We start from the raw sequence: 109,987 nt of genomic DNA on the forward strand, positions 1-109,987 counted from the left end.
TTTGGGGTTGGAATGTCGCACGCAAGCCGATGCCCGAACGCATCTTCGGCACGTTGTCCAACCAGTTCGAAGCCGATCTCCAGGTCCTTCGCAACAGCGAAAAGAGCCATGAGGAGAGCCAACGTGGGCACTGACACCGTCAATCTTGCACGCCAGCGCCTGACGCACAGCCGGCTCGCTTTGCAAGCGCAGATGAATCGTGGCAAACCGCGCCGCTCATCGCCTGCCGGTCATTCCGGCCACGATGACAGCGACGCCGACGCCAACATGCAGGACGATTCTGCGCACGGCTCTTACGGCTATTGGCAGATCGCGAAGGGAGCCGCCCGCAACTGGTGGCATCACCATCCCGTCCGCACCGTGGCTGCGATTGCCGAGCCCGCATTCCAGCACTACGCGAAGGAGCGGCCACTGCACCTGCTTGGCGTTGCGGCCGCGGTGGGCGCTGCAGCTGTCGTCATCCGGCCGTGGCGACTGGTATCACTGACGGCGCTGCTGGCAGCAGGCCTGAGAGCCTCCGATATTTTCGGCACGGCAAGCCAGCTGATCGCACATCGCCTGACCGACAACAGTGCAGGCCCAACGACAGATACCGACCCGAGGCCTTCTTCGTGACGTGAGCAATTCCCCAGGGAGCCGGCAGTGGTGCCGCCGGACTCCTCAGTTCAACTGCCAGTGCACCGTGAAACCCAACCATCAAACCTTAGCCAAGGAGCCATCATGAAACGTACCCTCCAGACCCTGCTGATCGCCGCTGCTGTCGGCGTGACCGCCCTGACCACCGGCTGCGCTGTCGTGCGCGACCAGCAAACCGTCGGCGCCTATGTCGACGACGCGACCATCACCACCCAGGTGAAGGCCAAGTTCGTCGAGGACAAGACCGTGGACGCTGCCGCGATCAAGGTCGAGACGCTGAACGGCACGGTTCAGCTTTCTGGCTTCGCCAAGTCGTCCTCGGAAAAGAACCAGGCCGAAAACATCGCGCGCAACGTGAAGGGCGTGAAGACCGTCCAGAACAACCTGACGGTTCGCATGTAATCACCACCGCCCTCTCTCACTGGGAGGGCAGCAAAAAGCCCGGCAATGCCGGGCTTTTTTTCGTGCGCGCAAAGCGCGCTTTCGACGGCTGTCAGCCTGTCTGGACCGTGAGCTGGTTGTTCACCGAACTCACACCCTTCACGTTGCGCGCAATCTCGGTGGCACGGTCGCGGGCTGTGGCGGAAGGCGCGGGACCTTGAAGCGTCACGACACCACCCTTGGTATCCACGTTGATGCGGATGGCGCTCAAGTCGGGATCCTTGGCCAGGCTGGCATTCACGGATGCAGTGATCGACGCATCGTCCACGGCAGCGGCGACTTTCTCGCCAGCATCCTTCACGGCAGCGGAAGCATCAGCGGTGCCTTCCTTGGCCTTGTCCATGCCGTTCTGCGCCATCTGCTCGGTTTTCTGCACGCCGGAATCGATCTTCTGGCCCACGGTGGAGCCGTCATCGGCTTTCTGGCCACAGGCAGCCAATGCGACAACTGCGGCCACTGCCGCAGCCACGCCCATCGATGTTCTTGAATGGTTCATGCTCATCTCCTTTCGAGAATGAAGAAGGTCGGGCGAGGCCGCAATGCGGCCCGACGCCCGATCGACACAGCCGGTTAGAGCTTGTCGGCACCCTTCTTGATGCTGTCCTTCACGTCTTCCTTGATGTCACCGTAGGTGGCTTGCGTCTTGCCTGCGGCCTGGTCGGCGCGGCCTTCCTGCTTGAGGGACTCGTTGCCCGTCAGCTTGCCGGTGGCTTCCTTGACCTTGCCCTTGACCTGATCGGCGCGGCCTTCAACTTGGTGCTTGTTCATGACACTGTTCCTTTCGGTTGGATGGAGTTGCATGGCGGACCACCCGCCACGTCTTCCACTTTAGGAACGGAGCCCATGGCGGGCAGTCAGCGCCTGCTGAAGGTCTTGTAGGACGGGGTGCCGGGACCGCGCGAACGGTTCGCCAACGGTAAGTCTTTCTTTTCAATGTCGACAGAACGTTAATATCGGTTCATGTCGCCTCTCAGCCGCTGGTTGCCTTTTCTCGCATGGCCGAGACCTACATGGCCGCTGATGCGGGGTGAACTCGCAGCCGGGCTCACCGTGGGCATGGTGATCGTTCCGCAGTCGGTGGCCTATGCGACGCTGGCAGGCATGCCGCTCGAGACCGGCATCTATGCGTCGTTCCTTCCGGCGCTGGTTGCACTGATATGGAGCGCATCGCCGCGCCTGTCGGTCGGGCCAACGGCCCTCTCCAGCATCCTCGTCGGCGCCTCGCTGACGGGCTTGGCCGACCCCGCGGGTGGTCAGTGGGTCGCACTCGCGGTGTGGCTCGCGCTGCTCAGCGGGGTGATGCAGCTGATCCTCGGTATCGGCCGCTTCGGCTGGATCGTCAACCTCGTGAGCTCGCCGGTGCTCATGGGCTTCACCCAGGCAGCGACCGTGCTCATCATCCTTTCGCAGGTGCCTGCACTCATCGGTTCCGACCTGCCGATGTCGCGCTGGCTCGCATCACCCCATCTGGACTGGTATGCATTCGCCTTCGGAGTCGTCAGCCTCGCGGTGCTGGTGGCCGGCAAGCGCTGGTTGCCTCGCGTTCCGATGATGATGCTGGTCCTCGCCGGGGCCGCGATCCTGAGCAAGCTCACCGGCTTCCATGCCAACGGCGGACCGGTGGTCGGCAACCTGCCCACGGGCCTGCCGTCGCTGTACCTGCCGGGCCTCATCGACCTGCAGACACTGGGCGTCCTGATCGTGCCCGCAATGGTGATTGCGCTCGTCAGCTTCCTGGAAGTCGCGTCGAGCGCGAAGGTGGAGAACCAGCAGAAGCACCAGGGCTGGAACGAGAACCAGGACCTGATCGCACAGGGCCTGGCCAAGATTTCCTCCGGCCTGATCGGCAGCTTCCCGACAAGTTCATCGTTCTCGCGCTCGGCCCTCAACCTGTACGCAGGCGCGCAGACGGGTTGGGCGGCACTGGTCACGGTCGTGCTCGTGTTGCTGGTGATGCTCTGGTTCACACCGCTGCTGTTCCACGTGCCGCTGGCGGTCCTGGCGGCCGTCGTGATCGCCGCAGTCTCCAGCCTCATCAAACCGCGCGCTTTCGTGCAGGTGTGGAAGGTGTCGCGCGTCGAGGCGGCGACTGCGCTCGTCACCGTGGCCGTCACGCTCGTGACGGCACCGCGCATCTACTGGGGCGTGGCGGCCGGCGTGCTGATGGGCCTCGCACACTTCCTGTACCAGCGGCTGCATCCTCGCATCATCGAAGCGGGCCTGCACCCCGATGGCAGTCTGCGCGACCGGCACCTGTGGCAGTTGCCGCCACTTGCGCCGGACACGTACGCGCTGCGCATGGATGCGGAGCTCGACTTCGCCGCCGCGAGCACGCTGGAGCGCAACATCACCGAGCATCTCGCAAGGAATGCGCACGTGCGCCGCGTGTGCCTGTTTGCGCAGCCGATCAATCGTATCGACGCGACGGGCGTCGAGGTGTTCGGCCAGATGCGCCGCAACCTGCAGGGGCAAGGCATCGAGCTGTACATCAGCGGGATCAAGCTGCCGGTGGAGTCGGCCTTGCAGCGCGCCGGCGAACTGCCACAGAACGGACAGGCCTGGCCGCTGCTGCACCTGTACCGCACGGACGCGGAAACGCTGTCCGTGCTGGCAGCGACGCCGGCCTCAACGTGACCCGGGCACCTGCACCACCATCGCCGTGAGCCGGCGCACCAGAGGCAGCAGCAACATGAGCGTCGGGAACGCGATGATCCACGACAGGCCCCAGGCCGACATCCACAGCAGCAAGACGCCCCTGGACAGGCCCACGCTGTGCAACGTGCTGATCAGCGAGACGATGCAGGTCATGATGACCGAGAGGAAGAACGGCAGGACGACCGCTGCATAGCGCGCAGGCAGCTTGCGCGTCGCGGGTGCGGTGACCGGGGACGAGGGAGGGGAAGATTCGGCCAAAGACATGGAAGCTCCGGGGGATGCTGCAAAGGGTGCAATCCACGTGCCAGCATGGCCGCCACTCCGCGCTGCCGTCACTCCGCTGTCAGTATCCAGCCCTCGAGTGGATCCATGTGGGTCGGCAAGCCCCAACCCGGCGCTGCGGACTGGCTGGCGGCACTGTCCTGCCTGGTGTGCTGGCGCGCCGCCCAGGCCGCCTGCAGCAGGCACAGCGCCGCGTCGAGGCTGTCGCCGCTGGCGTCCTCGACCAACGCATCGCGTTGCGCATGGCTGAGCTTGAGCGACACGCCCAGGCGCGTCTGTCCGTTCTCGAGGGCGGTGAGCAGGTCCTTGCGCGCGATCAGCCGCTCGGGTGTCTGCTTCGCGCGCTCGTCGCTCTTGTAGCTGCGCAGGCCCAGAACTTCGCGCGCGAGCAGACCCGGGTAGGCCTCCAGCGCCACGCGCGTGGTGTCGCCGTCATGCAGCCCGGGCAGGTGCACGCCCGCTTCGAGCAGCGCGGGCACACCTGCATGCAGCATGTAGGCCACCGGCGGATTCACCCATTTCATGGACGGGCTCGAACCCGCTGGCCTGTCGGTCGCGCGATGCGCGAACTTGCCGCCCACCGGACGCGCATCGCAGAAGGCAGCGAACTGCTCGCGGATCCCGGCACGACTCAGGCTCGCGTAATGCCGCATGCACGCATGCCAATCGGTCGGCCAGCCGAGCGTGGCGACCAGTTCACGCGGCAGGCCGAAAGGAAAGTCGCAACCGCACACCCAGGGGCCGGGTGTACGAAGCCATCCGGTCCACGCAAAGATCGTTTCGAAGCGCAGCAGGCGGTCGAGGCGGACGCGGCCACCCGACTCGGTGCCTTGTGCCACGACGATGGGCTTGCGCCGCGTGGGCCTGCTGGAGAAATCGCACCCGGCGAGGAACACCATGCCGGACTGCACGCTCGACTCGGTACGTGTATGGCTTTTTGGCGGCGCCGCCTCAGGCGCGGCCGATGATGGACGCGGTGGCCATCAGTTCCTCGAGCAGCGCCAGCGACACGCGGCCGGACACCGTATAAGGGTCGAGCTCGGCCTTCTCGGAATATTTGAGAAGGATGGACGTGTTGAGCTTGGACAGGTTGACCTGGCCCATCGTCCAGCCGCCGAAGCGGCGTTCGGAAATTTCTTCGTAGTGCAGCAACGCCACGTCCTTGTGGCGCGCGTCCCTCTGGATATGCCCGAACAATTCGCTGACCGGCATGCGCCCGCCTTCGATGGCCTGCAGGAAGATGCCGCCCCCATAGCAGAGGATGCCGGTGATGCCGCTGGCCGGGTTGTGCTGGCGCGACTGCGCGAGGATGGCGTCGATCACCTCGGTCCGGGGGTCGACGGCGCGACTGGCGTAGAGCAGGCGTACCAGCATGGTGTTCAGTCCTTCTGCGGGATGAGGGCGAGGAATTCGCGGCGCAGCGCGGGGTCCTTGAGGAACACGCCGCGCATGACCGAGTTGATCATCTTGCTGTCCATGTCCTTCACGCCGCGCCAGGCCATGCAGTAGTGGCTGGCCTGCATGACGATGGCCAGGCCGTCTGGCTGGGTCTTTTCCATGATCAGGTCGGCCAGCTGCACGACAGCCTCCTCCTGGATTTGCGGACGACCCATCACCCATTCGGCCAGCCGCGCGTACTTCGACAGGCCGATGACGTTGGTGTGCTCGTTGGGCATGACGCCGATCCAGATCTTGCCGATGACCGGGCAGAAATGGTGGCTGCAGGCGCTGCGCACGGTGATCGGGCCGACGATCATCAGCTCGTTCAGGTGCTCGGCGTTGGGGAACTCGGTGATGCTGGGTGCGCGGACGTAGCGGCCCTTGAACACCTCGTTGAGGTACATCTTGGCCACCCGGCGGGCGGTGTCGCCGGTGTTGTGGTCGCGCTCGGTGTCGATGACCAGGCTGTCGAGCACGCCCTGCATCTTGACCTCGACCTCGTCGAGCAGTTGCTCCAGTTCGCCCGGCTCGAGGAAGTCGGCAATGTTGTCGTTCGCGTTGAACCGGTGACGGGCAGCATTGAGCCGCTCGCGGATCTTGACGGAGACTGGCGTTCCTTCGTCCGTATCGGCAGGCTTCATGGCGGCATCGGTCTTCATTAACATCCGGGCATGGTAGCAGCGATCGCCCGGCCCGGCTGTCTCAGGGGTCGTAGGCGAGGTCGACGATCAGTGGCAGATGGTCGGACATGCGCGACCAGATGCGCCCGCGCGGCGCGTGCTGCGCCACGGGCTTGAGGCCGCGCGCGTACACATGGTCCAGTTGCACCAGCGGCAGGCGGGACGGATAGGTCGGCGTGCGCTGGCTGTCCAGCGAACGCAGGTTCATGGCGTTCATGGCCATCCGCAGCGGCAGGCCCCAGTCGTTGAAGTCGCCTGCCACCACCAGCGGTTCGTGCGGCGGCACTTCGCGTTCGATGAAAGTGCGCAGCCGCGTGATCTGCCGCAGCCGGCTGGCCGGAATGAGCCCCAGGTGCACGACGATCACATGCACCGGCATGTCCTGCGCGAACACCTGCGCGTGCAACAGGCCGCGCTGCTCGAAGCGATGGTCCGACATGTCCTCGTGCTGGTGGTTCACCACCGGCCAGCGCGAGAGCAGCGCGTTGCCGTGCTCGCCGTGTCTGGTGAACGCATTGGTCCGGTACACCGATTCGTAGCCCTCCGGCGCGAGGAACTCGGCCTGTGGCAGCTCCGGCCAGCGGGTGAAGTACCGGGCCTCCCGGCGGTGCAGCTTGCGCACTTCCTGCAGGCAGACCACGTCGGCGTCGAGCTGCTCGACCGCGTGGCCCAGGTTGTGGATTTCCAGACGCCGCGCCGGGCCGAGGCCCTGCACACCCTTGTGGATGTTGTAGGTGGCAACGCGCAGGAGGTTCACGGCTGGAATTGTGGCAGCAGCAGGATGGCTTCGGCGTTGGAGGGGGAAAACACCTCGTCGGCGGCCTCACGCCACGGCAGCCAGCGCCATTCGGTGTGCTCGCGCGGGTTGAGGTGTATGTCCGTGCCGGCTGGCACGCACAGGCCGAACACGTGCTCGGTGTTGCGTGTCACGCCGGGCGCGTAGCGATGCAGCCAGCGCGGATAGATGTCGTAGATGTTCTCGAGTTGCCAGTCGGTCAGGCGCATGCGCGGCGCGAGCGCGTCGATGCCGGTTTCCTCGGCCACTTCACGCACCGCGGTCTGCAAGAAGGATTCTCCGGGCAGATCCTTGCTGCCAGTGACCGACTGCCAGGTGCCGGCATCGGCACGGCGGATCAGAAGGACGTCGAGCGCCTCGGTGTGCACTACCACCAGCACCGATTCTGGAATCTTGTGCATGGTGGCGTGCGGTGCGAGCCGGCAGCAGCAGCCCCGGCGACCCTGGCCGTCAGGCCTGCTGCACGTTGCGCAGGCGGATGTGCAATTCGCGCAACTGCTTCTCGTCCACGGCAGAAGGTGCCTGCGTCAGCAGGTCCTGTGCGCGCTGCGTCTTGGGGAAGGCGATCACGTCGCGGATGGATTCCGCCTTGGTCATCAGCGTCACCAGGCGGTCCAGGCCGAAGGCCAGGCCACCGTGCGGGGGCGCACCATACTGCAGTGCATCCAGCAGGAAGCCGAACTTCAACTGTGCGTCTTCCGGGCTGATCTTGAGCGCGGTGAACACCTTGCTCTGCACATCGGCGCGGTGGATACGCACCGAACCGCCACCGAGTTCCCAGCCGTTGAGCACCATGTCGTAGGCCTTGGCCACGCACTGGTCGGGCGCCGTGTCCATGAGGTCTTCGTGACCGTCTTTGGGCGCGGTGAACGGGTGGTGCACGGCGCTCCAGCGCTGCTCGTCCTCGTCGAATTCGAACATCGGGAAGTCGACCACCCACAGCGGGGCCCACTTGTCCTCGAACAGGCCGGCCTTCTTGCCGAATTCGCTGTGACCGATCTTCACGCGCAGCGCGCCGATCGAATCGTTGACCACCTTGGCCTTGTCGGCGCCGAAGAAAATCAGGTCGCCGTTGCGCGCGCCGGTGCGCGCGATGATCTCGGCAATGGCCGCGTCGTGCAGGTTCTTCACGATGGGCGACTGCAGGCCTTCACGGCCCTTGGCCGCATCGTTGACCTTGATCCAGGCGAGGCCCTTGGCACCATAGATCTTCACGAACTCGGTGTAACCATCGATCTCGCCGCGCGACATCTCGCCGCCGCCGGGGATGCGCAGGCCGACCACACGGCCGCCCTTGGTGGTGGCGGGTGCGGAAAACACCTTGAAGTCCACGTCCTTCATCACGTCGGTGAGTTCGGTGAACTCGAGCTTCACGCGCAGATCAGGCTTGTCCGAGCCGTAGCGGTGCATGGCGTCGGCGTACTTCATGACGGGATAACCGGGCAGGTCCACATTCATGACTTCGCGGAACACCTTGCGGATCATGCCTTCGAACATCTCGCGGATTTCCTCTTCCGACAGGAACGAGGTCTCGATGTCGATCTGCGTGAATTCGGGCTGGCGGTCCGCGCGCAGGTCTTCGTCGCGGAAGCACTTGGTGATCTGGTAGTAGCGGTCGTAGCCGGCCACCATCAGCAACTGCTTGAACAGCTGGGGCGACTGCGGCAACGCGAAGAACATGCCGTCGTGGACGCGGCTGGGCACGAGGTAGTCACGCGCGCCTTCGGGCGTGGACTTGCCGAGCATGGGCGTCTCGATGTCCACAAAACCGTTGGCATCCAGGAACTTGCGCACCGCCATCGAAACGCGATAGCGCAGCATCAGGTTCTTCTGCATGTAGGGGCGACGCAGGTCCAGCACGCGGTGCGTGAGGCGCGTGGTCTCCGACAGGTTGTCGTCGTCGAGCAGGAACGGCGGTGTGACCGACGGGTTGAGCACCGTCAGTTCGTGGCACAGCACTTCGATCTTGCCACTCTTGAGCGCGTCATTCGTCGTGCCTTCCGGACGGGCGCGCACGACGCCCTTGACCTGCACGCAGAACTCGTTGCGCAGGCCTTCGGCGGCGGCGAACATGTCGGCGCGGTCGGGGTCGCATACGACCTGCACGTAGCCTTCGCGATCGCGCAGGTCGACAAAGATCACGCCACCGTGGTCACGACGGCGGTTGACCCAGCCGCACAGGCTGACGGTTTGGCCCATCAGGGCTTCGGTGACGAGACCGCAATATTGGGTACGCATGGACATGATGTTCAGGAGGATGGAGCGGGAGCCGGTGTAGTGACCAGCGGCGGCAGAGGCTGCGCCGGCACCACGACTCCCATGGAAACAATGTACTTCAGGGCTTCGTCCACGCCCATGCGCAGCTCGATGCATTCGCTGCGCCGCAGGATGACGAAGTACCCGCCCGTCGGATTGGGCGTGGTGGGAACGTAGACGGTGAGGTAGTCGTCCTCGGCCAGATAGGTCGCGACGTCACCGCCCGGCGTGCCCGTGACGAACGCGATCGTCCAGACGCCTTCCCGCGGCCACTGCACCAGCACCGCGGTGCGGAATGCGTTGCCGTTTTCGGAGAAGAGCGTGTCCGATACCTGCTTGACGCTGGAATAGATGGAGCGCACGACCGGAATGCGGCCGACCAGCGCGTCGCCCCACTGCACGAGTTTCTTGCCCAGGAAATTGCTGGCCACGGCACCCACGGCCAGCAGGATCACGAGCGCCAGCACCACACCGAAGCCAGGGATATGGAAGCCGAACAGCTTGTCCGGATGCCACTGCGCGGGCAGGATGTACAGCGTCTTGTCCAGCGTGCTCAGGATCCATTCCAGCACCCAGATGGTGATGCCCACGGGCACGATCACCAGCAAGCCGGCGAACAACCATTTGCGCAGGGCGGCCATCACGTTCATCGCGGGTTCAGTCGCTGCCACGGCCTGTGCCGCGGGCACCGGAAGCAGCAGGGGCGGAGCCGCTCTTGGAGGACGACGTACTGCTGCTGTCGGACTTGGTTTCCGACTTCGTTTCTGCGGGCTTGCTTTCGGTCGATTTGCTTTCGGTGGATTTACTTTCGGACGACTTTTCCGGAGTGCCGCCTTCCGCAGGCTTGGAATCCGACTTGGCGTCGGACGCCGGTGCCGCGCCGGACGAGCCACCGCGGAAATCGGTCACGTACCAACCCGAGCCCTTCAACTGGAATCCCGCCGCCGTGAGCTGTTTGGAAAACGCCTCAGCGCCGCAGGCCGGACAAACCGTCAGCGGTGCGTCTGAAATCTTCTGGAGCACGTCCTTGGCATGGCCACAGGACCCGCATTTGTAAGCGTAGATTGGCATGGCTGGAACGTGGAAGCGGGGCAAAGCCTTCAATTATAGGCTCTGCACCGCTTCCCGGGCCTGCCGGGAAGCCTTTCGATCGGGCGGCCTGTCAGGGCTTGGCGCCGCTGCCCTCGAAATGATGGACATGTCCCTTGTGATCAGCCACCCACTGCGGCAGCAGCGAGCCGGCGAGCATCCCTGCCAGCGCGGCGAGCACGCCTGCCAATTGCTGCGGGAATGCCTCACCCCAGGCCGGGATCGCGATGAACAGCAGCCAGGTCCCCAGTCCCAGGACAACGGCAGCAAAGGCGCCCTGCGTGGTGGCGCGCTTCCAGTAAAGCCCGAAAACCAGCGGGATGAACGCCCCCACAAGCGGAACCTGATAGGCGCCGGACACCAGCTCGTAGATCGACGTGCCCTCCATGGTGATGGCGTAGGCCAGCACGCAGACGGTGAACACCAGCACCGAAATCCGCATGGCCTTGAGGGTGGCGGCGTCGCTCATCCCGGGCTTCAGATTGCGCAGGATGTTCTCGACAAAGGTGGTGCTCGGTGCCAGCAGCGTGGCCGATGCGGTGGACATGATGGCCGACAGCAAGGCGCCGAAAAATGCCACCTGGAGGATGACCGGCATCTTCTCCATGACCAGCGTGGGGAGGATCTTCTGCGGGTCGTCCTTGAGCAGCGCGGGAACGGCGTCGGGCATGATCAGCACGGCCGACGTGACCACGAACATCGGGATCAGCGCGAAGAGGAAATACAGGATGCCGCCGATCACCGGCCCGCGTTGCGCCGTCTTCGCGTCCTTCGACGACATCACACGCTGGAAAACGTCCTGCTGGGGAATCGAGCCGAGCATCATGGTGATGGCCGCCGCAAAGAAGAAAAGCCAATCCTTCGGTTCGCCGGAAGTCGGGAAGAACTGGAATTTGCCTTCCGTGGCCGCGTATTCGATCACCTTGCCGGCGCCGCCGGCAAGGTCTGCCGCGAACCAGGCGATGGCGATCAGTCCGACGGCAATCACGATCATCTGCACGAAATCGGTGAGTGCCACGGACCACATGCCGCCGAACAGCGTGTAGACAAGGACGATGGACGTACCGATCACCATGCCAACGGGCAACGAAACCGCGCCTTGCGTGAGCAGATTGAAGACAAGGCCCAGCGCGGTGATCTGCGCCGCCACCCAGCCCAGGTAGCTGAGGATGATGATCAGCGAGCAAACGACTTCGATGCCCTTGCCGTAGCGCTGCCGGTAATAGTCGCCCAGCGTGATGAGGTTCTTCTGGTAGAGACGGTAGGCGAAGAACAGGCCGACGAGCACCAGGCACATCGAAGCACCGAAGGGGTCCTCGACCACCGCGCCGAGGCCACCGTCGACAAAGCGCGCGGAAACGCCAAGAACGGTTTCAGAGCCGAACCAGGTGGCAAACGTGGTTGCGATCACGACGGCCAGCGGCAGGCTGCGGCCGGCCACCGCATAGTCGGCGGTGTTGTGGACCTTGCGGGCGGCCAGCAGGCCGATCGCCACCGAGGCGAGCAGGTACAACACGATAAAGGTCATCAGCATTCCGGGTCTCCACAGAAGCAGGGTTGGTGAACGATGCGCCGCGCATTATCGGGTGGGTGCGGCGAGTCAAACAAGCTAGAACAGGCGCACCCGCACGACGACTTGCATGACCAGCAGACCCAAAGCAAAACCGATGCCGCCATAGATGACGGCCTGCAGCAGCCGGTTGGTGCGTCGTTGTTCCACCAGCAACTGCTGCAGTTCGCGCTGATGCGCCGACGGCCGCTGCCGCAGGAAGTCGTAGACCAGACGCGGCAACTCGGGCAACAACTTGGCATAGTGCGGGGCCTCGTCGCGCAGCTGCTCGAAAAGCTTGCGCGGACCCAGCTGGTCGATCATCCACTTCTCGAGGAAGGGCTTGGCCGTGCTCCAGAGGTCCAGCTCGGGGTCGAGCTGGCGGCCCAGGCCCTCGATGTTCAGCAGCGTCTTCTGCAACAGCACGAGCTGCGGCTGGATTTCGACGTGGAAGCGCCTCGAGGTCTGGAACAGGCGCATCAGCACCATGCCGAGCGAGATTTCCTTGAGCGGCCGGTCGAAGTACGGTTCGCAGACGCTGCGGATGGCGGCTTCGAGTTCATCGACCCGCGTGTCCGGCGGCACCCAGCCGCTTTCGATGTGCAGCTCGGCCACGCGCTTGTAGTCACGGCGGAAGAATGCCGTGAAGTTCTGCGCCAGGTATTCCTTGTCGAACTCGGTCAGTGTGCCGACGATGCCGAAATCCAGCGAGATGTAGCGCCCGAACGTGCCGGGCTCGATGCTCACCTGGATGTTGCCCGGGTGCATGTCGGCATGGAAGAAACCGTCGCGGAACACCTGGGTGAAGAAGATGGTGACGCCATCGCGCGCGAGCTGGGGCACGTTGACGCCGGCTTCGCGCAGGCGGTCGAGCTGGCTGATCGGCACGCCCTTCATGCGCTCCATGACCATGACTTCCGGATGGCAGAAGTCCCAGAACATCTCGGGAATCAGCACGAGGTCCAGGCCCGCCATGTTGCGGCGCAGTTGCGCGGCGTTGGACGCCTCGCGCACGAGGTCCAGTTCGTCGTGCAGGTACTTGTCGAACTCGGCCACCACTTCACGCGGCTTGAGCCGCTTGCCGTCGGCAGAAAGGCTTTCCACCCAGCCGGCCATCATGCGCATGAGCGCGATGTCCTTTTCGATGACTGGCCGCATACCGGGCCTCAATACCTTCACTGCCACTTCACGCGCGTGGCCGTGGCGGTCGCGCAGCGTGGCGAAGTGCACCTGTGCGATGGACGCACTGGCGATCGGCACTTCCTCGAACGAGAGGAACACCTCCGATACAGGCCGACGGAAGGCCCGCTCGATGGTGGCGATGGCAATCGCCGAATCGAAGGGCGGTACACGATCCTGCAGGCGGGCAAGTTCGTCGGCAATGTCCGGCGGCATCAGGTCCCGCCGTGTGGACAGCACCTGTCCGAACTTCACGAAGATCGGACCCAGCCGCTCCAGCGCCTCGCGCAACCGCTGCCCACGCGGCGCGTCCAGCCTGCGGCCCAGCGAAATGACACGCGCGACCAGTCGCAGCCACGGCTGGCGGAAGCTGGTGAGGACGAGCTCGTCCAGACCGTAGCGGAAGACGATCCAGACGATGAAGGCGCCACGGAAAACCCGCGTCATTCGCCGCTCTTGTCCGCCGTCTCGCCCGCAGTCTTGTCCGCTGAAGCGCTGCGGCGCTGGCTGACGAACTGCCGCAGGGCCTCGGACACCTTGCGTGCGGTGGAGGCGGCGAAGTGCGCCGGGCCGTCGCCCACCACGCGCGCAAGATCGTCCTCGACGTCCCAGCGCACATGGTCCACCAGCCAGTTGACTTCGGCAGCGAGTTGCACATCGCCTTCGATGCGAACCGCGGGTTTCTCGCCCTTGAACGCAGCCTGCGCAAGGGCGGCAGGCGATGTGTCGGTGACGGTCAGCGTCAGGTCAGCCGGGGCATCTGCGGCCGCCCGGTCGAGCAGCCCGGCCGGCGTGGCACGCAAGCGGATGTTGAACTGCCGCCACTGCACAAAGATGACCTTGTCCTTCTGGCGCGCCAGGCGGTCCTGCGCCTCGGGCTCCTGCTGCAGCACATGGTTGAGGAACAGCACGGCGCGTTGCTGCACTTCGTCGACCATCCACGGCGGCGGTTGCAGATGCTCGCCCACGCGTTCGCCGACACGCGCGAACAAGCCATCCAGAAAGGGAAATGGGGACTGTGTTGCCATAGTCCCCATTATTTCCGCATTTATTCGCGCAGGGCACGGAGGTTCCGTGCTTTTTGCGCCCGGACCGCCGTGTTACTGCAGCGCCTGGACGCCCGCCACAAGCCAGCCACTCGATCCGCTCTTGGGCTTGGTCATGTTCCAGACTTCACGGAACGGGCTCGGGCCGGCGGAAGGCTGCTCGCGGATCATGCCGGAGAACTCCACGCTGGCCATGTAGTCGCTGCCGAGGTCCTCGATGCCCAGAAGACGGGCATCGATCATCACCACGTCGGTCTTGTTGGGCACGCCGCCCAGGTGTGCTTCACGCTCGGCGAGCTGCTGGCGGATTTCGTCCACCATGCCGTCGGTCATCATGGATCGCAGCGTGGGGATGTCGTTGCGGTCCCATGCATCCTGAAGGGTCACGAAGTTGCGCTTGGCAGCGGACAGGAAGCCCTCGGTGTCGAAATCGGACGGGACACCCCAGCTCTGCGAACCCGAAAGTGCAGAGCCGATGACGACGCCCCGTGAGCCGTTGTTGTTCTGGAAACTGCTGGCGTCGAACGCCATGCTGCTGCGTTCCCACGGACGCGCGGATGCGTCGTTGCCCACATGCTCCGGGCTGTACTGTCGTGCGGCAGCCGGCTGGACGGGAGACGCGCCTGCGCCCTGATAGGCCAGCCCCGACGCGGCCGGACGGCGCGAGCGCATGAAGAAGCCGATGACGGCAGCAGCCACCGCCGCCAGCAACAGGATCAGCAGGATCTGGCCGAACGCCTCGCCGAAGCCCAGCGAGTGCGCCAGCCATGCGAGGCCCAGGCCAGCGGCCAGGCCGCCCAGCATGGCACCCCACGGACGGCGCTGCGTCTGCGCCGCCGCAGCAGCCGGTGCCGCGGGCGCGGCTTTGGCTGCCGTCGCATTCTGGGCAGGAGAGCCGGGCGTGCCGGCGGGTTGCGCGGGAGACGCCGGCGGCGTCGCATCGCGCTGCGTGACGTTGCCCGACTGGCGACCGAAAGACTTGCCGCCACCCAGGCGCTTGGCTTCGGCGGTGACCGAGACCAGCGCCATCGTGCATGCCAGCAATAACGCCCAGATTTTCATACCGTCTCCTTGGGAAAAAACTTCAGCACCTGATTCCAACATGCAAGGCCACGACACCGCCTGTCATGTTGTGATAGTCCACATGCCCGAAGCCGACTTTGTGCATCAGGGTCTTGAGCTCCTGTTGCCCCGGGTGCATGCGGATCGATTCGGCGAGGTAGCGATAGCTTGCGTCGTCACCCGCCACGAGCTTGCCCAGCCTGGGCAGCACGTTGAACGAATACCAGTCGTAGGCCTTCTCCAGCGGCTTGGCCACCTTCGAGAATTCGAGCACCAGCAGCTTGCCGCGCGGCTTGAGCACGCGGCGCATCTCGGCCAGGGCCGCGTCCTTGTGCGTCATGTTGCGCAGGCCGAAGGCCACGGACACGACGTCGAAATGATCATCGGGGAACGGCAGCTTCTCGGCGTCGCACACGAAGGTGGGCAGCGTCACGCCAGCGTCGATCAGGCGGTCGCGGCCGGTGCGCAGCATGGCTTCGTTGATGTCGGTATGGACCACCTGGCCGCTCTTGCCGACCTTCTTCGCGAAGGCCAGCGCCAGGTCGCCGGTGCCGCCCGCGATGTCGAGCACGCGCGAGCCTTCGCGCACGCCGGAAACCAGCACCGTGTAAGCCTTCCAGGCGCGATGCAGACCCATCGACATCAGATCGTTCATGACGTCGTAATTCGGCGCGACCGAATCGAACACGCCGCGCACACGCCGCTGCTTGTCGTTCTCGTCGACGGTCTCGAAGCCGAAGTGGGTGCTGCTCATGGCCCGATGCTAGGCGCTATTACCCGCACCATCCCCGACAACCCCGCACCAGATCGGGGAATTTGTCGCCTATTTGATGAAAGGAAAGCTCAGTGGTGATGGCCACAGCCGTGGCCACCGGCCTCGGGCATCGGGTCATCGCGCCCCACGCCGGCCGCCTCCAGCCGTGCGGCGTAGTCGGCCCACAGCTGCTCCTGCTGCGCGCCGAGGAAATACAGGTAGTCCCAGGAGAAGATGCCGCTGTCATGGCCATCGGAGAACGTGGGCTGCACCGCGTAGTTGCCCACCGGCGCCAGGCTTTCCAGGCCGACCATGCGCTTGCCGGTCTGCAGCACCTCCTGTCCGGGGCCGTGCCCCTGCACTTCGGCCGACGGCGAGTAGATACGCATCAGCTCCAGCGGGATGTGGAAATGCGCACCGTCGGAAAACGACACCTCGAGCTGGCGCGACTGGCCGTGGACGGTGATCGAAACGGGCGTCGGTGCCCCGCGCTGCAAGCCTGCCATATGGACGTCCTTCTGACGACTTTGTGGATGAACGTAACGGGCGATGCTAACGGAGACCGGCGACAGCCAGCGACTGCTTCATCGAAGCCTCCACCGCCGGCAGGGCCGCCTGCAAGGCGGCAATGCGATCTTGCGGCGCAGCATGGACCGCGACTGCCCAGACCGGTGACGGGAAGTGGCTGTCCCACCGGTAGCGCGCGATGACGTGCCAATGCAAGTGGGGCACCATGTTGCCGAGCGCAGCGAGGTTGATCTTGTCGGGTCGCAATCCTTCGGGAAGTGCGGTGCGCAGGGCGTGCTCGACCCGGACGACCACATCCATGCAGCGATTGCGCTCGTCGACCGACAGGTCGGAGAGTTCGGCGACGTGCGCGTCCCATACGACACGATAGAAGGCAGGGAAGCCTTCGGTCGAGGGCTCCGTCGCACGGATGACCCGCATCCCGCTGCCGGCGGCGACAAGCTCTCCGCCGACCGCGTCGCACAGGGGGCAGCCGGCTTGTCTGAGGACGCTCACACCAGGACCCGCTCGATGCCACCCGAGTTGGCGGCCTTCACGTAGTCGCCCATCCAGTCCTTGCCCAGGATCTGGCTGGCCATCTCGACCACGATGTAGTCGGCTTCGAGCAGGCCGTTGTCCAGATCGTTGCCGTAGCGGGACAACCCCTGCAGGCAGCTCGGGCAACTCGTGAGGATCTTCATGTCGGCTTTCTGGCCTTCGGCGACGCCGGTCTTCGCGCGGAGCGTGGCTTCGTTCTTCTTCAGCTCTTCTTCCTTGCGGAAGCGGATCTGCGTGGAGATGTCGGGCCGCGTCACGCCCAATGTGCCGGATTCGCCGCAGCAACGGTCGGACTTGAGCACGTTGTCGCCCGATGCATTGCCGACGAGGGCCTTCACCGTCTTCATCGGATCCTGCAGCTTCATCGGCGTGTGGCAGGGGTCGTGGTAGAGATAAGCGTCTTTCCCGTCGAGCTTGATGCCCTTTTCGAGCAGGTACTCGTGGATGTCGATGATGCGGCTGCCCGGGAAGATCTTGTCGAACTGGTAGCCCTGCAGCTGGTCGTAGCAGGTGCCGCAACTCACCACCACAGTCTTGATGTCCAGGTAGTTGAGCGTGTTGGCCACGCGGTGGAACAGCACGCGGTTGTCCGTGATGATCTTCTCGGCCTTGTCGAACTGGCCGCTGCCGCGCTGCGGATAACCACAACACAGGTAGCCCGGCGGCAGCACGGTCTGCACGCCCGCATGCCAGAGCATGGCCTGTGTGGCCAGGCCGACCTGCGAGAACAGGCGTTCGGAACCGCAACCCGGGAAATAGAACACCGCTTCCGTCTCGGACGTGGTGGCCTGCGGGTCGCGGATGATGGGCACGTAGTCCTTGTCCTCGATGTCCAGCAGCGCGCGCGCCGTCTTCTTCGGCAGGCCGCTGGGCATCTTCTTGTTGACGAAGTGGATCACCTGCTCCTTGATGGGTGCCGGGTGCAGCGTCGCGGGCGGATGTGCAGTCTGCCGGCGCGCGAGGCCACGCAGCAGGTCATGGGCGATGCGCTGGGCCTTGAAGCCGACGTCCACCATCGCCGTGCGCAGGAACTTGATGGTCTGCGGATTGGTGGCGTTCAGCATCAGCATCGCGGCCTTGTTGCCGGGGCGCAGCGACTTCTTGCCCATTTTGCGCAGCAGGTTGCGCATGTTCATCGACACGTCGCCGAAGTCGATCTTCACCGGGCACGGGGACAGGCATTTGTGGCACACCGTGCAGTGATCGGCGACATCCTCGAACTCTTCCCAGTGCTTGATGGATACACCGCGGCGCGTCTGTTCTTCGTACAGGAACGCCTCCACCAGCAGCGACGTGGCAAGAATCTTGTTGCGCGGGCTGTAGAGCAGATTGGCGCGCGGCACATGCGTGGCGCACACGGGTTTGCACTTGCCGCAACGCAGGCAGTCCTTCACGCTGTCGGCGATCGCACCGATGTCGCTCTGCTGCATGATCAGCGACTCGTGCCCCATCAGGCCGAAGCTCGGCGTGTAGGCGTTGGTCAGGTCGGCATAGAGGTATTCGTTGCCGAACGAGCCCGCTCGCAGCAGCTTGCCCTTGTTGAATCGGCCTTCGGGATCGACACGCTTCTTGTAGTCCTCGAAGGGCTGCAACTCCGCATCGCTCAGGAATTCAAGCTTGGTGATGCCGATGCCGTGCTCGCCCGAGATCACGCCGTCCAGCGAGCGCGCCAGCGCCATGATGCGCTTCACTGCTTCGTGCGCGGTCTGCAGCATCTCGTAGTTGTCGCTGTTGACGGGAATGTTGGTGTGCACGTTACCGTCGCCCGCGTGCATGTGCAGCGCGACCCAGACGCGGCCCTTGAGCACGCGCTGGTGGATGGCATTGCATTCGTCCAGCAGCGGCTTGAACGCGGCACCCGCGAAGATCTGCTGCAGCGGGGCGCGGATTTGCGTTTTCCAGCTCGCGCGCAGCGAATGGTCCTGCAGTTGTGGGAACAGGGTGTCCACGTCAGTCAGCCAACCGGCCCACAGCGCACGCACCTCACCCAGCAACGCAACGGCCTGCGCCACGCGGTCTTCCAGCAGTTCGGCCGACGGTATCTCGTTCGCGTCGTCGCTCTTGCCCAGCGGCAGGTTGCCACGCGTGAAGAAGGTTTCGAGTTCGTCGACCAGCTGCAGCTTGTTGCGCAGCGACAGCTCGATGTTGATGCGCTCGATGCCGTCGGTGTACTCGGCCATGCGTGGCAGCGGGATCACCACATCTTCATTGATCTTGAAGGCGTTGGTGTGGCGGCTGATGGCGGCCGTGCGCTTGCGGTCGAGCCAGAATTTCTTGCGCGCCTCGGCGCTGATGGCAATGAAGCCCTCGCCGCTGCGGGAGTTGGCGATGCGCACCACCTCGCTGGTCGCGCGCGCCACGTCGTCCGCGTTGTCGCCGACGATGTCGCCCACCAGCACCATCTTGGGCAGTCCGCCGCGCTTGGATTTGGTGGTGTAGCCGACCGCCTTCAGATAGCGGTCGTCCAGATGTTCCAGGCCCGCCAGCAGCACACCCGTGCGCTTCTGCTCGGCGAACATGAAGTCCTTGATCTCGACGATGCTGGGCACCGCGTCCTTGGCGTTGCCGAAGAACTCCAGGCACACGGTGCGCGTGTGCTCGGGCATGCGATGCACCACCCAGCGCGCGCTGGTGATCAGGCCGTCCGTGCCTTCCTTCTGGATGCCCGGCAGGCCGGCCAGGAACTTGTCGGTCACGTCCTTGCCGAGGCCTTCCTTGCGGAAGGTCGAGCCCGGTATGTCGAGCCGTTCGGTGCGCAGCGGCGTCTTGCCGTCGGCCGCGTAGTAATTCAGCTGGAAGCTCGCGACTTCCACGTCATGGATCTTGCCGAGGTTGTGGTTCAGGCGAACCACCTCGAGCCATTCGGCCTGCGGCGTCACCATGCGCCACGAGGCCAGGTTGTCGAGCGCCGTCCCCCAGAGCACGGCCTTCTTGCCGCCAGCGTTCATCGCCACGTTGCCGCCGATGCACGAGGCTTCGGCCGACGTCGGGTCCACCGCGAAGACGAAGCCACCACGCTCGGCGGCATCGGCCACGCGCTGTGTGACCACGCCGGCTTCGGTCCAGATCGTCGGCACCAGGCCTTCGACGCCCGGCAGCGCGACCTTCTCGACTTCGGTCATCGCCTCCAGCTTCTCGGTGTTGATGACCACGCTGCGCCACGTCAGCGGAATCGCGCCGCCGGTGTAGCCGGTGCCGCCGCCGCGCGGGATGATGGTCAGGCCCAACTCGATGCTGGCGCGCACCAGCGCAGCCATCTCGGCCTCGGTGTCGGGAATCAGCACCACGAACGGGTACTCGACGCGCCAGTCGGTCGCGTCGGTCACGTGCGACACGCGCGACAGGCCGTCGAAGCGGATGTTGTCGTGCGCCGTGTGCTTGCGCAGCACGCGCTGGGCGCGACGGCGCAGTTCGGCGGTCTCCTCGAAGCGGGCGCCGAAGGCATTGACCGCCTTGTTCGCCTCGGCCAGCAGCTCGCCCACCAGGGCGTCGCGCTCCGCGTCCACGCCGGGCGTGCGGCGCTTCTCGACCTCGGCCAGGCGGTGGCGCAGCGCGTCCACGAGTTGCCGGCGACGCTTGGGGTTGTCGAGCAGGTCGTCCTGCAGGTAAGGATTGCGCTGCACGACCCAGATGTCGCCCAGCACTTCATAGAGCATGCGGGCCGAGCGGCCGGTGCGGCGCTCGCCGCGCAACCCATCGAGCAGGTCCCAGGCCCGGGAGCCCAGCAGCCGGATCACGATCTCCCGGTCGGAGAAGCTCGTGTAGTTGTAGGGGATCTCACGCAGTCGGACAGGTTCATCGACCTGAGACAACAGCGCTGTAAGCGCGGTCGGTGCATTCATGGGGCTGTCTTATGCCCCGGGCCAGGCGCGTCGCGCCCGCAGCGCCGGGGAGGCGCGATTTTAAGTCAGCCCTGCATTTTTGCCCGAAAGCGCTAGAACAGCACCCGGCTGCGGATCGTGCCGGGCACCTGGGCCAGCTTTTCCTGCGCCACGTCGGATGAGGCGGCGTCGATGTCGGTCACCACGTAGCCGATCTTCTCGTTGGTCTGGAGGAATTGCGAGGAGATGTTGACGTTGTTTTCCGAGAAGATGCGGTTGATCTCCGACAGCACGCCAGGCACGTTGCGATGGATGTGCAGCAGGCGGTGCTTGCCCGGGTGGGCCGGCAGCGCGACTTCAGGAAAGTTCACTGAAGAGGTCGTCGTGCCGTTGTCGCTGTACTTGACCAGCTTTTCCGCCACTTCCAGGCCGATGTTGGCCTGCGCCTCGATGGTGGAACCACCGATGTGCGGCGTGAGGATGACGTTGTCCAGCCCGCGCAGGGGCGACTCGAACGAATCCTTGTTGCTGCGCGGCTCGACGGGAAACACATCCACCGCCGCGCCCAGCAGCTTGCCGCTTTTCACACCATCGGCCAGTGCGTCGATATCGACGACGGTGCCGCGCGAGGCATTGATCAGGATCGAGCCCTGCTTCATGGCGGCGATCTGTGCCGCGCCGATCATCCACTGCGTGGCCTGCGTCTCCGGCACGTGCAACGTGACGATATCGCTGGTCGCCAGCAGTTCGTCCAGGCTGCCGATCTGGCGGGCGTTGCCCAGCGGCAGCTTGGTCACCACATCGTAGAAAGCCACATGCATGCCCAGCGCCTCGGCCAACACCGACAGCTGGGTGCCGATCGAGCCGTAGCCCACGACGCCGAGCGTCTTTCCACGGATTTCGAAGGAGTTGTCGGCGGATTTCAGCCAGCCGCCACGATGCGCGGACGCATTGCGCGCCGGCACGCCGCGCAGCAGCAGGATGGCTTCGGCCAGCACCAGCTCGGCCACGGAACGGGTGTTGGAATACGGCGCGTTGAATACAACGATGCCGCGTTCACGGGCCGCGCCCAGGTCCACCTGGTTGGTACCGATGCAGAAGCAGCCGACAGCAACCATCTTTTGGGCGTGAGCGAACACTTCTTCGGTCAGCTGCGTGCGCGAGCGGATGCCGAGGAAATGCACATCGGCGATCTTCTCGGCCAGCGCCGCGCCTTCCAGCGCGCCGGGCAGGGTTTCGATATTCGTGTAACCCGCGGAACGGAGCACCTCGACGGCGGAGGGATGGATGCCCTCCAGCAGCAGGAATTTGATCTTGCTCTTGTCCAGCGAGGTCTTGGTCATCGAGAAAACAGTTCCGGTTAGCCGACTAAAACAGTCAACCAAAATAGTAGCATGCTGCGCCGCAGCACGCGCTCACGAGGGACAAGAGGGGTTTTCCCGCTTTGCCCCTTCGCGGCTCTATGGCGAAATAAAAATGAAACAAATCCGTCATAAACGGGGGCTAGCATCCCCTGAGCTTTTCCATCCAAGCCACAGGAGCAATATGAAATTCCGTATCCTGGCAGCCAGTGCTGCCGTTGCCGCGACCCTGGCCACCCCGGCCATGGCGCAAACCGAAGTCCAATGGTGGCATTCGATGGGCGGCGCCCTCGGCGAATGGGTCAATGACCTTGCCAAGGACTTCAACGCCAGCCAGAAGGACTACAAGATCACGCCGACCTTCAAGGGCAGCTACGCCGAGTCCATGACGGCCGGCATCGCCGCCTACCGCGCAGGCAATGCCCCCCACATGATCCAGGTGTTCGAAGTGGGTACCGCCACCATGATGGCTGCCAAGGGCGCCATCGTCCCGGTCGCCAAGGTCATGACCGACGCCGGCCTGAAATTCGACCCGAGCATCTACGTTCCCGCCGTTGCCGGTTACTACACGGCGCCCAATGGCCAGATGCTGAGCTACCCGTTCAACAGCTCCACGCCGGTCTTCCACTACAACAAGGACGCCTTCAAGGCCGCCGGCCTCGATCCCGAGAAGCCGCCCACGACCTGGCCTGAAGTTGCATTGGCTGCGGCCAAGCTCAAGGCATCCGGCCACAAGTGCCCGTTCACCACCAGCTGGATCAGCTGGACGCAGCTGGAAAGCTTCTCGGCCTGGCACAACGTGCTGTATTCGAGCATGAACAATGGTTTTGGCGGCACCGGCACTCGACTGGCCTTCAACAGCCCGCTGCACGTGCGCCACATCGAAAACCTGGCCAACATGGCCAAGAGCGGCCTGTTCGTCTACAAGGGCCGTGAGAACAAGGCCGACGCCACATTCGTCTCCGGCGAATGCGCCATGGCCACCGGCTCGTCGGCCCTGGCCGGCAGCGTGAAGCGCAACAGCAAGTTCGGCTACGGCACGGGCACCCTGCCCTACTACCCGGACGTTCCGGGCGCTCCGCAGAACACCGTGATCGGCGGCGCCAGCATCTGGGTGATGGCTGGCAAGAAGCCCGAGGAATACAAGGCTGTGGCCGCGTTCCTGAACTACCTGTCCAAGCCTGAAGTGGCTGCAGCCAGCCACCAGCGTACCGGGTACCTGCCCGTGACGAAAGCTTCCTTCGACCTGACGGAGAAGTCCGGCTTCTACAAGCAGAACCCCGGCGCCGACGTGTCCGTGAACCAGATGATCCGCAAGACCACCGACAAGTCGCGCGGCGTGCGCCTTGGCAACTTCGTGCAGATCCGCACCATCATCGACGAGGAACTCGAAGGCGTGTGGCAAGGGACGAAGCAGCCCAAGGAGGCGCTGGACAACGCCGTCAAGCGCGGCAACGAACAGCTCGAGCGCTTCCAGGCAGCCAACAAAGGCTAAACTGGCCGCCCGATCTCAACGGCAATGACAAGGCCCTGCGGGGCCTTGTTTCGTCTCTGCTGTCATGGAAAAAAGAGTCCTGTTCAAATCGTCGTGGTTGCCCTGGGCGCTGATCGCGCCGCAGATGGCGATCATCCTGGTGTTCTTCTTCTGGCCCGCCGGCCAGGCCCTTTACCAAAGCGTGCTTCAGGAAGACGCGTTCGGCGCAAGCCGTGAGTTCGTGGGCCTGGACAATTTCCGGCGCCTGTTCGCCGACCCGTCCTACATGGACTCGTTCCGCATCACCGCCATTTTCTCGGCGCTGGTGGCAGTCGGCGGCCTGGCGCTGTCGCTGCTGCTGGCGGTCATGGCCAACCGTGTGGTCCGCGCGGCCGGGCTCTACAAGACGTTGCTGATCTGGCCCTACGCCGTCGCCCCCGTGGTGGCCGGCGTGCTCTGGCTGATGATGTTCGCCTCGCCCTACGGCGTGATCCGCTACGCGCTCATCGAGATGGGCTTCGAGTGGAACCATCTGCTCAACGGCAAACATGCCATGGCGCTGATCGTGATGGCGTCCATCTGGAAGTACATCTCCTACAACTTCCTGTTCTTCCTCGCCGGTCTTCAATCGATCCCGCAGTCGCTGATCGAGGCCGCCACCATCGACGGGGCGACGCCGTGGCGTCGTTTCTGGACCATCGTGTTCCCGCTGCTCTCGCCCACCACGTTCTTCCTGCTGGTGATCAACGTCGTCCATGCATTCTTCGAGACCTTTGCCATCGTCGATGCGGCGACCGGCGGCGGCCCCGGCAAGGACACGGCCATCCTGGTCTACAAGGTCTACTACGACGGCTTCAAGGCCATGGACATCAACGGATCCGCCGCGCAGTCGGTGGTGCTGATGCTCATCGTGATCGCGCTGACCGTCATCCAGTTCAAGTTCGTCGAGAAGAAGGTGCATTACTGACATGATCGAACGCCGCCCCTTCCTCGACTTCGTCTCCCACGCCATCCTCATCCTCGGGGTGATCGTGGTGTTCTTCCCGATTTACGTCACCTTCGTCGGCTCGACGCAGACGGCGCAGGAGATCAGTTCCGCCAATCCGATCTCGCTGATCCCCGGCAGCAATTTTGTCGAGAGCTACCGGTTCGCGCTGTTCGGCGGCAAAACCGAGGCAGGTGCCACCGTCGCGCCTGCCCTGCCCATGATGGGCATCAGCCTCGCCAGCGCACTGATCATCGCCATCGGCAAGATCGCCATCTCGCTGCTGTCGGCCTTCGCCATCGTGTATTTCCGCTTCCCGTTCAAGAACCTCGTGTTCTGGATGATCTTCGTCACGCTGATGCTGCCGGTGGAAGTGCGCATCGGCCCGACCTACGAAGTCGTTTCCGACCTGAAGATGCTCAACACCATGTCGGGCCTGACCATTCCGCTCATCGCCTCCGCCACGGCCACGTTCCTGTTCCGCCAGTTCTTCATGACAGTGCCGGACGAACTGGTGGAGGCCGCCCGCATCGACGGCGCAGGTCCCATGCGTTTCTTCAAGGACGTACTGCTGCCGCTGTCGAAGACGTCGATGGCCGCACTCTTCGTCATCCAGTTCATCTACGGCTGGAACCAGTACCTGTGGCCGCTGCTGGTGACCACGGACGAGAAGATGTACCCCATCGTCATGGGCATCAAGCGCCTCATCTCCGGTGAGGTCTATGTCGAATGGAACGTGGTGATGGCCACCGCCATCCTCGCAATGTTGCCGCCGGCGGTGGTGGTGATCCTGATGCAGAAGTGGTTCGTCAAGGGCCTCGTCGATACGGAAAAATAAAAATGGCTTCCATCTCTCTACGCAACGTCGTCAAGAAGTACGGCAAGGGCAAGAACGAACTGCAGGTGATCCACGGCGTGAATGCCGAGATCGACGACCACGAGTTCATCGTGATCGTCGGCCCGTCGGGCTGCGGCAAGTCCACGCTGCTGCGCATGGTGGCCGGCCTGGAGGAAATCTCGGGCGGCGAGATCGCCATCGGCAACCGCGTGGTCAACGATCTCGAACCTGCCGAACGCGACATCGCCATGGTGTTCCAGAACTACGCGCTGTACCCGCACATGAGCGTGTTCGAGAACATGGCCTATGGCTTGAAGATCAAGAAGACACCGCTGGACGAAATCAAGGCGCGCGTCGACAAGGCCGCAAAGATCCTCGAACTCGGCCATCTGCTCGAACGCAAGCCGCGACAGCTCTCCGGCGGCCAGCGCCAGCGTGTCGCCATGGGCCGCGCCATCGTGCGTCAACCCCAGGTGTTCCTGTTCGACGAACCGCTGTCCAACCTGGACGCCAAGCTGCGCGCACAGACACGGCTGGAGATCCAGAAGCTGCACCGAGAACTGGGCATCACATCGCTGTTCGTCACGCATGACCAGGTGGAGGCCATGACGCTCGCCCAGCGCGTGATCGTCATGAACGCCGGAGTGATGGAGCAGTTCGGCACGCCCGAAGAGGTGTATGCCCGTCCCGCATCCACGTTCGTTGCCAGCTTCATCGGTTCGCCGCCCATGAACCTGCTCAAGACGGTGCCCGGCAGCCGTGAAGGTGCCATCCTGGGCATCCGCCCCGAGCACCTGAACATCGGCAGCACCGGCACTTGGGAAGCCGTGGTGGAAACCACCGAACTGCTGGGTGCTGAAAAGCTGATCTACGTGCGTGTGGGTGGCGAGCAGCTGATCGTGCGCAGCGATGAGTCGGTGGCCGTGCCGCAGCCCGGCTCGACCCTGTATCTGACGCCACGCGCGGACCGCGTGCACTGGTTCGACGCTGCGTCCGGCAAGCGCATCTGACATGGACCTGCCGCACTGGCCCTACCCGCGCTGGATCGCGCACCGCGGCGCCGGCAAGCTGGCGCCGGAGAACACGCTGGCAGCCTTCCGCCACGGCGCACGCCACGGCTACCGCATGTTCGAATGCGATGCCAAGCTGAGCAGTGATGGGGTCGTCTTCCTGATGCACGACGCCACGCTGGAACGCACCACCAGCGGCCACGGCACGGGCGGCGACCTGCCCTGGAGCCAGCTCGCACAACTGGATGCCGGCAGCTGGCACTCCCGCGAATTTGCGGGCGAGCCACTGCCCACGCTGGAGAACGTGGCGCGCTTTTGCATCCGCAACGGCTACTTCCTCAACATCGAGATCAAACCGACCCCGGGCCAGGAAGACCGCACCGGCCGCATCGTCGGCGAGCAGGCCGCGCAACTCTGGAAAGACCAGGCGGTGCCGCCCTTGCTCACCTCGTTCCGTCCCGAATCGCTGGCAGGTGCCATGACCACGGCCGCGCACCTGCCGCGCGGCCTGCTGATCGACAGCTGGTGGGACGGCTGCTGGGACTACGCGAAAAAATTGCAATGCGTCGCCATCGACTGCAACCAGGCGCTGTGGAACGAGGAGACCGTCGGCCGCGCGAAATCGCTCGGCTACCGGACGCTGAGCTACACGGTCAATGACGAATGGGCCGCAGAGCGGTTGGTGAGCCTTCAGACCGACGGGATCATCACCGATCGCGTGGACCTCTTCTCCCCCGCCTGATCAGGCCTGCAGCCGTTCTTCAGGCCAGGTGACAAGGCCTACTTGCGCCAGGCTCGGACCAGCACCCAATGGCCAGTTGCGCAAACCACGACCAGGGCCGCGTAGGTCGCCATCTTGCCGTCGCGGCCGAACCACCACAGCCCCCCGGCCAGCACGACCGTACCCAGCAGGAACAGCAGCAAAGCCAGCATCCACCAGCGGGGCGCCCCCGATGAACGGGCCATCAGCCGGCCTCCCAAAGCCAGTGCCAGCGCCACGAAAGCGGCGGGCGCCACAAAGTTCAGCAGGTGGTCGAAAAGCCCGAGAAAGCCCAAAAGTCAGCTCCAGCAAGGGGAAGACGGCAAATTTTATAATCTCGGGATGGCTGTCTGGGCATTGGGTCTCAATCACACGACTGCGCCGCTCGATCTGCGCGGCCGCTTCGCCTATGCCGCCGACCAGTTGGAGCCCGTTCTGCACGGCCTTCGCTCCACGCTGAACCGCCGTCCGGAGACGGCCATCGTTTCCACCTGCAATCGCACCGAAATCTACTGTGCCGGCGATCTGGGCGACCGCGAACGCACGCTCGACTGGCTGGCCAACAGCGGCGGCGTTTCCCCGGCACTGCTGCGTTCGCATGCCTATGCGCTGGAAGACGGGCAGGCCGCGCGCCACGCTTTCCGCGTCGCCAGCGGGCTCGATTCCATGGTGCTGGGTGAGCCGCAGATCCTCGGTCAGATGAAAGACGCGGTGCGCGCCGCCGAAGCGGCAGGCGCAATGGGCACCACACTCAACCAGTTGTTCCAGCGTTCGTTTGCTGTCGCCAAGGAAGTGCGCACCTCCACCGAGATCGGCGCGCATTCCATCAGCATGGCCGCCGCCGCCGTGCGCCTGGCCGGGCAACTCTTCGAAGACATCGGCCAGATCCGCGTTCTGTTCATCGGCGCGGGCGAAATGATCGAGTTGGCGGCCACGCACTTCGCGGCGAAGAACCCGAAGTCCATCGCCATCGCCAACCGCACGCTCGAACGAGGCGAGAAGCTGGCTGCGCGCTTCGGCGCGGACGTGATGCGCCTGGCCGATCTGCCCAGCCGCCTGCACGAATTCGACGCTGTCGTCAGTTGCACAGCGAGCACGCTGCCCATCATTGGCCTCGGTGCCGTGGAGCGCGCGCTGAAGGTGCGCCGCCACCGCCCGATCTTCATGGTCGACCTCGCGGTGCCGCGTGACATCGAGCCCGAGGTCAAGGGCCTCGAAGACGTCTACTTGTACACGGTGGACGATCTGGCCGGCGTGGTGCAGACTGCGCAGGCGAGCCGGCAGGCCGCGGTCGCTCAGGCCGAAGCCATCATCGATGCCGGCGTGCAGAGCTTCATGCACTGGATGGACCAGCGCGATCCGGTCCGCGGCGTCGTGCCCCTGATCCAGCAACTGAACGCGCAGACGGACGAATGGCGCGCACTGGAAATTGCCCGCGCGCGCAAGCTGCTGGCCAAGGGCGAGAACATCGAGGCCGTGCTCGAAGCCATGTCGCGCGGCCTCACGCAGAAGATGCTGCATGGTGCGCTGGCCGAACTGCATTCGGCCGACGCCGAGCATCGCGAACAGACCACGGAAGCGATCTCGCGCCTGTTCCTTCGCCGCGAGCGTTAGCGGACGCAGCACCTGCGGCCCTGTCGCAACCGCCCTCCGGAGCGGCACCTCTTTTCCGGATACGGTCCCGCCTTTTCGCCCCCGCCCTGACAGGGAGTTCCCGACGCCATGAAGCCCTTTCTCCGCAGCCAGCTCGAACGCTATGCACAGCGCCTGTCCGAGCTCGACTTCCTGCTCTCGCGCGAGGACATCATGGCCGACATGAAGCAGTTCATGGCGCTGTCGCGCGAGCACGCCGAGGTGACGCAGATCGCGGGGCGTTATGTGCGCTACCAGCAGCGCGAGGCCGATCTCGCCGCCGCGCAGGAGATGCTGGCAGACGCAGACATGGCCGAGATGGCGCGTGAGGAGATTGACGCCGCGCGAGCCGACATCGGCACGCTCGAAGCCGAGTTGCAGCGGCTGCTTCTGCCGCGTGATCCGGACGATGCGCGCAATGCCTTCCTCGAAATACGCGCCGGCACCGGCGGCGACGAGTCGGCCTTGTTCGCCGGCGACCTGCTGCGCATGTACACGCGCTTCGCCGAAAGCCAGGGCTGGAAAGCCGAACTGCTCAGCGAGTCGCCCAGCGAACTCGGCGGCTTCAAGGAAGTCGTGCTGCGCGTGGAGGGCGACAGCGTCTACGGCCAGTTGCGTTTCGAATCGGGCGGTCACCGCGTGCAGCGTGTGCCCGCCACCGAAACACAGGGCCGCATCCACACCAGCGCCTGCACCGTGGCCGTGCTGCCCGAACCCGACGAGGCGCAGGCCGTCCAGATCAACCCTGCCGACCTGCGCATCGACACCTTCCGCGCATCGGGCGCAGGCGGCCAGCACATCAACAAGACCGACTCGGCCGTGCGCATCACGCACATCCCGACAGGCATCGTCGCCGAGTGCCAGGACGACCGCTCGCAACACCGCAACAAGGCCAAGGCGCTGCAGGTGCTGTCCGCCCGCATCCAGGAAAAGGAGCGCAGCGAACAGGCCGCCAAGGACGCCGCGATGCGCAAGGGACTCATCGGCTCGGGCGACCGCAGCGACCGCATCCGCACCTACAACTTCCCCCAGGGCCGGCTCACCGACCACCGCATCAACCTCACGCTGTACAAGCTCGGTTTCATCATGGAGGGCGACCTGCGCGAAGTGGTGCAGGCGCTGCAGCATGCGCGCGAAGCGGAGCAACTGGCGGAACTCGAGGTGACGGCGTGAACGATGCGGTTTCGACGGTCCAGCAGGCACTGCAGGCCGCGCGCGCGCTGGGTCTGGACCGGCTGGAGGCACAGCACCTGTTGCTTCATGCACTCGGCAAGTCGCCCGCCGAACGGGCCTGGCTGCTTGCGCATGATGTAGACGCGCTGCCAGCGGATGCACACGACCGCTTCACGACGCTCTACACCCGCCGGGCTTCAGGCGAGCCGCTGGCGTACATCACGGGTCGGCAGGCGTTCTATGGCCTGGATCTGCACGTCGACCCACGCGTGCTGATCCCGCGCCCCGACACCGAGACACTGGTGGACTGGGCGCTGGCGCTGATGACCGGCATGGCCGCGCCTCGCGTGCTGGATCTCGGAACCGGCAGTGGCGCCATCGCGCTGGCCATTCGCCACCAACGGCCGGATGCCACCGTCACCGCCGTCGATGCCAGTCACGACGCGCTTGCCGTGGCCCGTGCCAACGCGACGCAACTCGGCCTGACCATCGACTTCCGCCACGGCCACTGGCTGGACGGCGTCGAGGGCAATTTCGACCTGATCGTCTCCAACCCGCCGTACATCGCCAACGGCGATGTCCACCTGCCGGGTCTGGCGCACGAGCCCCGGTCGGCACTCACGAGCGGCACCGATGGACTGGATGACCTGCGCGAAATCGTCTCGGCCGCGCCCTCGCATCTGTCCCCCGGCGGCTGGCTGCTGCTCGAACATGGCTGGGACCAGGCTGCGGCCGTACGTCCACTTCTGGCCGGCCACGGCTTCACCGAAGTGACGAGCCGCAAGGACCTTGCGGGCATTGAGCGCTGTTCGGGCGGAAAACGTCCGGTGCTGGGATAATCGGGCTGTTTCCGTTTTCCGCAGATTCGGCCAGGAGCACCCCATGAGCGACACCCAGCAACGTATCGACGACCTCGTCAAAGGCAGCGACATCGTCCTTTTCATGAAGGGCAATGCGAGCTTCCCCATGTGTGGCTTCTCGGGCCGCGCCATCCAGATCCTCAAAGCGGTCGGCGTGGACACGAAGACGCTCAAGACCGTGAACGTGCTGGACGACGCCGAAGTCCGCCAGGGCATCAAGGAATACTCCAACTGGCCGACGATTCCGCAGCTCTACGTGAAGGGCGAATTCGTCGGCGGCTCGGACATCATGATGGAGATGTACGAGAGTGGCGAATTGCAGCAACTGCTGGGCGAATCCGCCAGCCACTGAACAAGACCTGCGTGCACGGCGGGCCTTGAACCAGGCCCCGTGAACCCCACTTGAGGAACCCGGAGCCGGTGACAACCGTTCCGGGTTTTGTGCTTTTTGACTCTGAAAAGACTGATATGCGTACCTACGACAAGCTGATCGCGACGATTCAGGCCCGCCAAGGCACGGCGGGCCTGCGCACGTGCATTGGCGTTGCCCGGTACGCCGGCTCCCCGCGAGCCGCCTTGCGTACCCGCGCCCAGGCCATCGGCTAGCCCGCGGCGGATCCGCCCGGAGCCAGCCGCTTCGGGACCATGAGCCCACCCGTCAACGGGCTCCTGACAAGACAAGGATCCGCCATGACCACCCCTCGCCAACTCCGCAACATCGGCATCATTGCCCACGTGGACGCGGGCAAGACCACGACCACCGAACGCATCCTGTTCTATACAGGGCAAACGCACCGTGTCGGCGAAGTGCACGATGGCAACACCACGATGGACTTCGACCCGCAGGAGCGCCAGCGCGGCATCACCATCAACAGCGCAGCCACGACCGTGTTCTGGCGCGGGGCGCAGCTCAACGTCATCGACACGCCCGGCCACATCGACTTCAACATCGAGGTGCGGCGTTCGCTGCGCGTGCTCGACGGTGCCGTCGTCGTGTTCGACGGCGTGGCCGGCGTGGAGCCGCAGACCGAGACCAACTGGCGGCTGGCCGACCAGTACCGCGTGCCGCGCATTGCCTTCATCAACAAGCTCGACCGCACGGGCGCGGACTTCCTGCGCGTGGTCGGCATGATGCAGGAGCGTCTGGGCACCCGGCCACTGGCGATGCAATTGCCGTGGGGCAGCGAAGCCGGCTTCCGTGGCGTGGTCGACCTGCTGCGCATGCGTGCGCTGTCGTGGACCGGCGATGCCGGAGCACCCGCGACCGAGCACGACATTCCGCCCGAATTGCAGGCGCAAGCCCAGCTGTGGCGCGACCGGCTGGTGGAAGCCGCCGTGGAGCAGGACGACGACGCGCTGCGCGCGTGGCTGGAAGGCACCGTGCCCGACGCCGCTCAACTGGCTGCGTGCATCCGCAAGGGCACGCTGGCCGGTGCGCTGGTGCCCGTGTTCGCGGGCTCCGCGTTCCGCAACCGTGGCGTGGAGCCGTTGCTCGACGCCGTGGTGGACTACCTGCCCGCTCCCGGTGAAGTGGCTGGCACGGACCAGCCCGCATCGGACGCGGGTGGCCCGCTGGCCGCGCTCGCCTTCAAGGTGGTGACGGACGACCACGGCGCGCTGACCTTCCTGCGTGTGTACCGCGGGCGTCTGCGCGCGGGCGACACCGTGCTCAACGCGACGACGGGCGAGCGCGAGCGCGTTTCGCGCCTGTACGAAATGCATGCGGACAAGCGCGAGGAGCGCGATCTGCTGCAGGCCGGCGACATCGCCGCCGTCGTGGGCCTGAAAAACACGCTGACCGGCCACACGCTGAGCGACGTTGCGCACCCGCTGGTGCTGGAGGAAATCTCAGCGCCCGAGCCGGTGATCGACATGGCGGTGGAGCCGAAGACGCAGAACGACCAGCAGATGCTCTCGAAAGCGCTGCAGGCCCTCGTGCGCGAGGACCCGAGCCTGCGCGTGCGGCAAGACGCCGAGTCCGGGCAGACCATCCTGTCCGGCATGGGTGAACTGCAGCTCGAAGTGACGCTGGAGAAGCTGCGCACGCGACATCGTGTGGAGGTGTCGGTGGGCGCGCCACAGGTGGCCATGCGCGAGACGATCACGCGCACGGCAGAGGTGCGCCACACGCACAAGAAGCAGAGCGGCGGCCCCGGCCAGTTCGCCGAGGTGCAGTTGCGTCTGGAGCCGCTGGCGCGTGGCGAAGGCCTGCGTTTCGAGAGTCGCATCACCGGCGGCGCGATTCCCCGCGAGTTCATTCCTGCGGTGGAAGCGGGCGTACGCCGCGCGGCGCAGACGGGTGTGCTGGCGGGTCATGCAACCGTGGACTTTGCCGTCACGCTGCTGGACGGTGCCTTTCACGAGAAGGACTCGTCGGCGCTGGCGTTCGAGCTGGCAGGCGCGGCGGCTTTCCGTGAGGCCGCGATCGCCGCCGGGCCCGTGGTGCTGGAGCCGGTGATGGCAGTGGAGGTGATCACGCCCGCCGACTACCTGGGCGACGTGATCGGCGACCTGAACCGCCGCCGGGGCCTGGTGCGGGGGCAGGACGCCCTCGACTCGGCATCGGTGGTGACGGCCCACGTGCCGCTGGCGGCGATGTTCGGCTACATCGGGCAATTGCGTGCGCTGTCGTCCGGACGCGCGCAGTATGCGATGCAGTTCGACCACTACGCCACTGCACCAGCGTAAGCCATCGAGGTCGTTCTGGAGGGGTGGATCACGGGATCCACCCCTTTTTTTTGTAACACCCATGGGTACACTGGACGCCTTGCCCATGAACCTGACACAAAGCATCATCGTCATTGCCCTGCTGATCGCCGCCAGCGCATTTTTCTCGGTCGCCGAGATTTCGCTGGCAGCTTCACGCCGCCTGCGCCTGCGGCAGATGGCCGACGAGGGTGATGCGCGCGCAGAGAAGGTGATGCGCATCCAGGAGCAGCCCGGGCACTACTTCACCATCGTGCAGATCGGGCTGAACGCCATCGCCATCCTGGGCGGCATCGTGGGTGAAGGCGCGCTCAGTCCGTATTTCAATGCCCTGTTCGACGCCTGGCTCACGCCGCCGCGCGCAGCCACGGCCAGCTTCCTTGCATCCTTCCTCGTTGTTACCTCGCTCTTCATCCTGTTCGCCGACCTGTTTCCCAAGCGCCTCGGGATGACCGAACCCGAACGACTGGTGGTACGCGTGGTCGGCCCGATGCAGGCGCTGATGACGGTGCTCAAGCCGGTCGTCTGGATGTACAGCCAGGCTGCCGACCTGATCTTCCGCGTGTCCGGCCTGCCGTCGCAACGCGACGACCGCATCACCTCCGACGACATCCTCGCGCTCACCGAAGCCGGGGCGCAAGCCGGCGTGCTGGCAAGGCGCGAGCAGCAGGTCATTGCCAATGTGTTCGAGCTCGACACGCGCACCGTCGGCAGCGCGATGACGCAGCGCGAGCGCATCGCCTACTTCCTGCGCGACGACCCGGATGCCGTGATCCGCGCGCGCATTGCGGCAGAACCGTTCTCGACGTATCCGGTGTGCGACGGCGACATCGACCACGTGGTGGGCTACGTCGATGCCAAGGACCTGTTCCAGCGCGCCCTGAACAACCAGCCGATCACGCTCACCGGCGAGAACCTCGTGCGCAAGGTACTCGTCGTGCCCGACCGCCTGACGCTGGCCGAGGTGCTCGGCGAATTCCGCCAGGCCCACGAAGACTTCGCCGTCATCGTCAACGAATACAGCCTGGTGGTGGGCGTGGTCACGCTGAACGACGTGATGAGCACGGTCATGGGTGATCTCGTGATGACGCCGCCCGACGAAGAACTCATCGTGCGGCGCGACGACAACTCCTGGCTGATCGACGGCGTCACGCCGGTGCAGGACGTGCAGCGCGCACTGGGCCTGGACGACCTGCCACATGCCGAGGAGTACGAGACGCTGGCCGGCTTCCTGATGGTGATGCTGCGCCGCGTGCCCAAGCGCACCGACTGTGTGTCGTGGGGCGGCTTCCGCTTCGAGGTGCTGGACGTGGACAGCTACCGCATCGACCAGGTGATGGTGTCGCGCGGGACTGCGACCCCGATGCCGCCATCCACGCCTATGGCGAATCCTTGAATTCCCAGTTCTTGCGTGCGCCCAGTACCGCGTTGGGATAAGGCGCACGACCGCGGCTGCCGTTGTAGCGACCCAGCGTCATGAACAGGTCACCGCGCTCGCGGTCGAGGTAGTGGCGCAGGATCACGCAGCCGAAGCGCAGATTGGTCTGCATGTGGAACAGGCTCGACGGATCGCCATTGCCGATGACGCGCGTCCAGAACGGCATCACCTGCATGTAGCCGCGCGCACCCGCCACCGAGACTGCGAACTTGCGGAAGGCGCTTTCCACCTGGATGAGCCCCAGGACCAGCGAGACCTCGAGCCCGGCGCGGCGGCTTTCGTACCAGACGGTCTGCAGGAATTCGCGGCGCACGTCCCATTCGGGCTTGCGGCGCTTGAGGCGTTCACTCATCGCGCCGAGCCAGCGCAGATAGGACAGCCGCTGCTCGATGTCGGTGAACTCGGGCACCGGCGGCGCGCTGTTGGCAATGGCGGAACTCAAGGCGCTGCGCACCGAATCGGCCAGGGGCTCTTCCAGTTGCGCGCCGGCGAAGGCTGGCATCGAAACGAAGCCAGCGCCACCGGCGACAGCAGCACCGGCCAGCGCCAGAACTTCGCGCCGTGCAAGTGCACCGCTGCGCTGGTTCATACGCCCAGCTTCTCCTTGAGGAACGAGGACACGTCTGCAGCCGCCACCTTGGTGGCCGCCGTGTCGCGGCGATGCTGGTATTCGAGCTGGCCCTCCTTGATGCCGCGATCGGAGATCACGACCCGATGCGGCACACCGATGAGTTCCCAGTCGGCGAACATCGCGCCGGGGCGCTCGCCGCGGTCGTCCAGCAACACGTCCACGCCGGCGGCCAGCAATTCGCCATAGAGCTTTTCGGCAGCCGACTTCACATCGGCGCTGCGATCCATGCCGATGGGGCACAGCACCACGGTGAATGGCGCGATCGCGTCCGGCCAGATGATGCCGCGCTCGTCGTGGTTCTGTTCGATGGCCGCCGCAGGCAGGCGCGTGACGCCGATGCCGTAGCAGCCCATTTCCATGAACTGCGGCTTGCCGTTCTCGTCGAGGAAGGTCGCGTCCATCGCCTTCGAGTACTTCGTGCCGAGGTAGAACACATGGCCCACTTCGATGCCGCGTTCGATGGCGAGTTCACCCTTGCCGTCCGGGGAAGGATCGCCGGCCACCACATTGCGCAGGTCGGCCACGAGTTCGGGCTCGGGCAGATCGCGGCCCCAGTTCACGCCCGTGATGTGGTGGTCGGGTTGATTCGCGCCGCAGATCCAGTCGGCCATGACAGCCACTTCGCGGTCGGCGACAACGCGCACCGGCTGCTTCATGTTCAGGGGGCCGAGGTAGCCGGGCTTGCAGCCGAAGTGCGCATCGATCTCGGCAATGGTCGCGAAGCGGAAGCCCACGTCGAGCCCGGGCACCTTGTTGACCTTCACTTCGTTCATGTCGTGGTCCCCGCGCAGCAGCAGCAGCCAGACTTGCGATTTCTTCACTTCGCCCTTGTCGTCCAGTTCGTCCGTGGCGAGCACGAGCGACTTCACCGTGGTGCTGAGCGGAACACCCAGCAGTTCGGCCACGTCCGCGCAGGTGCTCTTGCCGGGCGTCGGCGTGAGCGTGAGCGGCTTCGCCGCTGCAGGACGCGGACCGACGGGCGCGAGCGCTTCGGCCTTTTCCATGTTGGCGGCGTAATCGCTGCCGGGGCAATACACGATGGCGTCTTCACCGGTTGCGGCGATCACCTGGAACTCCTCGCTCAGGTCACCGCCGATCGCGCCACTGTCCGCCGCCACGGCGCGATAACGCAGGCCGAAACGGTCGAAGATGGCGCGGTAGGCCTGCGCCATCACCTGGTAGCTCGCCTTCGCCCCGGCCATGTCGCGGTCGAAGCTGTAGGCGTCCTTCATGATGAATTCGCGACCGCGCATCAGGCCGAAGCGCGGCCGGCGCTCGTCGCGGAACTTGGTCTGGATCTGGTAGAAGTTGCGCGGCAGTTGCTTGTAGCTGCGCAGCTCCTGGCGCGCGATGTCGGTGACCACCTCTTCGCTGGTGGGCTGCACGACAAAGTCGCGGTCATGGCGATCCTTGATGCGCAGGAGCTCGGGGCCCATCTTCTCGAAGCGGCCGGTTTCCTGCCAGAACTCGGCCGGCTGCACGACGGGCATGGTGAGTTCGACAGCACCGGCCCGATTCATCTCTTCGCGCACGATGGCTTCCACCTTGCGGATGACGCGCAAGCCCATCGGCATGTAGTTGTAGATGCCGGCACCGAGCTTGCGGATCAGGCCCGCGCGCATCATGAGCTTGTGGCTGGCCACTTCGGCATCGGCCGGGGCTTCCTTGAGGGTCGAAACGAAAAACTGGGAGGCTTTCATGGGGACTCGGGTGCTGGCTCGATGCAGAAGCGACGCTGGCTGGCCCTTGCTGCACGGGGGCCGCCGTGCATAATGGACTCAGTTCAAAAATTGGGGTTTGATTATGCTTGACCGGGACGGCTTTCGGCCTAACGTCGGCATCATCCTGCTCAACCAGAAAAACCAGGTGTTCTGGGGCAAACGCATCCGGACGCACTCGTGGCAGTTTCCGCAAGGGGGCATCGATCGGGGAGAAAATCCCGAGCAGGCCATGTACCGGGAATTGCATGAAGAAGTGGGTCTGCTTCCGGAGCATGTGCGTATCGTTGCCCGCACGCGGGACTGGTTGCGCTATGAGGTGCCGGACAGGTACATCCGACGCGATGCGCGCGGTCATTACAAGGGGCAGAAGCAGATCTGGTATCTGCTGCAGCTGGTCGAGCCCGACTGGCACCTGAACCTGCGCGCCACCAACCATCCCGAGTTCGACGCCTGGCGCTGGAACGACTACTGGGTCCCGCTGGATGTGGTGGTCGAGTTCAAACGCGGCGTCTATGAAATGGCACTGACCGAGCTCGCGCGTTACCTGCCGCGTGTCGACCAGCGCAACCGTTACCTGCGTGGCGGCATGCGGTCCCGCGACAACCCGGACTACCGTGAGTCCGGTCCGATGCCATTGCCGGGCGCAGCCTTCGAGCTACCGCCGGGCGCAAGCTTTGATCCTCACCCGCCCGCCGGCGACGGCGGTGGCAATCCGACCGATGAAACCCACCACCATTGAGACTGCATCGCGCAGCCTGCTGACTCTCGCGCTCGCCGCATTTGGCATGTCCGCTTCCTTCGCCCAGTTGAACGAGAACCCCGACTGGAAAGAGGAATCGGCTCCGCAACCCCCGGCCTTCAAGACCGATGGGCTGATCAAGGTAGACATGCCCAACTATCTCGAGCTGTCTTACGGCGTGGACCCGCAGACGCTCACCATCGGCAAGGACAGCGTTGTGCGCTACGTCATGGTGGCCACGAGCCGCAGTGGCACCGTCAATGCCATGCACGAAGCCATTCGCTGCTCGACAGGCGAGGTGAAGCTGTATGCCCGCTACGGGAGTTCAGGATGGCTCACGGACGAAAAGCAGGAGTGGCGACCCATGCAGTCCGCTGCACGCCACTCCTGGGCCGCAGCGCGCCAGGGCATCTGCAATGGCCGGGCACCGCAGCGAACGCCGCAGGACATCGTGCGCGCCATGCGCAGTACCATGATGCCTGCGATCTGACAGGGAAGTTCAGGTTTCGGCCAGTGCGCGGCTGGTGAGCACGAGGTTGTCGCGATGGACCATCTCGGGCTCGGCCACATAACCGAGCACGGCCTCGAACTCGCTGGAAGGTTTGCGACAGATCATGCGCGCCTCGGCGCTCGAGTAATTCGCAAGGCCACGCGCGAGTTCGAGCCCGGCGCTGTCTCTTATGGCAATGACGTCGCCCCGGGCGAAGTCGCCATCCACAGAAGTCATGCCGATGGGCAGCAGGCTTTTTCCCTCATCGCGCACCTTGATGGCCGCACCTGCGTCCACGCGCACGGCTCCGCGCATCTGCAAATGGTCGGCCATCCACTGCTTGCGCGCCTGCATCTTCTGCGTCTGCGCCACCAGCAACGTACCGATGGGCTCGCCGCCAGCCAGCCGCACCAGCGCGTCGGGCTCGCGGCCCCAGGCAATCACCGTGGATGCGCCCGAGCCCGCCGCACGCTTGGCCGCGAGGATCTTGGTGATCATGCCACCCTTGCCAATGCTGGACCCGGCACCGCCCGCCATTGCTTCGAGCTGCGGATCGCCTGCGCGCGCTTCGTGCACGAACGTGGCGGAAGGATCACGGCGCGGGTCGGCTGTATAGAGGCCATGCTGGTCCGTCAGGATGATCAGCAGGTCCGCCTCGACGAGGTTGGCCACCAGTGCCCCCAGCGTGTCGTTGTCGCCGACCTTGATTTCGTCATTGACGACGGTGTCGTTTTCGTTGATGACCGGCACCACGCCAAGCCGCAGCAAGGTCAGCAGTGTGGAACGTGCATTGAGATAACGCTCGCGGTCGGCCAGATCGGCGTGCGTGAGCAGCACCTGCGCACTGCCAAGCTTGTTTTCGCGCAGCTTGGTTTCGTACATCTGCGCGAGGCCCATCTGGCCCACGGCAGCAGCCGCCTGGAGTTCATTCACTTCGCGCGGCCGCGTGGCCCAGCCCAGACGCTTCATTCCTTCGGCGATGGCGCCACTGGAAACCATGACGACCTCGCGGCCGTCGTTCACGAGGGCCGCGAGCTGACGGCACCATTCGCCAATTGCAGCGGCGTCGAGTCCGCGCCCTTCGTTGGTCACAAGGCTCGATCCGACCTTGACGACAATGCGGCGCGCATCACGCAGCGCTGACGAGGCGGCAACGTTCATTCGGAAGGTGCCGACACGAAGCGTGGATCCACATCGACCGGCACCTGTTCGGACAGATGCTCGGCATGGATGTGCTGGAAAACCGCTTTCACCAGCGGCTCGCAACCTTCACGCGTGAGGGCAGAAATCTCGAACACAGGGCCTTTGTACCTGAGTCGGCGCACGACATCTTTCACGCGTGCTTCACGCTCTTCGGCCGGCACCATGTCCAGCTTGTTGAGCACCAGCCAGCGTGGCTTCCTGAAAAGCGCTTCGTCGTACTTCTTGAGCTCACCCACGATTGCCTTCGCCTGCGCGACGGGATCGACGGCGTCGTCAAACGGCGCCAGATCCACAAGATGCAGCAGCAGACGCGTGCGTTGCAGATGCCGCAGGAACTGGTGGCCGAGACCCGCGCCCTCGGAAGCGCCCTCGATGAGACCGGGCACGTCAGCAACCACAAAGCTCTGTTCCGGACCGACACGCACCACGCCAAGATTGGGGTGCAGCGTGGTGAACGGATAGTCAGCGATCTTGGGCCGGGCATTGGAGATGGCCGAGATCAGCGTGGACTTGCCCGCGTTGGGCATGCCCAGCAGGCCGACATCGGCCAGCACCTTGAGTTCGAGCTTGAGATTCTTCTTTTCACCGGGCCAGCCGGGTGTCTTCTGACGCGGCGCGCGGTTGATGGCGCTCTTGAACCGCATGTTGCCGAAACCACCATCCCCGCCCTTGGCGATCATGATCTGCTCACCGGGCGTCAGCAGCTCATAAAGCACTTCGCCGGTTTCCGCATCGGTGATGATGGTGCCCACCGGCATCTTGAGCACGATGTCGTCACCCGCAGCCCCGAACATGTCGGAGCCCATGCCATGCTGTCCGCGCTTGGCCTCGTGACGGCGCGAGAAGCGGAAATCGACCAGCGTGTTGAGGTTCACGTCGGCCAATGCGTACACGTGCCCACCACGGCCGCCGTCGCCGCCATTCGGTCCGCCGAATTCCTTGTACTTCTCGTGGCGGAACGAGACGCAGCCGTTCCCCCCATCACCTGCGGCGATGTCGATATAGGCTTCGTCGACGAACTTCATGATCCGGATTCTAAGGAGGCCCAAACAAAAAAGCCCTGCGAATGAACCGCAGGGCTTTCGTGCGGGAAAGCCTGATGACTTACGCCGGGGTCACGTTGACCGTGTGCTTGTTCAGCGAACCCTTCACGGCGAACGACACGTGGCCGTCAACCAGAGCAAACAGGGTGTGGTCCTTGCCGATGCCGACATTGGTGCCGGCATGGAATCGGGTACCGCGCTGACGGACGATGATGGAGCCGGCGCTGATGAGTTCACCGCCAAAAGCCTTCACGCCGAGCATCTTGGGCTTGGAATCCCGCCCGTTTCGCGTAGAGCCGCCGCCTTTTTTCTGTGCCATTTCGCTTAACTCCTCAAGCTGCGATGGAAGCGATCTGCAGTTCGGTGAACTGCTGGCGATGCCCCTGACGCTTCTGATAGTGCTTGCGACGACGCATCTTGAAGATGCGCACCTTGTCGTGCTTGCCGTGCGCCACGATCGTGGCTGTGACAGTTGCACCGGACACCAGGGGAGTACCGACCTTGATTTCACTGCCGTTGCCGACAGCCAGAACCTGGTCGATCACGATTTCCTGGCCTACGTCCGCAGCAATCTGTTCTACTTTAATTTTCTCGCCGGCTGCAACGCGATACTGCTTGCCGCCGGTTTTTATGACCGCGTACATGTTGACCTCTCAAAGGGAAGCTCCGCAGACGGATTTCCGCAGAGCCCAAGACTATAACATGGTTTGCGGCTACTAACAACCGCCCGTCATCCAACCCCTCCAGACACGCCTGCGGCACCCGGCCCACGACGGTCCACACGGATCGCGACCCTATAATTTGCCGCTGCTGGCACCGCTGCGCGGGCCTTCCTTCACCAGCAAACCCGCCCTTGACTGTCAATTCTTCCAGTACTTCCGCCACACTCGCACTGATCGCGAACGACATGCTCGAGGTGGACCGGGTCATCGCACGCCGACTCGACTCCGGCGTGCCCCTGGTGGCCGACGTGGCGAAATACATCATCTCGGCCGGTGGCAAGCGGCTGCGCCCCGCTTTGCTGCTGCTGGTCAGTGGTGCGCTGGGCTACACGGGCGAACAACGCTTCAATCTGGCCGCCGTCGTGGAGTTCATCCACACGGCAACGCTGCTCCATGATGACGTGGTGGACGAATCCACCCTGCGGCGCGGCCGCGCGACTGCCAACGAGGCGTTCGGCAACCCGGCAAGTGTGCTGGTCGGCGACTTCCTGTATTCGCGCGCCTTCCAGATGATGCTGGACACCGGCAGCATGCGCGTGATGGAAATTCTTGCCGAAGCAACCAACATCATTGCCGAAGGCGAAGTCCTCCAGCTGATGAACATGCACGATCCGTCGCTCGACGAGGCCGGCTACCTTCGGGTCATCCGTTCGAAAACGGCCAAGCTGTTCGAGGCCAGCACCCGGCTGGCTGCCGTCCTGGCACAGGCATCGCCGCAGGTGGAAGAAGCATGTGCCGAGTACGGCCAGGCGCTCGGCACCGCGTTCCAGGTGATCGATGACGTGCTCGACTATCACGGCGATGTCGCGGAAACCGGCAAGAACCTCGGGGATGATCTGCGCGAAGGGAAAACAACCTTGCCGCTGATCATTGCCATGCAGCGTGGCAATGCCATGCAGCGGCAGGTCATCCGCAACGCCATCGAGACGGGCGACGCATCGGAATTGGCCCAGATCGTGGCGATCGTCAATGAAACCGGTGCGCTCGACGCCACGCGCGACGCGGCCGCAGCGGAAGCGCGGAGGGCCATGAAGGCGATCGAACACCTGCCACCCAATTCGCACGTTTCAGGCCTGCTACAATTGGCGGCTCAGCTTTTGGAGCGCCGCTCCTGATCGTTGCATCAGGCCCGCGCGTTGCTCCCGGCAGACATCGGGGTGTAGCTTAGCCTGGTAGAGCGCTACGTTCGGGACGTAGAGGCCGGAGGTTCGAATCCTCTCACCCCGACCATCTTCTTGGTCACTTCTCCAGATCGATCGTCCAGCGGGAGCCGTCGGCGCTCCCGATTTACAGGCAATTTGTCCTGTTCTGCCAACTGATCGCGGTCCCTCGCCCGGGTTTTCGTTTACACCGCAATGGCAATCAGCGATGATCAAAGGCAGTTCCATCCCTAGAGCCAGTCATCCCGGCCAGTTACATTTACAGGCATGGCATTCGCCGACTCCATCACAGCCAATCAGAATTCCGGCGTGGCCCTGCCAGGCTTGGGCCGGGCCTTGGTCAGCGCTGGCAAGCTCGAACTCAAGACCGCCGAAGAGGTCTACAAGAAGTCCCAGACCAGTGGCAACAGCTTCATTGCCGAGCTGACGGGCTCCGGTGCCGTATCGCCGGCCGATCTGGCGCACACCATGTCGTCGTCTTATGGGGCGCCGCTGCTGGATCTCGAGGCCGTTGATCCGCAGCGCCTGCCCAAGGACCTGCTCGACCCCAAGCTCTGCCAGGAATTCCGCGTCATTGCGCTGAGCAAGCGGGGCAACCGCCTCATCGTCGCCGCGGCCGATCCGTCGGATGCCAAGGCAGCCGAACGCATCAAGTTCGCCACGCAGATGGGCGTGGACTGGGTCATCGCGGAATACGACAAGCTCTCGCGCATGGTCGAGGCCAATGCGACCAGTGCCACCGAGGCCATGGACAACATCATCGGGGATGACTTCGAATTCGACGAAGCCTCGATGGAGTCTTCCAGCAATGAGGCCGATTCGGCCGCGGTAGCCGAAGTCGAGGACGCACCGGTCGTCAAGTTCCTGCAGAAGATGCTTCTGGATGCGTTCAGCATGCGCGCGTCCGACCTGCACTTCGAGCCTTACGAACACACCTATCGCGTGCGCTTCCGCATCGACGGCGAACTGCGCGAGATTGCCAGCCCGCCGATCGCGATCAAGGACAAACTGTCGTCGCGCATCAAGGTGATTTCAAAGCTGGACATCTCCGAGAAGCGCATCCCGCAGGACGGCCGCATGAAGATGAAGGTCGGGCCGGACCGGGTGATCGACTTCCGTGTGAGCACGCTGCCCACGCTGTTCGGCGAGAAGATCGTGATCCGTATCCTGGATCCGAGCAGTGCCAAACTGGGCATCGACGCGCTGGGCTATGACGCTGTCGAAAAGGAGCGGCTGCTCAGTGCCATCGGGCGCCCGTACGGGATGATTCTCGTGACAGGACCGACCGGCTCCGGCAAGACGGTGTCGCTCTACACCTGCCTGAACCTGCTGAACAAGCCGGGGGTGAACATCGCGACGGCCGAAGACCCGTCCGAAATCAACCTGCCCGGCGTGAATCAGGTCAATGTGAATGACAAGGCGGGCCTCACTTTCGCGGCGGCGCTGAAGTCCTTCCTGCGGCAGGATCCGGACATCATCATGGTCGGCGAAATCCGGGACCTGGAAACGGCCGACATCGCCATCAAGGCCGCCCAGACCGGCCACATGGTGCTGTCCACACTTCACACGAACGACGCCCCGACGACGCTCACGCGGATGCGCAACATGGGCATCGCGCCGTTCAACATCGCGTCCAGCGTGATCCTGATCACGGCACAGCGCCTTGCCCGGCGTCTGTGTCCTGTCTGCAAACAACCGCTCGACGTGCCCAGGAGTGCGCTGATCGAGGCCGGCTTCCGCGAGGAGGACCTGGATGGTTCCTGGACGCCCTACCGTCCGGTCGGCTGCAATGCCTGCAACAACGGCTACAAGGGACGCGTGGGCATCTATCAGGTGATGCCCATCAGCGAGGAGATCCAGCGCCTCATCCTGGCCGATGGCAGCGCGTTGGACATCGCCAAGCAGGCCGAGCGCGAAGGTGTGCGCTCGCTGCGACAATCCGGCTTGCAGAAGGTGCGGCAGGGCCTGACTTCCCTGGAAGAAGTCCTGGCCGTGACCAACGAGTAAATAACAGGGAAAACCGGGGTTCAGAATGGCAACAGCTGCTTCCAGGGACATCAAGGAATTCGTCTACGAGTGGGAAGGCAAGGACCGCAATGGCAAGCAGGTCCGTGGCGAACTCCGCGCTTCCGGCGAAAACCAGGTCCAGGCCTATCTGCGCCGTCAGGGCATCCTGAGCAGCAAGATCAAGAAGCGGCGCTCGCGCTCCGGGAAGAAGATCACCAACAAGGATCTGGCCATCTTCACCCGCCAGCTTGCGACGATGATGAAAGCAGGCGTTCCGCTGCTTCAGGCTTTCGACATCGTGGGTCGCGGCAATGCCAATGCCAGCGTGACCAAGCTGCTCGGCGACATCCGGGCCGACGTTGAAACGGGTACTTCGCTGAGCGCCGCGTTCCGCAAGTTCCCGATGTACTTCGACAACCTGTACTGCAACCTGGTCGAGGCCGGTGAGGCGGCGGGTATCCTGGAAGAACTGCTGGACCGTCTTGCCGTCTATATGGAAAAGACGGAAGCCATCAAGAGCAAGATCAAATCCGCGTTGATGTATCCGATCTCGGTGATCGTGGTGGCTTTCGTCGTGGTGGCGGTGATCATGATTTTCGTGATCCCGGCCTTCAAGCAGACGTTCAGCTCGTTCGGGGCCGACCTTCCGGCCCCCACCCTCATCGTGATCGCCATCAGCGAAGTCTTCGTCGCTTACTGGTGGCTCATCTTCGGCAGCATCGGCGGTGGACTCTACTTCTTCTTCCAGGCCTGGAAGCGGAACGAGAAAATGCAGATGTTCATGGACCGTGTGCTGCTCAAGGTGCCGGTGTTCGGCGTCCTGATCGAGAAGTCCTGCATCGCGCGCTGGACACGTACGCTGGCCACGATGTTCGCGGCAGGTGTACCGCTCGTCGAAGCCCTCGACTCCGTAGGCGGGGCTTCGGGCAACTCCGTGTATGCGCGCGCCACGGAAAAGATCCAGCAGGAAGTCTCCACCGGCACCAGCCTGACCGCTGCCATGGGCAACGCCAACCTGTTCCCCACCATGGTTCTGCAGATGTGCGCGATCGGCGAAGAATCCGGTTCGATCGACCACATGCTGGGCAAGGCGGCCGACTTCTATGAAGCGGAAGTTGATGACATGGTCGAAGGCCTGTCCAGCCTGATGGAGCCGATCATCATCGTGTTCCTGGGTGGCCTGATCGGCGGCATCGTCGTCTCCATGTACCTGCCCATCTTCAAACTCGGCCAGGTCGTCTGATGTCGGCGGAGGCGTGGGTTCTTGCCGCCATCGGCGGCTTGATCGGCCTCGTGATCGGCAGCTTCCTGAATGTGGTGGTCTACCGCTTGCCGGTCACCATGTACAGACAGTGGCTGCGTGAATCCAGCGACAACCTGATGGCAGCCGACCCCGACGCCGGTGTGCCAGTGTCGCTGTGGGATCTCGTCTTCGGCGGCAAGACGCTTGCACCCGAGCACATGCACGAAAGCGCAAGGCTGGCTGGTGAAGCGCAGGACCAGTTGCAACCGCTTGGGCTTGCCCGCCCCGCATCCCGTTGCGGTCATTGTGGTCACGTCATCCGCTGGTATGAAAACATTCCGGTGCTCAGTTTCATCGCATTGCGCGGGCGTTGTTCGAACTGCAAGGCACGCATCAGTGTGCGCTATCCGCTGGTGGAGCTTGTCACGGCGGGTTTCTTCGCTGTATGCGCAGTGCGCTGGGGGCTCACGCCACTGGCGTGCGCATGGGCCATCTTCGCGGCCATCCTCATCTGCCAGTTCCTGATCGACCTGGACACACAACTGTTGCCCGACAGCCTGAACTATCTCCTGCTGTGGATCGGTCTCCTTGTTGCGTCGCTGGGCTGGACGGTGCCTCTCGTTTCCGCCGTCTGGGGTGCGATCGCCGGCTACGGGGTGCTCTGGCTTTTCTATCACGCCTATCGTCTGCTGACCGGCAAGGAAGGCATGGGCTATGGTGACTTCAAGCTCATGGCTGCGCTCGGCGCATGGCTCGGGGCAGACTACCTGCTGGCGATCCTTCTGGTGTCATCCATCGTGGGCGGTGTTCTGGGCAGCATCCTGCTGCTCGTGGGCAAGCTCGCGCACAAGGATATCCCGATCGCCTTCGGGCCCTTCCTGGCCGGCGCAGGCCTCGTGTGCCTTCTGATCGGCCCCCAGGAAGTGCGAACCCTCGTGCCCTTCGCCTTCCCCATCGTCGTGCGCTGACAGCATGCAACGACTCGGCCTGACGGGTGGCATCGGCAGCGGCAAGAGTACCGTCGCCGCGATGCTGGCCTCGCTGGGCGCTGCCGTCATCGATGCAGATGCCAACGCCCGCAGCGTGACGGCCATGGGGGGCGAAGCCATTCCCGCCATCCGCGCAGCCTTCGGCGACGACTTCATCGGTGCAGATGGAGCACTGGATCGAACGCGCATGCGCGAACATGTTTTCGCCACGCCCGCAGCCAAACAGCGGCTCGAATCCATCGTCCACCCGCTGGTAGGTGAGAAGACGCGTGCGCAACTGGAACAGGCCCGCAGTGCCGGCCACACGCTCGCCGTGCTGGATATCCCGCTGCTGGTCGAATCCAGCCGCTGGCGCCAGCAACTGGACCATGTGCTAGTCATCGACTGTCTGCCGGCCACGCAGATTCGCCGCGTCATGCAGCGCAGCCAGCTGGACGAAGCTGCGGTGCAGTCCATCATCGCCGCGCAGGCCACGCGCGCGGCGCGGCTCGCGGCGGCCGACGCCGTGATCTTCAATGACGGCATCACGCTGGAGCAGTTGCGCGAACAAACCACTGCCGCGGCGCGGCGCTTCGGGCTATGATCGCGCGGATGGAAGCCGCAGCGTGATTCTGTACGAATACCCATTCAACGAGCGCATCCGCACCTATCTGCGTCTCGAACACCTGTTCAGGCGCCTCGGTGAACTGGTCCCGAGCGACCACCCGCTGCTCCACCACTATGCATTGACGACGATCTTCGAAGTCATGGACGTGGGTGCTCGCGCAGACCTCAAGTCCGACGTGCTCAAGGACCTGGAAAAGCAGAAGAGCCTGCTGAACAGCTACCGAGGGAACCCCGCCATATCCGAGGCCGTGCTTGACCAGGTCACCGGACAGCTCGACGGCTGCTTCAGCGCATTGAACGGCCTGCCCGGCAAGGCCGGCCAATCCCTGACTGAAAGCGACTGGCTCATGAGCCTGCGCAGCCGCGCAGGCATACCGGGAGGCACCTGCGAGTTCGACCTGCCCGCCTATTACGCCTGGCAGCACAAGGCACCCATGCTGCGCCGCGCAGACCTCGAACGCTGGGCGTCGACGCTGGCTCCCCTGGCCGAATCCATACACATGCTGCTCAAGTTGTTGCGCGAGTCGGGTGCTCCGCAGAAAGTCATCGCGACCGGTGGTCACTACCAGCAGACCTTGCCGCAAGGCCGCACGTTCCACCTGCTGCGCCTGGCCATCGACCCGGCACTTGGATTGATTCCAGAGATCAGCGGCAACCGGCTGATGGTATCGGTGCGCCTCATGCGTCACGAATCCGATGACCGCCTTCACCCTTCGACGGAAGACACGGCGCTGGAACTCACCTTGTGCTCCTGACATGGCCGCAGCGAGCCCCGTCAATCCACCGCGGATCGTGAAGTGCCCTGCCTGTGGCGGCAGGAGCGTCTATGCCGCCTCCAACGCCTTCCGGCCGTTTTGCAGCGAGCGCTGCAAGAACAGTGATCTCGGGGCCTGGGCCAATGAGGATTTCCGCGTCCCGGCCGAAGCAGGTCCGGACGATGAGCCGTTCGGCGATCCGAAACTGCAGTAATCGCCGCGTGGCAAGCTCAAGCAGCTTGTGACGGCGCGCCTTTTGCAGGCGTACCCGGAAAACCGCGCTCTTCGGCCAGCCAGTTCAGCACGGGGAAAGCGCCGGGCAACACGGGTTCGACGCCGAGCGGAAATTGCTCCCACGACATCGACTGCCCTTCGCGCATCTCGAACTCGCCGTCCCATTCGCGGACCTTGCACCAGTGCAGGCGCACCAGCGCATGCGGATAGTCGTGTTCGGTCACGCGCCAGACATCGACGTCGCCGATGGTCACACCCAGTTCTTCCTGGAGTTCGCGTCGCAAGGCCTGCGCGACGGTCTCACCGGCCTCAACCTTGCCGCCAGGAAATTCCCAGTAGCCCGCGTACGGCTTGCCTTCGGGACGTGAGGTCAGCAGCAGCGCGTCGTCGGCGCGTATGAGAATGCCGACCGCCACTTCGGTGTGCTTGCGCGGCGACGCAGACGATCCACTCATGCGGCAGCCGTCTTGCGGCCCGCGAAATCCCTCGCGAACTGATAGGCCACGCGCCCGCTGCGCGAGCCTCGCTCGAGCGCCCACACCAGCGCCTCTGCACGCGCCGCTTCGATCTCGGGCTTGGGCACGCTCATCGACGAGAGCCATTGCGCGACGATGGCCAGATATTCATCCTGGCTGAACGGATAAAAACTGACCCACAGGCCGAAGCGTTCGGACAGCGAGATCTTCTCCTCCACCACTTCGCCCGGATGTACCTCGCCATCGTCGGTGTGCGTGTACGTCAGGTTTTCCTTCATGTACTCGGGCAAGAGGTGGCGACGGTTGCTGGTCGCGTAGATCAGCACGTTCGGGGTGGATGCAGCCACCGAGCCGTCGAGGATCGACTTGAGCGCCTTGTAGCCCGGCTCCCCGTCCTCGAAACTGAGGTCGTCGCAGAAGATCACGAACTTCTCGGGGCGCGAAGCCACCACATCGACGATGTCGGGCAGATCGGTCAGATCGGCCTTGTCGACTTCGATCAGGCGCAGGCCCTGCGACGAATACGCGTTGAGGCACGCCTTGATGAGCGAGGACTTGCCGGTCCCGCGCGCACCCGTCAGCAGCACGTTGTTGGCGGTGCGGCCCTCGACGAACTGCTGTGTGTTGCGACGGATCTTTTCCTTCTGGATGTCGATTTCCTTGAGGTCACCCAGCGCCATGGCCGCCACGTGGCGCACCGGCTCCAGCGTCCCGTGGCCGGAGCTGCGCTTGCGGTACCGCCAGGCGATGGCGGTGGACCAGTCAGGGGCGGACAGCGGCTGCGGAAGGATGGCTTCGATGCGATCGATCAGCCGGGCGGCGCGCTCGATCAGGCGATCAAACTTCTCGTTCATGACCGGTAGTCGGCGTTGATGGTGACGTAGTCGTGGCTGAAGTCGCAGGTCCAGACCGTGTCTGCGGCATTGCCGCGGCCGAGCACCACACGCACCGTGATCTCGCTCTGCTTCATCACACGCTGGCCGTCTGCTTCCTGATAGGAGGGGTTGCGCCCCCCGTTCACCGCAACATGCACATCGTCCAGATACAGGTCGATCTTCGTCTGGTCGAGATCATCGATGCCGGCATAGCCCACGGCCGCAAGGATGCGACCGAGGTTCGGATCGCTAGCGAAGAACGCGGTCTTCACGAGCGGTGAATGTGCGATGGCATAGGCCACCTTGCGACACTCCTCACCGGTCGCGCCGCCTTCGACACGGACGGAGATGAACTTGGTCGCACCTTCGCCGTCACGCACGATGGCCTGTGCCAGCTTGCGCGCCACGTCGAGCATCGCTGTCTTGAGTGCCTTGCCCGCCTCGCTGTCGAGCAAGGTGATGGGTGCATGCGCCGCCTTGTTGGTGGCAATGACCACGAAGGAGTCGTTGGTGGACGTGTCGCCGTCCACCGTCACGCGATTGAACGAGCCATCGGCCAGCTCGGTGGCCAGTTGCTGCATGAGCGCAGGAGCCACGCAGGCGTCGGTCGCCATGAAACCGAGCATGGTCGCCATGTTGGGGCGGATCATGCCTGCGCCCTTGCTGATGCCGGTGATCGACACAGTTGCACCGCCCACTTCGGCTTTCGCGCTGAATGCCTTGGGCACGGTGTCGGTGGTCATGATGCCCTCGGCCGCGCGCAGCCAGTGATCGGCTTTCGCATCGGCGATGGCCGCAGGCAGACCCGAGACGATGCGGTCCACGGGCAGCGCCTCCATGATCACGCCGGTGGAGAACGGGAGGATCTGCGTGGGCTTGAGCTTCAGCTCGCGCGCCAGCGCATCACAGGTCGAGCGGGCACGGGCCAGGCCGTCTTCGCCGGTCCCGGCATTCGCGTTGCCCGTGTTGATGACCATCGCGCGAACGTCCGCACCCTTGGCCAGATGTTCACGACAGATCTGCACCGGCGCCGCGCAAAAGCGGTTCTGCGTGAAGACACCGCCGACCGACGCGCCCTCGTCGATCAGCACCACGGTCAGGTCCTTGCGGTTGGCCTTGCGCACGCCCGCCTCGGCCACGCCGATGCGCAGGCCGGGCACGGCATGCAGGTCCTGGTTGACGGGAACGGGCAGGTTCACAGGCATGTCGATCTCCTCAGGCCAGCTTGCCGTGGCACTGCTTGTACTTCTTGCCACTGCCGCACGGGCAAGGGTCGTTGCGGCCCACGCGGGGCACGTCGTTCACCAATGCTGCTGGCGCGCCCAGACCGGCTGCTGCCGTGGTCTCGGTCTCGCCGGTCTCGGTCGGCGCGGTGTAAGTCACATTGGCGATGCGCTCGCCGCGGCTTTCCATCTCGTCGGCAGCCTGCTCCAGTTGCTCGCCGGACTGCACCTGCACCGTCATCAGCACGCGCGTGACCTGATTCTTCACCGAGTCCAGCATCTGGCCGAAGAGCTCGAAGGCTTCGCGCTTGTACTCCTGCTTCGGCTGCTTCTGCGCATAGCCGCGCAGGTGGATGCCCTGACGCAAATAGTCCAGCGCGGCCAGATGCTCACGCCAGCTGGTGTCGATGCTCTGCAGCAGCACCATGCGCTCGAACTGCGTGAAATTCTCCTCCCCGACCAGCGCCACCTTCGCCGCGAAAGCTTCGTTGGCTGCGGTGACCACGCGCTCGACGATTTCCTCGTCGGTGATCGCGCTGGCCGCCTGCACTTCGCTGGACAGCGGCAGGTCGATCTGCCACTCCTCGCTGAGCGCCTTCTCGAGTGCCGGGATGTCCCATTGCTCTTCCACCGACTCGGGCGGCACGAACTGGCGCACGAGGTCGGTGAAACAGCCTTCGCGCAACGAGGCAATCTGTTCGGTCAACACAGCCGCATCGAGAATCTCGTTGCGCTGCTGGTAGATGACCTTGCGCTGGTCATTGGCCACATCGTCATATTCGAGCAGTTGCTTGCGGACGTCGAAGTTGCGGGCCTCGACCTTGCGTTGCGCAGACTCGATGCTGCGCGTGACAATCCCGGCTTCGATGGCTTCGCCATCGGGCATCTTCAGGCGCTCCATGATGCTGCGCACGCGGTCGCCCGCGAATATGCGCATCAGCGGATCGTCCAGGCTCAGGTAGAAACGCGACGAACCCGGATCTCCCTGGCGGCCCGAACGGCCGCGCAGCTGGTTGTCGATACGGCGGGATTCGTGCCGTTCGGTGGCGATGATGCGCAGTCCACCCAGCGCCTTCACGGCTTCGTGGTCGGCCACCCAGGCTTCACGCAGGCGGGCAATCTCGACCGCCTTGGCCGCCGCGTCCATGGCTTCGTCAGCCTCGACCGCTTCGATGGCCTTCTCCACATTGCCGCCCAGCACGATGTCGGTGCCGCGGCCGGCCATGTTGGTGGCAATCGTGATCATCTTCGCGCGACCGGCTTGCGCAATGATGTCGGCCTCACGCGCATGCTGCTTGGCGTTCAGCACCTGATGAGGCAGCTTCTCCTTCGTGAGCAGCTGGTCGATGATTTCCGAGTTCTCGATCGACGTCGTGCCCACCAGCACGGGCTGTCCTCGCTCGTAGCACTCGCGGATGTCCTTGATGGCCGCTTCGTACTTCTCGCGCGTGGTCTTGTAGACGCGGTCGAGCTGGTCGTCGCGTTTGCTCGGACGGTTCGGCGGGATCACCATCGTTTCCAGACCGTAGATCTCCTGGAACTCGTAGGCTTCGGTATCGGCCGTACCCGTCATGCCGGCGAGCTTGCCGTACAGGCGGAAGTAGTTCTGGAAGGTGATGGACGCGAGTGTCTGGTTCTCGGCCTGGATGGCCACGCCTTCCTTCGCTTCCACGGCCTGATGCAGGCCATCGCTCCAGCGGCGACCCGCCATCAGGCGTCCGGTGAATTCGTCGACGATGATGATCTCGCCGTTCTGCACCACGTAGTGCTGGTCGCGGTGGTACAGGTGCGCCGCACGCAGTGCCGCGTACAGGTGGTGCATCAGCGAGATGTTGGCCGGGTCGTACAGCGACGCGCCCTCGGGCAGCAAGCCCATTTCGAAGAGGATGCGCTCGGATTTCTCGTGGCCCGACTCGGTCAGGTAGACCTGATGCGTCTTTTCATCGACGGTGAAGTCGCCCGGTTTGGTGATGCCTTCACCGGTGCGCGGATCGGCTTCGCCCTCCTGGCGCTCCAGGGTGGGAATTGCACGGTTGATCGCGATGTACAGCGCCGTATGGTCCTCGGCCTGCCCGCTGATGATGAGCGGTGTGCGCGCTTCGTCGATCAGGATCGAGTCCACTTCGTCCACGATGGCGAAGTTCAGGCCGCGTTGTACCCGGTCACCGCTCTCGTACACCATGTTGTCGCGCAGGTAGTCGAAGCCGTACTCGTTGTTCGTGCCGTAAGTGATGTCCGAAGCGTAGGCAGCCTGCTTCTGCTCGCGCGGCATCTGCGGCAGGTTGATGCCGACGCTGAGGCCGAGGAAGTTGTAAAGGCGCCCCATCCACTGCGCGTCGCGGTTGGCCAGATAGTCGTTCACCGTCACCACGTGCACGCCCTTGCCCGAGAGGGCATTCAGGTACACGGGCAGCGTGGCGGTCAGCGTCTTGCCTTCGCCGGTGCGCATTTCGGAAATCTTGCCGTGGTGCAGTGCCATGCCGCCCAGCATCTGCACGTCGAAATGGCGCATTTTCATGATGCGCTTGGAGCCTTCGCGCACGACAGCAAAGGCTTCGGGCAACAGCGCGTCGAGGCTTTCACCCTTGGCGACGCGGTCCTTGAACTCCTGCGTCTTCCCACGCAGTTGCGTGTCGTCCAGCTTTTCGAACTGGGGTTCCAGCGCGTTGATGCGCTCCACCGTCTTCCGGTATTGTTTGAGCAGGCGGTCGTTGCGGCTGCCGAAAAGTTGGGTCAGGAAATTGGCCATGAGGAAGAGTCGCGCGAGCCCGGCGGGCGATCGCGGCGACCGGAACTCCTAAGCAAAAGGTGAATTCAGGTGGGGCAGCGCCCGTGCAGGACACTGCGGCCGGCCTTGCGGCCCGACCGCGCCTGCCAGCGCTGCCAGAACGGCGGATTTTACCTGCGGGGCGCCGGGGATGCCCGGATCGCTCCGGCCCCGCCATGGCCCGCGTGGCCGGCATGCTTGCCGGCGTCCGCCACGGGGTCGGACAGGTTCTGACCGGCCATCAGGAACTGCTGCGGATCCTGCGGGACACCCTGGACCAGCACTTCGAAATGCAGGTGCGGGCCCGTGGAGCGGCCCGTGGTGCCTACATTGGCGATCTTTTGCCCACGTTTGACCAGATCGCCCTTCTGGACGAACACCCTGGACGCGTGCGCATAGCGGGTGACGAGATTGTTGCCGTGGTCGATCTCGACCATGTTGCCGTAGGCGGCGTGGTATTCCTGCGTGACCACCACGCCACCGGCTGCGGCCACGATGGCGGCACCGCTGTCGGCCTGGAAATCGAGGCCCGTGTGCAGGGCGGAGCGTCCCGTGAATGGATCGATGCGCCAGCCGAAAGACGAGCCGAGGTTCGCACCCGGCACCGGCTGCTGGGTGGGCACCATCATCTTGCGGATGCGCTGGTCGAACAGGCGTGATTCGGCCACGGTGAACAGGTCGACCCGCTGATCGGTGAGCTGATCGAGATCGGCCAGTGTGGCCTGCAGCTCTTCCAGTGCGAGCGGTCGGCCTTCGATGAGCACGCCACCGCGACCGGGCACGACCTTGGCTTCGGCAGGATTGAGCCCCGCCAGACCAGAGACCCGCTCTCCCAGGGATTCGAGCTGCATGAGCTTGGCCTGCATTTCGCCCAGCTTTCGGGCCATGACGTCGAGGTTCTCGCGCATGTAACGGTCGCGCTGCTCGAATTCGTCCTTGACCATGAGCCGCACGAGCGCGCCAATCACCGGCCAGCCTTCGCGGGCCCCCTTGAGGAACACCCAGTGGTAGAGGCCGGCGGCCACCACCATGAGGCCGACCGACAGGGCCAAGCCTGCCATGATCAGCCGTGTTCCGCTCAGGTGGATGGCGCGGCTTTTTGCCAGCCACGCATCCGTGATAATCAAATGCACTCTGCCCAACCCCTTGAATTGCACACCCGCCATGAACCGCCAGCAGCCCCCATTCACACTGGAACAGGCTGCACAGGAATCCCCCACCCTGGCGAGACTGACGGCGCTCGCCCGTGAATCGGCCGAGCGCCTCAAAGCCATCCAGCCGCTGGTCCCGCCCGGGATGCGCCCCGCCTTGCAGGCCGGGCCGATCGAGGGTGATGCGTGGTGCCTGCTGGTGGACAACAACGCTGCGGCTGCCAAGCTGCGCCAGTTGTTGCCTGCCTTGCAGGCCCACTTGCGAAGCCGGGGTTGGGAGGTTAACTCAATTCGGCTCAAGGTCCAAGCAAAAAGCCGCCACGACCTGGGCCGTGGCGGCTTCTGACTGGTGCCGCTTGTCGGAATCGAACTGACGACCTACCGCTTACAAGGCGGGTGCTCTACCAACTGAGCTAAAGCGGCGAATCGGGGATTTTAAGCGCGTAAGGCCGGCTACTTGACGCGCTTGAGCGAAGGACGGCCACCACCGGACGGCGAAGGCCTCGGCGGCTCACCGTCAGGGCCGGCTGGCGGCTCGTCGGATGACACCAGCTGGACGATGTTGGCGTCTCCACCCGCAGTCCGGGGAGGCCCGGATGGGGCCTTCGCGGTACCGTCAACAGCGGAAGGACCGACCGATGTCGTCGGCACCGCCACGGGAAACGCCATGCCCTGTCCGTTTTCGCGCGCGTAAATGGCGATCACCCGGTTGACCGGCACCATGATCTCGCGCGCCGTCCCGGCAAAGCGGGCCTTGAACTCGATGAACTCGTTGCCCAGCTTGAGCGAACTGGTGGCATCGAAGCTGATGTTCAGGACGATCTCGCCGTTCTTCACATACTCGCGCGGAACCTGGACCGTGTCGTCCACCAGCACCGCGACATACGGCGTGAAGCCGTTGTCGGTGCACCAGTCGTACAGCGCCCGGATCAGGTAAGGGCGGGTGGAGGTGGACTCCAGCGCGTTCATCATGCCTGCGCCGCTCCGCTTACTTGCGCATCACTTTCTCGGACGGCGTCAGCGCCTCGATGTAGGCGGGACGCGAGAAGATGCGTTCCGCGTACTTCAGCAGCGGTGCGGCATTCTTCGACAGCTCGATGCCGTAGAAGTCCAGGCGCCAGAGCAGCGGCGCAATCGCCACGTCGAGCATGGAGAAGTTGTCGCCCAGCATGAACTTGTTCTTGAGGAACACCGGGGCCAGTTGCGTCAGGCGGTCGCGGATGTGCGAACGTGCCTTTTCCAGTGCCTTTTCATTGCCCTTGGCTGCGCGGTTTTCCAGCGTGGCCACGTGCACGAAGAGTTCCTTCTCGAAGTTCAGCAGGAACAGGCGCACGCGGGCGCGGTCCACCGGGTCGCCGGGCATCAGTTGCGGATGCGGGAAGCGTTCGTCGATGTACTCGTTGATGATGTTCGACTCGTACAGGATCAGGTCGCGCTCGACCAGGATCGGCACCTGGCCGTACGGGTTCATGACGCTGATGTCTTCGGGCTTGTTGTAGAGATCCACGTCGCGGATCTCGAAGTCCATGCCCTTTTCAAACAGCACGAAGCGGCAACGGTGGGAGAAAGGGCAAGTCGTTCCTGAATACAACACCATCATGGCGTAGGCTCCTAAAAATCAAAAAGAGTGGGACGCCCCTGGCACTCCCACTCTGCACGGCCCGCCCCTGAAGGCGCGGGCAACTCTCTGTTATTTGATGTCTTTCCAGAACGCGGCGTTCAGACGCCATGCGATCACGGTAAAGAACATCAGGAAAATCAGAACCCAGACGCCCACGCGCACGCGCGTGTTCGCAGCCGGCTCGGCCATCCACTGCATGTAGGCCACCAGGTCGCCCACGGCATCGTCGTACTGCTGAGGCGTCATCGTGCCCGGCGTCACCTGCTTCCAGCCGGTGACGACCTTGACCTTGTGACCATGCGACTCGTGCTCGGCATAGACCGGCTCGCGTTCGCCCTGCAGTTCCCACAGCGCGTGCGGCATGGCGACGCTGGGGAAGGCCAGGTTGTTCCAGCCGGTGGCTTTCTCGCTGTCGCGGTAGTAGGTACGCAGGTAGGTATAGAGATAGTCTGCACCGGTGCCTCCGTGGCCGGAACGCGAACGGGTGATCAGCGTGAGATCAGGCGGGTTTCCACCGAACCAGTCCTTGGCCTGCTTCGGGTCGATCGCGGCCTTCATGGTCTCGCCGATCTTGACGTCGCCGAACAGCAGGTTGTCCTTGATCTGCTGCTCGGTGAGGCCGATGTCCTGCAAGCGGTTGTAGCGCATGAAGGCGGCGGAATGGCAGTTCAGGCAGTAGTTGACGAACAGCTTGGCACCGTTCTGGACGGCGGCGAGGTCCGTCGTCTTCTTGGGTGCCTTGTCCCAGGCGATGCCGCCTTCAGCGGCGACGGCACCCGTGACGATACCCAGCGTGGCGATCAGCGTGAGGATGAGCTTTTTCATTGTTGTGGTCTCCCGCTCAGTGCGCAACGAAAGTGACGCGGTCGGGGACCGGCTTGGTCTCACCCACGCGGCTCCACCACGGCATCAGCAGGAAGAAGCCGAAGTAGAACAGCGTGCCCACCTGCGACACGCGCTCGCCGATCGGCGAGGGAGCCTGCACACCCAGATAGGCCAGCACCACGAAGTTGATGACGAAGACGCCATACATGTACTTGTGCCAGTCGGGACGGTAGCGGATCGACTTGACCGGGCTCTGGTCGAGCCAGGGCAGGAAAAACAGGATGATCACGGCACCACCCATCACGACCACGCCCCAGAACTTGGCGTCGATCGAGAGCATCAGGGCGATGGCCACGACAGCGGCGCCGACGACGATCGCCTTGAAGATCGTGGGCAGCTTGGCCTTGACCACGCCGAAGCCGGCGCCGAGCACCACGCAGGCGATGAGTACATACATCATCTCGGTGGTGATGGCGCGCAGCATCGAATAGAACGGCGTGAAGTACCAGACCGGCGCGATGTGCGAGGGCGTCTTCAGCGGGTCGGCCGGGATGAAGTTGTTGTACTCGAGGAAGTAGCCACCCATCTCCGGCGCAAAGAAGATGACGGCCGTGAAAACCATCAGGAACATGCACACGGCAAAGATGTCGTGCACCGTGTAGTACGGATGGAAAGGCACGCCGTCCAGCGGCTTGCCGTCGGCGTCCTTGTGGGCCTTGATCTCGATGCCGTCGGGGTTGTTGGAGCCCACATCATGCAACGCCAGCAGGTGGGCGACGACCAGGCCCAGCAGGACCAGCGGCACGGCGATCACGTGGAAGCTGAAGAAGCGGTTGAGCGTCGCGTCCGACACGACGTAGTCGCCGCGAATCAGCAGGGCGAGGTCGGGACCGACGAACGGAACGGCTGCGAACAGGTTCACGATCACCTGGGCACCCCAGTAGGACATCTGGCCCCAGGGCAGAAGGTAGCCCATGAAAGCTTCGGCCATCAGCACCAGGAAGATCGCGCAGCCGAAGATCCAGACCAGCTCGCGCGGCTTGCGGTAGCTGCCGTACAGCAGGCCGCGGAACATGTGCAGGTACACGACCACGAAGAACGCAGAGGCACCGGTGGAGTGCATGTAGCGGATCAGCCAGCCCCAGGGCACGTCGCGCATGATGTACTCGACCGACTCGAACGCCTTGGCGGCGTCGGGCTTGTAGTGCATCACGAGGAAGATGCCGGTGACGATCTGGATCACCAGCACCAGCAGGGCGAGCGAGCCGAAGATGTACCAGAAGTTGAAGTTCTTCGGCGCGTAGTACTCCGACATGTGGACGCGGTAGGCGTCGAATGCCGTCGGGAAGCGGTTCTCGAACCAGTTGGTGACCTTGGCAGTCACCGGGGCGTTCGGGGAGATTTCCTTGAATTCAGCCATGGTGGTACTCCGTCAGGCCTTCTTGTCTTCGCCGATGAGCAGGCGCGAATCCGACAGGTACATGTGCGGCGGGACTTCAAGGTTGTCCGGCGCAGGCTTGTTCTTGTAGACGCGACCGGCCATGTCGAAGGTGGAGCCGTGGCAGGGGCACAGGAAGCCGCCGTGCCAGTCGTCCGGCAGCGAAGGCTGCGGGCCCGGCACGAACTTGTCGCTGGGTGAGCAGCCCAGATGCGAGCAGATGCCCACCACGACCAGCAGCTCCGGCTTGATGGAGCGGGCTTCGTTGCGCGCGTATTCGGGGGTGAGTTCGGCGGGGTTGCGCTGGGACTTCGGGTCCGCCAGCTGGCCGTCGAGCTTGGGCAGCTCGGCGACCTGCGAGGCCGTGCGACGCACGATCCAGACCGGCTTGCCGCGCCATTCGACGGTCATCTTCTCGCCCTCTTTGAGTGCGGAGATGTCAACTTCCACCGCAGCACCTGCCGCCTTGGCTTTTTCGGACGGCTGGAAGGTACTGACAAAGGGAACGGCGGTTGCCACGCCGCCCACTGCACCAGCACAGCCGGACGCGATCAGCCACGTCCGTTTGCTGGTGTCGACTGGGGTGTCACTCATGGGGGTCCTCAATGAACTTCGCTTTATTGGGGTCAACCGGGGATTGTAGCGGAGCGCTACAGTGCAATTCAATGCGTTTCCGGCTGGTGCGGCCTGCTTGACACGCCTCATTTAGCCGCAATACTGGGCGGCTTGACCAATCACGAGTCCATCAGGAGCAAGAGCGCATGGGAATGATGCAGGAATTCAGGGAATTTGCCGTCAAGGGCAACGTGATCGACCTGGCGGTCGGCGTGATCATCGGCGGCGCTTTCGGCAAGATCGTCGATTCGGTGGTCGGTGACCTGATCATGCCGGTGGTCGGACTGGTGTTCGGCAAGCTGGATTTCTCCAACATGTTCATCGTGCTGGGCTCGGTGCCTGAGGGCACCGTGCGGACACTGGCAGAGCTGAAGAAGGCTGGCGTCCCGGTGTTCGCTTACGGCAACTTCATCACCGTCGCGGTCAACTTCACCATCCTGGCCTTCATCATTTTCCTGATGGTCAAGGAGATCAACAAGCTCAAGCGCCGCCACGCCGAAGCACCGGCTCCCGCGGCACCCCCGGCCGCTCCGCCGGAAGACATCGTGCTTCTGCGCGAAATCCGCGACAGCCTGAAGAAGTAAGAACTGGCAGGTCGTCCCCGGCTGCATCGACATTGCAGCCGGAGCGTCCTAGGAGCGCCTGCCCGCCGAGAGCAGTCGCGCCATCCGCACGGCTTCGCGCAGGCTTGACGGATCGGCTTTGCCGGTCCCCGCGATGTCAAACGCCGTTCCATGATCCGGACTGGTACGCACCAGGGGCAGGCCCAGCGTGACGTTCACGCCCTTGTCGACACCCAGGTACTTCACCGGGATCAGCCCTTGGTCGTGGTACATCGCCACCACCACGTCGAATTCCCCGGGATGGCCTGGCGCCGAGCGTGCGCGCATGAACACGGTATCCGGCGCGAAGGGACCGCTCACATCCATGCCGGCGTCCAGTGCCCGGGCAATGGCAGGGGCAATCGCCTCGCGCTCCTCGGTGCCGAAAAGGCCGCCCTCGCCCGCATGCGGGTTGAGGCCGGCCACGGCGATGCGAGGCACCCGGCCGAGCACCTCACCCAATGACTCGTGTGTGATCCGGAGCGTTTCGAACACCTGCGACTGCGTGACTGCGGCGATGGCGTCGCGCAGCGAGACGTGGATGCTCACCAGAACAGTCCGCAGTTCATCGCTCGCCAGCATCATGCGGACCGGCGTCTGCGCAACCGTCTGGCCGAGGTGGACGGCGGCTTCAGCCTGCAGCAACTCGGTATGCCCGGGAAAAGCCACGCCCGCAGCGGCGAGCGCCTCCTTGTGGAGCGGCGCCGTCACCATGGCCGCGACTTCACCCCGCAGCGCTGCACGGGCGGCCCAGATCACGCTGTCGGCCGCCGCACGGCCGGCAGAGGCAGCGACCCGGCCAAATTCGGGCAGCGGGGCCGATGCCACGGTCTGGAGCACCGGCACACAACGCGGCGGCACAGAGAACGCCTCCAGCGGTGATCCGATCTGCGCCACAGCGTGTGGAACACCCTCGGCAGCAACGACCGCGCAGGCGCGCCGCAGCGTCGCCACATCGCCCGCCACAAAGCAGCCGCGAACGTCTCCGGCGGCCTCGCGGAACAGGTGCGCAATGATTTCAGGGCCGATGCCTGCGGGATCGCCTTGCGTAATGACCAACGGCTTCGTCGATTCGGTCATGTGTCAGTCACTGTCCATCAGGCCGGGTTGTCGATGTCGATGAACTCGTGCGCGATGCCGAGTTCACCCGCCACATGCGCGGCGACGGCCGGAGCACCGTACCTCTCGGTCGCGTGATGCCCGCAGGCGAGGAAGCTCACGCCGCACTCGCGCGCGTAGTGCGCCTGGGGCTCAGAAATCTCACCGGTGACAAAAGCCTGCGCGCCCGCCGCGATGGCGGACTCGAAGTAGCCTTGGGCACCACCGGTGCACCAGGCGATGCGGCGGATGGGGCCCGATCCACTGTCCACGCAAGTCACGGCACGGCCCAGCACCTGGCCGACATGCGCGGACAGTTCATTGGCATCGGCAAAAGCGCGACCATCCGCAGCTTCGCCGATCACGCCGAGATTCTGTTCGCCAAAGGTTCCCTGCGGCTTCAGCCCCAGCTTCGCGCCGAGCTGCGCGTTGTTGCCCAGCACGGGGTGCGCGTCCAGCGGCAGGTGGTAAGCGAAGAGGTTGATGTCGTGCGCGAGCAGCAATGCAAGGCGCTGCTTCATCCAGCCTGTCACGCGTCCGTCATGGCCACGCCAGAACAGGCCGTGGTGCACGAAAATCGCATCGGCATCCACGGCAATGGCCGCCTCGATCAGCGCACGACTCGCGGTCACGCCGGACACGATCTTGCCGATGGCTGCCTTGCCTTCCACCTGCAAACCGTTCGGCCCGTAGTCACGGAAACGACCGGGCTCCAGCAGGGTGTCGAAGGCTTGCAGCAAGACGGAGCGGTCAGTCATGTAGAGGCTGTTCGTAGGGCATGGCGAGGGCGGCAAGCAGGCATTGTCGGCCAAAGTTCAAGCACAATGCCCGCATGCGTCGATTCTGGCTCCTGTTCTCCCAAACCATCACTGTGCTGCTGGCCGCGTACTTCGTGGTCGCAACACTCAAGCCGGACTGGCTTGGCCGCCGCCCGGGCGGCGTCATCGGCAACGTCACGCTGTTCGAAGCACCCGGCACGCCCGCTGGACAGCCCGTCGCAGGCAGCTTCAGCGCGGCAGCCAAGAAAGCATCACCGGCCGTGGTGAGCATCAACACCAGCAAGACGCCGGACCGGGCGATGGCGCAAGATCCGTGGTTCCGCTTCTTCTTCGGCGAACGCGGCAACGAACCGCAGGTAGGCCTTGGCAGCGGTGTGATCGTCAGCCCGGACGGCTACGTCCTCACCAACAACCACGTGGTCGAAGGCGCGGACGAGATCGAGGTCATCCTCAACGACGCGCGTCGCACGCGCGCCAAGGTCATCGGCACTGACCCGGACACCGACCTGGCCATCCTGAAGATCGAACTCGACAAACTGCCCGTCATCTCGCTGGGCAACTCCGACCAGATGGAAGTGGGCGACCAGGTGCTGGCCATCGGCAACCCGTTCGGGGTGGGACAGACCGTCACCAGCGGCATCGTGAGCGCGCTGGGCCGCAACCAGCTGGGCATCAACACCTTCGAGAACTTCATCCAGACCGACGCAGCCATCAACCCCGGCAACTCCGGTGGCGCGCTGGTGGACGTGAACGGCAACCTCATGGGCATCAACACGGCCATCTATTCGCGTTCGGGTGGCAGCATGGGCATCGGCTTCGCCATTCCCGTGTCCACGGCGCGCCTCGTCCTCGAGGGCATCGTGAAGGACGGCCAGGTCACGCGCGGCTGGATCGGCGTGGAGCCGAACGAACTGTCGCCAGAACTGGCGGAGACCTTCGGCGTGAAGGCACGCAAGGGCGTGATCATCACCGGCGTGCTGCAGAACGGCCCCGCAGCCCAGGCTGGCATCCGGCCGGGCGACGTGATCACCCAGGTGGGCGACAACGATGTCGGCAACGTGTCTGAACTGCTGAGCAATGTCGCAGCGCTCAAGCCAGGCGTCGCGACACCCTTCGAACTTCAGCGTGGCAATGACAAGCTGAAGCTGGATGTGACGCCCGGCCAGCGACCCAGGCCCCGCATGCAGCGCGCGCCACGCTGATCACCGGGATTTCCGCGAACGCGCCGGGGAGCGACTCAGGAAGGCGCGTCTCAGGGTCCCGCCGACTCCTGCGATGCCTTTTCTTCGGTCTTTTCCTCGGGGGCCTGCGTGTGCTTGATGAAGATCTGCGCAGCCCAGATGCCGATCTCGTAGAGGATGCACATCGGGATGGCCAGCGCCAGCTGCGAGATCACGTCAGGCGGCGTGACAACCGCCGCCACCACGAATGCCACGACGATGAAGTAGCCGCGGAATGACTTGAGCTTCTCGATCGTCACCAGGCCGAAGCGAGCCAGCAGCATGACCACGATCGGCACCTGGAATGCAAGACCGAAAGCGATGTACAGCGAGAGGATCGACTCGACATACGACGCGATGTCTGGCGTGGCTGCCACGCTGGCCGGTGTGAATTTCTGGATGAAGGCGAACATCTTGTCCAGCACGAAGAACTGCACGAACGCGATGCCGATATAGGCCAGCATGCTGCCGAAGAAGATGAGCGGCAGCGCGAATTTTTTCTCGTGGCTGTACAGGCCGGGCGCCACGAACATCCAGATCTGGTACATCAGCCAGGGCAGTGCCAGCAGGAAGGCCGCCATCAGCAGCACCTTGAGCGGCACGAAGAACGGCGTGAACACGCCCACGGCAATCAGCTTGGCATCTGGCGGCATGTGCGCCCGGATGGGAACGGCGATCCAGTCGATCAGTCCGCTCGGCCCGGGCCAGAACGCAAGCAGCGCACCGGCGACCATCAGTCCGTAGATGCAGTAAAGCAGGCGATCACGCAGCTCCATCAGGTGCTGCACGAAGGGCTGCTCGGTGCCGGCCAGTTCGTCTTCTTGCTTGTTGGTGTCGGACATGGCTTGGGTGAAGATGAGGTCTCGCACCCGCAGGAGCGCAGTCGGGAGAGCCCGTCAGGTCAGTTGAGTTTCTGCGGCCGGTAGCGCGCCACACGCGCCGCCCCCGACAGCGCCTTGGTACGCACGCCCGCGCGTGCCTTGTACCACTGGGGGGTGGCGCCGCGCTTGAGACGCCATTTCTTGTTGGGGTTCTTGTAGGCCGGTGCAACAGCCGCCGAATCGTCCGGCAATGCAGCCGTCTCGGTGGTTTCGGACCAGGCCTTCTCGAAATCGCTGGCGCTGGTCTGGATGGAGCTTTCCACGTTGCGCGCGGCGTCCTCGACGGAGTCCTTCATCTTGCGCAGCTCGTCGAGCTCCATCGACCGGTTGACCTCGGCCTTGACGTCGTTCACGTAGCGCTGCGCCTTGCCCAGCAAGGCACCAACCGTGCGCGCGACGCGCGGCAGCTTCTCCGGCCCGATGACCACGAGGGCCACCACGCCGATCAGCGCCATTTTCGAGATGCCGAGATCGAGCACAGCCGGATCAGGACTTCTGTTTGGCTTCGACGTCGATGGTGGTCTTGTCTGCCGTGGCGCCGGTCACCTGACCGGGCGGCGGCGCAGCCTTGTCGTCGTTGGCCGCAGCACTACCGTCCTTCATGCCGTCCTTGAAGCCCTTGACGGCACCACCCAGGTCGGAACCGATGTTCTTCAGCTTCTTGGTGCCGAAGACCATCACGACGATCAGCAGCACGATCAGCCAGTGCCAGATGGAAAATGAGCCCATGGAAATCTCCTAATGCTTGACCTGCGATTCTAGACGCCGGCCCGATAGCCGACCTCCGCAAATGGCCGCTGTTAACCCTGATTTCAACCCTTCAGCCAGGGCCGGGGACCACCCATCACGTGAATATGCAGGTGATGAACCTCCTGGCCACCCTCGGCACCGGTGTTCACCACGATGCGAAATCCACCTTGTGGATAGGGATTGCAGCCCTGCTCGGCCGCCAGCTTCGGGGCCAGCGCCATCATCCGGCCCAGCAGGCCTGCGTGCGCCGGCTCTACCTGCGCCATGGAGGCGATATGGTCTTTCGGGATCATCAGGAAGTGCACAGGCGCCCAGGGGTGGATGTCGTGGAAGACGAAAATTTCCTCGTCCTCATACACCTTGCGCGAGGGAATCGCGCCCTGGACGATCTTGCAGAAGACGCAGTTGGGGTCGTGGCTCATGCGTTGCCCGTGTCAGACCGGCATCGGCTTCATCTCGCTCCAGTTCAGCCAGCCCTTGACCAGCCGGTAGATGCACCAGACGGCCGTGGCGAACAGGATGGCGAAGCCCACGAGGACGAACATCGTGACGAAGCCGAGCACGCTCCACGCGAGGCTCCACCAGAAAGTGCGGATCTGCCAGGTGAAATGGCTTTCGTACAGCGTGCCCTGCACGTCCTCGCGCTTGATGTAGTTCAGCACGATGGCAATGATCGCCGTGATGCCGGTGACCCAGGACAGCGCGTACAGCACATACACCACCAGCGTGACCTGCCTCAGGCCGGCCAGTTGCTCGGGCGTCTTGCCGGAACTGTCGATGACGAAGTTGTCGTTCATGGTGATTTCCTTTCTTCCGCGATCTCGCGGGCCTGTACCTTGCGAAGTGCCTTTTCCTCGATGCCGCTGGTGCCTTCGCGGCGCGCCAGTTCGGCAATGACATCCGCCGGTGACAACCCGTAGTACGCCAGTGCGATCATGCTGTGGAACCACAGGTCGGCCACCTCGTTGACAACCTTGGCAGCATCTGCGCCGTTGCTCGCGTCCTTGGCGGCCATGACCACTTCGGTGGCTTCCTCGCCGATCTTCTTGAGGAAAGCGTCGGGGCCCCTGGCGAGCAGCCGCGTCACGTAGCTCTTCTCCGCGTCGCCGCCGTTGGCCGGCTTCCGGCTCTCGATCACGGCGGCGAGACGGGCCAGCGCGTCCTGGGACAGGGGTGACGTGCTCATGATGCGGCCTGTTTGCCCTGGTAAATGGTGGCGGGATCCTGCAGAACCGGCTCGACCGTCTTCCACGCGCCATCTTCGTATTTCTGGAAGAAGCAGCTGTGACGGCCCGTGTGACAGGCAATGCCCGGCTCGTGACCGGTCTGCGTGACCTTGAGCAGCAGCACGTCGTTGTCGCAATCCATGCGGATGTCGTGCACTGTCTGCACGTGGCCGGACTCCTCGCCCTTGAACCACAGCTTGCCGCGCGAGCGGCTCCAGTACACGGCGCGGCCGAGTTCCGCCGTCTTGCCGAGGGCTTCGCGGTTCATCCAGGCGAACATCAGCACGTCGTTGCTGCCGACTTCCTGCGCAATCACGGGGATGAGACCCTGCGCGTCCCACTTCACTTCATCGAGCCAATCCATGGGTGTATTGTGCGCCTAGATGCGCACGGGAATGCCGCGCCCGGCCATGTGCGCCTTGGCCTGGCCGACCGTGTACTCGCCATAGTGGAAGATGCTGGCGGCCAGTACCGCGTCGGCACCGCCCTGTTGCACGCCGTCGGCCAGATGGTCGAGGTTGCCGACGCCACCGGAGGCAATCACCGGGACGTCCACCGCGTCGCTCACTGCGCGGGTGAGCGCGAGATCGAATCCCGCCTTTGTGCCGTCGCGATCCATGCTGGTCAGCAGGATTTCACCCGCGCCGGATTCGGCCATCTGCTTCGCCCAGGCAACAGCATCCAGCCCCGTGTTCTTGCGGCCACCGTGCGTGTAGACATCCCAGCCGCCCGCCTCGTTGCGCTTGGCGTCGATGGCCACGACGATGCATTGCGCGCCGTACTTGGCGGACGCATCGCGGATCACCTGCGGATTGGCCACGGCGGCAGAGTTGAAGCTCGTCTTGTCGGCGCCCGCATTGAGCAGGCGGCGGACATCTTCCACCGTGCGCACGCCACCACCCACGGTGAGCGGAATGAACACCTGTGACGCAACCGCTTCGATCATGTGCAGGATCAGGTCGCGGCCGTCGCTGGTCGCGGTGATGTCGAGGAAAGTGAGTTCGTCGGCGCCCTGCTCGTTGTAGCGCGCGGCGATCTCCACGGGGTCGCCCGCATCGCGCAGTTCCACGAAGTTGACGCCCTTGACGACCCGGCCGCCTGTCACGTCCAGGCAGGGAATGATGCGTTTGGCGAGCACGTCAGCCGTTCAGTTCGTCGGCGCGGTCCTGCGCCTTGGCGAAGTCGAGATCGCCGGAGTAGATGGCCCGACCACAGATCACGCCTTCGATGCCGTCGCCTTCGACAGCGCACAGCTTCTCGATGTCGGCGATGCCGGACAGCCCGCCCGATGCGATGACCGGAATGGACAGCGACTGCGCCAGACGCACCGTCGCCTCGATGTTGATGCCGCTGAGCATGCCGTCGCGTCCGATGTCGGTGTAGATGACCGATTCGACGCCGTAGTCCTCGAACTTCTTCGCCAGGTCCACCACTTCGTGGCCGGTGAGCTTGCTCCAGCCGTCGGTGGCGACCTTGCCGTCCTTGGCGTCCAGGCCCACGATGATGTGGCCGCCGAATGCGCTGCAGGCATCCTTCAGGAAGCCGGGGTTCTTCACCGCAGCCGTGCCGATGATGACGTAGCTGATGCCACCGTCGATGTACTTCTCGATGGTGTCCAGATCGCGGATGCCGCCGCCGAGCTGTACGGGAATGTCGTTGCCCACGGCGGCCAGGATGGACTTGATCGCCGCGAAGTTCTGCGGCTTGCCGGCGAAGGCTCCGTTCAGGTCCACCAGATGCAGGCGGCGCGCGCCCTGGTTCACCCAGTTCAGCGCCATCTCGGACGGGTCTTCGCTGAATGTCGTCGCCTGCTCCATGTCGCCCTGCTTGAGGCGGACGCAGTGGCCGTCTTTGAGATCGATAGCGGGAATCAGCAGCATGTCTTGCGAAAAATGCGAACGTTTGAACGGGTCGGGGTCAGGGATTCCAGTGCAGGAAGTTGCGGTACAGCGCCAGGCCGTGCGCCGCACTCTTCTCCGGGTGGAACTGGGTGGCAAAAATATTATCGCGTGCGACGGCAGCGGTAAAGCGCCCGCCGTAATCGGCCTCGCCGGCAGTGTGGCGCGCATCCGACGGCTTTGCGTAGAAGCTGTGCACGAAATAGAACCAGCTGTTGTCGGGCACATCGCCCCACACGGGGTGCGGCGACGATCCCGCAGCGGTTTGCGCCACACGGTTCCAACCCATCTGCGGCACCTTGAAGCGGCTGCCGTCCGGCTGCAGGCGACCGGCAAGCTCGAACTTCACGACCTCACCGGGAATCAGGCCGAGCCCATCGGTCGGCCCTTCGTGGCTGCGGTCCAGCAACATCTGCATGCCCACGCACACGCCGAACATCGGGCGCGATGCGGCAGCGGCCAGCACGGACTCCTGCAGGCCCGACTCGCGCAACTCGCGCATGCAGTCCGGCATGGCGCCCTGGCCGGGAAGCACGATGCGATCCGCGGCATCCACTTCGGACGGCCTGGAGGTGACGATCACGCTCCAGCCCGTGCCCTCGGACGCCGCCTGCACGGCCTGCGACACAGAGCGCAGGTTGCCCATGCCGTAGTCGACGACAGCCACTGTCTTCATGTTGTGTTCAATCCCGCAAGGAATGGATCAGAGCGAACCCTTGGTGGAAGGAATGACACCGGCGGAACGCGGGTCGAGTTCGAGCGCGAAACGCAGCGCGCGTGCGAACGCCTTGAACACCGTCTCGGCCTGGTGGTGTGCGTTCTCGCCGCGCAGGTTGTCGATGTGCAGCGTGACGAACGCGTGGTTCGCAAAACCCTGGAAGAACTCGTGCGCGAGCTGGCTGTCGAAGGTGCCGATCATGCCGCTCTTGAATGGCACGTTCATCACAAGACCCGGGCGACCCGAGAAGTCGATGACGACGCGCGACAGCGCTTCGTCCAGCGGCACGTAGGCATGGCCGTAGCGGCGGATGCCCTTCTTGTCGCCCACGGCCTTGGCCACGGCCTGCCCGAGGGTGATGCCGACGTCTTCCACCGTGTGGTGGCCATCGATGTGCAGGTCGCCTTCGGCATGGATGTGCAGGTCGATCAGGCCGTGGCGCGCGATCTGGTCCAGCATGTGGTCGAAGAAACCGATGCCGGTGGCCAGGCTGGCCTTGCCTGTGCCGTCCAGATCGACCTTGACGGTGATGAGCGTCTCGGCGGTCTTGCGCGTGACTTCGGCAGCACGTGGAGCGATCGTGGCGGCGTTGGGTGCGGTCGTGGTCATAGGGATTGTTCGAGCGCCGCCAGCATCTGCGTGTTCTCGTCGGCGGTGCCGACGGTCAGGCGCAGGCAATTGGCCAGCAATGGATGCATTTTAGAAACGTTCTTGACGAGCACCTTGCGTTCTCGCATGCCTTCGAAGGTCTTGGCGGCGTCGGGCACGCGCACCAGGATCATGTTGGCGTCGCTTTTCCAGGTCTTCACGGCAGGCATGGCACGCAACGCGGCCATGAGGCGTTCGCGCTGCTGGCGCAGTTCGGCGGCCTGTTGCACGTACACGTCGTCGTGCTCCAGCGCGAACAGCGCGCACTCGCAATTGAGCACGCTGATGTTGTAGGGTGGCCGCACCTTGTCCACCTCGGCAATCAGCGCCTTCGGGCCCAGCATGTAGCCCAGCCGCACACCGGCGAGCCCGTACTTACTGAGCGTTCGCATCAACAGCACGTGGGCGTGCGCCTTCGGGTCGCGGCGGATCGCCTCGATATAGCTGCGGCTGGAAAATGGCTGGTAGGCCTCGTCGATCACCACCAGACCGCCCTGCTCGCCCTGCAGCCTGACGATGGAGGCGATGACCGTCTCGTCCCACAGGTTGGCGGTGGGATTGTTCGGATAGGCGAGGAACACGATGGCCGGGCGCTCGCGACGGATCGCGTCCAGCATGGCCGGACCGTCGAGTTCGAAGTCGGGCGTCAACTCGACGCCGACGAAGCGCAGACCTTGCAACTGGGCGCTCATGGCGTACATCACGAAGCCGGGGGCCGGCGCGAGGATCGTGGCCGGCGCGGCACCAGGTACATCGCAGGCCATGGCCAGCAGCGAGATGAGTTCGTCCGAACCGTTGCCCAACATGAGGTCGAAGCCGTCGGGCATGTCGGCATGGCGCGCCAAGGCAGCGCGCAGGTCGTGCAACCGTGCGCCCGGATAGCGGTTGAGCGCCACTGCCCCCAGCCGCTTGCCGAGTTCGGCCTGCAGCGCAGGCGACAGCGTGAACGGATTCTCCATCGCGTCCAGCTTGAGCATGCCGACGGCGTCCTGCACGGCGTAGGCCTGCATGGATTGCACGTCCTGGCGAATGCGGGCGATCGGGGAAGCGTCGGCGGGGATTTTTTCTGGTGCGTTCATGGGCAGCGGTACGCGTTGCGCAATGCGTTGGAGAGGACGAGCTGCACGGGCATGTCGGCTTCGTACAGATCGCTGTTTCGCTTCAGTTCGGCATCGTAGAGCGAAAACGCCATGCGGGGTTCGAGCTTGCGGCCCTGCACGCAGAACCAGGGCTTGTGGCCTTCGCGCACCGTCAGGTCGTTCGCTTCGCGCAGGCCTTCCATGACGCCGATCAGGTAGTACTGGATGTAAGCGGATCCGGCCTGTTCGGTCTGCTCGATGGTGCGGAGTTCGCGGATGGACATGGCTTGCGCGGACAGGCCCGGTGCCAGCAGGGCGACGCAGGTCACGGCAGCAGCAAGCGCAGGCTTCACGACGACTCCCGCATCGGCGGCACGTTGGCCAGACGCATCTCGGCAGCGCGGGCATGCGCCTGCAGGCCTTCGCCATAGGCCAGTTCCGCCGCGACGAGCCCGAGCGACTGCGCCCCCGCTTCGCTCACCTCGATCAGGCTGCTGCGCTTCTGGAAGTCGTAGACGCCCAACGGCGACGAGAAGCGCGCGGTGCCCGAGGTGGGCAGCACATGGTTGGGGCCGGCGCAATAGTCGCCCAGCGATTCGCTCGTGTAGGCGCCCAGGAAGATGGCGCCGGCGTGGCGCAGCAGCGGCTCCCAGCGATGGGGCTCGTCGCTGGAAACTTCCAGATGCTCAGGCGCAATGCGGTTGCTGATCTCGCAGGCCTCTTCCATGTTGCGCGTGTGGATCAGCGCGCCCCGGCCATTGAGTGACTTGGCAATGATTTCCGCGCGCGGCATCAGCGGCAGCAGGCGGTCGATCTCGGCCTGCACGCGATCGATGTACGAAGCGTCCGGGCACAACAGGATGCTCTGCGCCAGTTCGTCGTGCTCGGCCTGCGAGAACAGGTCCATCGCCACCCAGTCGGCCGGCGCGGTGCCGTCGGCCAGCACGAGGATTTCACTCGGCCCGGCAATCATGTCGATGCCGACCGTGCCGAACACGCGCCGCTTGGCAGACGCCACGTAGGCGTTGCCGGGTCCGGTGATCTTGTCCACGGCGGGCACGGTCGCGGTGCCGTAGGCGAACGCGGCCACCGCCTGCGCGCCGCCGATGGTGAATGCGCGCGTGACACCGGCCACATAGGCCGCCGCCAGTACCAGCACATTGCGCTCGCCTTGCGTGGCGGCCTGCTCGCCCGTTCCACCGGTGGCCACGCTGCCCTTGGCCGGCGTCGGCACCACCATGATGATCTCGCCCACGCCTGCGACGTGCGCGGGAATCGCGTTCATCAGCAGGCTCGACGGATACGCCGCCTTGCCGCCGGGCACGTAGATGCCCACGCGATCGAGCGGCGTGACCTTCTGGCCCAGCAGCGTGCCGTCGGCGTCTCGGTAGGTCCAGCTTTCGCCACTCGCCTTCTTCTGGGCCTCGTGGTAGCTGCGCACGCGCGCAGCGGCTGCGCGCAAGGCGTCGCGCTGCGCGGCGGGCAGCGAATCGAACGCCTGCTTGAAGTCGCCCTGCGTGAGTTCGAGCTGCGACATGCTTTGTGCTGCCAGGCCGTCGAAGCGGCGGGTGTATTCGAGCACTGCCGCATCGCCGCGGCGCTGCACGTCGGCCAGGATGTCAGCCACGCGCTGCTCGATGGCCGTGTCCGTGTCCGCCGACCAGTGCAGCCGTGCCTTGAACTCGGCGTCAAAGCCTGCAGAGGCGGTGGACAGGCGGAGCGGACGGGCGGTCAGGTTCATGCAATGAGGTGTGTGAAAGTCAGGTCGTCGCGGATGCGAAAGCGTCGATGATGGGCCGGATGGCGTCCTGCTTGAGTTTGAGCGCTGCCTGGTTCACCACCAGGCGCGAGCTGATGTCCATGATGCGCTCCACCTCGACCAGCTGGTTCGCCTTGAGCGTGTTGCCCGTGGAGACGAGGTCCACGATGGCGTCGGCCAGCCCGGTGAGCGGCGCCAGTTCCATGCTGCCGTAGAGCTTGATCAGGTCCACGTGCACGCCCTTGGCAGCGAAGAAGTCACGGGCAATGCCCACGTACTTCGTCGCAACCTTCAGGCGCGAGCCCTGACGCACGGCCTGCGCATAGTCGAAGTCGGCGCGCACGGCCACGCTCATGCGGCAACGCGCGATGCGCAGGTCCAGCGGCTGGTACAGGCCCGCGCCGCCGTGCTCGATGAGCGTATCGAGGCCCGTCACGCCGAGGTCCGCACCACCGTATTGCACGTAGGTCGGCACGTCGGACGCACGCACGAGCACCACGCGCACCTGCGGCTGGTTGGTCGGCAGGATGAGCTTGCGGGACTTTTCCGGGTCTTCGAGAACCTCGATGCCGGCTGCGCGCAGCAGGGGCAGCGTCTCGTCGAAGATGCGGCCCTTGGACAGGGCCAGCGTGATGGTGTCGGGCGTGAAAGTCATCGCACCCTTTCGATGTCGGCGCCGATGCCGCGCAGCTTGGCTTCCATCTGGTCGTAGCCGCGGTCCAGGTGGTAGATGCGGTCCACCACCGTTTCGCCTTCCGCCACGAGACCGGCGATGACAAGGCTGGCCGACGCACGCAGGTCCGTGGCCATCACCGTGGCGCCGGAGAGGTGTTCGACGCCTTCGATCACCGCCACCTTGCCGTCGATCTGGATGTGCGCACCCAAACGCACCAGCTCGTTCACGTGCATGAAGCGGTTCTCGAAGATCGTCTCGGTCGCCTTGCTCGCGCCCTGCGACACGCAGTTGAGCGCCATGAACTGCGCCTGCATGTCGGTGGGGAAGCCCGGATACTCGGTCGTGCGGAAGGTCTGCGCTTTCAGATGCTTCCAGGCCGGGCCGGGGGAGCTGATGCGGATCGCACCGTCCAGCGCCTCCACCGTCGCGCCGGCATCGCGCAGCTTGTCGACCACGGCGTCGAGGTGATCGGCACGGCCATGACGCAGCACGACATCGCCGCCGGTTGCGGCCACTGCACAGAGGAACGTGCCCGTCTCGATGCGGTCGGCCACCACCTGGTGCTGGCAGCCCGACAGTTTGTCGACACCCTCGATGCGGATGCGACTGGTGCCGTGTCCTTCGATCTTCGCGCCCATCCTGATGAGCATCTCGGCCAGGTCGGGAATCTCCGGCTCCTGCGCCGCGTTCTCGAGGATGGTTTCGCCTTCTGCGAGCGCGGCGGCCATGAGGAAGTTCTCGGTGCCGGTGACCGTCACCATGTCGGTGGCGATGCGCGCGCCCTTCAGGCGCTTCCATCCTTCGGGCAGGCGGGCAATCATGTAGCCGTGCTCGACCACGATGTTCGCGCCCATGGCCTGCAGGCCCTTGATGTGCTGGTCCACCGGCCGCGAACCGATGGCGCAACCGCCTGGCAGCGACACCGTCGCCTCGCCGAAACGCGCCAGCAGCGGGCCCAGCGCCAGCACGGAGGCGCGCATGGTCTTGACCAGTTCGTACGGAGCCTCGGGCGTGGTGAGCGTGCTTGCGTCCAGCCGCACCGTGCCGTCCTCGCTCCAATCGGCGCCCACACCCATGTTGCGGATGAGCTTGAGCATGGTGGACACGTCCTGCAGGCGCGGGACGTTGGTCAGCGTCACCGGCTCGGCCGTGAGCAGCGCCGCGCACAGCTCTGGCAGCGCGGCGTTCTTGGCGCCGGAAATGCGCACCTCGCCGTTGAGCGGCCGGCCGCCACGAATCAGCAGTTTGTCCATGAGAAAGTCAGTGTGTCCGTGCCGCCCATTCGGCCGGCGTGAGGGTTTTCATCGACAGGGCGTGAACCTCGTCGGTGTGCATTTTCGCACCCAGCGTGGCGTACACCCGCTGGTGTCGCTGGATCGGGCGCTTGCCCTCGAATTCGGCGGAGACGATGGTGGCATACCAGTGGCGCCCGTCGCCCTCGATGTCGATGGATTCGCAGGCGAGACCCGCCTGGATGATGGATTTGAGTTCGTCGGCAGTCATGTCAGCCCCGGATTTTGTACCCGATGCGCAGCAGGTGGATCGCGATCGCGCTCACGACCACGAATGCACCGCCGACGATGGCCAGGCTGAGCCACGGCGAGACGTCGCTCACGCCGAAGAAGCCGTAGCGGAAGCCGTCGATCATGTAGAAGAACGGGTTGAGATGGCTCACGCCCTGCCAGAAAGCGGGGAGCGAATGGATCGAATAGAAAACGCCGGACAGGAAAGTCATCGGCATGATGATGAAGTTCTGGAAAGCCGCCATCTGGTCGAACTTCTCGGCCCACAACCCGGCGATGAGGCCCAGCGTGCCAAGGATCGCCGCGCCCAGCACCGCGAAAACCAGGATCCACAGCGGCCAGGCAAAGACCGGCGTGGCGAAGAACGCCGTCGCAATGAAGACCCCCGCACCTACAGCCAACCCGCGCGCGACCGACGAGCCCACATACGCGAAGAACCAGCTCCAGTGCGACAGCGGCGTGAGCAGCACGAACACGAGGCTGCCCATGATCTTGCTCTGGATCAGCGAGGACGAGCTGTTGGCGAACGCATTTTGCAGCACGCTCATCATCACGAGGCCAGGCACGAGGAACGCGGTGTAACCCACCTGCCCGTACACCTTGACGTGGTCTTCCAGCACGTGACCGAAGATCAGCAGGTAGAGAACGGCCGTCAGCACCGGCGCGGCCACGGTCTGGAAGCTGACCTTCCAGAAGCGCAGCACTTCCTTGTAGAACAGGGTCTGCCAGCCGGTCATGACACGGTCTCCAGCGCCGGTGGCGTGTCTTCGGCCGACATCACGTCGAGGAACACATCTTCCAGGTCGGCCTTGCGGATTTCCACGTCCTCGGCATGCAGTCCGGCTTCGCGCACGGCGACGAGGTACTGCTCGATCTCGCGCGCGTTGTGCGCCGGGAACTGCACGATGCGCCCCGTCACGCGGGCACGCGCGGCGAGCCCGGCAGGCAACTCGCCGTCTACCTTGAAACGCAGCACGTTGCTGGATGCGGCCTTGAGCAATTCGCTCGTGCGGTCCAGCGCCACCACGCGTCCCTGCTTGAGCATGGCGATGCGGTTGCACAGCGCTTCGGCCTCTTCGAGATAGTGCGTCGTCAGCAGCACGGTGTGTCCCTGTTTGTTCAGCCGCGCGATGAACTGCCACAGCGTCTGGCGCAATTCAACGTCGACACCGGCCGTCGGCTCGTCCAGCACGATGACGGGCGGCCGGTGCACCAGCGCCTGCGCCACCAGCACGCGGCGCTTCATGCCACCGGAGAGCTGGCGCATGTTCGCCGTGGCCTTGTCCGCAAGGCCGAGGCTTTGCAGCAATTCATCGATCCATGCGTCGTTGTTGCGCACGCCGAAATAGCCGGACTGGATGCGCAGCGCCTCGCGGACGTTGAAGAAGGGGTCGAACACCAGCTCCTGCGGCACGACGCCGAGCTTGCGGCGCGCGTCCGCATAGTCGGCCTGGACGTCGAATCCGTGCACACGCACGGCACCGCCCGTGGCGCGCGTCAGGCCCGCCAGGATGCTGATGAGGGTGGTTTTGCCCGCGCCGTTGGGACCGAGGAGACCGAAGAATTCGCCCTCTTCGATATCAAAGCTCACGCCATCGAGGGCTTTGAGCGGGCCGCGTGGCGACGGGAACGTCTTGGAGACAGATTGGAAGGAGATCGCGGGCATGGGAACCCGCCATTTTAGGGACTCGGGCTGACGCCTGCTGGGATGGGCCCATCCGCGCCCTTTCGCGAACCTGCCCGGTTCGGCTGGAACGTCAGGCGGCTGCAGGCAGAAGGCCCGCCACGCCGTACAACCCCGCGAGGCTTCGCAGGCGCTCCGGCAGGCCCGAGACCGCAAAAGCCTTGCCGGCCTCGAGCGCCTCACGGCGGGTTTCTAGAAGCACGGCAATGGCCGACGAATCGAACTCCTGCAGCGGCGAGGCATCCACGACGACGGTGCCGTCAGCCTCGCGTTGCAGCGCCTGCCGCAACATGCGCGAACAGGCGGTCGCTTCGTCGTGTGTCAGGCAGGCGGGCAGTACCAGCATGGCGTCAGACCGTTGGGCTGTTCAGCACTGCTCGTTCAGCTCTTCTTGCCGGTGTTGGTCTTGTTGCGCTCGGCCAGCGAAGCGATCAGGCCATCGATGCCCTTGGCGTTGATTTCCGGGCCGAACTGGCTGCGATAGGTATCGACCAGCCACACACCCAGCACGTTCAGGTTGATGATCTTCCAGCCAGCGCCTTCTCCGGGGGTCTTCTCGAGGCGGTAGTCGAGCTGGACCGGGTCGCCACGGCCCCGCACTTCCGTGCGCACCACGACTTCCTTGTCGTCGGGCGACATGCGCTGCGGACGCATCGCAATGCTCTGGTCGCTCACCTGTGCCAGCGCGCCGGAATACGTGCGCACAAGCAGCGTCTTGAACTCTTCCTGCAGGCGGGTGCGCTGCTCGGGCGTAGCCTGCCGCCAGGCCGGGCCGACTGCAGAGGCCGTCATGCGCTGGAAATTCACGTTCGGCATGATCTTGCTGTCCACCAGCGTCATGATCTTGGACACATCGCCACCCTGGATGGCCTTGTCGGACTTGATGGTGTCGAGCACCTCGGTGGACAGGCGCTTCACGAGTGCGTCGGGTGCTTCGTCCGCTGCGCGCGCCATGGAGCCCAGGCCCATCCATGCGGCGAGCGCGATGCCCAGAAGGCTGAAAAAGCGGCGGTTCATCATCAGAAAATCTCCAGTGGTGCTTTCACACGGTAAGGCGTTGGAATCCGCGCCATGCAACCGGTTCCCGGAGCACTGGCAACGGATGAAACAGCCTGCAACCCGGGTTGCAGGCTGGCGTTCATTCCTGCAGGGCGCCGTCCGAAGACGAACCCGGCCCGGCGTCCTTCACTTCGGCGCGGCGCAATTGCAGGTAGGCGTCGCGCGTGAAGCTGTATTTGTCGAGCGCGGCCTCGTCGATGACGGAACCGACGCGCAGGAGGTTGGCACGTGCATTCACGATGCGCAGGGCGCCGGCGCTGTTGCGCGTGGGGATGTGATCGACCTGGTCGAGCAGATCGCCCTTGAGGTCCACCGGCAGCGCGGCCGTGTCACGCACGGTCGAAGGGCCGAGGATCGGCAGGACCAGATAAGGCCCCGACGGAACGCCCCAGTAACCCAGCGTCTGACCGAAGTCCTCACGGTGACGCTCGATGCCCAGTTCGGTGGCGACATCCAGGATACCCCCCAGCCCGAAGAGGGTGTTGACGTTCACGCGCATGAACGTCTCGGCAGAAGCCTGCCCCTTGAGCTGCAGCACGTTGTTCACGAACGACCAGACATCGCCCAGATTGCCGAAGAAGTTGGTGACGCCGGTGCGCACCGGCTGCGGCGTCACATTGCGGTAAGCCGTCGCGACAGGCTTGACCACGGCGTCGTCCACGACGTCATTGAAGCGTGCCACACCGCGGTTGAAGGGTTCGAAGGGATCGCCCGGATGGGGATTCGGGCCCGTCGCGCAGCCCGTGGCCAGCAGCGACAGCGCGAGCGTCATGCCCCCGATCCGGCGGCGCCCTGAGGTTCGTTCGATTTCCAGATACTGTTTCATCGTCATTTCTTGTTGTTCGCTCCCTGCGGGGTGCTTCCATCAGCCGCCTTGCTGTAGAGGAACTGGCTGATCAGGTTTTCGAGCACCACGGCCGACTGCGTGCTGCCAATGGTATCGCCAGCGGCAAGGTTCTGCTCTTCGGCGCCCGCTTCGACCCCGATGTACTGCTCTCCCAGCAAACCACTCGTGAGGATCTTCACCGAGCTGTCCTTGGGAAAAGCGTAACGGGTTTCCAGGGCCAGCGTGACACGCGCCTGGAAGGATTTGTCATCGAACGTGATGGATTCCACACGGCCCACCACGACGCCTGCGCTTTTCACTGCAGCCTTCGGCTTGAGCCCGCCGATGTTGTCGAACTTGGCGGTCACGCGGTAGGTCTGCTGGAAACTCAGGTTCAGCAAATTCGCCGCCTGGAGCGACAGGAACAGCACCGCCACGCCGCCGATGAGCACGAACAGGCCGACCCAGAAATCATTCTTCGAGCGTTGCATTCACACTCTCCTTCTTCAAATGCTGAACATCATTGCCGTGAGCATGAAGTCCAGACCCAGAACCGACAGCGACGCCACCACCACGGTGCGCGTCGTCGCACGCGAGACGCCTTCCGGCGTCGGCATCGCCACATAACCCTGCAGCAGCGCGATGAAAGTCACGGCCACGCCGAATATCAGGCTTTTCAGCGCACCGTTGCCGACGTCGGAAAACACGTCCACCCCGCTTTGCATCTGGCCCCAGAACGAACCGGCATCGATGCCGATCAACACCACGCCCACGAACCAGCACCCACCGATGGCGACGGCACTGAACACGGCCGCCAGCAGTGGCATGGTGATCACGCCGGCCCAGAATCGCGGCGCGAGGATCCGGCGGACGGGATCGACCGCCATCATCTCCATAGCCGACAGCTGCTCGCCGGCCTTCATCAGGCCGACTTCAGCGGTGAGCGATGTTCCGGCGCGCCCTGCAAACAGCAACCCGGTCAATACCGGCCCCAGTTCGCGCACGAGCGCCAGGTTGACCGACAGGCCCAGCGCATCCGTCGAACCGAAGCGCAGCAGCACGTAATAGAACTGCAACCCCAGCACGAAGCCGACGAACAGGCCGGACACCGCGATGATGCCCAGCGAATAGTTGCCCAGGAAATGGATCTGGTCTCGAACCAGCCCGAAACGGCGGAAAACCGGACCCGCCATGAGCAACAGTTGCCAGAACAGGCGGGCTCCCATGCCCAGATCGCCCAGCCACTGACGGGTCGCAAGACCGACGTCCGACGGCTTGTACCAACTCATGCCGGACCTCCGGACGAACCAGGCGGAAGCAACCCGCCACCGAAATCTTCGTCGATCCCGGGGCCGGGGTAGTGGAATTTCACCGGGCCTTGCGCTTCGGCGTTCACGAACTGCCGCACGAGCGGGTCCTGACTTTCACGCACCTCCGAAGGTGTGCCCTGCGCTGCAATCTTCCCGTTCGCCAGGACGATGACCTGGTCGGCAATGTGGAAGGTCTCTTCAAGATCATGCGACACGACGATGCTGGTGAGACCCATGGCATCGTTGAGCTGGCGGATGAGCCGGGCCGCAGTTCCGAGCGAAATCGGATCGAGACCGGCGAACGGCTCGTCGTACATCACGAGATCCGGATCCAGCGCGATCGCGCGGGCAAGCGCGATCCGCCTCGCCATGCCACCGGACACCTCCGAAGGCATGAGGTCGCGCGCGCCACGCAGGCCGACCGCATCGAGCTTCATGAGCACGATGTCGCGCACCAGCGATTCCGACAAGCTCGTGTGCTCGCGCAGCGGAAAGGCCACGTTGTCGAACACACTCAGATCCGTGAACAGCGCGCCGAACTGGAACAGCATGCCCATGCGCCGCCGCGCAGCGTAGAGCGCGTTCGCGTCCATGCGGCCGATGTCATGCCCGTCGAACAGGACCTCGCCCGACTGGGCTCTCACCTGCCCGCCGATCAGCCGCAACACGGTGGTCTTGCCGCCGCCGGACGCGCCCATGAGCGCCGTCACCTTGCCGCGTGGAATGCTCAGGTCGATTCCATCAAGAATGACGCGTTCGCCGTACCCGAAGGTCAGGCGGCGCAATTCGATGAACAGAGGTGATTCGACTGGATCCATGAAAAAATAAAGCCGGAACGCGTCCGGCTTCTGAATGATAAAGGATGCAACAGCCGGTCAACGCGGCAAGTCGCTGTACCCCATCAGGTACTCGTCGACTGCGCGTGCGGCCTGCCGGCCCTCCCGGATGGCCCAGACGACCAGCGATTGTCCGCGTCGCATATCGCCCGCAGCAAACACTTTCGGAACATTCGTAGCGTAACCACCCGTAAATTCTGTAGAAGCCTTGGCGTTGCCACGGCCATCCTTCTCGACCGCGAAGCCGTCGAGGATGGTCGCGACGGGGCTCACGAAGCCCATGGCCAGCAGGACGAGGTCAGCCTTATAGGTCTTCTCGGTTCCGGGGACCTCGACAAACTTGCCTTCCTTGAATTCCACCTGCACGGTCTTGAGGCCAGTGACCTTGCCCTTCTCGCCCATGAACTCCTTGGTCGAAATGGCGAATTCACGGTCGCAACCTTCTTCATGGCTCGAGCTGGTCCGCAGTTTGTACGGCCAGTAAGGCCAGGTCAGCGGGCGGTTCTCTTCTTCCGGCGGCATGGCCATCAGTTCGAACTGCGTCACGCTCGCCGCGCCATGGCGATTGCTGGTGCCCACGCAGTCGGAACCGGTGTCGCCGCCGCCGATCACGATGACGTGCTTGCCATCGGCACGCAACTGCCCCTTGAGCTTGTCGCCCGCATTCACCTTGTTCTGCTGCGGCAGGAACTCCATCGCGAAGTGGATGCCGTCCAGATCACGGCCGGGAGCAGGCAGATCACGCGACTGCTCGGCGCCGCCGGTCAGCAGCACCGCATCGAAATCCTTCTGGAGCTGCTCAGGCGTGATGCTTTCTTTGGCCCAGTTGGTGACCTTGGAACCCTCGGGCAGTTTGCCGATCATCACGCCGGTGCGAATGGTCACGCCTTCTGCAGTCATCTGTTCGGCACGGCGGTCGATGTGCGACTTCTCCATCTTGAAGTCGGGAATGCCGTAGCGCAGCAGTCCGCCGATGCGGTCGTTCTTCTCGAACAGTGTGACGTCGTGACCGGCGCGCGCGAGTTGCTGCGCCGCCGCCATGCCAGCCGGGCCCGCGCCGACGACGGCGACCTTCTTGCCCGTCTTGTGCTTCGCAGGGCGGGCAGTGACCCAACCCTCTTCCCAGGCGCGGTCGATGATGGCGTGTTCGATCGACTTGATGCCGACCGCGTCGTCGTTCACGTTCAGCACGCATGCCGCTTCGCAAGGCGCGGGGCAGATGCGACCGGTGAATTCCGGGAAGTTGTTGGTGCTGTGCAGCACTTCGATGGCGCTCTTCCAGTCCTGGCGATAGACCAGGTCGTTGAAGTCCGGAATGATGTTGTTGACCGGGCAACCGTTGTTGCAGAACGGCGTGCCGCAGTCCATGCAGCGCGCACCCTGCACCTTGGCCTGCGCGTCGTCCAGGCCGATGACGAATTCCTTGTAGTGCTTGAGGCGCTCGGCGACGGGCTTGTAGCCCTCCTCGATGCGCTCGTGCTCCATGAAGCCGGTGATCTTTCCCATCGTGTTCTCGCTCTAGTTGTTTCAGTCGCGGGCGGTGGCTGCGGGGCGCGCAGCGCCTCAGGCCGCCACGCCCTTCTTGCCCTTGGACTTTCCCGCCTTGGCGTCGGCCACGGCGTGCGGCTCCAGCCCCACCTGTGCGTTGTTGCCGGTGCTCGCGGCCTCGACCTTGCGCTGGTACATCTCGCCCAGTGCACGCTTGTATTCGTTGGGGAACACCTTCACGAACTTCGTGCGTGACACCGCCCAGTTGTCCAGCAACTCGCGTGCGCGGCGGCTGCCGGTCCAGCGGTTGTGGTCTTCCAGCAGCTTCTTGAGCAGCACTTCGTCGCACTCGTCGCGGTGCCAGTTGGTCTTGGCATGGTCGAGGCGTTGTTCGGCGGCGGGCAGCACCTTGTCCAGCGACACCATCGAGGTGTTGCAGCGGCTGGCGAACTTGCCGTCCTCGTCATACACATAGGCCACGCCGCCGCTCATGCCGGCAGCGAAGTTGCGGCCGGTCTTGCCCAGCACGACGGCGGTGCCGCCGGTCATGTATTCGCAGCCGTGGTCACCCGTGCCTTCCACCACCGTGGTGGCACCCGACAGGCGCACTGCGAAGCGTTCACCACCCACGCCGCTGAAGAACGACTCACCGCTGGTCGCGCCGAACATCACGGTGTTGCCCACGATGATGTTCTCGTGCGCCGCGCCACGGAAGTCGATGCTCGGTCGCACGATGATGCGGCCGCCCGACAGGCCCTTGCCCGTGTAGTCGTTGGCCTCGCCGATCAGGTACAGCGTGATGCCGCGCGTGAGGAACGCGCCGAACGACTGGCCACCCGTGCCCTCGAGCTGGATGCGGATCGTGTCGTCGGGCAAACCCTCGGGATGCACGCGTGTCACGGCACCCGAGAGCTTCGCGCCCACGGTGCGGTTGACGTTGCGCGCCACCTCGATGAATTGCACCTTTTCGCCCTTGTCGATGGCCGGACGCGACTTCTCGATCAGGCGCGTGTCCAGGTTGTTCTCGAGGCCGTGCTCCTGGTCTTCGACGTGATAGCGCGGCACATCGGCCGGCACGTTCGGCTGGGCGAACAGGCGGCTGAAGTCCAGGCCGCGCGCCTTCCAGTGCTCGATGCCCTTGCGCATGTCCAGCAGGTCCGAGCGACCGATCATGTCGTCGAACTTGCGGATGCCCAGCTGCGCCATGATCTGGCGCACTTCCTCGGCGATGAAGAAGAAGTAGTTGACGACATGCTCGGGCTTGCCCGAGAACTTCTTGCGCAGCACCGGGTCCTGCGTGGCCACGCCCACCGGGCAGGTGTTCAGGTGGCACTTGCGCATCATGATGCAGCCCTCGACCACCAGCGGCGCCGTGGCGAAGCCGAACTCGTCGGCACCCAGCAGCGCGCCGATGGCCACGTCGCGACCCGTCTTCATCTGGCCGTCGGCCTGCACGCGCACACGGCCGCGCAGGCGGTTGAGGACCAGCGTCTGCTGCGTCTCGGCCAGGCCGATTTCCCACGGCGAGCCCGCGTGCTTGATCGACGACCAGGGCGAAGCGCCCGTGCCGCCGTCATGGCCGGCGATCACGATGTGATCGCTCTTGCACTTGGTGACGCCGGCGGCGATGGTGCCCACGCCCACTTCAGAGACGAGCTTGGTGGAAATGGAAGCATGCGGCGCGACGTTCTTCAGATCGTGGATCAGTTGTGCCAGGTCCTCGATGGAGTAGATGTCGTGGTGCGGCGGCGGAGAGATGAGGCCCACACCCGGCACACTGTGACGCAGCTTGCCGATGTAGTTCGTCACCTTGCCGCCGGGCAGCTGGCCGCCCTCGCCGGGCTTGGCGCCCTGCGCCATCTTGATCTGGATCTGGTCGGACGACGACAGGTACTCCGCCGTCACGCCGAAGCGTCCCGAGGCCACCTGCTTGATGCGCGAACGCAGCGAATCGCCGTCCTTGAGCGGCAGGTCCACTTCGACCTGCTCGGCGCCGATCACGCTCTTCAGCGTCTCACCCTGCTTGATAGGAATACCCTTGAGTTCGTTGCGGTAACGCGCCGGGTCTTCGCCGCCTTCACCGGTGTTGCTCTTGCCGCCGATGCGGTTCATGGCCACGGCCAGCGTGGCATGCGCCTCGGTGGAGATCGAGCCGAGCGACATCGCGCCGGTCGCAAAGCGCTTGACGATTTCCGAAGCCGGCTCGACTTCCTCGACCGGGATGGCCTTCGCCGGGTCGAGCTTGAACTCGAACAGGCCGCGCAGCGTCAGGTGACGGCGGCTCTGGTCGTTGATGAGTTGGGCGTATTCCTTGTACGTGTTCCAGTTGTTGGCGCGCGTGGAGTGCTGCAGCTTGGCGATGGCGTCAGGCGACCACATGTGCTCTTCGCCGCGCGAGCGCCAGGCGTATTCGCCGCCGGCGTCCAGCATGGTGGCCAGCACCGGGTCGTCACCGAAGGCGGCCTTGTGCGTGCGGATGGCTTCTTCGGCGATCTCGAACACACCGATGCCCTCGACGCGGCTGGCCGTGCCCGTGAAGTACTGCTGCACCGTGCTGTTGTTCAGGCCGATGACCTCGAACAGCTGCGCGCCGCAATAGCTCATGTAGGTGCTCACGCCCATCTTGGACATGATCTTCGACAGGCCCTTGCCGATGGCCTTCACGTAGTTGTAGATGGCTTTCTCGGCAGAGAGGTCACCCGGCAGATCCTGATGGATGGCGGCCAGTGTTTCCATGGCGAGCCAGGGGTGGACCGCTTCCGCGCCGTAACCGGCCAGCACGCCGAAGTGATGCACTTCGCGCGCAGAACCGGTTTCGACGACCAGGCCGGCGTTGGTGCGCACACCTTCGCGGATGAGATGCTGGTGGATGGCAGACAAGGCGAGCAGCGCGGGAATGGCCACGTTCTCTGCATTCACGCTGCGGTCGCTGATGATCAGGATATTCTTGCCGCCCTTGATCGCGTCCACGGCTTCGGCGCACAGCGAGGCAAGCTTCGCTTCGACACCTTCCTTGCCCCAGTGCAACGGGTAGGTGATGTCCAGCGTGTAGCTTCGGAACTTGCCCTGCGTGAAGGTGTCGATGTCGCGCAGCTTCACCATGTCGTTGAAGTCCAGGATCGGCTGGCTCACTTCAAGACGCATCGGCGGATTGACCTGGTTGATGTCCAGCAGGTTCGGCTTCGGGCCGACGAAGCTTACCAGCGACATGACGATGGCTTCGCGGATCGGGTCGATCGGCGGGTTCGTCACCTGCGCGAACATCTGGCGGAAGTAGTTGTACAGCGGCTTGTTCTTGGAAGAGAGCACCGCCAGCGGGCTGTCGTTGCCCATCGAGCCGATGCCTTCTTCGCCGGCTTGCGCCATGGGCGAGAGCAGGAACTTGATGTCTTCCTGCGTGTAGCCGAAAGCCTGCTGGCGGTCGAGCAGCGACACGTCGCTGGCGGGCGCCTCACCGGCACCGTCGACGTCGTCGAGCTTGATGCGCAGGTTCTCGATCCACTGCTTGTAAGGCTTGCTGTTGGCGAGGTTGGCCTTGAGCTCCTCGTCGTCGATCATGCGCCCCTGCTCAAAGTCGATCAGGAACATCTTGCCGGGCTGCAGGCGCCACTTGCGCACGATCTTGTTCTCGGGGACCGGCAGCACGCCGGATTCGGAGCCCATGATGACGAAATCGTCGTCGGTCACGCAGTAACGCGCGGGGCGCAGGCCGTTGCGGTCCAGCGTGGCGCCGATCTGGCGGCCGTCGGTGAACACGATGGACGCCGGGCCGTCCCACGGCTCGAGCATCGCAGCGTGGTATTCATAGAAGGCCTTGCGACGCTCGTCCATCGTCGTGTGCTGCTCCCACGGCTCGGGGATCATCATCATCACGGCCTGGCTGATCGGATAGCCGGCCATGGTGAGCAGTTCGAGGCAGTTGTCGAACGTCGCGGTGTCGGACTGGCCGGCGAAACTGATCGGGTAGAGCTTCTGCAGGTCCGGGCCGAGCACGGGCGATGACATGACGCCTTCGCGCGCCTTCATCCAGTTGTAGTTGCCGCGCACCGTGTTGATTTCGCCGTTGTGGGCGACATAGCGGTACGGGTGGGCCAGCGGCCACTCGGGGAAAGTGTTGGTGGAGAAGCGCTGGTGCACGAGGCCCAGCGCGGAGACGCAGCGCTCGTCCTGCAGGTCGAGGTAATAGGTGCCGACCTGATCTGCCAGCAGCAGCCCCTTGTAGACCACGGTCCGGCTGGACATGCTGGGAACGTAGTATTCCTTGCTGTGCTTGAGCTTCAACGCCTGGATGTTGGCGCTGGCCGTCTTGCGGATGACATACAGCTTGCGCTCCAGCGCGTCCTGCACGATCACGTCGGCGCCACGGCCGATGAAGACCTGACGCGCGATCGGCTCGGTCTTGCGCACGGCCGGGGACATCGGCATGTCCACGTTGACCGGCACGTCGCGCCAGCCCAGCAGCACCTGGCCCTCGGCCTTGATGGCGCGCTCCATCTCCTGCTCGCAAGCCAGGCGCGATGCGTGTTCCTTGGGCAGGAAGATCATGCCGACGCCGTATTCGCCGGGCGGGGGCAGCGTGACGCCCTGCTTGGCCATTTCCTCGCGATACAACGTGTCCGGCAACTGGATCAGGATGCCCGCGCCATCGCCCATCAGCTTGTCGGCGCCGACGGCGCCGCGATGGTCGAGGTTCTCGAGGATCTTCAGGCCCTGCTGGACGATCGCATGGCTTTTCTCACCCTTGATGTGCGCCACAAATCCCACACCGCAGGCGTCATGCTCTGCATCGGGGGAATAAAGGCCTTGCTGTTGGAGATGCTCGATCTCTGCTGCCGTCGTCATGGGGCGCACTCCTTAGGGTTTTCGCGGGGATACGAAGCATAGACCTTTGCAACAACAATGCCAAGATTTTTAATTGGGGTCAGATTCCAATTAATTCCCGATTGATTTCATCGATGATTAATTGGGGACATATCAAATGGAAGACGAAGGACGGCCGGCGCGCGTCTTGGTGACGCGACGGTCGGTCAGCTTCTGCAGGTTGTCGGTGAATTGCGCATCGCCAAGGGCCCAGCCTTGCAGGGTCGACTGCGTCAAAGCCTCCTGCTGCGATGCGGGAACGCCGGCCGCGACCATCGCGGCATACGCCGCCTCGCGCGCAAACGGCGTGTTCCCCATTTCCCAATAGAGCGCAGGCGGCGTGACGATCCTGTCCGGGCGCAGGCCGACGTAATGGCCGTGGCTCGACCAGCCGTAGTCAGCCGCGCTGGCCGCGATGCCGGCACGGACCGGGTTGAGATCGATGTAGGCCAGGCACGCCAGCAGATAGGTTTCGGACTGGATGATGGTGGACTTGTAGCGCCCTTCCCACAGCGTGCCCGACCGTTGATTCCGGTCGTTGAAATACCGCACATAGCGCCGCCCGAGGGACTGCATCATTTTGGGCAGCCCTTGCGCGGTGCGTGGCGTGGCCAGCAGATGGAAATGGTTGTCCATCAACACGTAAGCGTGGATGGCGACCTGATGGGCCGCGGCGTGCTCGCCGAGCAGGGAAAGGAAGAATTCGCGGTCGCCGCGCGACAGGAAGACCGGTTGCCGGTTGTTGCCACGCTGGATCACATGGTGCGGGTAATCCGGCAGTGTGAGTCGCGGGAGTCGGGCCATGAGGAGCGGTCAGGAAGGAACGCTCATGGTAATTGGAATCTGACCCCCAGCATGCTCTCCAGGCCGAATTCGCCGAGCAGGCTTTGCAGGCGCTCGGCAGCGCTGCGCTTTTTCTGGCCGGTGTGACGCGCGATGATGAGTTCGTTCTTCAGGCTGTGCTCCCAGCCGACGAGTTCGGTGACCGTGACCTGATAGCCATGCGCTTCCAGATACAGGCAGCGCAGCACATTGGTGAGCTGGCTGCCGATTTCACGCGTGTGCAGCGGATGCCGCCAGAGCTCGGCCAGTGGCGTGCGTGAAAGCGACAGTGCCTTGTTCTGGCGCAGGCTCGCCGCCACTTCGGCCTGGCAGCAGGGCACCAGCACCATGTGACGCGCGCGCTTGGCAAGACCGAAGGCGATCGCGTCGTCGGTCGCGGTGTCGCAGGCGTGCAATGCCGTCACGACGTCGATGTGCCCGGGCATCGCCTGGACCTGCGCAGACTCGGCCGACGTGATGTTGAGGAACGACATGTTCGCGAAGCCGAGCCGCCGGGCGAGCTGCTGCGATTTTTCCACCAGTTCCTGCCGCGTCTCGATGCCGTAGATGCGACCCTGCCGCGACGCATCGCCCGCATTGAAAAACAGGTCGTGGATGATGAAACCGAGATACGACTTTCCGGCGCCATGATCGGCCAGCGTGACCGGCGCACCGCTTTGGGTGAGTTCGACGAGCAGCTTTTCGATGAACTGGTAGAGGTGGTAGACCTGCTTGAGCTTGCGCCGCGAGTCCTGGTTCAGCTTTCCTTCGCGCGTGAGGATGTGCAACTCCTTCAGGAGCTCGACGGACTGGCCGGGGCGCAATTCGTCAGCGATGGCCTCGCCGGGCGCATTGTGCTTCGGGTTCACCGAGTTCTTCCTGGGCGCGTTCATCGCATGAACTCCCTGCCCAGCGCCGCCCATCCTTCAGACCCGAGTTCGCGCAACGTCTGCATGTTCTTCTCGAAAATGACGTCGGCCTCGGGAAATGCTTCAACGGCGCGCGCCACGCTTTCCTCGCGCAGCAGATGCAGCATGGGGTAAGGCGAGCGGTTGGTGCAGTTGGTCACGTCGTCCTCTTCGGTGCCCGCAAACTGGAACTGCGGATGAAAACTTGCGATCTGGATGACGCCATCGAGTGCCATGTCCGCCACCAGCCTGTCGGCTTCGTCGAGATAGTCGTTGAACGCCAGGAAATCATCGAGACAGTCGGGCAGGATGAGCAAGGTCGTGTCGCGGTCCCGTGAAGGCAGCGCGACGAGCTGCGCCAATTCATTCCGAAGGTCTTGCGTGACCGCACGGCGATCCGTTGCCGCACTGACAGCAAAATGCACCTGCCCACGCACATGCACCGCCTTTGCGAACGGACAGAGGTTGAGGCCGATGACCGCCTGCTCCAGCCAGGCGCGCGTTTGCCGGATGACATCGTGATCGTTGGACATGGCGAAGTCTAGGGCAGCAGCCTGCGCCCTGTGAGGCGTTCATGCTCGCGTACGGCAAAACGGTCGGTCATGCCGGCGACGTAATCGGCCACCGCGCGCGGGACATCAGGTCTCGCCGCGAAGCCGGCCTGCATCTGTGCGGGGTCATTGCCATACGCTTCGAAGAGTTCGCGCACGACTTGACGGGCCTGCCCTGTGGTACCGGTCACCTGCGGATGCCGGTAGAGGTTTTGAAACAGGAACTGTTTGAGCTCCGAGGACTGCGCGCGCATGGCCGGACTGAACGTGACGAGCGGGCCTTTGCCCCGCGCGTCGTCGGCGTCGGTGGGTGCCGCATCCGCCAGCGCCTGTGCCGTCGCGTCGATGATGTCGTAGACCTGCGCGCTGAGCATGCGGCGGATCGCTTCATACAGAAGGCGACGGCCCGCGAGTTGCGGATGTCCGGCAAGCGCCTCGCGCCGGTAGCGCTCGAACAGCGCCACGCCCTCCAGTTGCTCGAGCGTGAGCAAGCCCGAGCGGACACCGTCGTCGATGTCGTGCGCGTTGTAAGCCACTTCGTCCGCCAGGTTGCAAAGCTGCGCCTCGAGACTGGGCTGCGTTCGTTCGATGAAGCGACGGGCAACTCCACCGGGCTCGCGCGCCTCGATCTGCCGCGCATTGGCGAGCGAGCAATGCTTGAGGATGCCTTCGCGCGTCTCGAAAGACAGGTTCAGCCCGTCGAAGCTGGCATACCTCTCTTCCAGATCGTCCACCACGCGCAAGCTCTGCAGGTTGTGTTCGAAGCCACCGTGCGGTGTCATGCACGCATTCAGGGCGTCCTGCCCGGCATGGCCGAACGGCGTGTGACCCAGGTCGTGCGCGAGCGCAATGGCCTCGACCAGATCCTCGCTCAACCCGAGCGACCGTGCGATGGATCGTCCCAGCTGGGCGACTTCCAGCGAGTGGGTCAGGCGGGTGCGGAACAGATCTCCTTCGTGGTTCAGGAAAACCTGCGTCTTGTAGACCAGCCGGCGGAACGCCGTCGAGTGCACGATGCGGTCGCGATCGCGCTGGAATGCGCTGCGCGTGGGTGCAGGGGGCTCGGGAAAGCGCCGGCCGCGGCTGGCCGCAGGGTCGCACGCGTAGATCGAGAGCATCACGCGCAGCAGTGCGCGATGACTTCGCGCACCAGCGCGTCGGGCGCGCCGCGCATGACCGCACTGCCCGGCTTTTCCAGCACAACGAAGCGGATTTCGCCGCCTTCGGACTTCTTGTCCACGCGCATGAGTTCGATATACCGGTCGGCACCGAGTACGGGCGCGCGGACGGGCAAGCCTGCACGGCCGATGAGTGCCGTCAGCCGCTCGACGAATGCGGCATCGACCCCGCCCAGGCGCATCGACAGGTGCGACGCCATGACCATGCCGCAGCCCACCGCTTCGCCGTGCAGCCATTGGCCATAGCCCAGTCCGGCTTCGATCGCGTGACCGAACGTGTGGCCGAAATTGAGGATGGCGCGCAGCCCCGATTCCCGCTCATCCTGCCCGACGACCTCGGCCTTGATCTCGCAACTGCGGCGCACTGCATGCGCCAATGCCCCCGGGTCACGCGACATCAAGGCGTCGATGTTCTGCTCGATCCAGTCGAGGAACACCATGTCGTAGATGGGACCGTACTTGATGACCTCGGCCAGCCCCGCGCCGAGTTCGCGCGCCGGCAGCGTCGACAGCGTATCCAGATCGCACACCACGAGATGTGGCTGGTAGAACGCACCGATCATGTTCTTGCCCAACGGGTGATTGATGGCCGTCTTGCCGCCAACCGACGAGTCCACCTGCGCCAGCAGCGTCGTCGGCAACTGGATGAACGGCACGCCACGCATGTAACTGGCCGCCGCAAAACCGGTCATGTCGCCCACGACACCGCCGCCAAGCGCGAACAGCACCGTCTTGCGGTCGCAACCCGCGCCGAGCAGGGCATCGTATATGCGGTTGAGCGTCTGCCAGTCCTTGTGCACTTCGCCGTCCGGCAAGGCGACGATGTGGATGCTGCGGTACTTGCCCGAGAGCGCGGCACGTACACGCTCCGCGTACAGCGGCTGCACGGTGGTGTTGGTGACGATCAAGGCAGACGCCGCATCCGGCAACTCGGCACGTGACGCGAGCGCGTCCAGCAGATCCGGCCCGATGACGATGGGGTAGCTGCGGTCACCGAGCTCGATCTGGACGTATTCGGGAGACTGGAGAACTTGCATGTCCCCCGAGTTTAGGGCCTCAGGCTGACGGGGCCTCGCCGGCCAGCTCCAGCTGCATGAGGATCATGTTGACCAGCATCGCCACGGACGGACGACCGGTCTCGATGATGAAATGCGCCGTCTCACGGTACAGCGGGTCGCGCACGGCATACAGGTCGCGCAGACGCTGCATCGGGTCGTCCACCTGCAGCAGCGGACGGTTCACGTCGTGCCGCACCCGGCGGAAGATGTCCTCGGGTGTCGAATGCAGGTACACCACCTTGCAGTGCGTATGAAGATTCAGGCGATTCGCAGGCTGCAGCACTGCCCCGCCCCCCGTGGCCAGGATGCCTGTCGAGGCAGCCCCGCAGAGTTCGGCGATGACCTTGGCTTCGACGTCACGGAATGCCGCTTCGCCCTCGCGCTCGAAATAAGCCCGGATGGAGCAACCGAGCCGCTGCTCGATCACATGATCGGAATCGTCGAACGGAATCTGCAGCCTGCGCCCGAGCTGGCGCCCGATGCTGGACTTGCCAGCACCGGGCATCCCTACCAGGGCAATGCGCGCCACGCGTCGGGTCAGCGGTGTTTCGTCAGCGCGCTGCGGCGCGGTCGGAAATCATCTTCGGGGTGATGAAGACCAGCATTTCCTGTTTGTTGGCCGTGCGGCTGCGCGACTTGAACAGGTTGCCGATCGCCGGAATATCGCCCAGACCCGGAACCTTGGTCTCAGACTCGTTCTCGGTCAATTCGAAAATGCCGCCGATGACGACGGTACCGCCATTCTCGACCAGCACTTGCGTCTTGATGTGCTTGGTGTTGATCGCGAAACCGGCGCTGGTAGCCTGGCCCACGCTGTCCTTGTTCACGTCCAAATCGAGAATGATGTTGCCTTCCGGCGTGATCTGGGGCGTGACCTCGAGCTTCAGGTTCGCCTTGCGGAATGCAATGGATGTCGCGCCGCTGGAGGTCGCCACCTGATAGGGCAGTTCGGTACCCTGCTCGATCAGCGCCTTGGTCTGGTCGGCTGTCACCACGCGGGGGCTGGAAACGACCTTGCCCTTGCCGTCTGCTTCCAGCGCGGAGAGTTCCAGGCTGATGAAGCGGGCGGCATTGGAGCGGAACAGCGAGATCGCGAAGGTCGACGGGCTGTAGCCGTTCTGGCCGACAGCAGGGAGGTTGACGAAGTTGCCTGCAGTAATCACGTTGCTGGCACCAGTTCCGTTGGACGCGCCGATATTGGCATTGACGGTGTCGCTGCGAATCGCAGTGCCACCGCCAAGCTTCACGCCGAGCGACTTGCCGAATGTATCGGTAGCTTCGACTATACGTGCCTCAATCAACACTTGGCGAACAGGAACGTCGAGTTTCGTGATCAGCTCCTGGACGCGCTCGAGTCGGGAGGCGATGTCAGAGACGAACAACTGGTTGGTACGCGGCTCGGCAATCACGCTGCCGCGAGGACTCAGGATGCTCGCGCCAGCGCCACCACCGCCTGCCGCCCCACCCCCGCCGGCAGCTCCACCGCCTTGAAGCTGGGTCGCAATGTCGGCCGCCTTCGTATAGTTCAACTGGAACGACTGGGTGCGGAGCGGTTCAAGGTTTTGCAGCGCAACCTTCGATTCCAGATCCGCCTTCTCCTTCGCCGTGATCTCGTCCTTGGGTGCGATCCAGAGCACATTGCCGTTCTTGCGGATACCCAGGTTCTTCGCCTGCATGATGATGTCCAGCGCCTGATCCCACGGCACATCCTTCAAACGCAGCGTCACGGTACCGGACACCGAGTCCGAGGTGATGATGTTGAAGTTCGTGAAATCGGCGATCACCTGCAGCAACGAACGGATTTCGATGCTCTGGAAGTTCAGCGAGAGCTTTTCACCGCTGTAACCGGGACCTTGAGAAAGCTTGGTGGGATCGATGCGGCGCGGACGCACTTCCACGACGAACTGGGTATCACTCTGGTAAGCAGAATGTTCCCAGTCACCCTTCGGTTCGATGTTCATCCGGACCCGATCACCGGTCTGGAACGTGGTGACAGTCTGCACGGGCGTGCCGAAATCTGCCACATCGAGGCGACGGCGCAAACCTTCGGGGAGGGAGCTTTTGAGGAACTCGACCACCAGACCCGTGCCTTGCTGGCGAATATCCACGCCGACCTGGCTGTTGGCCAGATCGACAACCACCTTGCCTGTGCCGTCCGCAGCACGGCGGAAATCCACGTCCTTGAGCGGGAACACATCGCGATTGCGATCTTCGGCAAAGGTAGAAGGCGACGAAGCAACCGGCGTCGCGCCGGGTGCCGCATCGAGCGAGATCAGCAGCGACTTGCCCTGGATTTCGGCCTTGTAGCCTGCAGACTGCTTGAGGTTGAGCACCACACGGGTACGGTCACCTGCCTGCACGACGTTCACCGAGCGGAGGTTGCCCTGATTGAAATCAACCACCGATCGCCCCATGCCGTTGGCCACTCCGGGAAAGTCCAACGCGATCCGTGCAGGAGACTGAATGGAGAAGCCTGTCGGCAACGCCGGCAACTGCTGGTTCAGGTCGATGCGGATGACTTCGGAGCCCCCCTGGATCGAACCGGTCACCGCCTCGATGGCGTTCTGGGCGTGAGCTGCGACGGATGCGATGAGCAAGCAGAAAGCGCCGCCCCAAGATCCCACGGCACGCCACGTCATGGCCTTGTGGTCATTCATTTCTGCCTCTCCTGCAACTGCAGTGTTGCTGTGCGTTCAATCCATTCGCCAGCAGCGTCCTGCACGATTTCGCGCAACGCCAGCTCCGTCTCGTTGATCTGCGTGATCCGGCCATAGTTCTGGCCGATGTAGTTGCCCTTGCGGACCTGGTACAACAGGTTATCCACCCGGAGCAAAGCCACGGGCTGCCCTTCTCGGATCAGGCTACCGACCATCTTCATGGAATCCAGAGGGAATGCTTCCAGCGGTTCTTTGCGGCGGGCCAGTTCAGGAGTAATAAGAGCCGCGTTGGAGGATGCCTGGACAGATTCGCTCTTCAGCGCCTGCGCGAGCTTTTGTGAACTGAAAGGGTCGACGGTCCCGGATTGTGCATATGCCTGCGGTGTGAACTGTTTCGGCTCCGGGATAGGCTGAACGCTAGGCCGCGTCTGGTTGCGCTGCTCCTGCATCCATTGCTGCAGCCCCTCTTCGCTTGCAGGACCGCACCCTGCCAGTAGCGTCACGGCGAACAATGACACCGTCGCATGAGTTCTTCTCATCACTTCTTGGCCCCCTTCGCAGCGGTCGCCTTGCGTTGCGCAGCCACCTCTTCGGGATCCAGATAGCGGAATGTCTTCGCTGTCGCTTCCATCGTCAGCGTCGAACCATCTTTTGCCGCAGCAGGAACGAGGGACACGTTGTTCAGAGTGACGATGCGTGACAGATTCGCGATGTCTGAAGCAAACGCCCCCACGTCATGAAAACGTCCTGTCACGCGAATGGCAATGGGAAGTTCGGCGTAGTACTCCTTGACGGAAATCTGCCCGGGCCGAAAGAGCTCGAACTGCAGACTCCGCCCCAATCCTGCCTGGTTGACGTCTGACAGCAGTGCATCCATTTCAGCCTTGCTCGGCAACTGCTTTTCAAGCAGCGTGACATATTGCTGCACCTGCTCCCGTTGCTTGCGCAGGGTTTCAAGATTGACAGCTTGAGCCAGCTTCTTCTTGTAATCTTCCTTGAGTTGAACTTCCTTGCTTTGCGATGCCTTCAGTTCCTCGTCAACACCCGAAAGCCAGAAGAACCACAGCCCGCCAACAACAAGGACTACCACCAACAGATTCAGTGCATAGCGCGGAATTGCCGGCCACGACGACGGGTCGTTCGGGTTGAGCCCCCGGAACTGCGTCCGGATGGGCGCGACCAGCGCATTGAAATCAATTTTCTTGAGGGACGATTTGGTAGCCATCTTTCGCTCCTCAGGACTTTGCTGGCGCCACGGCCGCTTTACCCCCGGAGGGTGCCAACTCTTTCTGCACGTCCGCCGCACGGCGCAAACCGACTCGCATCGTGAAATTGGCTACCCGCCGCTGGTCCCTTGCCGATAGCGCGACACTACCAGCCGTGATTTCAATCAACTCCGGACGCGCGAGCCAAAGGCTGTTGTTGGCCAGATTGCGCAGGAGTTCGGACACGCGCTCATTGGACTGCGCCACTCCTTGCAGCATTACCGTTTGGTCTGTCTGCCTCATCGAGTTGATGTACACGCCGTCCGGCAACTGCTTGACCATTTCATTCAACAAATGCACGGGCAAATTGCGGTCGGCCTGCAACCCCTCTACAGCGCCTTGGCGCGCACGCAGCGAAGCGATTTCAGCCTGCAGGTTCGCGATGTCCTTGATCTGCGAGTCCAGCGTCGCGATCTGGGTCGTCAGGAACTGGTTGCGCTCCTGCTGGTTCAGGATCTGCGCCTGATACAGCCCGAAGACGGCCACACCGATGCCGCCGCCCAGCAGGACGGCCGCGATCACCGATGCGGCAAAGGCTTCCTTGCGACGCTTGCGCGCCGCTTCGCGGTGAGGCAGCAGGTTGATCAGGATCACTGCAGGAACCTCCGCATGGCAAGACCGCACGACGTCAGGTACGACGGTGCTTCGCGACGCATTTTCTTCTCACGAATGCCGGAGCCCAGCTCCATGCCTTCGAAAGGGTCGACCAGCGAGCATGCGAACGAGGTGTGCTGGGTCACGGCTTCGGTCAAACCTTGCAACGCGGCAGAGCCACCGGCCACCATCACGTAGTCCACACGGTTGTAAGGCGTGGACGTGAAGAAGAACTGCAGTGCGCGGCCGATTTCCTGGGCCATGCTGTCCACGAAGGGCTTGAGCACACCGCTGGTGTAGTCGTCCGGCAGGTCGCCATTGCGCTTCTTGGCTTCGGCTTCTTCCATCGAGAAGCCATACTGGCGCACGATCAGCTGGGTCAGTTGCGCACCACCGAAGGCCTGATCGCGGTCATACAGCACTTCATTGTTGCGAAGCACCTGCATGCTGGCGGTGTAGGCGCCGATCTCGAACAGCGCCACCATCGTGTCGGCGCCCTTGTTGGGCAGGTTCTCGATCAGGCGGGTGGTTGCCAGGCGCGACGCATACGATTCGACATCGATCACCACCGGCTTCAGCCCGGCGGCTTCCGCCAGCCCCTGGCGATCCTGGACTTTTTCCTTGCGGGAGGCGGCGATCAGCACTTCGACATCGCCCGCGGAGGTGGTGCTGGGGCCGACCACGCAGAAGTCCAGGCTCACTTCGTCCAGCGAGAACGGGATGTACTGGTTGGCTTCTGATTCGACCTGGATTTCGAGCTCGGCTTCGCTCATGCCGCCGGGCAGGATGATTTTCTTGGTGATGACGGCAGAAGGAGGCAGCGCCATGGCCACGTTCTTCGTCCGCGTGCCGCTTTTCTTGACCACGCGGCGCACCGCCTCGGCCACTTCATCGAATTTCTCGACGTTGCCATCCGTGATCCAGCCGCGATCCAGCGGCTCGATGGCACAACGCTCAAGCACCAGGTTGCCGGCACCATCACGATTCAACTCCACCAGCTTGACGCTGGACGAGCTGATATCGAGGCCCAACAAGGGCGCTGGCTGACGGCTGAAGAACGACCCCAAAGAGATCAAAACGGTCCCCCGAACCAACTTGTAACAGTCGGCAAAACTTGAGAATTCACTTGAATGCTAGCAGTAAGCCCCTTGTCCAGCAAAGAGTTTTCCCGATTCGGGGGTTTGCAAGCGTTGCCAAAAGCCGACGCTTTGGCGCGCTTTTTTCGTATCCCGACTCACTTCATGCGCTGCATCTGGTCAGGACTCTCACGGATTCTCACCTTGCACTCTAAGGCGGTTACCGATTGAAATCCGCTCAGCGGCCAAATTTTTATAATGCTGGCGCGACTTTGCGCACACTTTTCCATGCCCTCAAACAACTCCACAGGCGACGACAAACCCGCCGCCTCGCCCGCTGCCCGATCCGGCCTGATGTCCCACTGGCTGGTCCGGCTGGCGCTCTGGAGCGGTGGCCTGGCCGTGGCCGGAGCCATCAGCCTGCTGGTGATCATCGCCGTGGCACTTTCGGTTGCGTACCCGAATCTGCCCGACATTTCAGACCTGCAGGACTACCGTCCCAAATTGCCGCTGCGTGTCTACTCCTCCGAAGGCACCCTGATCGGCGAGTTCGGCGAAGAACGCCGAAACCTGATGCCGATCGGCGACATTCCCAAAGTCATGAAAGACGCAGTGCTGGCGGCGGAGGACGCCCGCTTCTTCGAACACGGCGGCGTCGACTACGTCGGCGTGGTTCGTGCCGGCCTGGCCAACGTCGGCCGGGCCAAGAGCCAGGGCGCCTCCACGATCACCATGCAGGTGGCACGCAACGTGTACCTGTCAGCCGAAAAGACCTACACCCGCAAGATCTACGAGATCCTGCTGACTTTCAAGCTGGAACACCTGCTCTCCAAGGACCAGATCCTGGAGATCTACATGAACCAGATCTTCCTGGGCAACCGCTCCTACGGTTTTGCGGCCGCCAGCGAAGCCTATTACGGCAAACCGATCCGGGACATCAGCATTGCAGAAGCGGCGATGCTGGCTGGCCTGCCGAAGGCACCGTCGGCTTACAACCCGATCGTCAACCCCAAGCGCGCCCGGGCCCGGCAGATGTACATCATCGACCGCATGCAGGAGAACGGGTTCATCACGGCAGCCCAGGCCGAAGCGGCCCGCAACGAGAACCTGAAGGTCCGCGCCGGCCCCGACGCATCGCGCCTGCACGCCGAGTACGTGGCAGAGACCGTGCGCCAGCTCATGTACGCACAGTACGGCGAAAGCACCTACACACGTGGCCTGAATGTCTTCACGACGCTGAATGCCACCGAACAGGCTGCCGCTTACAAGGCGCTGCGCCGCGGCATCATGGATTACGAGCGCAGGCAGTTCTACCGTGGCCCCGAAAAGTTCATCGACCTGCCCACCGACCCCAAGGAGGCGGACGATGCCATCGACGAAGTTCTCGTCGAGCACCCGGACAATGGCGATGTCATGTCGGCTGTGGTGCTGCAGGCCAGCCCCAAGGGCATTTCCGCCGTCCGCCAGAACGGTGAAGCCGTCGAGATCACCGGCGAAGGCCTGAAACCAGCCCAATCCGGTCTGTCCGAAAAAGCGGCGCCCAACATCAAGATCCGTCGCGGCGCAGTGATCCGCGTGGCGAAGACGCCCAAGAACACATGGGAAATCACCCAGCTGCCAGAGGTCGAAGGCGCCTTCGTCGCGCTCGACCCGCGCACCGGTGCCGTCCGCGCGATGGTCGGCGGCTTCGACTGGGACAAGAACAAGTTCAACCACGTCACGCAGGCCTGGCGCCAGCCGGGCTCGAGCTTCAAGCCGTTCATCTACTCGGCGGCGCTCGAAAAGGGTTTCACACCCGCCACGGTGATCAATGATGCCCCTCTGTTCTTCGATGCGGGCGTGACCGGTGGACAGCCTTGGGAGCCCAAGAACTATGACGGCACCTTCGACGGACCGATGTCCATACGCCGCGGTCTGGCCAAGTCCAAGAACATGATTTCAATCCGCATCCTGCAGGCCGTCGGCCCGCAGAACGCGCAGGAATGGGTATCGCGCTTCGGCTTCGACACGGAAAAACACCCCGCCTATCTGACGATGGCGCTGGGCGCGGGGTCTGTCACGCCGATGCAGATGGCCACGGCCTATTCGGTTTTCGCCAATGGCGGCTATCGCGTCAGCCCCTACCTGATCACGAAGGTGACGGACCAGAAGGGCAAGGTCCTGGTTGAAACGCAACCGGGCCAGCTCGACGACAGCGTTCGTGCGATCGACGCGCGCAATGCCTTCGTCATGAACAGCCTGCTGCAGGAAGTCACGCGCAGCGGAACGGCCGCCCGTGCATCTGGCGCACTCAAGCGATCTGACATCTATGGCAAGACCGGCACCACCAACGACTCGATGGACGCCTGGTTTGCCGGCTACCAGCAGTCCGTGGCCGCCGTCGTCTGGATCGGCTACGACACCCCGCGCAAGTTGGGCGACCGCGAAACCGGCGGCGGCCTGAGCCTGCCGGTGTGGATCAACTTCATGGAAACGGCCCTCAAGGGTGTCCCGGTCAGCGAACCGTCGGCGCCCGAAGGCGTGATGAATGTCGGCGGCGAGTGGTACTACAACGAATTCGGACCCGGTGCCGGCATTGCCAGCCTGGGTCTGGAAGATCCGGCCGCAGCGGCTGCAGCCAACGGCATGTCGCCCGCTGCGCAAACGATGATCGGCGCGCCACCCCACACGCCGCCGACGGCCACGCCCGGTGTTGCACCGCAACCTGCTGCTCCGCCTGCGGACGAGAAGAAACGCATCCTGGATCTGTTCCGCAATTGAGCGGCGCAAGACCCGTGGCGCACGGAAAACCTCTTTCCGGCTAACCTTCTCCGGCGGCCGGAAACACGAGGCTCAAACCTGACTGCGTGCTCGCCTGCCGCGAGAGGTTGGCGTAGAACTCGCCGTCACCCTTGGTGTCCATCCACTGCCCATCGACGAAACGGTAGTGGTAGCCGCCCGCGCGCGCGGCCAGCCACACCTCGTGCAACGGCTTCTGCAGGTTGATGACGATCTGGCTTGCATTAGCGAACACCAGCGTCACCATGCCGCCGACCCGCTGGTTGTCGATGTCCGCTTCGGTTTCGTCGTTGATGCGGTCGCAATGGGCCTCCACGGCAGCCAGCAGACGCTCGGCGTGGTCCATGAATTCAGGGTCGGTCATACAATTTGGCGATGTTGAAGCTTCGTCAAATTCTATTCAGCCGCCTTGTCCTTGCCGCCGTCACGGTGGTTGCCGGCGTGACGGCCACGGGCTGCGGCCAGAAAGGTGCGCTGTACCTGCCCACCGAACCCGCCGCCGCGCAACGCGCGACGCTGCCCGAAGTGCTCACGCCCAACCGCACGCGCGATGCGGCCGGCTCCAGCCAGTCGACACAACCTGCGCCCGTCACCTCGCCGACCCGATGAACCCGTCCCAGATCTCCGCGCCCGGCCTTCCGGGCCAGCCCCATGTCGCCTATCGCAATGGCAGCCTTCACGTCGAGGACCTGGCGCTGGCCGATCTCGCGCACGAACACGGCACGCCGCTCTTCGTGTATTCGAAAGCAGCCATGTTGTCGGCCCTGGCCGCCTACCAGCGCGGCTTCGCCGGTCGCAAGGCGCTGATCTGCTATGCCATGAAGGCCAATTCCTCGCTGGCGGTGCTGCAGGTATTTGCGAGGGCGGGCTGCGGTTTCGACATCGTCTCGGGCGGCGAACTCGACCGCGTGCTGGCAGCGGGGGGCGACCCGGCCAAGGTGATCTTCTCGGGCGTGGGGAAGACCTGCGCGGAAATGCGCCGGGCACTCGACGTGGGCATCGCCTGCTTCAACGTCGAGAGCGAGGCCGAGCTCGAAGTGTTGAGCGCCGTGGCCGTACAGGCCGGCAAGACCGCACGCGTCAGCATCCGCGTCAATCCGAACGTCGACCCGAAGACGCACCCGTACATTTCCACCGGCCTCAAGGGCAACAAGTTCGGCGTCGCACACGAGCGCGCCCTGCTGGCCTATCGGCGCGCGGCGTCGTTGCCGGGTCTCGAAGTCGTGGGCATCGATTGCCACATCGGTTCGCAGATCACGCAGGAAAGCCCTTACCTGGATGCAATGGACCGGGTGCTCGACCTCGTCGAGTCGATCGAGATGGCAGGCATTCCGATCCACCACATCGACTTCGGCGGCGGGCTGGGCATCGACTACAACGGCGACACACCGCCGCAGGCCGACGCGCTGTGGAAGCAGTTGCTGGCCAAGCTGGACACACGCGGCTTCGGCGACCGCCAGTTCATGATCGAACCGGGCCGCTCGCTCGTCGGCAATGCCGGTGTGTGCTTGACCGAGGTGCTCTACCTCAAGCCCGGCGAGCAGAAAAACTTCTGCATCATCGATGCGGCGATGAATGACCTTCCGCGCCCGGCCATGTACCAGGCCTTCCACCAGATCGTGCCGCTGTCGCCACGCAACGAAGATGCATCGGTGTACGACGTGGTCGGCCCCGTGTGCGAAAGCGGCGACTGGATCGGCCACGACCGCCAGCTTGCTGTGCAGGCAGGCGACCACCTCGCCGTGCTGTCCGCCGGTGCGTACTGCATGTCCATGGCCAGCAACTACAACACGCGCGCGCGCGCTGCGGAAGTGCTGGTGGACGGCGACAAGGTGCACGTCATCCGCGCACGCGAAACCATCGCCGACCTCTTCCGCCAGGAAAAACTGCTGCCCTGAGGCCGTTGGTGCAAGGCCTGATACGCGTCCATCCGCAACGCGGTCTCACTGGCGCGGTCTGGCCCGCGGTCCCCATGCTTGCCACGCACGCCAGCCCAGCAGCACGCCGATGATCACGGCGTAGATGGCGACTTCGCCGAAGTTGTTCTTGCTCGCGCGCATCCAGAAGAAATGCAGCAGCCCGAGCCCGGCGATCACGTAGACCAGCCGGTGCAACCGCTGCCAGCGCTGCGGCCCCAGCGCGCGGATCGCGCGATTGAACGACGTCGCCGCCAGCGGCGTGAGCAGCACGAAGGCTGCGAAGCCCACCAGGATGAATGGCCGCTTCACAATGTCGCGCGCGATGTCTTCGATCTCGAAGCCCATGTCGAACCACGCGTACGACACCAGATGCAGCACCACGTAAAAATAGGCGAACAGGCCCAGCATCCGGCGGAAACGCGCAAACGCCGGTGTTCGCGTCATCACACGCAGCGGCGTGACGGCCAGGCCGATGCACAGGAAGCGGAGCGTCCAGTCACCGGTCGAGCGGATCAGGTATTCGGCAGGGTTCGCGCCCAGCGCATCGGCAAACGCGCCATACACCAGCCACGCGAACGGCAGCAGCGCGAGCGCGAAAACAAGTGGCTTTGCAGCCGGATGCAGCAGCACCTTGGCAGGCTGCATCAGTAGAACTTCTTGAGATCCATGCCGGCGTAAAGCTGGCCGACCTGCGCTTCATAGCCGTTGAACATCAGCGTCTTGTGACGCTTGGCGAACAGCCCGCCGCCGTCACCGATGCGCCGCTCCGTCGCCTGCGACCAGCGCGGATGGTCGACGTTCGGATTCACATTCGAATAGAAGCCGTATTCCTGTGACGCCGCCTTGTTCCATGCCGTCGGGGGCTCTTTCTCGACGAAGCGGATCTTCACCAGCGACTTGGCCGACTTGAAGCCGTACTTCCACGGCACCACCAGACGCACCGGCGCACCATTCTGGTTGGGGAGCACCTCACCGTACATGCCGAAGGACAGCAGCGTGAGCGGATGCATCGCTTCGTCCATGCGCAGGCCTTCGACGTAGGGCCATTCGAGCACGCGTGAACCGACGAAAGGCATGGTCTTCGGATCGGCCAGCGTCACGAACTCGACGTACTTCGCATTGCCCTGCGGTTCCACCTTCTTGATGAGTTCCGACAATGAATAGCCCGTCCAGGGAATCACCATCGACCAGCCTTCCACGCAACGCAAACGGTAGATGCGTTCCTCCTGCGCGCTGAGCTTGACGAGGTCTTCGAGCGAATACTTGCCCGGCTTCTTCACCAGGCCTTCGATCTCCACCGTCCACGGCGAGGTCTTGAGGGTGTGCGCGTTCTTCGCTGGGTCGGCCTTGTCGGTGCCGAATTCGTAGAAGTTGTTGTAGGTGCTGGCGTCCTTGTAATCGGTGATCTTTTCCATCGTCACCGCACCGGCCACCGACGTCTTGCCACCCGCCAGCGCCGCCAGTTTGCCCGGGCGCTGCACCTGCTGGGCGAAGGCCTCGCGGCCGGCCCACGTGGCGAGCGCGGCACCGGCGACGCCCGTCGCCATCAGCTTGATCAGGTCCCGCCGGCCTTCATAGACGGCGCGCGAGGTGATCTCGCTGGACTGCGGATGGACAAATCCCTTGTCTCGGGCACTAATCAGCATGCTGTCACCTCGTTGTGTGCGGTTGTGGGCGTTCGATGTATCCGCCCACCTTAAGTTCGTCTGCAAAGCCCAGTGGGTTACACGGGATTGTGACGAATGTCGCACACAGGCAGTTTCAGAGCTCTCCGTAGCTGTGCAGACCCGACAGGAACATGTTGACGCCCAGGAAGGCGAAGGTGGTGATCGCCAGCCCGACCAGGGCCCACCACGATGCCACTGCACCCCGCAGCCCCTTCATGAGCCGCATGTGCAGCCAGGCCGCGTAGTTGAGCCAGACGATCAGGGCCCAGGTTTCCTTCGGGTCCCAGCTCCAGTAGCCGCCCCAGGCCTCCGCCGCCCACAGCGCGCCCAGCACGGTGGCGATGGTGAAGAAGGCGAAGCCCACGGCGATGGCCTTGTACATCACGTCGTCCAGCACCTCGAATGACGGCAGCCGCTCCGCGATGCGGCGCCGGCCCAGGAGGATGCCACCTGCAATGAGCGCCGACACGATCGCATAGCCTACCCAGTAGCTGCCACCGGCTTCGGCGATGCCGCGCTGGCGGAAGGCGATGGGCACGAAGCAGAGCGCGACGCCCAGGATCCAGATCGGCGTGAGCTTGTACAGGCGCGTCTCGGCGGCCTGCTGCTTGATCAGGTAGGCGAAAGCCACCATCGCCGCGAGGGCGAAAGTGCCGTAACCGATGAAATTGGCGGGCACATGCAGCTTCATCCACCAGCTCTGGAGCGCAGGCACCAGCGGCTGGATTTCATGCGCCTCGCGCACCAGCGTGTACCAGAGCAGGAAGCCGACCGCAGCGCTCACCACCAGCATCACGAACGCACCGAGCGAACGCGTCCTGTATTGCGCTTCGTAGTAGAGGTAGAACAGGGCCGTCATCCAGCAGAACAGCACGAACACCTCGTACAGGTTGCTCACCGGGATGTGGCCGATGTCCGGGCCGATCTGGTGGCTCTCGTACCAGCGCACCATGGTGCCGATGAGCGCCATGGTCACGGCCGCCCAGACGATCTTCGAGCCGAGCAGTTCCATCGTGTCGGCCTGGCCGCGCGCGAACATGCCGATCCAGTAGAACACCGTGCTCATGAAGAACAGCACGCTCATCCACAGGATGGCCGACTGGCTGGAGAGGAAATACTTGAGCCAGAACACCGTGTCCGCACGCGCGAGATCGCCCTGATACGCGAAGATGGCCGCGATGGCGGCAGCCGCCACCCCCAGCATCAGCGCGCGCAGCGGTCGCCAGAACCAGCCCAGCCAGATGAGCGTGGGAATGGTGCCCACGAGGATGGCCTTCTCATAGCCGTCCATCGACGCGCTGTAGCGCGACAGCGCGAACAGGCCCCCCACGATGACCAGCGCGGCAAACACCCAGTCGAACGTGGTGCGGCGCGCGAAATAGCCTTCGTTGAGCGTGATCGTCGCGATGTTCATGCCTGGGCGTCCTTCAATCCAATCAGTTTTTCCTTGAGGCGGGCGAACTCCCTGTCGCCATCCATCGTCTTGCGGTTGGCCGACATCGCCATCGTCGCCTGCGAGCCGCCGCCGTCCACGGGCGCCAGCCAGACCCACAAGCGCCGCTCGCGGATGTAGAGCATGGCAAAAACACCGAGGATCAGCAACAGGCAGCCCAGATACACGACATTGCGGCCCGGTGCGCGAGCCACCTGGAACACGCTGGCCTGCAGTTGCGTGAATTCCTGCAGGCGGAAAGCCATGGGGGCCGGATACACGTGCACATCGCTGAGCGCCAGCACGGCCTGGGTCATGAAGCCGCGCGTCTTTTCATCCGTCGGCAGGGGCTTGAGGCCCGCCTTTTCGCGGCTCAGTTGCGCCAGTTCGAACAGCGCGCCGTTCAGGATGCGGATCAGCACGTCGCCTGCACGCGCGCGCTCGGCCTCGGGCACGTTGGCCTCCATGAAATCGGCAATGGCCTGCAGGCCACCAGTACGCGCCCCGGGCGACTTGCCGGTCTCGCTGCCCGCGAACAGCGCGAGCGCACGGCCGGCCGACTGCGACAATTGGTCCGCGAGGCCCGTGCGTGTCGGGTCCACCGCATGGGATGCATAGCGGCGCACGGCCTCGTTGCGCATCGCGGGGTCATCGAGGGCAGCGCGAAGGCGCAGGAAGCCGTCCAGCTCGCCCTGTTCGTCCGCCGGGATGCGCATGTAACGGAACTGGTCAGCCGGCGTCTCGCGCATGCCCAGCAGGAACACGGGAATGCCGTCGCCCGTGTCCACCGGCAGCATGTAGTTGTGGAATTCCCGCGCCTGGCCGGCAGCGTCGCGCAATTTGTAGGTGATGCTGGGGCCGACGTTGCGAAGTTCCTTCTGCGTCACCGTCTTGTTGGCTGCGCCCAGCCGCGCGTCCAGGCTCGCACGCAGGTCGACCTTGCGCACATCGGTGCCTGACTGCGAAGCGCCCGGCGTGCCTGCGAAATTCTCGACGTTGATCACGCGCAGCGCCGTGTATTCGAGCGTCAGCTTGTCGCTGCCGTTGGTGAGGTCGGAACTGCCCCCGATCACGCCATCGATCTCGAACGGCTTCGCCTGCGCGGTGAGCGGGATGGACTTGAGCTTCACGCTCGAGCCGCCATCGTCGAAGCTGGACTGGTAGATCTCGATGCCCCTGAAGCTCGCCGGATGGTTCACCTCCACCCGCGCTTCCTTCTTCTCGCCGGTCGCCTTGTCGTGGATGACGATCTCGCTCGCGAAGAGCTTGGGCATGCCGGTGGAGTAGTACTCGACGATGAACTTCTTGAGCTCGATCGCGAATGGCAGGTCCTGCAGCAGGATGCCGTCCGACTGGTTCAGGATGGCGGTGCTCGACTGCGTGCCTTCGGCCACGAGGATGTTGCCGCGGAACGTCGGGTTGCGTTCGGACAGCCGGTGCTCCGGACTCACGTCAGCGATCATCCCGCCGCCGGTGTACACACTCTTGCCGCCCAGCCACATCTGCGCGCGAACGATCATGTCGCCGTCGAGCAGGCCACCGAGACAGATCAACACGATGGCACCGTGCGCAGCGATATAGCCGATCTTGTTGCCCGCACCGGCCTTCGCAGCAACCATCCAGCCCGTGCCTTCGGCCGTCCCGCGTTGCTGCAGCTTCACCTTCCAGCCGCCACCCGCCAGCATCTGGCCGATGCGCTGCGCTTCGGCTTCGGGCGTGCCGGCCAGATCGGCGCGCGCTTTCTGTCCGAAGGCCTGCAGGCTCTGCTCGCGGATGTTCTCCCTGTAGGCACGCATCTCCGACAGGATGCGCGGCGTGTTTCGCGTGACGCACAGCGACGTGCTGATCACGAGGAATGCCAGGATCAGCAGGAACCACCAGGCGCTGTACACCGCGTAGAGACGCGCCGCGCCGAACACCTCGGCCCAGAACGGGCCGAACTGGTTCACGTAGTTGGCCAGCGGTTGCTGCTGGACCAGCACCGTGCCGATGATGGACGCGATGCAAATCACCGTGAGCAGCGAGATGGCGAAGCGCATCGACGACAGCAGCTCCACCGTCGCGCGCCATGCGTGCGAACCTGACCTGACGCGAAGTCCGTGGGTGGAAACTGACATGAAGGAGATTGAGGCGCTGGGCGAGAAAAAGGGCGGGTCATCCGGAGGATGAACCCGCCCTTCTTGGGGTTTGTTATCGGCGGTTAGTTCAAATGTGGCCGTTTTCGAAACGGGGCCGTCTGACGCGGATCAACGCAGGCCGGCGATGTAGTCGGCCACGGCCTTGATCTCGCGGTCGTTCAGCTTGGCGGCAACCTGGTGCATCTGCGTGCTGTTCTTGCGAACGCCGTCGCGGAAGGTCTTGAGCTGTGCGTCGGTGTAATCGGCATGCTGGCCGGCCAGGCGCGGGTACTGCGCGGGGATGCCCACGCCATTGGGGCTGTGGCAGCCGGCACAGGCAGGAATCTGGCGGTCGGCAATGCCGCCGCGGTAGATGCGCTCGCCCAGCGTCACCAGGTCTTTTTCCTTCGCGAAGCCAGGCTTGGCCTTCTTCGAGGCGACCCACCAGGCGATGTTGCGCATGTCTTCGTCGCTCAGGGCCGAGGCGAAACCCTTCATGACGGCGTTGTTGCGCTTGCCGTCCTTGAATTCCTGCAGTTGCTTGACGAGGTATTCGGGGTGCTGCTGCGCGAGCTTGGGATTGGCCGGCACGGCAGAGTTGCCGTCTGCGCCGTGGCAGGCTGCGCACGTGGCGGTGTAGGTGGCTTCACCCTTGACCAGGTCCGGCTTGGCCGCCTTGGCGGGCGCGGGGGCAGCAGGCTTTTCATCCGCCGCCATGCCGACGGTGGAAAACGCTGCAATCAGCGCAGCAGTCATGAAAGTGGCGAACGACTTCATAGCGGGGGTAGCTTTATTTGCGCAAAACCGGGTGATTCTACAATGCAGGCCGGGCTCAGACCCATTTTTCGCCGCTTCCGCGGCCCGACCGGATTCCCTTCATGACATCCTCCCCCGCCGCGCCCTCCGGCACGGCCCCGTCCGATCCCGTGACTTCTCCGCCTGCGCCGGCGGCCGTCACCCCCGTGCACGCCATGGGGTGGATGCATACCGCCCGTTTCCTGACCACCGCGCCGCAACTGCAATACCTGCCGCCGCTGCAGGTGCCGGAAATCGCCTTCGTCGGCCGCTCCAACGCCGGCAAATCCACCTGCATCAACACCCTGACGCAGCAGAAGCGCCTGGCTTTCGCGTCCAAGACGCCGGGCCGCACCCAGCACATCAACCTGTTCAGCCTCGGCCGCCAGGGCGAGACCGACGCCGTGCTGGCCGACCTGCCCGGCTATGGCTACGCCGCCGTGCCCAAGCAGGACAAGATCCGCTGGCAGCAGGTCATGGCGAACTACCTCGTCACGCGCGAGAACCTCACCGGCATCGTGCTGCTGTGCGATCCGCGCCACGGCCTGACCGAGCTCGATGAAATCCTGCTGGAAGTCATCCGGCCGCGTGTGGAGGAAGGCATGAAGTTCCTGGTGCTGCTCACCAAGGCCGACAAGCTCAACCGCGCCGAAGCCAACAAGGCCCTGTCCATTGCGCGACTGCAAGCCGGGGGTGGCGAGGTCAAACTGTTTTCCGCCCTCAAGAAACAGGGGGTGGAAGAAGCCGCGATGCTGCTGTGGAACTGGGCGCACCCGCCAGGCCCGGCCACTGGAACAGCAGTCGACACGACTGCCTGAAGTTGCAGGCGGCCTCTCCACCCACACGGAGACCGCCGCCATGATCGAGACCTTCCAGCAGCCCCTGCCGCACGGCATCACGCTGAGCTGCCGCGCTACCGGCGAACGCGGTCGTCCGGTGCTCGTCTTCCTGCACGGTTTCCCCGAAGCCGCGTTCATCTGGGACGAAGTACTCGAGTACTTCGCGGCTCCAGCCCACGGAGGTTTCCGCTGCGTCGCACCCAACCTGCGCGGCTTCGCCGATTCGAGCAGCCCGCCCGAACCTTCGGCCTACCGCGCGAAATTCCTCGTGCAGGATCTGCTCGCGCTGATTCGCATCGAATCGGGCGATGCGCCGCTGGCCAGTCTCGTGGCGCACGATTGGGGTGGCGCGGTGGCGTGGAATCTGGCGAACCAGTTTCCCACGCACATCCACAAGCTCGCCATCATCAATTCACCACACCCCGGCACCTTCCTGCGCGAGCTCAAGACGAATCCGCAGCAGCAGGAAGCGAGCGCCTACATGAACTTCCTGATCCGCCCCGACGCGGAGCACCTGCTGGCAGCCGACGACTACCAGCGACTCTGGCCGTTCTTCACCAACATGGGCGGCGACGCCTGGCTGACGCCGGAACTCAAGGACCGTTATCGCGAGGTGTGGGACAGGGGCCTGACCGGCGGCTGCAACTACTACCGCGCATCGCCGCTGCGTCCGCCGACGCCCGACGATCCCGCTGCGCTGGACATCGAACTACCCCGCAGCATGCTGACCGTCGACGTGCCGACGCTCGTGCTCTGGGCCATGGACGACACCGCGTTGCCGCCCTCGCTCATCGAAGGGCTGCACGACTACGTGCCGCAGCTGGACCTGCAGGAGATGCCCGGCGCGACGCACTGGGTGCTGCACGAGCAGCCGGCAGAAGTGATCCGCAGGCTGCAAGGGTTCATCGGCCCGCAGCGCTGTCCTTCTCCTCAGTAGACCGGCGGCTCGCCCGCCGGCCGCGTCTTGAACCGCTTGTGCACCCAGTAGTACTGCTCGGGCATGGTGTCGATATAGCCCTGCAAGTTGAGGTTCATGCGTGCCGTGTCGGCCACCACATCGTCGCTCGGGAAATCCGGCCACGCGGCATGCACTTCGACGTCGTAGCCCTGCGCCGTCATGCGCACGGTCACGGGCACCACCTTCGCGCGACCGAGCTTGGCGAAGCGCGAGAGCGAAGGCACCGTGGCCGCCGGCACCCCGTAGAACGGCACGAAGATCGACTCTTCGGCGCCGAAGTTCATGTCGGGCAGCAGGAACAGCGGCTCGCCCGCGCGCAATGCGGACACGATGGTTTTCACGCCGTCGAAACGGTCGAACAGGCGGATCTCGCCCAAACGCCTTCGCCCTTCGTAGATCCAGTCGTCCACGCGCTTGTTGCGCTGCGGCGTGAAGATGGTGGTGAAGCGGCGCGGCACGGCGGCGGACACCGCGCTCCAGGCCGCATCCATGCCATAGAAATGGGGCAGGAAGATCACGGTGGGCGTGTGCCCCTGCAGTTCATCGACCGCACCGATGAGATTCAGCCGCGACTTCGTCACCTCGGTGTTGCCGTGCCACAGCCACGAACGATCGAGCCAGGCCTGCGCAAAACAGACGAAGGATGCGCGCGCCACCTTCGTGCGCCAAGCGCCGGGCTTGTCGGGGAAACACAGCGCCAGGTTCGCGTGGACCACACGACGGCGGGACACCGCGACGATGTACAGGCCCCAGCCCAGCAGCCAGCCCAGCGCCCGCACCGGGCGCAACGGCAGGTGCGCCAGCACTTTCATGAACCAGATGCCCAGGGACGTGATCAAGCGTTGTCTCCTCGGGCTGCATTCTCAGCCGGTGCAGAATTGGCGGGATCTTTGTAGCGCGCATAGCCCCAGAGATATTGCGCCGGACACTC

At 64.1% G+C, this 109,987-nt stretch carries 117 protein-coding genes and 2 tRNA genes (2 of these 119 only partly in view); 33 read left to right on the forward strand and 86 right to left on the reverse strand.

What is annotated here, in order from left to right; translation table 11 throughout:
* The 3 genes from ACO2Q9_RS05235 to ACO2Q9_RS05245 form a co-directional block, all read left to right on the forward strand.
* Nucleotides 1–134 carry the final stretch of a hypothetical protein gene (locus ACO2Q9_RS05235; protein WP_423308996.1) on the forward strand. It extends 262 nt beyond the left edge of the window, so 134 of the gene's 396 nt are visible here — the last part of the coding sequence; its start codon lies off the left edge, out of view; its stop codon occupies nt 132–134.
* On the forward strand, nt 124–615 hold the full coding sequence (locus ACO2Q9_RS05240) for a hypothetical protein (RefSeq protein ID WP_423308998.1): 492 nt from the start codon (nt 124–126) through the stop codon (nt 613–615). The genes ACO2Q9_RS05235 and ACO2Q9_RS05240 overlap by 11 nt, the downstream gene beginning before the upstream one ends.
* Nucleotides 616–720: 105 nt before the next feature.
* Complete coding sequence (locus tag ACO2Q9_RS05245) at nt 721–1,038, forward strand: BON domain-containing protein (RefSeq protein ID WP_423309000.1); 318 nt, start codon at nt 721–723, stop codon at nt 1,036–1,038.
* 91 nt (nt 1,039–1,129) lie between these two features.
* Here ACO2Q9_RS05245 and ACO2Q9_RS05250 read toward each other — a convergent pair whose 3' ends face one another.
* Nucleotides 1,130–1,573 (reverse strand): BON domain-containing protein, encoded by a 444-nt coding sequence (locus ACO2Q9_RS05250; protein WP_423309002.1) that lies wholly within the window; start codon nt 1,571–1,573, stop codon nt 1,130–1,132.
* A 74-nt stretch (nt 1,574–1,647) separates the two neighbouring features.
* Nucleotides 1,648–1,845, reverse strand: coding sequence for a CsbD family protein (locus ACO2Q9_RS05255; RefSeq protein WP_423309004.1), 198 nt, complete (start codon nt 1,843–1,845; stop codon nt 1,648–1,650).
* 192 nt (nt 1,846–2,037) lie between these two features.
* Here ACO2Q9_RS05255 and ACO2Q9_RS05260 point away from each other — a divergent pair, with 192 nt between their 5' ends.
* Complete coding sequence (locus ACO2Q9_RS05260; RefSeq protein ID WP_423309006.1) at nt 2,038–3,711, forward strand: SulP family inorganic anion transporter; 1,674 nt, start codon at nt 2,038–2,040, stop codon at nt 3,709–3,711.
* On the opposite strand, the gene ACO2Q9_RS05265 is transcribed toward ACO2Q9_RS05260, so the two are convergent.
* The 18 genes from ACO2Q9_RS05265 to serA form a co-directional block, all read right to left on the reverse strand.
* Nucleotides 3,703–3,996: a DUF2798 domain-containing protein gene (locus ACO2Q9_RS05265; RefSeq protein ID WP_423309008.1), complete on the reverse strand. Its 294-nt coding sequence runs from the start codon at nt 3,994–3,996 to the stop codon at nt 3,703–3,705. The genes ACO2Q9_RS05260 and ACO2Q9_RS05265 overlap by 9 nt on opposite strands.
* A gap of 68 nt (nt 3,997–4,064) precedes the next feature.
* A complete protein-coding gene (locus ACO2Q9_RS05270; RefSeq protein ID WP_423309938.1) occupies nt 4,065–4,913 on the reverse strand; it encodes a DUF429 domain-containing protein in 849 nt (282 codons plus the stop codon).
* A gap of 52 nt (nt 4,914–4,965) precedes the next feature.
* Nucleotides 4,966–5,388: a BLUF domain-containing protein gene (locus ACO2Q9_RS05275; protein WP_423309010.1), complete on the reverse strand. Its 423-nt coding sequence runs from the start codon at nt 5,386–5,388 to the stop codon at nt 4,966–4,968.
* Nucleotides 5,389–5,393: 5 nt separating this feature from the next.
* The gene (gene folE, locus ACO2Q9_RS05280; protein ID WP_423309012.1) at nt 5,394–6,119 is read right to left on the reverse strand and encodes a GTP cyclohydrolase I; all 726 of its coding nucleotides are present in this window, start codon (nt 6,117–6,119) and stop codon (nt 5,394–5,396) included.
* A 37-nt stretch (nt 6,120–6,156) separates the two neighbouring features.
* Nucleotides 6,157–6,891 carry an endonuclease/exonuclease/phosphatase family protein gene (locus ACO2Q9_RS05285; RefSeq protein ID WP_423309014.1) on the reverse strand — a complete coding sequence of 245 codons (735 nt, stop codon included), beginning with the start codon at nt 6,889–6,891 and terminating at the stop codon, nt 6,157–6,159.
* The gene (nudB, locus tag ACO2Q9_RS05290; RefSeq protein ID WP_423309016.1) at nt 6,888–7,331 is read right to left on the reverse strand and encodes a dihydroneopterin triphosphate diphosphatase; all 444 of its coding nucleotides are present in this window, start codon (nt 7,329–7,331) and stop codon (nt 6,888–6,890) included. The genes ACO2Q9_RS05285 and nudB overlap by 4 nt, the downstream gene beginning before the upstream one ends.
* A gap of 49 nt (nt 7,332–7,380) precedes the next feature.
* A complete protein-coding gene (gene aspS, locus ACO2Q9_RS05295; protein WP_423309018.1) occupies nt 7,381–9,174 on the reverse strand; it encodes an aspartate--tRNA ligase in 1,794 nt (597 codons plus the stop codon).
* Nucleotides 9,175–9,179: 5 nt separating this feature from the next.
* Nucleotides 9,180–9,827: a DUF502 domain-containing protein gene (locus tag ACO2Q9_RS05300; protein ID WP_423309940.1), complete on the reverse strand. Its 648-nt coding sequence runs from the start codon at nt 9,825–9,827 to the stop codon at nt 9,180–9,182.
* 16 nt (nt 9,828–9,843) lie between these two features.
* Complete coding sequence (locus tag ACO2Q9_RS05305; protein ID WP_423309942.1) at nt 9,844–10,257, reverse strand: FmdB family zinc ribbon protein; 414 nt, start codon at nt 10,255–10,257, stop codon at nt 9,844–9,846.
* Between the two features lie 91 nt (nt 10,258–10,348).
* Nucleotides 10,349–11,809, reverse strand: a complete 1,461-nt coding sequence (locus ACO2Q9_RS05310) for a sodium:solute symporter family protein (RefSeq protein WP_423309020.1) — start codon at nt 11,807–11,809, stop codon at nt 10,349–10,351.
* Nucleotides 11,810–11,884: 75 nt separating this feature from the next.
* The gene (gene ubiB / locus ACO2Q9_RS05315; protein ID WP_423309022.1) at nt 11,885–13,450 is read right to left on the reverse strand and encodes a ubiquinone biosynthesis regulatory protein kinase UbiB; all 1,566 of its coding nucleotides are present in this window, start codon (nt 13,448–13,450) and stop codon (nt 11,885–11,887) included.
* Nucleotides 13,447–14,031, reverse strand: coding sequence for an SCP2 sterol-binding domain-containing protein (locus tag ACO2Q9_RS05320; RefSeq protein ID WP_423309024.1), 585 nt, complete (start codon nt 14,029–14,031; stop codon nt 13,447–13,449). The genes ubiB and ACO2Q9_RS05320 overlap by 4 nt, the downstream gene beginning before the upstream one ends.
* A gap of 72 nt (nt 14,032–14,103) precedes the next feature.
* Complete coding sequence (locus ACO2Q9_RS05325) at nt 14,104–15,111, reverse strand: Tim44 domain-containing protein (protein ID WP_423309026.1); 1,008 nt, start codon at nt 15,109–15,111, stop codon at nt 14,104–14,106.
* Between the two features lie 22 nt (nt 15,112–15,133).
* A complete protein-coding gene (gene ubiE, locus ACO2Q9_RS05330; RefSeq protein ID WP_423309028.1) occupies nt 15,134–15,865 on the reverse strand; it encodes a bifunctional demethylmenaquinone methyltransferase/2-methoxy-6-polyprenyl-1,4-benzoquinol methylase UbiE in 732 nt (243 codons plus the stop codon).
* Between the two features lie 89 nt (nt 15,866–15,954).
* Nucleotides 15,955–16,371 carry a gamma-butyrobetaine hydroxylase-like domain-containing protein gene (locus tag ACO2Q9_RS05335; RefSeq protein WP_423309030.1) on the reverse strand — a complete coding sequence of 139 codons (417 nt, stop codon included), beginning with the start codon at nt 16,369–16,371 and terminating at the stop codon, nt 15,955–15,957.
* A gap of 46 nt (nt 16,372–16,417) precedes the next feature.
* Nucleotides 16,418–16,813 (reverse strand): HIT family protein, encoded by a 396-nt coding sequence (locus tag ACO2Q9_RS05340; RefSeq protein WP_423309943.1) that lies wholly within the window; start codon nt 16,811–16,813, stop codon nt 16,418–16,420.
* Nucleotides 16,814–16,884: 71 nt separating this feature from the next.
* A complete protein-coding gene (locus ACO2Q9_RS05345) occupies nt 16,885–20,772 on the reverse strand; it encodes a DUF3683 domain-containing protein (protein WP_423309032.1) in 3,888 nt (1,295 codons plus the stop codon).
* A gap of 92 nt (nt 20,773–20,864) precedes the next feature.
* Nucleotides 20,865–22,094: a phosphoglycerate dehydrogenase gene (gene serA / locus ACO2Q9_RS05350; RefSeq protein ID WP_423309034.1), complete on the reverse strand. Its 1,230-nt coding sequence runs from the start codon at nt 22,092–22,094 to the stop codon at nt 20,865–20,867.
* A 202-nt stretch (nt 22,095–22,296) separates the two neighbouring features.
* On the opposite strand from serA, the gene ugpB reads away from it, so the two are divergent.
* From ugpB to ugpQ, 5 genes are all read left to right on the forward strand, one after another.
* On the forward strand, nt 22,297–23,607 hold the full coding sequence (gene ugpB / locus ACO2Q9_RS05355; RefSeq protein WP_423309036.1) for a sn-glycerol-3-phosphate ABC transporter substrate-binding protein UgpB: 1,311 nt from the start codon (nt 22,297–22,299) through the stop codon (nt 23,605–23,607).
* A gap of 64 nt (nt 23,608–23,671) precedes the next feature.
* Nucleotides 23,672–24,553 carry a sn-glycerol-3-phosphate ABC transporter permease UgpA gene (gene ugpA / locus ACO2Q9_RS05360; protein ID WP_423309038.1) on the forward strand — a complete coding sequence of 294 codons (882 nt, stop codon included), beginning with the start codon at nt 23,672–23,674 and terminating at the stop codon, nt 24,551–24,553.
* A 1-nt stretch (nt 24,554) separates the two neighbouring features.
* Nucleotides 24,555–25,409 carry a sn-glycerol-3-phosphate ABC transporter permease UgpE gene (gene ugpE, locus ACO2Q9_RS05365; protein WP_423309040.1) on the forward strand — a complete coding sequence of 285 codons (855 nt, stop codon included), beginning with the start codon at nt 24,555–24,557 and terminating at the stop codon, nt 25,407–25,409.
* A 2-nt stretch (nt 25,410–25,411) separates the two neighbouring features.
* The gene (locus ACO2Q9_RS05370) at nt 25,412–26,419 is read left to right on the forward strand and encodes a sn-glycerol-3-phosphate import ATP-binding protein UgpC (protein WP_423309042.1); all 1,008 of its coding nucleotides are present in this window, start codon (nt 25,412–25,414) and stop codon (nt 26,417–26,419) included.
* 1 nt (nt 26,420) lies between these two features.
* Nucleotides 26,421–27,161 carry a glycerophosphodiester phosphodiesterase gene (gene ugpQ, locus ACO2Q9_RS05375; protein ID WP_423309044.1) on the forward strand — a complete coding sequence of 247 codons (741 nt, stop codon included), beginning with the start codon at nt 26,421–26,423 and terminating at the stop codon, nt 27,159–27,161.
* 38 nt (nt 27,162–27,199) lie between these two features.
* Here ugpQ and ACO2Q9_RS05380 read toward each other — a convergent pair whose 3' ends face one another.
* Nucleotides 27,200–27,475 carry a hypothetical protein gene (locus tag ACO2Q9_RS05380; protein WP_423309046.1) on the reverse strand — a complete coding sequence of 92 codons (276 nt, stop codon included), beginning with the start codon at nt 27,473–27,475 and terminating at the stop codon, nt 27,200–27,202.
* 46 nt (nt 27,476–27,521) lie between these two features.
* On the opposite strand from ACO2Q9_RS05380, the gene hemA reads away from it, so the two are divergent.
* From hemA to ACO2Q9_RS05410, 6 genes are all read left to right on the forward strand, one after another.
* On the forward strand, nt 27,522–28,793 hold the full coding sequence (gene hemA, locus ACO2Q9_RS05385) for a glutamyl-tRNA reductase (RefSeq protein WP_423309048.1): 1,272 nt from the start codon (nt 27,522–27,524) through the stop codon (nt 28,791–28,793).
* Nucleotides 28,794–28,901: 108 nt separating this feature from the next.
* The gene (gene prfA / locus ACO2Q9_RS05390) at nt 28,902–29,984 is read left to right on the forward strand and encodes a peptide chain release factor 1 (RefSeq protein ID WP_423309050.1); all 1,083 of its coding nucleotides are present in this window, start codon (nt 28,902–28,904) and stop codon (nt 29,982–29,984) included.
* The gene (gene prmC / locus ACO2Q9_RS05395) at nt 29,981–30,823 is read left to right on the forward strand and encodes a peptide chain release factor N(5)-glutamine methyltransferase (RefSeq protein ID WP_423309052.1); all 843 of its coding nucleotides are present in this window, start codon (nt 29,981–29,983) and stop codon (nt 30,821–30,823) included. The genes prfA and prmC overlap by 4 nt, the downstream gene beginning before the upstream one ends.
* 43 nt (nt 30,824–30,866) lie before the next feature.
* On the forward strand, nt 30,867–31,196 hold the full coding sequence (gene grxD / locus ACO2Q9_RS05400) for a Grx4 family monothiol glutaredoxin (protein ID WP_423309054.1): 330 nt from the start codon (nt 30,867–30,869) through the stop codon (nt 31,194–31,196).
* A 338-nt stretch (nt 31,197–31,534) separates the two neighbouring features.
* On the forward strand, nt 31,535–33,532 hold the full coding sequence (gene fusA / locus ACO2Q9_RS05405; protein WP_423309056.1) for an elongation factor G: 1,998 nt from the start codon (nt 31,535–31,537) through the stop codon (nt 33,530–33,532).
* Nucleotides 33,533–33,617: 85 nt separating this feature from the next.
* The gene (locus ACO2Q9_RS05410) at nt 33,618–34,946 is read left to right on the forward strand and encodes a hemolysin family protein (protein WP_423309058.1); all 1,329 of its coding nucleotides are present in this window, start codon (nt 33,618–33,620) and stop codon (nt 34,944–34,946) included.
* On the opposite strand, the gene ACO2Q9_RS05415 is transcribed toward ACO2Q9_RS05410, so the two are convergent.
* Both ACO2Q9_RS05415 and ACO2Q9_RS05420 read right to left on the reverse strand, forming a co-directional pair.
* A complete protein-coding gene (locus tag ACO2Q9_RS05415; protein ID WP_423309060.1) occupies nt 34,930–35,577 on the reverse strand; it encodes a lytic transglycosylase domain-containing protein in 648 nt (215 codons plus the stop codon). The genes ACO2Q9_RS05410 and ACO2Q9_RS05415 overlap by 17 nt on opposite strands.
* Nucleotides 35,574–37,319, reverse strand: a complete 1,746-nt coding sequence (locus tag ACO2Q9_RS05420; protein ID WP_423309062.1) for a proline--tRNA ligase — start codon at nt 37,317–37,319, stop codon at nt 35,574–35,576. The genes ACO2Q9_RS05415 and ACO2Q9_RS05420 overlap by 4 nt, the downstream gene beginning before the upstream one ends.
* Before the next feature lie 103 nt (nt 37,320–37,422).
* On the opposite strand from ACO2Q9_RS05420, the gene ACO2Q9_RS05425 reads away from it, so the two are divergent.
* Nucleotides 37,423–38,079, forward strand: a complete 657-nt coding sequence (locus ACO2Q9_RS05425) for an RNA pyrophosphohydrolase (protein WP_423309064.1) — start codon at nt 37,423–37,425, stop codon at nt 38,077–38,079.
* Entirely contained in the window at nt 38,060–38,569 is a 510-nt protein-coding gene (locus ACO2Q9_RS05430) for a CNP1-like family protein (RefSeq protein WP_423309066.1), read from the forward strand. The genes ACO2Q9_RS05425 and ACO2Q9_RS05430 overlap by 20 nt, the downstream gene beginning before the upstream one ends.
* A gap of 9 nt (nt 38,570–38,578) precedes the next feature.
* On the opposite strand, the gene proB is transcribed toward ACO2Q9_RS05430, so the two are convergent.
* The 4 genes from proB to rplU form a co-directional block, all read right to left on the reverse strand.
* Nucleotides 38,579–39,730, reverse strand: a complete 1,152-nt coding sequence (gene proB / locus ACO2Q9_RS05435; protein WP_423309068.1) for a glutamate 5-kinase — start codon at nt 39,728–39,730, stop codon at nt 38,579–38,581.
* Nucleotides 39,727–40,797 (reverse strand): Obg family GTPase CgtA, encoded by a 1,071-nt coding sequence (cgtA, locus tag ACO2Q9_RS05440; protein WP_423309070.1) that lies wholly within the window; start codon nt 40,795–40,797, stop codon nt 39,727–39,729. The genes proB and cgtA overlap by 4 nt, the downstream gene beginning before the upstream one ends.
* A gap of 79 nt (nt 40,798–40,876) precedes the next feature.
* Nucleotides 40,877–41,134, reverse strand: coding sequence for a 50S ribosomal protein L27 (gene rpmA / locus ACO2Q9_RS05445; RefSeq protein WP_423309072.1), 258 nt, complete (start codon nt 41,132–41,134; stop codon nt 40,877–40,879).
* Nucleotides 41,135–41,147: 13 nt separating this feature from the next.
* On the reverse strand, nt 41,148–41,459 hold the full coding sequence (gene rplU, locus ACO2Q9_RS05450) for a 50S ribosomal protein L21 (protein ID WP_423309074.1): 312 nt from the start codon (nt 41,457–41,459) through the stop codon (nt 41,148–41,150).
* A gap of 263 nt (nt 41,460–41,722) precedes the next feature.
* On the opposite strand from rplU, the gene ACO2Q9_RS05455 reads away from it, so the two are divergent.
* The 8 genes from ACO2Q9_RS05455 (at nt 41,723) to ACO2Q9_RS05490 (ending at nt 48,511) form a co-directional block, all read left to right on the forward strand.
* Nucleotides 41,723–42,652: a polyprenyl synthetase family protein gene (locus ACO2Q9_RS05455; RefSeq protein WP_423309944.1), complete on the forward strand. Its 930-nt coding sequence runs from the start codon at nt 41,723–41,725 to the stop codon at nt 42,650–42,652.
* A gap of 38 nt (nt 42,653–42,690) precedes the next feature.
* Nucleotides 42,691–42,767, forward strand: a tRNA-Pro gene (locus tag ACO2Q9_RS05460).
* A 197-nt stretch (nt 42,768–42,964) separates the two neighbouring features.
* Nucleotides 42,965–44,704: a type IV-A pilus assembly ATPase PilB gene (gene pilB, locus ACO2Q9_RS05465; RefSeq protein WP_423309076.1), complete on the forward strand. Its 1,740-nt coding sequence runs from the start codon at nt 42,965–42,967 to the stop codon at nt 44,702–44,704.
* A 25-nt stretch (nt 44,705–44,729) separates the two neighbouring features.
* Nucleotides 44,730–45,947 carry a type II secretion system F family protein gene (locus ACO2Q9_RS05470; protein WP_423309078.1) on the forward strand — a complete coding sequence of 406 codons (1,218 nt, stop codon included), beginning with the start codon at nt 44,730–44,732 and terminating at the stop codon, nt 45,945–45,947.
* A complete protein-coding gene (locus ACO2Q9_RS05475) occupies nt 45,947–46,915 on the forward strand; it encodes a prepilin peptidase (protein ID WP_423309080.1) in 969 nt (322 codons plus the stop codon). Before ACO2Q9_RS05470 ends, ACO2Q9_RS05475 begins: the two co-directional genes overlap by 1 nt.
* Nucleotides 46,916–46,919: 4 nt before the next feature.
* Entirely contained in the window at nt 46,920–47,519 is a 600-nt protein-coding gene (gene coaE / locus ACO2Q9_RS05480; RefSeq protein WP_423309082.1) for a dephospho-CoA kinase, read from the forward strand.
* Nucleotides 47,520–47,541: 22 nt separating this feature from the next.
* Nucleotides 47,542–48,297, forward strand: a complete 756-nt coding sequence (gene zapD / locus ACO2Q9_RS05485; RefSeq protein WP_423309084.1) for a cell division protein ZapD — start codon at nt 47,542–47,544, stop codon at nt 48,295–48,297.
* A 1-nt stretch (nt 48,298) separates the two neighbouring features.
* Nucleotides 48,299–48,511, forward strand: a complete 213-nt coding sequence (locus ACO2Q9_RS05490) for a DNA gyrase inhibitor YacG (protein ID WP_423309086.1) — start codon at nt 48,299–48,301, stop codon at nt 48,509–48,511.
* Nucleotides 48,512–48,527: 16 nt separating this feature from the next.
* Here the strand turns inward: ACO2Q9_RS05490 and ACO2Q9_RS05495 are convergent, their stop codons facing one another.
* The 5 genes from ACO2Q9_RS05495 to ACO2Q9_RS05515 all read right to left on the reverse strand — a co-directional run bounded on the left by ACO2Q9_RS05495 (nt 48,528) and on the right by ACO2Q9_RS05515 (nt 55,005).
* On the reverse strand, nt 48,528–48,986 hold the full coding sequence (locus tag ACO2Q9_RS05495) for an NUDIX domain-containing protein (protein ID WP_423309088.1): 459 nt from the start codon (nt 48,984–48,986) through the stop codon (nt 48,528–48,530).
* Complete coding sequence (locus tag ACO2Q9_RS05500) at nt 48,983–49,861, reverse strand: ATP-binding protein (protein ID WP_423309090.1); 879 nt, start codon at nt 49,859–49,861, stop codon at nt 48,983–48,985. The genes ACO2Q9_RS05495 and ACO2Q9_RS05500 overlap by 4 nt, the downstream gene beginning before the upstream one ends.
* Nucleotides 49,858–51,087, reverse strand: a complete 1,230-nt coding sequence (gene argJ / locus ACO2Q9_RS05505) for a bifunctional glutamate N-acetyltransferase/amino-acid acetyltransferase ArgJ (protein WP_423309091.1) — start codon at nt 51,085–51,087, stop codon at nt 49,858–49,860. Before argJ ends, ACO2Q9_RS05500 begins: the two co-directional genes overlap by 4 nt.
* Before the next feature lie 10 nt (nt 51,088–51,097).
* Nucleotides 51,098–53,854: a preprotein translocase subunit SecA gene (gene secA, locus ACO2Q9_RS05510; protein ID WP_423309093.1), complete on the reverse strand. Its 2,757-nt coding sequence runs from the start codon at nt 53,852–53,854 to the stop codon at nt 51,098–51,100.
* 149 nt (nt 53,855–54,003) lie between these two features.
* The gene (locus ACO2Q9_RS05515) at nt 54,004–55,005 is read right to left on the reverse strand and encodes a M23 family metallopeptidase (RefSeq protein WP_423309095.1); all 1,002 of its coding nucleotides are present in this window, start codon (nt 55,003–55,005) and stop codon (nt 54,004–54,006) included.
* Nucleotides 55,006–55,036: 31 nt separating this feature from the next.
* On the opposite strand from ACO2Q9_RS05515, the gene ACO2Q9_RS05520 reads away from it, so the two are divergent.
* On the forward strand, nt 55,037–55,369 hold the full coding sequence (locus tag ACO2Q9_RS05520; RefSeq protein ID WP_423309097.1) for a hypothetical protein: 333 nt from the start codon (nt 55,037–55,039) through the stop codon (nt 55,367–55,369).
* Between the two features lies 1 nt (nt 55,370).
* Here the strand turns inward: ACO2Q9_RS05520 and ACO2Q9_RS05525 are convergent.
* The 6 genes from ACO2Q9_RS05525 to petA form a co-directional block, all read right to left on the reverse strand.
* A tRNA-Thr gene (locus ACO2Q9_RS05525) sits at nt 55,371–55,446 on the reverse strand.
* A 30-nt stretch (nt 55,447–55,476) separates the two neighbouring features.
* A complete protein-coding gene (locus ACO2Q9_RS05530) occupies nt 55,477–55,995 on the reverse strand; it encodes a ClpXP protease specificity-enhancing factor (RefSeq protein ID WP_423309099.1) in 519 nt (172 codons plus the stop codon).
* A gap of 16 nt (nt 55,996–56,011) precedes the next feature.
* Complete coding sequence (locus ACO2Q9_RS05535; protein WP_423309101.1) at nt 56,012–56,623, reverse strand: glutathione S-transferase N-terminal domain-containing protein; 612 nt, start codon at nt 56,621–56,623, stop codon at nt 56,012–56,014.
* Between the two features lie 90 nt (nt 56,624–56,713).
* Entirely contained in the window at nt 56,714–57,469 is a 756-nt protein-coding gene (locus ACO2Q9_RS05540; RefSeq protein WP_423309103.1) for a cytochrome c1, read from the reverse strand.
* A 16-nt stretch (nt 57,470–57,485) separates the two neighbouring features.
* On the reverse strand, nt 57,486–58,889 hold the full coding sequence (locus tag ACO2Q9_RS05545; protein ID WP_423309105.1) for a cytochrome b: 1,404 nt from the start codon (nt 58,887–58,889) through the stop codon (nt 57,486–57,488).
* A gap of 12 nt (nt 58,890–58,901) precedes the next feature.
* The gene (gene petA, locus ACO2Q9_RS05550) at nt 58,902–59,501 is read right to left on the reverse strand and encodes a ubiquinol-cytochrome c reductase iron-sulfur subunit (RefSeq protein WP_423309107.1); all 600 of its coding nucleotides are present in this window, start codon (nt 59,499–59,501) and stop codon (nt 58,902–58,904) included.
* Nucleotides 59,502–59,668: 167 nt separating this feature from the next.
* Between petA and mscL the strand changes: the two genes are divergently transcribed.
* Nucleotides 59,669–60,106, forward strand: a complete 438-nt coding sequence (mscL, locus tag ACO2Q9_RS05555) for a large conductance mechanosensitive channel protein MscL (RefSeq protein ID WP_423309109.1) — start codon at nt 59,669–59,671, stop codon at nt 60,104–60,106.
* Between the two features lie 48 nt (nt 60,107–60,154).
* Here the strand turns inward: mscL and pdxA are convergent, their stop codons facing one another.
* Nucleotides 60,155–61,204, reverse strand: coding sequence for a 4-hydroxythreonine-4-phosphate dehydrogenase PdxA (gene pdxA / locus ACO2Q9_RS05560; protein WP_423309111.1), 1,050 nt, complete (start codon nt 61,202–61,204; stop codon nt 60,155–60,157).
* Between the two features lie 17 nt (nt 61,205–61,221).
* Complete coding sequence (locus tag ACO2Q9_RS05565; protein ID WP_423309113.1) at nt 61,222–61,980, reverse strand: Nif3-like dinuclear metal center hexameric protein; 759 nt, start codon at nt 61,978–61,980, stop codon at nt 61,222–61,224.
* A gap of 74 nt (nt 61,981–62,054) precedes the next feature.
* Here ACO2Q9_RS05565 and ACO2Q9_RS05570 point away from each other — a divergent pair, with 74 nt between their 5' ends.
* Nucleotides 62,055–63,203, forward strand: coding sequence for a S1C family serine protease (locus ACO2Q9_RS05570; RefSeq protein ID WP_423309115.1), 1,149 nt, complete (start codon nt 62,055–62,057; stop codon nt 63,201–63,203).
* A gap of 50 nt (nt 63,204–63,253) precedes the next feature.
* On the opposite strand, the gene tatC is transcribed toward ACO2Q9_RS05570, so the two are convergent.
* From tatC to ACO2Q9_RS05760, 38 genes are all read right to left on the reverse strand, one after another.
* Complete coding sequence (gene tatC / locus ACO2Q9_RS05575; protein ID WP_423309117.1) at nt 63,254–64,063, reverse strand: twin-arginine translocase subunit TatC; 810 nt, start codon at nt 64,061–64,063, stop codon at nt 63,254–63,256.
* A gap of 59 nt (nt 64,064–64,122) precedes the next feature.
* On the reverse strand, nt 64,123–64,581 hold the full coding sequence (gene tatB, locus ACO2Q9_RS05580) for a Sec-independent protein translocase protein TatB (protein WP_423309119.1): 459 nt from the start codon (nt 64,579–64,581) through the stop codon (nt 64,123–64,125).
* Nucleotides 64,582–64,588: 7 nt separating this feature from the next.
* The gene (gene tatA / locus ACO2Q9_RS05585) at nt 64,589–64,831 is read right to left on the reverse strand and encodes a Sec-independent protein translocase subunit TatA (protein WP_423309121.1); all 243 of its coding nucleotides are present in this window, start codon (nt 64,829–64,831) and stop codon (nt 64,589–64,591) included.
* Between the two features lie 83 nt (nt 64,832–64,914).
* The gene (locus ACO2Q9_RS05590) at nt 64,915–65,274 is read right to left on the reverse strand and encodes a histidine triad nucleotide-binding protein (protein ID WP_423309123.1); all 360 of its coding nucleotides are present in this window, start codon (nt 65,272–65,274) and stop codon (nt 64,915–64,917) included.
* Between the two features lie 12 nt (nt 65,275–65,286).
* Nucleotides 65,287–65,649: a DUF4870 family protein gene (locus ACO2Q9_RS05595; protein WP_423309125.1), complete on the reverse strand. Its 363-nt coding sequence runs from the start codon at nt 65,647–65,649 to the stop codon at nt 65,287–65,289.
* A complete protein-coding gene (locus tag ACO2Q9_RS05600) occupies nt 65,646–66,038 on the reverse strand; it encodes a phosphoribosyl-ATP diphosphatase (protein ID WP_423309127.1) in 393 nt (130 codons plus the stop codon). Before ACO2Q9_RS05600 ends, ACO2Q9_RS05595 begins: the two co-directional genes overlap by 4 nt.
* Entirely contained in the window at nt 66,035–66,442 is a 408-nt protein-coding gene (gene hisI / locus ACO2Q9_RS05605; protein WP_423309129.1) for a phosphoribosyl-AMP cyclohydrolase, read from the reverse strand. The genes ACO2Q9_RS05600 and hisI overlap by 4 nt, the downstream gene beginning before the upstream one ends.
* 15 nt (nt 66,443–66,457) lie before the next feature.
* Entirely contained in the window at nt 66,458–67,216 is a 759-nt protein-coding gene (gene hisF, locus ACO2Q9_RS05610; RefSeq protein WP_423309131.1) for an imidazole glycerol phosphate synthase subunit HisF, read from the reverse strand.
* Nucleotide 67,217: 1 nt separating this feature from the next.
* Nucleotides 67,218–67,958 carry a 1-(5-phosphoribosyl)-5-[(5-phosphoribosylamino)methylideneamino]imidazole-4-carboxamide isomerase gene (gene hisA / locus ACO2Q9_RS05615; RefSeq protein ID WP_423309133.1) on the reverse strand — a complete coding sequence of 247 codons (741 nt, stop codon included), beginning with the start codon at nt 67,956–67,958 and terminating at the stop codon, nt 67,218–67,220.
* A 37-nt stretch (nt 67,959–67,995) separates the two neighbouring features.
* Complete coding sequence (hisH, locus tag ACO2Q9_RS05620) at nt 67,996–68,652, reverse strand: imidazole glycerol phosphate synthase subunit HisH (protein ID WP_423309135.1); 657 nt, start codon at nt 68,650–68,652, stop codon at nt 67,996–67,998.
* Nucleotides 68,653–68,679: 27 nt separating this feature from the next.
* Nucleotides 68,680–69,303 carry an imidazoleglycerol-phosphate dehydratase HisB gene (hisB, locus tag ACO2Q9_RS05625; protein ID WP_423309137.1) on the reverse strand — a complete coding sequence of 208 codons (624 nt, stop codon included), beginning with the start codon at nt 69,301–69,303 and terminating at the stop codon, nt 68,680–68,682.
* A complete protein-coding gene (hisC, locus tag ACO2Q9_RS05630; protein ID WP_423309139.1) occupies nt 69,300–70,421 on the reverse strand; it encodes a histidinol-phosphate transaminase in 1,122 nt (373 codons plus the stop codon). Before hisC ends, hisB begins: the two co-directional genes overlap by 4 nt.
* The gene (locus ACO2Q9_RS05635; RefSeq protein WP_423309141.1) at nt 70,418–70,774 is read right to left on the reverse strand and encodes a hypothetical protein; all 357 of its coding nucleotides are present in this window, start codon (nt 70,772–70,774) and stop codon (nt 70,418–70,420) included. The genes hisC and ACO2Q9_RS05635 overlap by 4 nt, the downstream gene beginning before the upstream one ends.
* Nucleotides 70,771–72,162 carry a histidinol dehydrogenase gene (hisD, locus tag ACO2Q9_RS05640; protein WP_423309143.1) on the reverse strand — a complete coding sequence of 464 codons (1,392 nt, stop codon included), beginning with the start codon at nt 72,160–72,162 and terminating at the stop codon, nt 70,771–70,773. Before hisD ends, ACO2Q9_RS05635 begins: the two co-directional genes overlap by 4 nt.
* A 19-nt stretch (nt 72,163–72,181) precedes the next feature.
* Entirely contained in the window at nt 72,182–72,835 is a 654-nt protein-coding gene (gene hisG / locus ACO2Q9_RS05645; protein WP_423309145.1) for an ATP phosphoribosyltransferase, read from the reverse strand.
* A complete protein-coding gene (gene murA, locus ACO2Q9_RS05650) occupies nt 72,832–74,109 on the reverse strand; it encodes a UDP-N-acetylglucosamine 1-carboxyvinyltransferase (protein WP_423309147.1) in 1,278 nt (425 codons plus the stop codon). Before murA ends, hisG begins: the two co-directional genes overlap by 4 nt.
* A 7-nt stretch (nt 74,110–74,116) precedes the next feature.
* Nucleotides 74,117–74,359, reverse strand: a complete 243-nt coding sequence (locus ACO2Q9_RS05655; RefSeq protein ID WP_423309149.1) for a BolA family protein — start codon at nt 74,357–74,359, stop codon at nt 74,117–74,119.
* A 1-nt stretch (nt 74,360) separates the two neighbouring features.
* Entirely contained in the window at nt 74,361–75,116 is a 756-nt protein-coding gene (locus tag ACO2Q9_RS05660) for an ABC transporter permease (protein WP_423309151.1), read from the reverse strand.
* Nucleotides 75,113–76,045 (reverse strand): ABC transporter ATP-binding protein, encoded by a 933-nt coding sequence (locus tag ACO2Q9_RS05665; protein WP_423309153.1) that lies wholly within the window; start codon nt 76,043–76,045, stop codon nt 75,113–75,115. Before ACO2Q9_RS05665 ends, ACO2Q9_RS05660 begins: the two co-directional genes overlap by 4 nt.
* 91 nt (nt 76,046–76,136) lie before the next feature.
* Complete coding sequence (locus ACO2Q9_RS05670; protein ID WP_423309155.1) at nt 76,137–76,409, reverse strand: STAS domain-containing protein; 273 nt, start codon at nt 76,407–76,409, stop codon at nt 76,137–76,139.
* A gap of 35 nt (nt 76,410–76,444) precedes the next feature.
* The gene (locus ACO2Q9_RS05675) at nt 76,445–77,083 is read right to left on the reverse strand and encodes an MlaC/ttg2D family ABC transporter substrate-binding protein (RefSeq protein WP_423309157.1); all 639 of its coding nucleotides are present in this window, start codon (nt 77,081–77,083) and stop codon (nt 76,445–76,447) included.
* A gap of 118 nt (nt 77,084–77,201) precedes the next feature.
* A complete protein-coding gene (locus ACO2Q9_RS05680; RefSeq protein ID WP_423309946.1) occupies nt 77,202–77,948 on the reverse strand; it encodes an MlaA family lipoprotein in 747 nt (248 codons plus the stop codon).
* A 2-nt stretch (nt 77,949–77,950) separates the two neighbouring features.
* Entirely contained in the window at nt 77,951–78,439 is a 489-nt protein-coding gene (gene mlaD, locus ACO2Q9_RS05685) for an outer membrane lipid asymmetry maintenance protein MlaD (RefSeq protein ID WP_423309159.1), read from the reverse strand.
* Between the two features lie 15 nt (nt 78,440–78,454).
* Nucleotides 78,455–79,237, reverse strand: a complete 783-nt coding sequence (gene mlaE / locus ACO2Q9_RS05690; protein WP_423309161.1) for a lipid asymmetry maintenance ABC transporter permease subunit MlaE — start codon at nt 79,235–79,237, stop codon at nt 78,455–78,457.
* Entirely contained in the window at nt 79,234–80,076 is an 843-nt protein-coding gene (locus tag ACO2Q9_RS05695) for an ABC transporter ATP-binding protein (protein WP_423309163.1), read from the reverse strand. The genes mlaE and ACO2Q9_RS05695 overlap by 4 nt, the downstream gene beginning before the upstream one ends.
* Nucleotides 80,077–80,133: 57 nt before the next feature.
* The gene (locus ACO2Q9_RS05700; RefSeq protein WP_423309165.1) at nt 80,134–81,600 is read right to left on the reverse strand and encodes a glutamate synthase subunit beta; all 1,467 of its coding nucleotides are present in this window, start codon (nt 81,598–81,600) and stop codon (nt 80,134–80,136) included.
* 57 nt (nt 81,601–81,657) lie between these two features.
* A complete protein-coding gene (locus ACO2Q9_RS05705) occupies nt 81,658–86,424 on the reverse strand; it encodes a glutamate synthase-related protein (RefSeq protein ID WP_423309167.1) in 4,767 nt (1,588 codons plus the stop codon).
* A 132-nt stretch (nt 86,425–86,556) separates the two neighbouring features.
* Nucleotides 86,557–87,246, reverse strand: a complete 690-nt coding sequence (locus ACO2Q9_RS05710) for a transposase (RefSeq protein WP_423309169.1) — start codon at nt 87,244–87,246, stop codon at nt 86,557–86,559.
* Between the two features lie 23 nt (nt 87,247–87,269).
* Nucleotides 87,270–88,157: a class I SAM-dependent methyltransferase gene (locus ACO2Q9_RS05715; RefSeq protein ID WP_423309171.1), complete on the reverse strand. Its 888-nt coding sequence runs from the start codon at nt 88,155–88,157 to the stop codon at nt 87,270–87,272.
* Nucleotides 88,154–88,705, reverse strand: a complete 552-nt coding sequence (locus tag ACO2Q9_RS05720) for a DUF1415 domain-containing protein (RefSeq protein ID WP_423309173.1) — start codon at nt 88,703–88,705, stop codon at nt 88,154–88,156. The genes ACO2Q9_RS05715 and ACO2Q9_RS05720 overlap by 4 nt, the downstream gene beginning before the upstream one ends.
* Nucleotides 88,706–88,713: 8 nt before the next feature.
* A complete protein-coding gene (locus ACO2Q9_RS05725; protein ID WP_423309175.1) occupies nt 88,714–89,844 on the reverse strand; it encodes a deoxyguanosinetriphosphate triphosphohydrolase in 1,131 nt (376 codons plus the stop codon).
* A complete protein-coding gene (gene aroB / locus ACO2Q9_RS05730) occupies nt 89,841–90,938 on the reverse strand; it encodes a 3-dehydroquinate synthase (protein ID WP_423309177.1) in 1,098 nt (365 codons plus the stop codon). The genes ACO2Q9_RS05725 and aroB overlap by 4 nt, the downstream gene beginning before the upstream one ends.
* Before the next feature lie 19 nt (nt 90,939–90,957).
* The gene (locus ACO2Q9_RS05735; RefSeq protein ID WP_423309179.1) at nt 90,958–91,488 is read right to left on the reverse strand and encodes a shikimate kinase; all 531 of its coding nucleotides are present in this window, start codon (nt 91,486–91,488) and stop codon (nt 90,958–90,960) included.
* 22 nt (nt 91,489–91,510) lie between these two features.
* Nucleotides 91,511–93,616, reverse strand: coding sequence for a type IV pilus secretin PilQ (pilQ, locus tag ACO2Q9_RS05740; RefSeq protein ID WP_423309181.1), 2,106 nt, complete (start codon nt 93,614–93,616; stop codon nt 91,511–91,513).
* A complete protein-coding gene (locus tag ACO2Q9_RS05745) occupies nt 93,613–94,155 on the reverse strand; it encodes a pilus assembly protein PilP (RefSeq protein WP_423309183.1) in 543 nt (180 codons plus the stop codon). Before ACO2Q9_RS05745 ends, pilQ begins: the two co-directional genes overlap by 4 nt.
* Nucleotides 94,155–94,841 (reverse strand): type 4a pilus biogenesis protein PilO, encoded by a 687-nt coding sequence (locus ACO2Q9_RS05750; RefSeq protein WP_423309185.1) that lies wholly within the window; start codon nt 94,839–94,841, stop codon nt 94,155–94,157. The genes ACO2Q9_RS05745 and ACO2Q9_RS05750 overlap by 1 nt, the downstream gene beginning before the upstream one ends.
* A 10-nt stretch (nt 94,842–94,851) precedes the next feature.
* Nucleotides 94,852–95,475 (reverse strand): PilN domain-containing protein, encoded by a 624-nt coding sequence (locus ACO2Q9_RS05755; RefSeq protein WP_423309187.1) that lies wholly within the window; start codon nt 95,473–95,475, stop codon nt 94,852–94,854.
* Nucleotides 95,472–96,551: a pilus assembly protein PilM gene (locus tag ACO2Q9_RS05760; RefSeq protein WP_423309189.1), complete on the reverse strand. Its 1,080-nt coding sequence runs from the start codon at nt 96,549–96,551 to the stop codon at nt 95,472–95,474. Before ACO2Q9_RS05760 ends, ACO2Q9_RS05755 begins: the two co-directional genes overlap by 4 nt.
* 288 nt (nt 96,552–96,839) lie before the next feature.
* Between ACO2Q9_RS05760 and ACO2Q9_RS05765 the strand changes: the two genes are divergently transcribed.
* Nucleotides 96,840–99,311, forward strand: coding sequence for a penicillin-binding protein 1A (locus tag ACO2Q9_RS05765; protein ID WP_423309191.1), 2,472 nt, complete (start codon nt 96,840–96,842; stop codon nt 99,309–99,311).
* Nucleotides 99,312–99,351: 40 nt separating this feature from the next.
* Here ACO2Q9_RS05765 and cyaY read toward each other — a convergent pair whose 3' ends face one another.
* A complete protein-coding gene (cyaY, locus tag ACO2Q9_RS05770) occupies nt 99,352–99,693 on the reverse strand; it encodes an iron donor protein CyaY (protein WP_423309193.1) in 342 nt (113 codons plus the stop codon).
* Between the two features lie 11 nt (nt 99,694–99,704).
* Here cyaY and lptM point away from each other — a divergent pair, with 11 nt between their 5' ends.
* Nucleotides 99,705–99,938 carry an LPS translocon maturation chaperone LptM gene (gene lptM, locus ACO2Q9_RS05775; protein WP_423309195.1) on the forward strand — a complete coding sequence of 78 codons (234 nt, stop codon included), beginning with the start codon at nt 99,705–99,707 and terminating at the stop codon, nt 99,936–99,938.
* Nucleotides 99,935–101,227: a diaminopimelate decarboxylase gene (gene lysA / locus ACO2Q9_RS05780; RefSeq protein ID WP_423309197.1), complete on the forward strand. Its 1,293-nt coding sequence runs from the start codon at nt 99,935–99,937 to the stop codon at nt 101,225–101,227. Before lptM ends, lysA begins: the two co-directional genes overlap by 4 nt.
* 45 nt (nt 101,228–101,272) lie before the next feature.
* Here the strand turns inward: lysA and ACO2Q9_RS05785 are convergent, their stop codons facing one another.
* From ACO2Q9_RS05785 to ACO2Q9_RS05805, 5 genes are all read right to left on the reverse strand, one after another.
* Nucleotides 101,273–101,893, reverse strand: a complete 621-nt coding sequence (locus ACO2Q9_RS05785; RefSeq protein ID WP_423309199.1) for a sulfite oxidase heme-binding subunit YedZ — start codon at nt 101,891–101,893, stop codon at nt 101,273–101,275.
* Complete coding sequence (msrP, locus tag ACO2Q9_RS05790; protein WP_423309201.1) at nt 101,893–102,894, reverse strand: protein-methionine-sulfoxide reductase catalytic subunit MsrP; 1,002 nt, start codon at nt 102,892–102,894, stop codon at nt 101,893–101,895. Before msrP ends, ACO2Q9_RS05785 begins: the two co-directional genes overlap by 1 nt.
* 115 nt (nt 102,895–103,009) lie before the next feature.
* Nucleotides 103,010–104,329, reverse strand: coding sequence for a c-type cytochrome biogenesis protein CcsB (gene ccsB / locus ACO2Q9_RS05795; protein ID WP_423309203.1), 1,320 nt, complete (start codon nt 104,327–104,329; stop codon nt 103,010–103,012).
* On the reverse strand, nt 104,326–106,464 hold the full coding sequence (locus ACO2Q9_RS05800) for a cytochrome c biogenesis protein ResB (protein ID WP_423309205.1): 2,139 nt from the start codon (nt 106,462–106,464) through the stop codon (nt 104,326–104,328). The genes ccsB and ACO2Q9_RS05800 overlap by 4 nt, the downstream gene beginning before the upstream one ends.
* Nucleotides 106,465–106,593: 129 nt before the next feature.
* Entirely contained in the window at nt 106,594–107,241 is a 648-nt protein-coding gene (locus ACO2Q9_RS05805; RefSeq protein ID WP_423309207.1) for a c-type cytochrome, read from the reverse strand.
* Between the two features lie 194 nt (nt 107,242–107,435).
* On the opposite strand from ACO2Q9_RS05805, the gene yihA reads away from it, so the two are divergent.
* Both yihA and ACO2Q9_RS05815 read left to right on the forward strand, forming a co-directional pair.
* Nucleotides 107,436–108,077, forward strand: a complete 642-nt coding sequence (gene yihA, locus ACO2Q9_RS05810) for a ribosome biogenesis GTP-binding protein YihA/YsxC (RefSeq protein WP_423309948.1) — start codon at nt 107,436–107,438, stop codon at nt 108,075–108,077.
* Nucleotides 108,078–108,117: 40 nt separating this feature from the next.
* Nucleotides 108,118–109,035, forward strand: a complete 918-nt coding sequence (locus tag ACO2Q9_RS05815) for an alpha/beta fold hydrolase (protein ID WP_423309209.1) — start codon at nt 108,118–108,120, stop codon at nt 109,033–109,035.
* On the opposite strand, the gene ACO2Q9_RS05820 is transcribed toward ACO2Q9_RS05815, so the two are convergent.
* Both ACO2Q9_RS05820 and ACO2Q9_RS05825 read right to left on the reverse strand, forming a co-directional pair.
* Nucleotides 109,029–109,895, reverse strand: a complete 867-nt coding sequence (locus ACO2Q9_RS05820) for a lipid A biosynthesis acyltransferase (RefSeq protein ID WP_423309211.1) — start codon at nt 109,893–109,895, stop codon at nt 109,029–109,031. The two genes, ACO2Q9_RS05815 and ACO2Q9_RS05820, sit on opposite strands and share 7 nt — an antisense overlap.
* A protein-coding gene (locus ACO2Q9_RS05825) for a lysophospholipid acyltransferase family protein (RefSeq protein WP_423309213.1) crosses the window boundary here: on the reverse strand, nt 109,892–109,987 show its end. The gene runs 768 nt beyond the window's last position; only the last 96 of its 864 coding nucleotides appear in the window; its start codon lies off the right edge, out of view — the gene reads right to left on this strand; it ends in the stop codon at nt 109,892–109,894. The genes ACO2Q9_RS05820 and ACO2Q9_RS05825 overlap by 4 nt, the downstream gene beginning before the upstream one ends.

It is taken from the genome of Variovorax sp. VNK109 (assembly GCF_049445855.1).
Classification (GTDB): Bacteria; Pseudomonadota; Gammaproteobacteria; order Burkholderiales; family Burkholderiaceae_C; genus JAGOCV01.

What these genes read in the sequence shown, in the direction of transcription:
- ACO2Q9_RS05245 (WP_423309000.1), top strand. Translation starts at nt 721, where the DNA reads ATGAAACGTACCCTCCAGACCCTGCTGATCGCCGCTGCTGTCGGCGTG.
- ACO2Q9_RS05250 (WP_423309002.1), bottom strand. Translation starts at nt 1,573, where the DNA reads ATGAACCATTCAAGAACATCGATGGGCGTGGCTGCGGCAGTGGCCGCA.
- ACO2Q9_RS05255 (WP_423309004.1), bottom strand. Translation starts at nt 1,845, where the DNA reads ATGAACAAGCACCAAGTTGAAGGCCGCGCCGATCAGGTCAAGGGCAAG.
- ACO2Q9_RS05260 (WP_423309006.1), top strand. Translation starts at nt 2,038, where the DNA reads ATGTCGCCTCTCAGCCGCTGGTTGCCTTTTCTCGCATGGCCGAGACCT.
- ACO2Q9_RS05265 (WP_423309008.1), bottom strand. Translation starts at nt 3,996, where the DNA reads ATGTCTTTGGCCGAATCTTCCCCTCCCTCGTCCCCGGTCACCGCACCC.
- ACO2Q9_RS05270 (WP_423309938.1), bottom strand. Translation starts at nt 4,913, where the DNA reads ATGGTGTTCCTCGCCGGGTGCGATTTCTCCAGCAGGCCCACGCGGCGC.
- ACO2Q9_RS05275 (WP_423309010.1), bottom strand. Translation starts at nt 5,388, where the DNA reads ATGCTGGTACGCCTGCTCTACGCCAGTCGCGCCGTCGACCCCCGGACC.
- folE (WP_423309012.1), bottom strand. Translation starts at nt 6,119, where the DNA reads ATGTTAATGAAGACCGATGCCGCCATGAAGCCTGCCGATACGGACGAA.
- nudB (WP_423309016.1), bottom strand. Translation starts at nt 7,331, where the DNA reads ATGCACAAGATTCCAGAATCGGTGCTGGTGGTAGTGCACACCGAGGCG.
- aspS (WP_423309018.1), bottom strand. Translation starts at nt 9,174, where the DNA reads ATGTCCATGCGTACCCAATATTGCGGTCTCGTCACCGAAGCCCTGATG.
- ACO2Q9_RS05300 (WP_423309940.1), bottom strand. Translation starts at nt 9,827, where the DNA reads ATGGCCGCCCTGCGCAAATGGTTGTTCGCCGGCTTGCTGGTGATCGTG.
- ACO2Q9_RS05305 (WP_423309942.1), bottom strand. Translation starts at nt 10,257, where the DNA reads ATGCCAATCTACGCTTACAAATGCGGGTCCTGTGGCCATGCCAAGGAC.
- ACO2Q9_RS05310 (WP_423309020.1), bottom strand. Translation starts at nt 11,809, where the DNA reads ATGCTGATGACCTTTATCGTGTTGTACCTGCTCGCCTCGGTGGCGATC.
- ubiB (WP_423309022.1), bottom strand. Translation starts at nt 13,450, where the DNA reads ATGACGCGGGTTTTCCGTGGCGCCTTCATCGTCTGGATCGTCTTCCGC.
- ACO2Q9_RS05320 (WP_423309024.1), bottom strand. Translation starts at nt 14,031, where the DNA reads ATGGCAACACAGTCCCCATTTCCCTTTCTGGATGGCTTGTTCGCGCGT.
- ACO2Q9_RS05325 (WP_423309026.1), bottom strand. Translation starts at nt 15,111, where the DNA reads ATGAAAATCTGGGCGTTATTGCTGGCATGCACGATGGCGCTGGTCTCG.
- ubiE (WP_423309028.1), bottom strand. Translation starts at nt 15,865, where the DNA reads ATGAGCAGCACCCACTTCGGCTTCGAGACCGTCGACGAGAACGACAAG.
- ACO2Q9_RS05335 (WP_423309030.1), bottom strand. Translation starts at nt 16,371, where the DNA reads ATGGCAGGCTTGCAGCGCGGGGCACCGACGCCCGTTTCGATCACCGTC.
- ACO2Q9_RS05340 (WP_423309943.1), bottom strand. Translation starts at nt 16,813, where the DNA reads ATGCGGGTCATCCGTGCGACGGAGCCCTCGACCGAAGGCTTCCCTGCC.
- ACO2Q9_RS05345 (WP_423309032.1), bottom strand. Translation starts at nt 20,772, where the DNA reads ATGAATGCACCGACCGCGCTTACAGCGCTGTTGTCTCAGGTCGATGAA.
- serA (WP_423309034.1), bottom strand. Translation starts at nt 22,094, where the DNA reads ATGACCAAGACCTCGCTGGACAAGAGCAAGATCAAATTCCTGCTGCTG.
- ugpB (WP_423309036.1), top strand. Translation starts at nt 22,297, where the DNA reads ATGAAATTCCGTATCCTGGCAGCCAGTGCTGCCGTTGCCGCGACCCTG.
- ugpA (WP_423309038.1), top strand. Translation starts at nt 23,672, where the DNA reads ATGGAAAAAAGAGTCCTGTTCAAATCGTCGTGGTTGCCCTGGGCGCTG.
- ugpE (WP_423309040.1), top strand. Translation starts at nt 24,555, where the DNA reads ATGATCGAACGCCGCCCCTTCCTCGACTTCGTCTCCCACGCCATCCTC.
- ACO2Q9_RS05370 (WP_423309042.1), top strand. Translation starts at nt 25,412, where the DNA reads ATGGCTTCCATCTCTCTACGCAACGTCGTCAAGAAGTACGGCAAGGGC.
- ugpQ (WP_423309044.1), top strand. Translation starts at nt 26,421, where the DNA reads ATGGACCTGCCGCACTGGCCCTACCCGCGCTGGATCGCGCACCGCGGC.
- hemA (WP_423309048.1), top strand. Translation starts at nt 27,522, where the DNA reads ATGGCTGTCTGGGCATTGGGTCTCAATCACACGACTGCGCCGCTCGAT.
- prfA (WP_423309050.1), top strand. Translation starts at nt 28,902, where the DNA reads ATGAAGCCCTTTCTCCGCAGCCAGCTCGAACGCTATGCACAGCGCCTG.
- grxD (WP_423309054.1), top strand. Translation starts at nt 30,867, where the DNA reads ATGAGCGACACCCAGCAACGTATCGACGACCTCGTCAAAGGCAGCGAC.
- fusA (WP_423309056.1), top strand. Translation starts at nt 31,535, where the DNA reads ATGACCACCCCTCGCCAACTCCGCAACATCGGCATCATTGCCCACGTG.
- ACO2Q9_RS05410 (WP_423309058.1), top strand. Translation starts at nt 33,618, where the DNA reads ATGAACCTGACACAAAGCATCATCGTCATTGCCCTGCTGATCGCCGCC.
- ACO2Q9_RS05415 (WP_423309060.1), bottom strand. Translation starts at nt 35,577, where the DNA reads ATGAACCAGCGCAGCGGTGCACTTGCACGGCGCGAAGTTCTGGCGCTG.
- ACO2Q9_RS05420 (WP_423309062.1), bottom strand. Translation starts at nt 37,319, where the DNA reads ATGAAAGCCTCCCAGTTTTTCGTTTCGACCCTCAAGGAAGCCCCGGCC.
- ACO2Q9_RS05425 (WP_423309064.1), top strand. Translation starts at nt 37,423, where the DNA reads ATGCTTGACCGGGACGGCTTTCGGCCTAACGTCGGCATCATCCTGCTC.
- ACO2Q9_RS05430 (WP_423309066.1), top strand. Translation starts at nt 38,060, where the DNA reads ATGAAACCCACCACCATTGAGACTGCATCGCGCAGCCTGCTGACTCTC.
- proB (WP_423309068.1), bottom strand. Translation starts at nt 39,730, where the DNA reads ATGAACGTTGCCGCCTCGTCAGCGCTGCGTGATGCGCGCCGCATTGTC.
- cgtA (WP_423309070.1), bottom strand. Translation starts at nt 40,797, where the DNA reads ATGAAGTTCGTCGACGAAGCCTATATCGACATCGCCGCAGGTGATGGG.
- rpmA (WP_423309072.1), bottom strand. Translation starts at nt 41,134, where the DNA reads ATGGCACAGAAAAAAGGCGGCGGCTCTACGCGAAACGGGCGGGATTCC.
- rplU (WP_423309074.1), bottom strand. Translation starts at nt 41,459, where the DNA reads ATGTACGCGGTCATAAAAACCGGCGGCAAGCAGTATCGCGTTGCAGCC.
- ACO2Q9_RS05455 (WP_423309944.1), top strand. Translation starts at nt 41,723, where the DNA reads ATGCTCGAGGTGGACCGGGTCATCGCACGCCGACTCGACTCCGGCGTG.
- pilB (WP_423309076.1), top strand. Translation starts at nt 42,965, where the DNA reads ATGGCATTCGCCGACTCCATCACAGCCAATCAGAATTCCGGCGTGGCC.
- ACO2Q9_RS05470 (WP_423309078.1), top strand. Translation starts at nt 44,730, where the DNA reads ATGGCAACAGCTGCTTCCAGGGACATCAAGGAATTCGTCTACGAGTGG.
- ACO2Q9_RS05475 (WP_423309080.1), top strand. Translation starts at nt 45,947, where the DNA reads ATGTCGGCGGAGGCGTGGGTTCTTGCCGCCATCGGCGGCTTGATCGGC.
- coaE (WP_423309082.1), top strand. Translation starts at nt 46,920, where the DNA reads ATGCAACGACTCGGCCTGACGGGTGGCATCGGCAGCGGCAAGAGTACC.
- ACO2Q9_RS05490 (WP_423309086.1), top strand. Translation starts at nt 48,299, where the DNA reads ATGGCCGCAGCGAGCCCCGTCAATCCACCGCGGATCGTGAAGTGCCCT.
- ACO2Q9_RS05495 (WP_423309088.1), bottom strand. Translation starts at nt 48,986, where the DNA reads ATGAGTGGATCGTCTGCGTCGCCGCGCAAGCACACCGAAGTGGCGGTC.
- ACO2Q9_RS05500 (WP_423309090.1), bottom strand. Translation starts at nt 49,861, where the DNA reads ATGAACGAGAAGTTTGATCGCCTGATCGAGCGCGCCGCCCGGCTGATC.
- argJ (WP_423309091.1), bottom strand. Translation starts at nt 51,087, where the DNA reads ATGCCTGTGAACCTGCCCGTTCCCGTCAACCAGGACCTGCATGCCGTG.
- secA (WP_423309093.1), bottom strand. Translation starts at nt 53,854, where the DNA reads ATGGCCAATTTCCTGACCCAACTTTTCGGCAGCCGCAACGACCGCCTG.
- ACO2Q9_RS05520 (WP_423309097.1), top strand. Translation starts at nt 55,037, where the DNA reads ATGAACCGCCAGCAGCCCCCATTCACACTGGAACAGGCTGCACAGGAA.
- ACO2Q9_RS05530 (WP_423309099.1), bottom strand. Translation starts at nt 55,995, where the DNA reads ATGATGAACGCGCTGGAGTCCACCTCCACCCGCCCTTACCTGATCCGG.
- ACO2Q9_RS05535 (WP_423309101.1), bottom strand. Translation starts at nt 56,623, where the DNA reads ATGATGGTGTTGTATTCAGGAACGACTTGCCCTTTCTCCCACCGTTGC.
- ACO2Q9_RS05540 (WP_423309103.1), bottom strand. Translation starts at nt 57,469, where the DNA reads ATGAAAAAGCTCATCCTCACGCTGATCGCCACGCTGGGTATCGTCACG.
- ACO2Q9_RS05545 (WP_423309105.1), bottom strand. Translation starts at nt 58,889, where the DNA reads ATGGCTGAATTCAAGGAAATCTCCCCGAACGCCCCGGTGACTGCCAAG.
- petA (WP_423309107.1), bottom strand. Translation starts at nt 59,501, where the DNA reads ATGAGTGACACCCCAGTCGACACCAGCAAACGGACGTGGCTGATCGCG.
- mscL (WP_423309109.1), top strand. Translation starts at nt 59,669, where the DNA reads ATGGGAATGATGCAGGAATTCAGGGAATTTGCCGTCAAGGGCAACGTG.
- pdxA (WP_423309111.1), bottom strand. Translation starts at nt 61,204, where the DNA reads ATGACCGAATCGACGAAGCCGTTGGTCATTACGCAAGGCGATCCCGCA.
- ACO2Q9_RS05565 (WP_423309113.1), bottom strand. Translation starts at nt 61,980, where the DNA reads ATGACTGACCGCTCCGTCTTGCTGCAAGCCTTCGACACCCTGCTGGAG.
- ACO2Q9_RS05570 (WP_423309115.1), top strand. Translation starts at nt 62,055, where the DNA reads ATGCGTCGATTCTGGCTCCTGTTCTCCCAAACCATCACTGTGCTGCTG.
- tatC (WP_423309117.1), bottom strand. Translation starts at nt 64,063, where the DNA reads ATGTCCGACACCAACAAGCAAGAAGACGAACTGGCCGGCACCGAGCAG.
- tatA (WP_423309121.1), bottom strand. Translation starts at nt 64,831, where the DNA reads ATGGGCTCATTTTCCATCTGGCACTGGCTGATCGTGCTGCTGATCGTC.
- ACO2Q9_RS05590 (WP_423309123.1), bottom strand. Translation starts at nt 65,274, where the DNA reads ATGAGCCACGACCCCAACTGCGTCTTCTGCAAGATCGTCCAGGGCGCG.
- ACO2Q9_RS05595 (WP_423309125.1), bottom strand. Translation starts at nt 65,649, where the DNA reads ATGAACGACAACTTCGTCATCGACAGTTCCGGCAAGACGCCCGAGCAA.
- ACO2Q9_RS05600 (WP_423309127.1), bottom strand. Translation starts at nt 66,038, where the DNA reads ATGAGCACGTCACCCCTGTCCCAGGACGCGCTGGCCCGTCTCGCCGCC.
- hisI (WP_423309129.1), bottom strand. Translation starts at nt 66,442, where the DNA reads ATGGATTGGCTCGATGAAGTGAAGTGGGACGCGCAGGGTCTCATCCCC.
- hisA (WP_423309133.1), bottom strand. Translation starts at nt 67,958, where the DNA reads ATGCTGCTGATTCCCGCTATCGATCTCAAAGACGGCCACTGCGTCCGC.
- hisH (WP_423309135.1), bottom strand. Translation starts at nt 68,652, where the DNA reads ATGAAGACAGTGGCTGTCGTCGACTACGGCATGGGCAACCTGCGCTCT.
- hisB (WP_423309137.1), bottom strand. Translation starts at nt 69,303, where the DNA reads ATGACCACGACCGCACCCAACGCCGCCACGATCGCTCCACGTGCTGCC.
- hisC (WP_423309139.1), bottom strand. Translation starts at nt 70,421, where the DNA reads ATGAACGCACCAGAAAAAATCCCCGCCGACGCTTCCCCGATCGCCCGC.
- hisD (WP_423309143.1), bottom strand. Translation starts at nt 72,162, where the DNA reads ATGAACCTGACCGCCCGTCCGCTCCGCCTGTCCACCGCCTCTGCAGGC.
- hisG (WP_423309145.1), bottom strand. Translation starts at nt 72,835, where the DNA reads ATGACTTTCACGCCCGACACCATCACGCTGGCCCTGTCCAAGGGCCGC.
- murA (WP_423309147.1), bottom strand. Translation starts at nt 74,109, where the DNA reads ATGGACAAACTGCTGATTCGTGGCGGCCGGCCGCTCAACGGCGAGGTG.
- ACO2Q9_RS05655 (WP_423309149.1), bottom strand. Translation starts at nt 74,359, where the DNA reads ATGACTGCCGACGAACTCAAATCCATCATCCAGGCGGGTCTCGCCTGC.
- ACO2Q9_RS05660 (WP_423309151.1), bottom strand. Translation starts at nt 75,116, where the DNA reads ATGACCGGCTGGCAGACCCTGTTCTACAAGGAAGTGCTGCGCTTCTGG.
- ACO2Q9_RS05665 (WP_423309153.1), bottom strand. Translation starts at nt 76,045, where the DNA reads ATGCCCGCGATCTCCTTCCAATCTGTCTCCAAGACGTTCCCGTCGCCA.
- ACO2Q9_RS05670 (WP_423309155.1), bottom strand. Translation starts at nt 76,409, where the DNA reads ATGCTGGTACTGCCCGCCTGCCTGACACACGACGAAGCGACCGCCTGT.
- ACO2Q9_RS05675 (WP_423309157.1), bottom strand. Translation starts at nt 77,083, where the DNA reads ATGATGAACCGCCGCTTTTTCAGCCTTCTGGGCATCGCGCTCGCCGCA.
- ACO2Q9_RS05680 (WP_423309946.1), bottom strand. Translation starts at nt 77,948, where the DNA reads ATGAAACAGTATCTGGAAATCGAACGAACCTCAGGGCGCCGCCGGATC.
- mlaD (WP_423309159.1), bottom strand. Translation starts at nt 78,439, where the DNA reads ATGCAACGCTCGAAGAATGATTTCTGGGTCGGCCTGTTCGTGCTCATC.
- mlaE (WP_423309161.1), bottom strand. Translation starts at nt 79,237, where the DNA reads ATGAGTTGGTACAAGCCGTCGGACGTCGGTCTTGCGACCCGTCAGTGG.
- ACO2Q9_RS05695 (WP_423309163.1), bottom strand. Translation starts at nt 80,076, where the DNA reads ATGGATCCAGTCGAATCACCTCTGTTCATCGAATTGCGCCGCCTGACC.
- ACO2Q9_RS05700 (WP_423309165.1), bottom strand. Translation starts at nt 81,600, where the DNA reads ATGGGAAAGATCACCGGCTTCATGGAGCACGAGCGCATCGAGGAGGGC.
- ACO2Q9_RS05705 (WP_423309167.1), bottom strand. Translation starts at nt 86,424, where the DNA reads ATGACGACGGCAGCAGAGATCGAGCATCTCCAACAGCAAGGCCTTTAT.
- ACO2Q9_RS05710 (WP_423309169.1), bottom strand. Translation starts at nt 87,246, where the DNA reads ATGGCCCGACTCCCGCGACTCACACTGCCGGATTACCCGCACCATGTG.
- ACO2Q9_RS05715 (WP_423309171.1), bottom strand. Translation starts at nt 88,157, where the DNA reads ATGAACGCGCCCAGGAAGAACTCGGTGAACCCGAAGCACAATGCGCCC.
- ACO2Q9_RS05720 (WP_423309173.1), bottom strand. Translation starts at nt 88,705, where the DNA reads ATGTCCAACGATCACGATGTCATCCGGCAAACGCGCGCCTGGCTGGAG.
- aroB (WP_423309177.1), bottom strand. Translation starts at nt 90,938, where the DNA reads ATGCAAGTTCTCCAGTCTCCCGAATACGTCCAGATCGAGCTCGGTGAC.
- pilQ (WP_423309181.1), bottom strand. Translation starts at nt 93,616, where the DNA reads ATGAATGACCACAAGGCCATGACGTGGCGTGCCGTGGGATCTTGGGGC.
- ACO2Q9_RS05745 (WP_423309183.1), bottom strand. Translation starts at nt 94,155, where the DNA reads ATGAGAAGAACTCATGCGACGGTGTCATTGTTCGCCGTGACGCTACTG.
- ACO2Q9_RS05750 (WP_423309185.1), bottom strand. Translation starts at nt 94,841, where the DNA reads ATGGCTACCAAATCGTCCCTCAAGAAAATTGATTTCAATGCGCTGGTC.
- ACO2Q9_RS05765 (WP_423309191.1), top strand. Translation starts at nt 96,840, where the DNA reads ATGCCCTCAAACAACTCCACAGGCGACGACAAACCCGCCGCCTCGCCC.
- cyaY (WP_423309193.1), bottom strand. Translation starts at nt 99,693, where the DNA reads ATGACCGACCCTGAATTCATGGACCACGCCGAGCGTCTGCTGGCTGCC.
- lptM (WP_423309195.1), top strand. Translation starts at nt 99,705, where the DNA reads ATGTTGAAGCTTCGTCAAATTCTATTCAGCCGCCTTGTCCTTGCCGCC.
- lysA (WP_423309197.1), top strand. Translation starts at nt 99,935, where the DNA reads ATGAACCCGTCCCAGATCTCCGCGCCCGGCCTTCCGGGCCAGCCCCAT.
- ACO2Q9_RS05785 (WP_423309199.1), bottom strand. Translation starts at nt 101,893, where the DNA reads ATGCAGCCTGCCAAGGTGCTGCTGCATCCGGCTGCAAAGCCACTTGTT.
- msrP (WP_423309201.1), bottom strand. Translation starts at nt 102,894, where the DNA reads ATGCTGATTAGTGCCCGAGACAAGGGATTTGTCCATCCGCAGTCCAGC.
- ccsB (WP_423309203.1), bottom strand. Translation starts at nt 104,329, where the DNA reads ATGAACATCGCGACGATCACGCTCAACGAAGGCTATTTCGCGCGCCGC.
- ACO2Q9_RS05800 (WP_423309205.1), bottom strand. Translation starts at nt 106,464, where the DNA reads ATGTCAGTTTCCACCCACGGACTTCGCGTCAGGTCAGGTTCGCACGCA.
- ACO2Q9_RS05805 (WP_423309207.1), bottom strand. Translation starts at nt 107,241, where the DNA reads ATGAAGTCGTTCGCCACTTTCATGACTGCTGCGCTGATTGCAGCGTTT.
- yihA (WP_423309948.1), top strand. Translation starts at nt 107,436, where the DNA reads ATGGGGTGGATGCATACCGCCCGTTTCCTGACCACCGCGCCGCAACTG.
- ACO2Q9_RS05815 (WP_423309209.1), top strand. Translation starts at nt 108,118, where the DNA reads ATGATCGAGACCTTCCAGCAGCCCCTGCCGCACGGCATCACGCTGAGC.